Annotated in this window: 82 protein-coding genes, 1 other RNA gene and 1 pseudogene (1 of these 84 running past the window's edge); 68 read left to right on the top strand and 16 right to left on the bottom strand. The window is 59.2% G+C overall.

The genetic code is table 11. The features are described from left to right. From LWH94_RS02570 to LWH94_RS02560, 3 genes are all read right to left on the bottom strand, one after another. Window positions 1-656, bottom strand: a 656-nt coding sequence (locus LWH94_RS02570; RefSeq protein ID WP_232901142.1) for a DMT family transporter, incomplete at its 3' end; no start/stop codon positions are given. A 101-nt stretch (window positions 657-757) separates the two neighbouring features. After that, complete coding sequence (locus LWH94_RS02565; RefSeq protein WP_232901141.1) at window positions 758-1,360, bottom strand: YceI family protein; 603 nt, start codon at window positions 1,358-1,360, stop codon at window positions 758-760. Further along, complete coding sequence (locus LWH94_RS02560) at window positions 1,341-2,084, bottom strand: CDP-alcohol phosphatidyltransferase family protein (RefSeq protein WP_232901140.1); 744 nt, start codon at window positions 2,082-2,084, stop codon at window positions 1,341-1,343. The genes LWH94_RS02565 and LWH94_RS02560 overlap by 20 nt, the downstream gene beginning before the upstream one ends. Window positions 2,085-2,195: 111 nt before the next feature. Here LWH94_RS02560 and LWH94_RS02555 point away from each other — a divergent pair, with 111 nt between their 5' ends. The 4 genes from LWH94_RS02555 to LWH94_RS02540 are packed head-to-tail and all read left to right on the top strand — an operon-like array spanning window position 2,196 to window position 6,425. Further along, a complete protein-coding gene (locus tag LWH94_RS02555) occupies window positions 2,196-3,176 on the top strand; it encodes a zinc-dependent alcohol dehydrogenase (protein ID WP_232901139.1) in 981 nt (326 codons plus the stop codon). A gap of 12 nt (window positions 3,177-3,188) precedes the next feature. Next, the gene (locus LWH94_RS02550) at window positions 3,189-3,587 is read left to right on the top strand and encodes a 6-pyruvoyl trahydropterin synthase family protein (protein WP_022989063.1); all 399 of its coding nucleotides are present in this window, start codon (window positions 3,189-3,191) and stop codon (window positions 3,585-3,587) included. Then, window positions 3,574-5,493: a glycosyltransferase gene (locus LWH94_RS02545; RefSeq protein WP_232901138.1), complete on the top strand. Its 1,920-nt coding sequence runs from the start codon at window positions 3,574-3,576 to the stop codon at window positions 5,491-5,493. The genes LWH94_RS02550 and LWH94_RS02545 overlap by 14 nt, the downstream gene beginning before the upstream one ends. Then, the gene (locus LWH94_RS02540) at window positions 5,478-6,425 is read left to right on the top strand and encodes a lysylphosphatidylglycerol synthase transmembrane domain-containing protein (protein WP_232901137.1); all 948 of its coding nucleotides are present in this window, start codon (window positions 5,478-5,480) and stop codon (window positions 6,423-6,425) included. Before LWH94_RS02545 ends, LWH94_RS02540 begins: the two co-directional genes overlap by 16 nt. Here LWH94_RS02540 and LWH94_RS02535 read toward each other — a convergent pair whose 3' ends face one another. Next, the gene (locus tag LWH94_RS02535) at window positions 6,426-7,298 is read right to left on the bottom strand and encodes a RibD family protein (protein WP_232901136.1); all 873 of its coding nucleotides are present in this window, start codon (window positions 7,296-7,298) and stop codon (window positions 6,426-6,428) included. A gap of 119 nt (window positions 7,299-7,417) precedes the next feature. On the opposite strand from LWH94_RS02535, the gene LWH94_RS02530 reads away from it, so the two are divergent. After that, window positions 7,418-7,834 (top strand): helix-turn-helix domain-containing protein, encoded by a 417-nt coding sequence (locus LWH94_RS02530; protein ID WP_232901135.1) that lies wholly within the window; start codon window positions 7,418-7,420, stop codon window positions 7,832-7,834. An 18-nt stretch (window positions 7,835-7,852) separates the two neighbouring features. On the opposite strand, the gene galU is transcribed toward LWH94_RS02530, so the two are convergent. Beyond that, a complete protein-coding gene (galU, locus tag LWH94_RS02525) occupies window positions 7,853-8,689 on the bottom strand; it encodes a UTP--glucose-1-phosphate uridylyltransferase GalU (protein ID WP_058340761.1) in 837 nt (278 codons plus the stop codon). A gap of 231 nt (window positions 8,690-8,920) precedes the next feature. On the opposite strand from galU, the gene LWH94_RS02520 reads away from it, so the two are divergent. The 5 genes from LWH94_RS02520 (at window position 8,921) to prpF (ending at window position 15,858) form a co-directional block, all read left to right on the top strand. Beyond that, window positions 8,921-9,601 carry a GntR family transcriptional regulator gene (locus tag LWH94_RS02520; protein WP_232901134.1) on the top strand — a complete coding sequence of 227 codons (681 nt, stop codon included), beginning with the start codon at window positions 8,921-8,923 and terminating at the stop codon, window positions 9,599-9,601. Window positions 9,602-9,618: 17 nt separating this feature from the next. After that, a complete protein-coding gene (gene prpB, locus LWH94_RS02515) occupies window positions 9,619-10,506 on the top strand; it encodes a methylisocitrate lyase (RefSeq protein WP_232901133.1) in 888 nt (295 codons plus the stop codon). A 178-nt stretch (window positions 10,507-10,684) separates the two neighbouring features. Next, window positions 10,685-11,818, top strand: a complete 1,134-nt coding sequence (gene prpC / locus LWH94_RS02510; RefSeq protein ID WP_232901132.1) for a bifunctional 2-methylcitrate synthase/citrate synthase — start codon at window positions 10,685-10,687, stop codon at window positions 11,816-11,818. Window positions 11,819-12,058: 240 nt separating this feature from the next. After that, window positions 12,059-14,683, top strand: a complete 2,625-nt coding sequence (gene acnD / locus LWH94_RS02505) for a Fe/S-dependent 2-methylisocitrate dehydratase AcnD (RefSeq protein ID WP_232901131.1) — start codon at window positions 12,059-12,061, stop codon at window positions 14,681-14,683. Further along, a complete protein-coding gene (gene prpF / locus LWH94_RS02500) occupies window positions 14,680-15,858 on the top strand; it encodes a 2-methylaconitate cis-trans isomerase PrpF (protein WP_232901130.1) in 1,179 nt (392 codons plus the stop codon). Before acnD ends, prpF begins: the two co-directional genes overlap by 4 nt. Before the next feature lie 317 nt (window positions 15,859-16,175). On the opposite strand, the gene LWH94_RS02495 is transcribed toward prpF, so the two are convergent. The 3 genes from LWH94_RS02495 to LWH94_RS02485 are packed head-to-tail and all read right to left on the bottom strand — an operon-like array spanning window position 16,176 to window position 18,893. Then, window positions 16,176-17,123 carry an SDR family oxidoreductase gene (locus LWH94_RS02495; protein WP_232901129.1) on the bottom strand — a complete coding sequence of 316 codons (948 nt, stop codon included), beginning with the start codon at window positions 17,121-17,123 and terminating at the stop codon, window positions 16,176-16,178. Beyond that, window positions 17,123-17,938, bottom strand: a complete 816-nt coding sequence (locus tag LWH94_RS02490) for a lysophospholipid acyltransferase family protein (RefSeq protein ID WP_232901128.1) — start codon at window positions 17,936-17,938, stop codon at window positions 17,123-17,125. The genes LWH94_RS02495 and LWH94_RS02490 overlap by 1 nt, the downstream gene beginning before the upstream one ends. Before the next feature lie 34 nt (window positions 17,939-17,972). Continuing rightward, entirely contained in the window at window positions 17,973-18,893 is a 921-nt protein-coding gene (locus LWH94_RS02485; RefSeq protein WP_232901127.1) for a D-hexose-6-phosphate mutarotase, read from the bottom strand. Between the two features lie 109 nt (window positions 18,894-19,002). Here LWH94_RS02485 and LWH94_RS02480 point away from each other — a divergent pair, with 109 nt between their 5' ends. From LWH94_RS02480 to LWH94_RS02375, 22 genes are all read left to right on the top strand, one after another. Further along, entirely contained in the window at window positions 19,003-19,764 is a 762-nt protein-coding gene (locus LWH94_RS02480; protein WP_442914956.1) for a 2OG-Fe(II) oxygenase, read from the top strand. Window positions 19,765-19,844: 80 nt separating this feature from the next. Then, an RNA gene (ffs, locus tag LWH94_RS02475) (signal recognition particle sRNA small type) lies at window positions 19,845-19,941 on the top strand. Window positions 19,942-20,135: 194 nt separating this feature from the next. Continuing rightward, the gene (locus LWH94_RS02470) at window positions 20,136-21,065 is read left to right on the top strand and encodes an esterase/lipase family protein (protein WP_232901126.1); all 930 of its coding nucleotides are present in this window, start codon (window positions 20,136-20,138) and stop codon (window positions 21,063-21,065) included. Between the two features lie 51 nt (window positions 21,066-21,116). Beyond that, the gene (locus tag LWH94_RS02465; RefSeq protein WP_232901125.1) at window positions 21,117-22,151 is read left to right on the top strand and encodes a lipase secretion chaperone; all 1,035 of its coding nucleotides are present in this window, start codon (window positions 21,117-21,119) and stop codon (window positions 22,149-22,151) included. A 71-nt stretch (window positions 22,152-22,222) separates the two neighbouring features. Then, window positions 22,223-24,091 (top strand): DNA polymerase III subunit gamma/tau, encoded by a 1,869-nt coding sequence (dnaX, locus tag LWH94_RS02460; RefSeq protein ID WP_232901124.1) that lies wholly within the window; start codon window positions 22,223-22,225, stop codon window positions 24,089-24,091. Between the two features lie 4 nt (window positions 24,092-24,095). Beyond that, window positions 24,096-24,419 carry a YbaB/EbfC family nucleoid-associated protein gene (locus LWH94_RS02455; RefSeq protein ID WP_022989044.1) on the top strand — a complete coding sequence of 108 codons (324 nt, stop codon included), beginning with the start codon at window positions 24,096-24,098 and terminating at the stop codon, window positions 24,417-24,419. Window positions 24,420-24,451: 32 nt separating this feature from the next. Further along, on the top strand, window positions 24,452-25,054 hold the full coding sequence (recR, locus tag LWH94_RS02450) for a recombination mediator RecR (RefSeq protein ID WP_022989043.1): 603 nt from the start codon (window positions 24,452-24,454) through the stop codon (window positions 25,052-25,054). A gap of 14 nt (window positions 25,055-25,068) precedes the next feature. Next, entirely contained in the window at window positions 25,069-26,220 is a 1,152-nt protein-coding gene (locus LWH94_RS02445; protein WP_232901123.1) for a ribonuclease D, read from the top strand. Next, a complete protein-coding gene (locus LWH94_RS02440) occupies window positions 26,217-26,510 on the top strand; it encodes a YcgL domain-containing protein (RefSeq protein WP_232901122.1) in 294 nt (97 codons plus the stop codon). The genes LWH94_RS02445 and LWH94_RS02440 overlap by 4 nt, the downstream gene beginning before the upstream one ends. Beyond that, window positions 26,507-26,953, top strand: a complete 447-nt coding sequence (locus LWH94_RS02435) for a YcgN family cysteine cluster protein (protein WP_232901121.1) — start codon at window positions 26,507-26,509, stop codon at window positions 26,951-26,953. Before LWH94_RS02440 ends, LWH94_RS02435 begins: the two co-directional genes overlap by 4 nt. Beyond that, on the top strand, window positions 26,953-27,297 hold the full coding sequence (locus tag LWH94_RS02430; RefSeq protein ID WP_094624088.1) for a hypothetical protein: 345 nt from the start codon (window positions 26,953-26,955) through the stop codon (window positions 27,295-27,297). The genes LWH94_RS02435 and LWH94_RS02430 overlap by 1 nt, the downstream gene beginning before the upstream one ends. Window positions 27,298-27,328: 31 nt before the next feature. Continuing rightward, window positions 27,329-28,171, top strand: a complete 843-nt coding sequence (locus LWH94_RS02425; protein ID WP_199457413.1) for an AAA family ATPase — start codon at window positions 27,329-27,331, stop codon at window positions 28,169-28,171. A 22-nt stretch (window positions 28,172-28,193) separates the two neighbouring features. Beyond that, the gene (locus tag LWH94_RS02420) at window positions 28,194-29,372 is read left to right on the top strand and encodes a vWA domain-containing protein (protein WP_232901120.1); all 1,179 of its coding nucleotides are present in this window, start codon (window positions 28,194-28,196) and stop codon (window positions 29,370-29,372) included. 380 nt (window positions 29,373-29,752) lie between these two features. Beyond that, on the top strand, window positions 29,753-30,694 hold the full coding sequence (locus LWH94_RS02415) for a hypothetical protein (protein ID WP_232901119.1): 942 nt from the start codon (window positions 29,753-29,755) through the stop codon (window positions 30,692-30,694). Window positions 30,695-30,730: 36 nt separating this feature from the next. Further along, the gene (locus LWH94_RS02410; protein ID WP_232901118.1) at window positions 30,731-31,357 is read left to right on the top strand and encodes a hypothetical protein; all 627 of its coding nucleotides are present in this window, start codon (window positions 30,731-30,733) and stop codon (window positions 31,355-31,357) included. Continuing rightward, the gene (locus LWH94_RS02405) at window positions 31,354-34,152 is read left to right on the top strand and encodes a tetratricopeptide repeat protein (protein ID WP_232901117.1); all 2,799 of its coding nucleotides are present in this window, start codon (window positions 31,354-31,356) and stop codon (window positions 34,150-34,152) included. Before LWH94_RS02410 ends, LWH94_RS02405 begins: the two co-directional genes overlap by 4 nt. Further along, a complete protein-coding gene (locus LWH94_RS02400; protein WP_058340809.1) occupies window positions 34,145-34,633 on the top strand; it encodes a tetratricopeptide repeat protein in 489 nt (162 codons plus the stop codon). Before LWH94_RS02405 ends, LWH94_RS02400 begins: the two co-directional genes overlap by 8 nt. Next, window positions 34,630-34,980, top strand: a complete 351-nt coding sequence (locus LWH94_RS02395; protein WP_058340810.1) for a hypothetical protein — start codon at window positions 34,630-34,632, stop codon at window positions 34,978-34,980. Before LWH94_RS02400 ends, LWH94_RS02395 begins: the two co-directional genes overlap by 4 nt. A 26-nt stretch (window positions 34,981-35,006) precedes the next feature. Next, entirely contained in the window at window positions 35,007-35,651 is a 645-nt protein-coding gene (locus tag LWH94_RS02390; protein WP_022989032.1) for a MotA/TolQ/ExbB proton channel family protein, read from the top strand. Between the two features lie 40 nt (window positions 35,652-35,691). Further along, a complete protein-coding gene (locus LWH94_RS02385) occupies window positions 35,692-36,222 on the top strand; it encodes an ExbD/TolR family protein (RefSeq protein WP_232901116.1) in 531 nt (176 codons plus the stop codon). Next, a complete protein-coding gene (locus LWH94_RS02380; protein ID WP_094624084.1) occupies window positions 36,219-36,707 on the top strand; it encodes an ExbD/TolR family protein in 489 nt (162 codons plus the stop codon). The genes LWH94_RS02385 and LWH94_RS02380 overlap by 4 nt, the downstream gene beginning before the upstream one ends. Further along, the gene (locus tag LWH94_RS02375) at window positions 36,700-37,683 is read left to right on the top strand and encodes an AgmX/PglI C-terminal domain-containing protein (protein ID WP_232901115.1); all 984 of its coding nucleotides are present in this window, start codon (window positions 36,700-36,702) and stop codon (window positions 37,681-37,683) included. The genes LWH94_RS02380 and LWH94_RS02375 overlap by 8 nt, the downstream gene beginning before the upstream one ends. Window positions 37,684-37,694: 11 nt before the next feature. Here the strand turns inward: LWH94_RS02375 and LWH94_RS02370 are convergent, their stop codons facing one another. Continuing rightward, the gene (locus LWH94_RS02370) at window positions 37,695-38,180 is read right to left on the bottom strand and encodes a MaoC/PaaZ C-terminal domain-containing protein (RefSeq protein ID WP_232901114.1); all 486 of its coding nucleotides are present in this window, start codon (window positions 38,178-38,180) and stop codon (window positions 37,695-37,697) included. A gap of 165 nt (window positions 38,181-38,345) precedes the next feature. Between LWH94_RS02370 and LWH94_RS02365 the strand changes: the two genes are divergently transcribed. The 3 genes from LWH94_RS02365 (at window position 38,346) to LWH94_RS02355 (ending at window position 45,331) form a co-directional block, all read left to right on the top strand. Then, the gene (locus LWH94_RS02365; RefSeq protein WP_232901113.1) at window positions 38,346-40,019 is read left to right on the top strand and encodes a long-chain fatty acid--CoA ligase; all 1,674 of its coding nucleotides are present in this window, start codon (window positions 38,346-38,348) and stop codon (window positions 40,017-40,019) included. Window positions 40,020-40,159: 140 nt separating this feature from the next. Continuing rightward, window positions 40,160-44,092 carry an ATP-dependent RNA helicase HrpA gene (hrpA, locus tag LWH94_RS02360; RefSeq protein WP_232901112.1) on the top strand — a complete coding sequence of 1,311 codons (3,933 nt, stop codon included), beginning with the start codon at window positions 40,160-40,162 and terminating at the stop codon, window positions 44,090-44,092. Window positions 44,093-44,209: 117 nt separating this feature from the next. After that, a complete protein-coding gene (locus tag LWH94_RS02355; RefSeq protein ID WP_058340816.1) occupies window positions 44,210-45,331 on the top strand; it encodes a beta-ketoacyl-ACP synthase III in 1,122 nt (373 codons plus the stop codon). A 6-nt stretch (window positions 45,332-45,337) separates the two neighbouring features. On the opposite strand, the gene LWH94_RS02350 is transcribed toward LWH94_RS02355, so the two are convergent. After that, window positions 45,338-45,745, bottom strand: a complete 408-nt coding sequence (locus LWH94_RS02350; protein ID WP_232901111.1) for an acyl-CoA thioesterase — start codon at window positions 45,743-45,745, stop codon at window positions 45,338-45,340. A gap of 90 nt (window positions 45,746-45,835) precedes the next feature. On the opposite strand from LWH94_RS02350, the gene LWH94_RS02345 reads away from it, so the two are divergent. The 5 genes from LWH94_RS02345 to dinG are packed head-to-tail and all read left to right on the top strand — an operon-like array spanning window position 45,836 to window position 52,709. Continuing rightward, a complete protein-coding gene (locus LWH94_RS02345; protein ID WP_232901110.1) occupies window positions 45,836-46,615 on the top strand; it encodes an MlaA family lipoprotein in 780 nt (259 codons plus the stop codon). A gap of 23 nt (window positions 46,616-46,638) precedes the next feature. Continuing rightward, window positions 46,639-48,123, top strand: a complete 1,485-nt coding sequence (locus tag LWH94_RS02340; RefSeq protein WP_232901109.1) for a DUF3336 domain-containing protein — start codon at window positions 46,639-46,641, stop codon at window positions 48,121-48,123. 6 nt (window positions 48,124-48,129) lie between these two features. Beyond that, entirely contained in the window at window positions 48,130-49,818 is a 1,689-nt protein-coding gene (locus LWH94_RS02335) for an ExeA family protein (RefSeq protein WP_232901108.1), read from the top strand. Window positions 49,819-49,821: 3 nt separating this feature from the next. Continuing rightward, window positions 49,822-50,523 carry a general secretion pathway protein GspB gene (locus tag LWH94_RS02330; RefSeq protein ID WP_232901107.1) on the top strand — a complete coding sequence of 234 codons (702 nt, stop codon included), beginning with the start codon at window positions 49,822-49,824 and terminating at the stop codon, window positions 50,521-50,523. Beyond that, window positions 50,523-52,709: an ATP-dependent DNA helicase DinG gene (gene dinG, locus LWH94_RS02325; protein WP_232901106.1), complete on the top strand. Its 2,187-nt coding sequence runs from the start codon at window positions 50,523-50,525 to the stop codon at window positions 52,707-52,709. The genes LWH94_RS02330 and dinG overlap by 1 nt, the downstream gene beginning before the upstream one ends. Window positions 52,710-52,945: 236 nt before the next feature. Here dinG and LWH94_RS02320 read toward each other — a convergent pair whose 3' ends face one another. Next, window positions 52,946-55,702: a LuxR C-terminal-related transcriptional regulator gene (locus LWH94_RS02320; protein WP_232901105.1), complete on the bottom strand. Its 2,757-nt coding sequence runs from the start codon at window positions 55,700-55,702 to the stop codon at window positions 52,946-52,948. Window positions 55,703-55,916: 214 nt separating this feature from the next. Here LWH94_RS02320 and cysB point away from each other — a divergent pair, with 214 nt between their 5' ends. Next, on the top strand, window positions 55,917-56,894 hold the full coding sequence (gene cysB / locus LWH94_RS02315; protein ID WP_232901104.1) for an HTH-type transcriptional regulator CysB: 978 nt from the start codon (window positions 55,917-55,919) through the stop codon (window positions 56,892-56,894). A 67-nt stretch (window positions 56,895-56,961) separates the two neighbouring features. Here cysB and LWH94_RS02310 read toward each other — a convergent pair whose 3' ends face one another. Further along, window positions 56,962-57,687: a phosphoadenylyl-sulfate reductase gene (locus LWH94_RS02310; protein WP_232901103.1), complete on the bottom strand. Its 726-nt coding sequence runs from the start codon at window positions 57,685-57,687 to the stop codon at window positions 56,962-56,964. Window positions 57,688-57,896: 209 nt separating this feature from the next. Between LWH94_RS02310 and thrH the strand changes: the two genes are divergently transcribed. Then, a complete protein-coding gene (gene thrH, locus LWH94_RS02305; protein WP_094624072.1) occupies window positions 57,897-58,511 on the top strand; it encodes a bifunctional phosphoserine phosphatase/homoserine phosphotransferase ThrH in 615 nt (204 codons plus the stop codon). 59 nt (window positions 58,512-58,570) lie between these two features. Here the strand turns inward: thrH and pabB are convergent, their stop codons facing one another. Next, window positions 58,571-59,932: an aminodeoxychorismate synthase component I gene (pabB, locus tag LWH94_RS02300; RefSeq protein WP_232901102.1), complete on the bottom strand. Its 1,362-nt coding sequence runs from the start codon at window positions 59,930-59,932 to the stop codon at window positions 58,571-58,573. Between the two features lie 159 nt (window positions 59,933-60,091). Here pabB and LWH94_RS02295 point away from each other — a divergent pair, with 159 nt between their 5' ends. Together LWH94_RS02295 and LWH94_RS02290 are read left to right on the top strand one after the other, a co-directional pair. Next, window positions 60,092-60,661, top strand: a complete 570-nt coding sequence (locus tag LWH94_RS02295; protein ID WP_022989013.1) for a hypothetical protein — start codon at window positions 60,092-60,094, stop codon at window positions 60,659-60,661. A gap of 141 nt (window positions 60,662-60,802) precedes the next feature. Then, entirely contained in the window at window positions 60,803-61,774 is a 972-nt protein-coding gene (locus tag LWH94_RS02290; protein WP_232901101.1) for a DUF6160 family protein, read from the top strand. 134 nt (window positions 61,775-61,908) lie between these two features. Here the strand turns inward: LWH94_RS02290 and LWH94_RS02285 are convergent, their stop codons facing one another. Further along, window positions 61,909-62,523, bottom strand: coding sequence for a hypothetical protein (locus tag LWH94_RS02285; protein ID WP_232901100.1), 615 nt, complete (start codon window positions 62,521-62,523; stop codon window positions 61,909-61,911). 251 nt (window positions 62,524-62,774) lie between these two features. On the opposite strand from LWH94_RS02285, the gene LWH94_RS02280 reads away from it, so the two are divergent. From LWH94_RS02280 to LWH94_RS02235, 10 genes are all read left to right on the top strand, one after another. Further along, window positions 62,775-63,803, top strand: coding sequence for a DUF58 domain-containing protein (locus LWH94_RS02280; protein WP_232901149.1), 1,029 nt, complete (start codon window positions 62,775-62,777; stop codon window positions 63,801-63,803). Beyond that, window positions 63,800-65,896 carry a transglutaminase family protein gene (locus tag LWH94_RS02275; RefSeq protein ID WP_232901099.1) on the top strand — a complete coding sequence of 699 codons (2,097 nt, stop codon included), beginning with the start codon at window positions 63,800-63,802 and terminating at the stop codon, window positions 65,894-65,896. The genes LWH94_RS02280 and LWH94_RS02275 overlap by 4 nt, the downstream gene beginning before the upstream one ends. Further along, window positions 65,889-66,920, top strand: coding sequence for a DNA polymerase III subunit delta' (gene holB / locus LWH94_RS02270; protein ID WP_232901098.1), 1,032 nt, complete (start codon window positions 65,889-65,891; stop codon window positions 66,918-66,920). The genes LWH94_RS02275 and holB overlap by 8 nt, the downstream gene beginning before the upstream one ends. 59 nt (window positions 66,921-66,979) lie before the next feature. After that, a complete protein-coding gene (locus LWH94_RS02265) occupies window positions 66,980-67,330 on the top strand; it encodes a PilZ domain-containing protein (protein WP_232901097.1) in 351 nt (116 codons plus the stop codon). A gap of 12 nt (window positions 67,331-67,342) precedes the next feature. Next, entirely contained in the window at window positions 67,343-68,263 is a 921-nt protein-coding gene (locus LWH94_RS02260) for an alpha/beta fold hydrolase (protein WP_232901096.1), read from the top strand. Between the two features lie 94 nt (window positions 68,264-68,357). Next, window positions 68,358-69,167 carry a DUF4892 domain-containing protein gene (locus LWH94_RS02255; RefSeq protein WP_227508260.1) on the top strand — a complete coding sequence of 270 codons (810 nt, stop codon included), beginning with the start codon at window positions 68,358-68,360 and terminating at the stop codon, window positions 69,165-69,167. Between the two features lie 3 nt (window positions 69,168-69,170). After that, window positions 69,171-70,367 carry a patatin-like phospholipase family protein gene (locus LWH94_RS02250; protein ID WP_232901095.1) on the top strand — a complete coding sequence of 399 codons (1,197 nt, stop codon included), beginning with the start codon at window positions 69,171-69,173 and terminating at the stop codon, window positions 70,365-70,367. An 84-nt stretch (window positions 70,368-70,451) separates the two neighbouring features. Further along, a complete protein-coding gene (prmB, locus tag LWH94_RS02245) occupies window positions 70,452-71,357 on the top strand; it encodes a 50S ribosomal protein L3 N(5)-glutamine methyltransferase (protein ID WP_232901094.1) in 906 nt (301 codons plus the stop codon). Between the two features lie 37 nt (window positions 71,358-71,394). Further along, window positions 71,395-72,489: a chorismate synthase gene (gene aroC / locus LWH94_RS02240; protein WP_232901093.1), complete on the top strand. Its 1,095-nt coding sequence runs from the start codon at window positions 71,395-71,397 to the stop codon at window positions 72,487-72,489. 18 nt (window positions 72,490-72,507) lie between these two features. Beyond that, window positions 72,508-73,650, top strand: coding sequence for an MFS transporter (locus LWH94_RS02235; protein ID WP_332875477.1), 1,143 nt, complete (start codon window positions 72,508-72,510; stop codon window positions 73,648-73,650). Between the two features lie 8 nt (window positions 73,651-73,658). Here the strand turns inward: LWH94_RS02235 and LWH94_RS02230 are convergent. Beyond that, window positions 73,659-74,378: pseudogene (locus tag LWH94_RS02230) on the bottom strand (ATPase, T2SS/T4P/T4SS family). Window positions 74,379-74,402: 24 nt separating this feature from the next. Next, a complete protein-coding gene (locus LWH94_RS02225) occupies window positions 74,403-75,284 on the bottom strand; it encodes a LysR family transcriptional regulator (protein WP_199457587.1) in 882 nt (293 codons plus the stop codon). Window positions 75,285-75,773: 489 nt separating this feature from the next. On the opposite strand from LWH94_RS02225, the gene leuC reads away from it, so the two are divergent. From leuC to purF, 14 genes are all read left to right on the top strand, one after another. After that, window positions 75,774-77,192, top strand: coding sequence for a 3-isopropylmalate dehydratase large subunit (leuC, locus tag LWH94_RS02220; RefSeq protein WP_232901091.1), 1,419 nt, complete (start codon window positions 75,774-75,776; stop codon window positions 77,190-77,192). A 17-nt stretch (window positions 77,193-77,209) separates the two neighbouring features. Continuing rightward, window positions 77,210-77,857, top strand: a complete 648-nt coding sequence (gene leuD / locus LWH94_RS02215) for a 3-isopropylmalate dehydratase small subunit (RefSeq protein ID WP_058340841.1) — start codon at window positions 77,210-77,212, stop codon at window positions 77,855-77,857. A 17-nt stretch (window positions 77,858-77,874) separates the two neighbouring features. After that, window positions 77,875-78,948, top strand: a complete 1,074-nt coding sequence (gene leuB, locus LWH94_RS02210) for a 3-isopropylmalate dehydrogenase (protein WP_232901090.1) — start codon at window positions 77,875-77,877, stop codon at window positions 78,946-78,948. Between the two features lie 126 nt (window positions 78,949-79,074). After that, window positions 79,075-80,190 (top strand): aspartate-semialdehyde dehydrogenase, encoded by a 1,116-nt coding sequence (asd, locus tag LWH94_RS02205; protein ID WP_232901089.1) that lies wholly within the window; start codon window positions 79,075-79,077, stop codon window positions 80,188-80,190. A gap of 313 nt (window positions 80,191-80,503) precedes the next feature. Further along, window positions 80,504-83,554: a FimV/HubP family polar landmark protein gene (locus tag LWH94_RS02200; protein WP_232901088.1), complete on the top strand. Its 3,051-nt coding sequence runs from the start codon at window positions 80,504-80,506 to the stop codon at window positions 83,552-83,554. Between the two features lie 87 nt (window positions 83,555-83,641). Continuing rightward, window positions 83,642-84,550: a tRNA pseudouridine(38-40) synthase TruA gene (gene truA / locus LWH94_RS02195; protein WP_232901087.1), complete on the top strand. Its 909-nt coding sequence runs from the start codon at window positions 83,642-83,644 to the stop codon at window positions 84,548-84,550. After that, window positions 84,547-85,176: a phosphoribosylanthranilate isomerase gene (locus LWH94_RS02190; protein WP_232901086.1), complete on the top strand. Its 630-nt coding sequence runs from the start codon at window positions 84,547-84,549 to the stop codon at window positions 85,174-85,176. Before truA ends, LWH94_RS02190 begins: the two co-directional genes overlap by 4 nt. A 4-nt stretch (window positions 85,177-85,180) precedes the next feature. Further along, window positions 85,181-86,377 carry a tryptophan synthase subunit beta gene (gene trpB / locus LWH94_RS02185; protein WP_232901148.1) on the top strand — a complete coding sequence of 399 codons (1,197 nt, stop codon included), beginning with the start codon at window positions 85,181-85,183 and terminating at the stop codon, window positions 86,375-86,377. A 17-nt stretch (window positions 86,378-86,394) separates the two neighbouring features. Further along, entirely contained in the window at window positions 86,395-87,204 is an 810-nt protein-coding gene (trpA, locus tag LWH94_RS02180; protein WP_094624052.1) for a tryptophan synthase subunit alpha, read from the top strand. Window positions 87,205-87,242: 38 nt separating this feature from the next. Further along, complete coding sequence (gene accD, locus LWH94_RS02175) at window positions 87,243-88,172, top strand: acetyl-CoA carboxylase, carboxyltransferase subunit beta (RefSeq protein WP_094624051.1); 930 nt, start codon at window positions 87,243-87,245, stop codon at window positions 88,170-88,172. Then, window positions 88,153-89,463, top strand: a complete 1,311-nt coding sequence (gene folC, locus LWH94_RS02170; protein WP_232901085.1) for a bifunctional tetrahydrofolate synthase/dihydrofolate synthase — start codon at window positions 88,153-88,155, stop codon at window positions 89,461-89,463. The genes accD and folC overlap by 20 nt, the downstream gene beginning before the upstream one ends. 90 nt (window positions 89,464-89,553) lie before the next feature. Beyond that, window positions 89,554-90,213: an SPOR domain-containing protein gene (locus LWH94_RS02165; RefSeq protein WP_232901084.1), complete on the top strand. Its 660-nt coding sequence runs from the start codon at window positions 89,554-89,556 to the stop codon at window positions 90,211-90,213. Between the two features lie 103 nt (window positions 90,214-90,316). Next, window positions 90,317-90,886 carry a CvpA family protein gene (locus LWH94_RS02160; protein WP_058340852.1) on the top strand — a complete coding sequence of 190 codons (570 nt, stop codon included), beginning with the start codon at window positions 90,317-90,319 and terminating at the stop codon, window positions 90,884-90,886. A gap of 34 nt (window positions 90,887-90,920) precedes the next feature. After that, window positions 90,921-91,390: the 5' portion of an amidophosphoribosyltransferase gene (purF, locus tag LWH94_RS02155; RefSeq protein ID WP_199457577.1), read on the top strand. The gene runs 1,054 nt beyond the window's last position; the window shows 470 of its 1,524 coding nt (coding positions 1-470); its start codon is at window positions 90,921-90,923; its stop codon lies beyond the right edge, outside the window.

Raw genomic sequence — 91,390 nt, 5'->3', positions numbered from 1 at the left:
GTCAGGGTGGGCGCCCAGGGCTCGCTGATGGCGGATTCAGCCAGGGTAACCAATCCCACGGTCAGCAACGCCATGGCCGTTAGCGGTAATGCCGGTACCTTTTGTTTCTGGATGGTTTCGCCGCGCTTGTTGACCACGGTGCGCTGGTTGGCGGCCCGGGTATTCAGGGTGAAATACAACGCGAAGATGAACGCTGCGGCCACGAAATAGAGTTGTCCGGGGTCTGGCCGGAAGCCGTTTTCCAGGGAAAGCAATGCCAGGCCGGAGACGGCGATGGGGATGGCCAGCCAGGTGCTGATGGGTTGTGGTTCGCCAAATACCAGTCGCGCCAGTACCGGCACAATCACCACACCCAGGCTGGTCAGAAAGGCACCTTCGCCCATGCTCTCGGCGTGGAACAGGCCCATAATCCAGCAAGTCATCGCGATGCCGAACACGGCGCCCACGCCAACGGCGCGGCCAAGCTGGTCTGCGCTCAGGCGCAGGAGTGACGGCAGGGCGATCAGGGCCAGCACACTGCCTGCTATCAGAAACCGGGCTGCCATGAACATTAACGGTGGCATCATCAGCACCGCTTCTTTGGAGAACATCCAGCCGAATGCTGCGAACAGAGTAACGACAACAAGCAGCAGATCGGATTTGTGGGCGTCAGACATGATCGAACCAGGCCAGCTGAATGGGAAAGGTTGATCAATCTATCGTTAGGGTACTAAAAAATAAAGCAGCGAAAACCGAGGGGTAGCAATTCGCACAATGATCAGAACCAGCCGCCCTCTTTAATAGCTTCAAAACCGAACCGCAGCGTTACTTCATCGCCTACCATGCCGTTGTCGACGCCGTAGGTCATGCCCCAGTGGCTACGTTTGATGACAGTTTCTGCGCTGATACCCAGCGTGTACTCCTCATGGCCGAAGGGGTACTCGGCCGCTTTGTTCAGGGTGACGTCTATATCCACGGGGCGGGTCTGGCCCAGGAGGGTGAGGTCGCCGGTTACGGTGCCGGTGTTGTCTCCGGTTTTTTCAAAGCCGGTGACCACAAAGGTGATATCGGGATGAGCTCCGGCGTTCAGGAAGTCCTTGTTACGCACGTGGTCATCACGTTTTTCGTGGTTGGTGAACACGCTGGCGGTTTTGAATATCAGTTTGCCTGAGCTGAGCTCTCCGGTTTCCTCGTCGTATTCAAACTCTCCTTCAACGTCCCGGAACATGCCCATAACCGGGGCATAGCCCACGTGCATGATTTCGAAACTCATGGAGAAATGCTCTTCATCCACCACAAATTTAGCGGGCTCCGCTTGCAGGGCCAGCGGCAGGAGCAGAAGGGCAGAGGCGGTGATTGCTTTAAGGTTTGGCAGAGTCATGGTTGTGTCTCCGTTGATAAAGCCAGCGCACGTCCACAAAAAACGACCAGGCAAGCAGTACAAGCGCAAGCCCGAGGGTGAGGCTGGCAAAAGCCGGTGGAATGATGGGAATAACAGCGACCATCAGGGTGACCACCTGCCAGACACAAACCGTTTTGCGGCGAAAACTGTCTGGCAGGTTGGCGTTGAGCCAAGCAAAGCCAAGGCTGGCGGCGATAAAGGCATAACGCATGAGGCCGAGGGCTAACACCCAGGTGCCGGCTTTATCGAGTGCCAGTACGGCAAGGCAAAGCCCGAGGATAAACAGCGCGTCGAGCTCCATATCAAAACGGGCACCGAATTCGCTGTGGCTGCCAGTGGCGCGGGCGACTTTGCCATCCACGCCATCCAGAATCAGGGCTGCCAGGCTGAGCAGTGCATAGGTCCAGAGTGCCGGGGCCGGCTGCCCGCCGAGATAGGGTGCCCAGGCGATCAGTGCCAGTACAATAACCGAACGGGCGAGGGTGGCCCGATTGGCCCAACCAAAAGGCTTTCGCCCCGGCCAGTAACGAAGAATCAGAGCGCCCTGGACTGCATAGAGCACAGCACTGAGAGCAAGAAAGCCGGCGGGCAGGCTGAATGCCAGTTGCAGGGCTAATGCCAACACAAAAAGTGTGAAGCCCCCAACAACGAGGTCTTTCGCTGTGGTGGATGTGGGCGTGGTTGTGGTGCTGATGGAATCCATACACCGTTGCGTCCGTATAGCCTGTAAGTGGCGTGAGCAAGGCCCCGTTTTGTAACTATAGTTTGGGGATACTGTTTTTGCGTACGCAGCCAATCAGAAAATGGACTCTTCATGCAACTAAATAAGAACGAAGCCTTCTGGATAACCGGGTTTCAGGCATCGGAACTCCGGCCGGCTCCGGAGCCGGAGCGCTCTCAACCAGGCTCCGGGCAGGTGGTGGTTCAGGCCCTTTATTCGGCGATCAGCCGGGGGACGGAATCTCTGGTGTACAACCAGAGGGTGCCGGTCACCGAGCACCAGCGTATGCGGGCGCCGTTTCAGGAAGGGGATTTTCCCGGGCCGGTGAAGTATGGCTACGCCAGTGTTGGCGAGGTGCTGAACGGGCCAGCCGATTTGCAAGGCCAACGGGTGTTCTGCCTTTACCCGCACCAGCGGCGTTATTCTGTGCCGGCCGAGGCCGTTATTCCGCTGCCTGCTGCAGTGCCGCCGGCCAGGGCGATACTGGCCGCCAATATGGAAACCGCAGTCAACGGCGTTTGGGATGCCCAGCCGGCGGTCGGGGATCGCGTTGCCGTGGTTGGCCTGGGTGTGGTGGGGCTGCTGGCAGCATGGCTGGTTAGCCGGATTCCCGGTGTGGAACTGCTGGCCATCGACCCGAACGGGCAACGGCAGGCAGTGGCCGAACGGCTGGGCTTTGCTTTCTCCACTGAACCGGATATTGCCGATTGTGACCTTGTGATCCACGCGTCCGGCCAACCCGCGGGGTTGGCGACGGCATTGGCCCTGGCCGGGGCTGAGGCACGGGTAATTGAACTCAGCTGGTATGGAGACCAGCCCGTTCAGGTACCCTTGGGGCAGGCCTTCCATCCCGGGCGCCTAACGCTGAAATCCAGCCAGGTTGGCCATCTGCCGGCGGAACGGCGCCCGCGCTGGGATCATCGCAGGCGGCTGGCGCTGGCCCTCGAGTTATTGGCTGCCCCGGAGCTGGATGTTCTGATCAGCGGTGAGTCGCGTTTTGAAGCACTTCCACAGGTGGCGGCCGATATACTCAGGCCCGGTGCCGATGCACTTTGCCATCGTATTGTTTACTAAAAGGAAATCCAGATGTTCAGTTTGACCGTTCGCGATCACATGATGATCGCCCACAGCTTTAACGGAGATATTTTCGGCCCGGCCCAGGGGCTGCACGGTGCCACCTATGTGGTAGACGTCACCTTCGAGCGCCATGTGCTCGACAGCAATGACCTGATTGTCGACATTGGCCAGGCTTCAGAACTGCTCAAAGAAGTGCTTTCTGAATTTAACATGAAGAACCTGGACGACTTGCCCGAACTTGCCGGACGCAACACCACCACCGAGTTCATGGCCAAGGTGGTGTTTGATCGCATGGCTGCAGCCATCCATGCCGGCCGGTTGGGCGAAGACGGTAAGGGTGTGGTCAGCCTGAAAGTAACCCTGGGCGAATCCCATATTGCCTGGGCCAGCTACCATGCCGGTATCTGAACTCTGGTTTGTGGTGCCCGGAGACCCTCAACAGAACACCGGGGGCTACCGGTATGTACGCAAACTTGCTGAGGCCCTGGCAGACACAGGGTTGAAGGTTCATCTTGATGGGCTGGAGGGCGAGTTCCCCCGGCCGGATGGCGCAGCCATCAATGCCATGGACCGCTATTTGAAAGCGTTGCCAGAGGGCGCATCCGTTGTTCTGGACGGCTTGGCGATGGGTGGAATGCCCGAGGTGCTGGAGCGCCACCGGAAGCGTTTGAAGCTGATGGCGCTGGTACATCACCCATTGGCAGACGAAAGCGGGCTGTCAGCCGCCGAACAAGCCTGGCTTAAGGATGCCGAAACCCGGGCTCTCGCCTGTGTTTGCAAGGTGTTCACCACCAGCTATTACACGGCCCGCAGGCTGGCTCATTATGGGGTGCCGGTCGCCTCGGTTACTGCAGCTTTGCCTGCCGTTGATGACGAATTCTTTGCTCTGTCGACATGCTCAGAGCCAGCCCGAGATCCATCAGATACTGTGCAGATCCTGTGTGTGGGGCATTTGTCCCTTCGCAAGGCCCAACACCAGTTGGTGCAGGCGCTGGCTGAGCAGGCAACGGATGCCTGGCTCTGTACCCTGCTTGGCAGCGATCAGAGAGATTCGATGTATTCGGCGGAGGTGAAGGCACAGGTACATGAGTCGGGGCTGGCCGGTCGTATTCGACTGACCGGTGAGGTCTCTGAAACCGGGCTGTGGAATGCCTATCAGCAGGCTGACCTGTTTGTGCTGCCCTCGGAGTATGAAGGTTATGGCATGGTGGTGGATGAGGCCCTGGCCTGCGGCCTGCCAGTGCTCAGCTCCGATGGTGGCGCACTGAGGGAAACCGGTGCCCGTTCGGGTGTGCAGCTGTATCCGGCGGGTGACATTGCTGCACTTGGGCAGGCTCTGGCGAGGTTGCTTGAGAACCCCGACGAACTGGCGCGCCTGAGAGCCGGAGCCCGTGAAAGCCGGGCCAGGATACGGCGCTGGCGAGACACCGCCGGGGACTTCGTGGCTGGCCTCGATAGCGAACAAACTGCAGATCCTGCTCGCTTTGATGATCTCTGGCTGCGGGCCAGGGAGCCGTCGGATCATCGGGCAAGAAACCCGAAACTCACAGACCAGCTGGCGGCCTGGCTACAGGTTCGTCAGCATCGTTACCAGCGTACCCGGGACACCGTCAGGCCCCTGCAACTGGTGGATGTTGGTACTGGCCGGGGGTCGAACCCAGTGTACCTTGCGCCCCGCCTGCCCGGGCCGCAGAACTGGACCCTTATCGAGCCCGACGGCAGCCTGGCCGGCACCGCGGCGGAGCGGGTTCAGGGTACCGGCGTATCGGTAAGCTTAAGGACAGAAAGCCTGTCGGCAGGCAATATGCAGGATGAGCTGCCGGCAGATGCTGACCTGGTCTGTGCTTCGGCATTGATTGACCTGGTCAGTGACGAATGGTTGCAGGCTTTGGTACGTGCCGTGGTTGCCCGCAATGCGGCTGTTCATGTTGTGCTCAGCTACAGTGGGCGCTTTGAGCTTTCACCTGAACACCCGTCAGACGACCGGCTCCGGGCGCTGGTCAACCAGCATCAACATGGCGAGAAGGGCACCGGTGCCGCACTTGGGCCAGATGCCACCCGCCGGCTGCGGGCCTTGCTGGTGACCAGTGGCTACCAGGTGTCTGTAGCGCCCAGCCCCTGGCAGCTGGATTCGGGCGAGCAGGACCTGGCGCTTTTGTTAATGACGGGCTGGGCCCGGGCAGCGACCGAACAACAGCCTTCGGCAGGGGCAGAAATCAACCGCTGGCTCCATGCCCGAAAACAGCAACTCGCTGCCGGCGAGCTGCGAATTTCCGTCGAACACGAGGACTTGCTGGCATGGCCACCCGCCTGATCCTTCGATGGCTGGTTACGGTAGCCTTGCTCGGGCTGGTGTTGTCGCTATTGGATACCGGGGCGTTGCGAGCGTCCCTGGCCAGACTTTCTGTTCCCTTCATCTCCCTGATGCTGGCGGTATCGGTGGCACAGGTGGCGTTGTCCGCCTGGCGTTGGTGGTTCACCGCCCGCCGGCTCGGGGTTTCCCTGAGCTATCCGGTGGCAATCCGTGAATACTATCTCGCCGGCTTCCTGAACCAGGTTTTGCCGGGCGGCGTTATGGGGGATGTGAACCGTGCCTGGCGGCACGCCCGCGTCCCGGTGGGTGAGCCGCTATCTGGCAACGCCACAAGGGCTATCGTCCATGCTGTGATGCTGGAGCGCTTGTCTGGCCAGTTGGTGCTGTTGCCGGTGGCAGTGCTGGCGACGACGGCGCTGTGGCTGGGAGGCCGGTTTGAACTTCAGGCTGCTTACGCTGGAACGTCACTTAGCGCTGGGGCCGGCATGGTGGCTCTGGTGCTGGCTGGTGTGGGTGCTTCCCTGATGTTTCGCCGGAAAAATGGAAGCAGGCTAGGGAGTTATTTGCGAAACCTGGGTGCAGATCTTCGGAAGGCTTTCTATGGCTGGCGCAATGCCTGCTTGCAGTGCCTGACCTCCCTGCTGGTGCTGGGTACTTACCTGTCGGTCTTCCTGCTTCTGGCGGCGGATATGGATGTCTTAGGGGCGGGCGTGTCCCCCTCGATGTTGGCCGGGCTCTGTGTGCTGCTGTTGCTGGCGATGGCGGTGCCTGTCACCATTTCCGGTTGGGGTGTTCGCGAGGGCGCAGCCGCTTTGCTCTGGCCGCTGGCCGGCCTGCCTGCGGAGCAGGGTGTGGCCCTGAGTGTCGGCTATGGCGCTATGGTGTTTCTGGCCAGCCTGCCTGGTGCCCTGGTACTGGTTTCCGGGCGCTGATCAGCTACGGTCCGGGTAGAAAGACAGGTCAAACAACATATCGCTCCCCAGGTTAACCAACTGCGCTTCCGGCCGCAGGGCCTCATCAAGCTGGTCAATCTCTGGCAGGGAAAAGGCCGGGCGGCCACTGCCGATAATCATCGGCGCCACCATCACATGCAACCGGTCCAGAAGGCCGGCCCGCAGAAACGACGACACGGTCACGCCGCCGCCTTCGATAAAAATCTTGCGCAAGCCAAAGTCCTGTAACACCTCGAGAATATGCTTGGGGTCGACCGGTTGCGTGTCGCTGCTGCTGCCCAGGCAGGGCACCCGGGTGGCGGCACCGGGCTCTATGCGCTGCTGGCCCGGCTGATAGTGCCCGGCAACCAGGTGCAGGGTGGGGGCCGCTTTGTCGGTAAACAGGTGATGGCTTGCCGGTACCCGTTCGTGGCGGTCGATAACCACCCGTACCGGGTTCCGGCCGGGTGCACGGCGAACGGTCAGCCGGGGGTTGTCTGTGCTTGCGGTACCTGCGCCCACTACAACCGCGTCACACAGGGCGCGAATTCGGTGCAGGTGGGTAATGCCGTCATCGCCATTGATAAATCGGGAACAGCCGGTCACGGTGGCGATGCGGCCATCCAGGCTCTGGCCTAACTGGCCAATCACCCGGATGCTGTTGGCGTCTTCCAGCGGCCGGCACAGGGGCATAAATAGAGAAAAGAGACTGTGCACCTGTTCGCTGGCGGGTTGTACCAGCTCCCAGCCTTTGCCGTTGATTTTCAGGGCGGGCTGATCAGACCCCGGCGCCGGCAAGGTGATGTTGCTGCGGTTGGCGGCATCGAGAATCAGCTGCCATGCTATGTCGGTGTCCAGTGCGTTCCTGACCATGGGCTACCTGCGTGTATGTTTGTTGTGATTTCAGTATAGGAACATTGTGTACAAAGCTGTAGGTACGCTACATTTTCAAATTGATTCACTTTTTCTCAAATTTTCAGGGGCATTGAGACATGCGCTACCTGCAATCGTTCAACAGGCGCCTGCGGCATGTAAGGGAGCAGGGGCAGCTGTCTTTGGCCGATGTTGCTGAAATCTGCGGTGTAGACGAGGCACGGGTGCGCAGCTGGGAGGCGGAAGATGCCCGCCAGCGGGGCTTTCCCGGGGTTACCGAATTGCTGGATCTGTGTCTCAGGACCGAGACGCCCCTTGAACAGCTGCTCGATATGGAAGAGGCCGGAGACGGTGACCAGCTGGAGCTGCCAGGCCTGGCCTTCAGTAACAGTGATGATCTTTCGGTAGCGCTGCAGGAGCTGGAGCAGGAAATCAGCCGGGTTCAGCTGACAGACGGCGAGGCGGAACTGCTGCGCCGGTTCCGCAAGACAACAGACGATAACCGGCGCATGGTTCTGCAGTTGCTGGGGCGCTAGGCGCCCCGGATTCCGCTTTTAGTTCTCTTTCTTGTAGATGTTCTCGTAAACGTAGTTGGTGGCCTCTACAAAGCCATCAATGCTGCCGCAGTCAAAACGCTGGCCCTTGAACTGGTACGCCAGCACACAGCCATTCTTCGCCTGCTCCAGCAGGGCATCGGTAATCTGGACTTCGCCGTTCTTGCCCGGAGGCGTGCGCTCCAGGATGTCGAAAATGTCCGGAGTCAGGATGTAACGGCCAATGATCGCCAGGTTACTGGGCGCATCTTCCGGGGCCGGCTTTTCCACCATGTCGGTAATGCGGTACAGGCCGTCTTTCATGGACTCACCGGCAATCACGCCGTATTTGTGAGTCTCGTCCTGCGGTACTTCTTCGATCGCCACGATGGAGCAGCGGAACTGGTTATACAGTTTCACCATCTGGGTCAGCACGCCCTCGCCATCTTCCGGGCCCACGCAAAAGTCATCCGCGAGCACCACGGCAAACGGGTTGTCGCCCACCAGGTTGCGGCCGGTGAGGATGGCGTGGCCCAACCCCTTCATCTCGTTCTGGCGGGTGAAGGCAAAGGTGTTGTTGTCGATCAGGTCCCGGATCGAGGTGAGCAGGCCTTCTTTGCCGGAGCCGGCAATCTGGTGCTCCAGCTCGTAGCTGATATCGAAATGGTCTTCGATCGCACGCTTGCCCCGGCCGGTTACAAATCCGAATTCATGGATTCCGGCATCAGCGGCTTCTTCTACGCCGTACTGCACCAGCGGTTTGTTAACAACCGGCAGGATTTCCTTGGGCATGGCCTTGGTGGCCGGAAGAAAGCGGGTGCCGTAGCCGGCAACGGGGAACAGGCACTTCCTGATCATGTGGGCGTCCTTAGTATTGATCCGGTGATACACAGAAAATGATTCACAAGTCCGAGAGTTTACCGGACTTGTCAGGCAAGGGGGAGGGCGCGTGGGCGTTCCGGTAACCCTGTGTAATAAAGGTAGCTGTCATTGTTAGCAAATAGTCTAACCAGAAAATCTGTATTGTTGACAATCCGGGGTTTGGTGCGTAAATTCCAGAACAATTCAACAGATATTGTTAACAAACCTATGAGCCAGCCTGCGATTCAATCGTTAACCCGCGCCGATGAGGCTTTTGATTGTCTGCAAACTGCTATCGTTACCGGAGACCTTGCGCCCGGTGAGAAGATCGGTGAGGTAGAGCTGTGTTCGCGCTTTAACCTGACCCGCGGCCCACTGCGTGAAGCGCTGGGCCGGCTGGAGTCTCGTGGGCTGCTGGTTCGCCGGCCCCATGCCGGGGTTAAGGTGGTGTCTGTCAGCGCTGATGAGCTGATTGAACTCTACCGGATTCGCGAAGTGATGGAAGGGCTGGCGGCGCGCCAGGCTGCCGAGCGGATGACTGATGAGGAAATCCGTGACCTGAGAGCGACCCTGGACAGTCATGAAAAGATGATAGAAGAAGCTCAGGGGCAAGCTTATTACCAGGCTGAAGGTGACTACGATTTCCACCACCGGATTGCCACCGGCAGCCGCAATGCCAAGCTGGCCCAGATGCTGCTGGGCGACCTTTATTACATGGTGCGCATGTACCGTTACCGGTTAAGCACCTCCGCCGGGCGCCCGCACATGGCGCTGGGTGAACACCGCCGTATCGTCGAAGCCATTGCCCAGCGCGATGGGGAACTCGCCGAATTCCTGATGAAAAGACACATCAACGCCGCCCGCAAGAATATTGAGAAAAAGATTCAAGAAGGCGTTCTAACTATCTGAACAAAGAGGTAAATGACATGGCTAACAAACTCTCCCCTGGTGCCCGTTTTCGCAAGGCCCTGAAAGAAAACCAGCCGCTGCAAATTGTTGGTACTATCAATGCCTACGCCGCCATGATGGCAGAGCGGGTAGGTCACCAGGCCATTTACCTTTCCGGTGGTGGTGTGGCTAACGCCTCCTACGGCCTGCCGGACCTGGGCATGACCACCATGAACGATGTGGTGGAAGATGTGCGCCGCATTACGGCCGCCACAGACGTACCGCTGCTGGTGGATATCGACACCGGTTGGGGCGGAGCCTTCAACATCGGCCGTACCATCCGTGAAATGGAACGCGCCGGTGCTGCTGCGGTTCATATCGAAGACCAGGTTGCCCAGAAACGCTGTGGCCACCGCCCGAACAAGGAAATCGTTTCCAAAGAGGAAATGGTCGACCGCATCAAGGCTGCGGCCGATGCCCGGGAAGACAAAGATTTCTTCATCATGGCCCGTACCGATGCCTTCCAGAAAGAAGGTCTGGAAGCTGCTATCGACCGCGCCAAGGCCTGCATTGAAGCCGGTGCAGACGGCATCTTCGCCGAAGCGGTACACGAGCTGAGCGACTACAAAGCGTTCGCCGAAGCCATCGATGCGCCGATCCTGGCCAACATCACCGAGTTCGGTGCCACGCCTCTGTACAACCGTTCTGAGCTGGCCGAGGCCGGTGCCGCCATGGTTCTGTACCCGCTGAGCGCCTTCCGCGCCATGAACAAGGCCGCGCTGACGGTGTACCAGAACATCCTCGAGAAGGGCGACCAGAAAGACGTGGTAGACCTGATGCAGACCCGCATGGAGCTGTACGACTTCCTGAACTACCACGATTTCGAGCAGAAGCTGGACCAGCTGTTTGCCCAGAAGAAAGACTGATAACCAGGGGAATGTTGGAGTAAGGGGACTGGGAGTAAGTGGAGTAAGGGGGTCTGACCCCGTTCGGGGTCAGACCCCTGTCGAACTCGGGGTCAGGCCCCCTGTCAGACCCCTGTAGAACTCCGGACATCGCTTGATTTAATTAAAACGAACAAAACAGAAACTACGGGAGACCAACATGGCTGAAGCAAAGAAACTAGGTGGAGCAGGCCTGCGCGGCCAGGTGGCTGGCGAAACCGCCCTGTGTACCGTTGGCAAAACCGGTACCGGCCTGACCTACCGCGGCTATGACATCACCGACCTGGCTGACAACGCCCAGTTCGAAGAAGTGGCCTACCTGCTGCTGCGTGGCAAGCTGCCGAACCAGGCCGAGCTGGATGCCTACAAAGGCAAGCTCAAGAGCCTGCGCACCCTGCCGGATGCCCTGAAACTGGTGCTGGAGCAGATCCCCAAAGACGCCCACCCGATGGACGTCATGCGAACCGGTTGCTCCATGCTGGGTAACCTGGAAACCGAGCAGGACTTCAGCGAGCAGGACGACAAGATCGACCGTATGCTGGCGGTGTTCCCGGCCATCATCACCTACTGGTACCGCTTCGCCCACGAAGGCGTGCGTATCGACACCGCCAACACCGAAAGTGATTCCATCGGCGGCCTGTTCCTGGAGCTGCTGCACGGCAAGAAGCCGAGCGAGCTGCACGAGCAGGTGATGAACGTTTCCCTGATTCTGTACGCCGAGCACGAATTCAACGCATCTACCTTCACCGCGCGCGTTTGTGCCTCCACGCTGTCTGACATCCACAGCTGCGTAACCGGCGCCATCGGTTCCCTGCGTGGCCCGCTGCACGGCGGTGCTAACGAAGCGGCCATGGAGCTGATCCAGAAGTTCCAGACTCCCGAAGAAGCCGAAGCCGGCCTGATGGGTATGCTGGAGCGCAAAGAGAAAATCATGGGCTTCGGACACGCCATCTACAGCGAATCCGACCCGCGTAACGCCATTATCAAGAAGTGGTCAGAGAAGCTGGCCAAGGAATTGGACGACACCGTGCTGTACCCGGTTTCCGTTCGCTGCGAAGAAGTTATGTGGCGCGAGAAGAAGCTGTTCTGTAACGCCGACTTCTTCCACGCATCTGCCTATCACTTCATGGGCATCCCGACCGAGCTGTTCACCCCGATCTTCGTAATGTCCCGGGTTTCCGGCTGGACTGCCCACGTAAAAGAGCAACGCGCCAACAACCGCATCATCCGCCCGAGTGCCGAATATACCGGCCCAGAGCACCAGGATTGGCTGCCGATTGGTGAGCGTTCTTAAGGCGTATTTTTTTAGCCACGGAATCCACGGAAGGACACCGAAAAAAGAAGAATGATTTGCCACGAAATCCACTAAAGAACACGAACAAAGATGACTGATGGAAAAACCAAAATTTCTTTATCTTTAATTTCGTGCTCTTTAGTGGATTTCGTGGCAAAAAAAATCTTTAAGTCTTTTATTTTTCCGTGTTTTTCCGTGTTTTTCCGTGGATTCCGTGGCCAACAAAGAGGTTTTTAACCCATGAACACCGAATTCAGAAAAGCCCTTCCAGGCACCGACCTGGAATACTACGACACCCGCCAGGCGGTAGAGGCCATTCAGCCGGGCTCCTATGCCAAGCTGCCGTACACCTCCAAGATCCTGGCCGAGCAGCTGGTGCGTCGTTGTGACAAGGAATCCCTGACCGATTCCCTGAAGCAGCTGATCGAGCGCCGCCGTGACCTGGACTTTCCCTGGTACCCGGCCCGTGTGGTGTGCCACGACATCCTGGGTCAGACTGCCCTGGTAGACCTGGCGGGCCTGCGTGATGCCATTGCGGAGAAGGGCGGTGATCCGTCTAAAGTTAACCCGGTGGTGCCCACCCAGCTGATCGTGGATCACTCCCTGGCGGTGGAAGCACCGGGCTTTGATCCGGACGCGTTCGAAAAGAACCGTGCCATCGAAGACCGCCGTAACGAAGACCGTTTCCACTTCATCAACTGGACTCGCACTGCGTTCCGTAACGTGGATGTGATTCCGGCCGGTAACGGCATCATGCACCAGATCAACCTGGAGAAAATGTCTCCGGTGATCCAGAACCGCCCGGACGAAGACGGCCATCCGATCGCTTTCCCGGACACCTGCGTAGGTACCGACAGCCACACCCCGCACATTGACGCCCTGGGTGTTATTGCTGTGGGCGTAGGTGGTCTGGAAGCAGAAACCGTTATGCTGGGCCAGCCTTCCATGATGCGCCTTCCGGATATCGTAGGTGTGAAGCTGACTGGCAAGCGCCAGCCGGGCATCACTGCCACCGATATCGTTCTGGCCATTACCGAGTTCCTGCGTAAGGAACGCGTGGTTGGTGCCTACCTGGAATTCTTCGGCGAAGGCGCTTCCAGCCTGACCATCGGCGACCGTGCCACCATTTCCAACATGACTCCGGAATACGGTGCCACCGCCGCGATGTTCTACATCGACGAGCAGACCATTGACTACCTGAAGCTGACCGGCCGTGAGCCTGAGCAGGTAGACCTGGTTGAGAAGTACGCTAAAGAAACCGGCCTGTGGGCGACTGAAATGACCGAAGCCCAGTACGAGCGTGTGCTGGAATTTGATCTGTCCACCGTTGTGCGCAACGTGGCTGGCCCGTCCAACCCGCACCGCCGTGTGGCGACTTCCGACCTGCACGATCGCGGCATTGCCGTGAACCTGGACAAGGCCCTGGAAGAAGAGAAAAAGGGCCTGATGCCCGATGGCGCGGTGATTATCGCGGCGATTACTTCCTGCACCAACACCTCCAACCCCCGCAACGTGGTGGCTGCCGGCTTGCTCGCCAAGAAAGCCAACGAGCTCGGACTGGTACGCAAGCCCTGGGTGAAGTCCTCCTTCGCACCGGGTTCCAAGGTTGCCCGCCTGTACCTGGAAGAAGCCGGTCTGCTGCCGGAAATGGAAAAACTGGGCTTCGGTATCGTGGCCTACGCCTGCACCACCTGTAACGGGATGTCTGGCGCGCTGGATCCTAAAATCCAGCAGGAAATCATCGACCGCGACCTGTACTCCACTGCGGTGTTGTCTGGTAACCGCAACTTCGACGGCCGGATTCACCCCTACGCCAAGCAGGCGTTCCTGGCGTCTCCGCCACTGGTTGTGGCCTACGCCATCGCCGGTACTGTGCGTTTCGATATCGAACAGGACGCCCTGGGCTACGACAAGGATGGCAAGCCGGTCACCCTGAAAGACCTGTGGCCGTCTGATGAAGAAATTGACCGCATTGTTGGCGAATTCGTTAAGCCGGAGCAGTTCAAGCAGGTGTACATCCCGATGTTCAACCTGGATGAAGCCGAGCAGGCCAAGAGCCCGCTGTACGAATGGCGCCCGCAGTCTACCTACATTCGCCGCCCGCCGTACTGGGAAGGCACCATGGCGGCCGAGCGCCAGCTCAAGGGCATGCGCCCGCTGGCGATCCTGCCGGATAACATCACCACTGACCACCTGTCGCCGTCCAACGCCATCATGATGGACTCGGCTGCCGGTGAATACCTGCACAAGATGGGCCTGCCGGAGGAAGACTTTAACTCCTACGCCACCCACCGTGGTGATCACCTGACCGCCCAGCGTGCCACCCTGGCCAACCCGAAACTGTTCAACGAAATGGTTCGGGACGAAAACGGCGAAGTGGTGCAGGGCTCCCTGGCCCGTGTTGAGCCGGAAGGCAAGACCATGCGCATGTGGGAAGCCATCGAAACCTACATGGAACGCAAGCAGCCGCTGATCATCATCGCCGGCGCCGATTATGGTCAGGGTTCTTCCCGTGACTGGGCCGCCAAGGGTGTAGCCCTGGCGGGTGTGGAAGCCATCGTTGCCGAAGGCTTCGAGCGCATTCACCGTACCAACCTGATCGGCATGGGTGTTATGCCCCTGCAGTTTGAGGAAGGCACCACACGCAACACGCTGCAGCTGGACGGTACCGAAACCTACGACGTAGAAGGTGCCGCAGCCCCGGGTGCGAAGCTGGAACTGGTCATCCACCGCAAGACCGGTGAAGAAGACCGGGTACCGGTAATCTGCCGACTGGATACCGCGGAAGAAGTCACCGTGTACACCGCCGGCGGCGTACTGCAGCGCTTCGCCCAGAACTTCCTGGCTTCTGAGGGGGCGGCATGAGCTTCCCCCCACAGATAAAGGTTCCCGCCACCTACATGCGTGGCGGTACCAGTAAAGGCGCGTTTTTCCGGCTACAAGACCTGCCGGAAGCCTGCCAGGTGCCCGGCGAAGCTCGCGATAAGCTGCTGCTTCGGGTGATCGGCAGTCCCGATCCCTACGAGAAGCAGATCGACGGCCTGGGTAACGCCACCTCCAGCACCAGCAAAACGGTGATCCTGGCCGCACCGACGCAGCCGGACCACGACGTGGACTACCTGTTTGGCCAGGTGGCCATCGACAAGCCGTTTGTTGACTGGAGCGGTAACTGCGGCAACCTCACCGCAGCTGTTGGCGCCTTCGCCATTAACAGCGGGTTTGTTGCCAAAGAGCGGATTCCTGAAAACGGTATCTGCACCGTGCGTATCTGGCAGGCCAACATCCAGAAAACCATCGTGGCCCATGTACCCATCACCAATGGTGAAGTGCAGGAGACCGGTGATTTCGAACTGGATGGCGTGACCTTCCCGGCCGCGGAAGTGAAGATCGAATTCATGGACCCGGCCGATGGTGAAGGTTCCATGTTCCCCACCGGCAACCTGGTGGATGACCTGGACGTGCCGGGTATCGGAACCCTGAAAGCGACCATGATCAACGCCGGAATACCGACCATCTTCCTGAATGCGGAAGACATCGGTTACAAAGGCACGGAGCTGCAGAATGACATCAACAGCGACCCGAAAGCGCTGGCTATGTTCGAGACCATCCGTGCCCATGGCGCAGTTAAAATGGGCTTGATCAAGGATGTTGCCGAGGCGGCTAACCGTCAACACACGCCGAAGGTGGCGTTTGTGGCCAAACCGGCGGATTACGTTTCTTCCAGCGGCAAGCAGATCAATGCGGCCGACATCGACGTGCTGGTTCGCGCCTTGTCTATGGGCAAGCTTCACCACGCCATGATGGGTACCGCAGCCGTCGCTATCGCAACGGCTTCCGCGATTCCCGGAACACTGGTGAACCTGGCCGCCGGCGGCGGTGACCGTACCGAAGTGACGTTCGGCCACCCCTCCGGAACTCTGGGTGTGGGAGCTGAAGCGAAAGAAGTGAACGGCGAATGGACTGCCACCAAGGCCATCATGAGCCGCAGTGCGCGGGTTATCATGGAAGGCTGGGTGAGGGTGCCCGGCGGTACCTTCTGATGTGCTATAGCCCGGGCCTGATCAGGCCCGGGTTCTTCGACGACTATCGATCGCTTCAAGGGCCTTGAGCCCCTCGAGGTGGAAAAACAGTTTCACCCTTTGGGCCAACTGCGGAATTGATGTTATGGCCTGTCACAGTTCCGGCTGGCCGAGCAGGATGACCCACATGGACGGCCCGCCCATACTCTCCATGCCGGTGAGCATGCGGATATCTTCCAGGTTTTCACGGGTCAGGTTCTAGTATTTTGTACAGAGTATCCCTGTTCACCGCTTTCGCCACGGGATTCCGGAAAAAGGGCGCCCGTTAACCGTAAAGGTTACACCGGGCGCTTGTTGTTGCGATAGTAGCGGAAGATTTCTTTCAGCGGCCGCTTGGGCTTGAAGCCGAACTCCCTGGCAAAGGCTCGCCCGTCAATCACCACCGGGTACTTGAAGAAAGCCAGCAGGTAGTGTGGGAAGCTTTTCAGGTTCAACAGTCGGGCAATGGTTTTCGGCACAATGGGCGGCACAGACAGAATCGGAATACGCTTGCAGCCGCACATCTTCAGGGCTTGCTGGTAGGCTACCCAATCGTGGGGCGCCACGTTGAATACGCCTTTGACCGGCTTTTGCCAGGCCAGCACGATGGCATCGGCCATGTCGTCAATATGGATGAACTGCATCATCGGCGAAAAACCTGCCAGCACCGGCGCCCGTTCGCTGGAGAGCAGGGCGCTCATGGTGTTGCGTACACCCGGGCCGACGATGTTGCAGGGCCGCAGAATGGTGATGTTCAGCTCCGGATACCGCCACAGGTAGATGTTGGCCAGGTTTTCCAGCTCCACGGAATCCACCAGGTCTGCGCTCAGCCCGGCACTTTTCAGGGGGGCTGCCTCGTCAATCAGCGCCGGGTTGTAGGCCATGGCGCCATACACGTGGAAGGTGGAGAGGATAATCACCCGTTTGATGCCGTATTTGTGGGAGAGGTCCAGGAGCCTCTGGGTGCCCAGTACGTTGGCATTGTAGCGGCGCATCCGGGTCAGCTCGCTGGTCATCAGCCGGCCCAGGTGGATAACGCCGTCAAACCGGTATTGCCGGAACAGGTCCTCGAAGCCGCGTTTGTTCAGGTCGATGCAGTAGCTGGGAATGTCATCGCCCAAGTATACCTGCTGCCGGAAGTCCACCGCGACAATGTCGCAGTTATCGCTCAGGCGGTTAATGACTTGCTGGGTGAGGGCGCCGGCTGCACCGGTCACCAGGATTCTGGGCTTGCGTTGCTCAGACATCAGAACAGCCCCTCCCGCTCGCTCAGGCCTTTGTCGATCAGTTTGCGGATTTCTGCCTTGACCGCTTCAACGCGCTCGGTCACCTGTTCTTCCGGAATCTCGCTGTTGTCGAAGTACATGGGTTCGCCAAAGTTCAGGCGCACTTTCACCGGGAAGATTACCGGTAGCGCCACCGGTACGTAGGGCACACCCAGCGCCTTGGCCAGGGGTTTGATGTTGGCAATCGCAGGAATGGTTTCTTCGCAGCCGACAACGCCCACCGGCACAATCGGGGTGTTGTATTTCATCGCCAGGTGCATGAATCCATTGCCAAAACGTTGGAGCTGGTAGCGATCCCGGTAGAGTTTGCCGGAGCCCCGAACCCCTTCAGGAAACACGATGACGGCTTCATCGTTCTCCAGCATCTTGGCGCAGTTGATGGGATCGCCCAGCACAGCGCCCACATCGTTGAGCAGGTTGCCCAGCCATGGGACGGTCGGGAAGAAACGCTCGATCATGGCTCTGGGGATGCGAGGCCGGTCCGGGCGGGAAGCCAGCGCATAGCCGATCAGCAGGCCGTCCAGCGGCAGCTGGCCGGAATGGTTGGCGATCAGCAATACCGGGCCTTCCGCTGGAACCTTCTCCACGCCGGAGGCCTCTACCCGAAAGTATTTCTCGTAGATTTGCCGGGTGAGGGTGAAGCCATACTTAACGGCATCGTTGTTGAATCCCCAGGGGTCGTAGCCAAGGCTGCCGATGGGTTTACGAATTCGGTTCAACTGTTCTTCCAGCTCCGCCGGAACCAGTCGGGATTTCAGATAAGATGCCAGGCCCATGCCCGCTCCCTGTGTTGACGATTACTTCAGGCCGTCAGCCGCGACCAATGACAACGCCAAGCGTGTGGCTTTGGCCCTCATTTAATACCCGGTAGTCCGTGGCTGCATTGGCCGTTTCGACACACACCATTTTTTGCCAGCCAGTGCCAGGAAAGTCAGAAAGTCTTAAGGCTTTCTCGGGGCCGGGGTTCCACACTACCGTGGAATCACTGCCAACAGATGTCAGTTTGCGTTTTCCCGCGGGGGTGACCAGGGTCAGTGGGTCTGCCGATTCGTATATGCGGTCAGTTTCACCGTCGAAATAAACCGGGCCTTCCTGTTCAAAGTAGTCCCAGTCTTTCAGGGTATCCATATATTGGCTGTGGCCCAGCCCCAGCAGCCGGGTGCGGCTGATGTCCGAGGTTGGCAGATAGGTGTGCAGGGCCTGGCTCAGGGCCAGCGGGTCTTTGGATAGATTGGTGGTGGTCAGGGCAATCTGGCAGCCGCGGACTGAAAAGCTGAAGGTGATCAGCGCCAGAGCGTGGCCATCCCACTGGTCTGCAAAGTCTTCATTGGCATTTAGCGACAGGCTGATTTCCACTTCATGGGCACTTTCCCGGACATCTTCCAGCCGCCAAAGGGCAGTGCGGGCGAAGCCATGGGCTGAGGGAGTATGCACCCGTTTGCGGATCTCCGGCGGGTTGCGGGCCGGGTCGCCAAACCAGGGCCAGCACACAGGAATGCCGCCGCGTATGGCACGGCCTGGTTCAAATCGGGCGGTATCACTCAGCCACAGCCAGTTGGTGTCGTCGTTTACGGCAAAGTGGGTGAGGTGGGCGCCCTGCAGAAACACCGTAGCGCTGAACACCGGATGATGAACCTCCAGGGCTTCCAGCTGGCCAATGGTCTTCCAGCGGGTGAACGACCATTGGCCCGGGGTGACGGATGCCGGCGGAGTGTGGCTGCTTTCAGGCATGGCGGGTGGTTTTTCCTTAAGTGTATCTTCTTATCCGCAGAGTAAATTAAATACGGCTTGCCGGCGAGTTTGACCCTACAATAGCCGGAAAATTCCGTGAGGCCCCTCCATGCATTCAGACACCGACCAGGCCATTATCATTCCGTTTCCGGACCCTGTGCTGGAACGTGCTGCCGATCAGCTTGAACAGGTTGCCGGTGACGAACTGATAAGCACCGTTACCGGGGCAGATGTTCAGCCAACGATTGATGACTTCTGGCTGGATGAGCTGGCGGATGGTTTGAGTGAATCGGCCTGGATGGAGCTGGACCTTACCCCCCGGTTGCCGGCTGGTTTGCTGGCGGCGTTACGCAACGAAGTGGGCATCCTGGATAAAACCGAGGTCATGAGCCGCGCCGGCATCGGCCGGGGCACAGACCTGGTGAAAGACCGCAGTGTGCGCCGCGATAAGATTGCCTGGCTGGATGGTTACAGTGAGCCGCAACGAATGTTGTTCGAGTGCTTCGAACAGATAAGGGAGGGGCTGAACCGGCGTCTGTATCTGGGGCTCAAGCGGTTTGAGGCCCATTACGCCACCTATCACCCCGGCGATTTCTACAAGCGCCACCTGGACAGCTTTCGTGGCCGTGCCTCCCGGGTGGTCAGCCTGGTGTTGTACCTGAACGAGGATTGGGGGCTGGAAGATGGCGGAGAACTGCGGGTGTTCGCAGCGGCCGATTCCGGGCAGATGGTCGGGCAGGTGCGTCCGGAAGCAGGCAGGGCGGTGCTGTTCCTGAGCGAGCAGGTACCCCATGAGGTTCTGCCGGCAAGGCGCACCCGTTACAGCATTGCCTGCTGGTTCCGGCAGGATGAAGTGCCATTACCGCTATAGGCCGTTGTAGTCCTGAAACCCTTCTGATACTATTCGCGCCGCTTTCGGGGAAATGTCCCGAAACGCCGTTATGGTGGCCCCATTGGTGCCTCCGCAACATGAAACCGTGAACCCGGTCAGGCCCGGAAGGGAGCAGCCGAAGCGGTGGATGTGTGTGCCGGGGGATTGCTGGTGGGGTCACCCCCAGATTTTCCCCTCGTTGTTCTTTCTTTCCGATTTTCTCTGTTTTCCTGTATCGCTTTGTGATCCGTTTCACAATTGAGCGTTATGTGGCCCTGTTGGCACTTATCCCTGTCTATAGTGTTTTTGGCATGCTGCCCATTGGGTATTGTGCCGTTGCCCGAACACAACAAAGACAAAAAGGGAAACACATGAAAAGTGCCAAAACAAAAGCAGTTGTAACGGCGGGTGTACTGGCGGCAGCAATGACTGCCCAGCCGGCTTCCGCATGGTGGTTCAGTAAGCAGGATACCTATACCCAGACCGAGCATCCGATTGTCCTGGTGCACGGGTTGTCAGGCTTCAATAAGCTGTTTGGCCTGGTCTCCTATTTCAACGGAGTGCCAGATGAGCTGGCAGAAAGCGGAGCGGAAGTCTTTGTTCCCCAGGTGTCTGCTGCCAACTCTACCGAGGTCCGTGGTGAGCAGTTGCTGGCCCAGATTGAAGAATATATAGCAGTAACCGGGGCCGAGAAGGTGCACCTGATTGGCCACAGCCATGGCGGCCCGACCATTCGCTATGTGGCGGGCGTTCGACCAGACCTGGTGGCTTCGGTATCCAGTGTCGGTGGCGTTAACTGGGGCACCCCGCTGGCAGATACCATGAATAATGGCAGCCTGGACGGACTGGGAGACTGGTTTTTCGGCTTGATCGATACCTTCTCAGGCGGTGGCGGCCTGCCGCAAGACACCGCAGCGGCCATCCAGTCACTGAGCACCGAGGGCAGCCTGGCCTTCAACACCGAATTCCCGGCAGGCCTTCCTTCTTCGTACTGCGGCAACGATGGTGCACAGGAGGCCAACGGTATCCGTTATTACTCCTGGGGCGGTAACAAAGCGGTCACCAATGTTCTGGACCCGAGCGACCTGCTGCTGGGTGCCCTGACTCCCGTCTTTGACGAACCCTCCGACGGCATGGTGCCGTCCTGCAGCATGAAGCTTGGCAAGGTGCTGGGTGTGGATTACCGCCACAACCACCTGGACGAAGTGAACCAGGTGTTGGGGCTGGTAGGGCCGTTTGTGACAGATCCGGTTCAGCTGTACCGGCAACAGGCAAACCGTCTCAAGAATCTTGGCCTCTGACACTGCCGATAACCGAAGGCGGGCCCCTGCGGCCCGCCACGGATCGATTTTATGAACCATAAACGATTTGCTGGATTGGCCGGCCTGCTGCTTGTATGCGGAGCGGCCGGCTGGTGGCTTATGCCTGCCCCTGTCACGACGGCCCCGGAGCCCGTCTCATCGGTAGTGGAGCAGGAGTATCAGCAACCGGCAGCTACTGCTGGTTCATCGGGTACCGCGCTGGTGCCTGGTAATGTGAATCATCCTGCCTTACCCCGTGATGAACGCGTTTCTGACATTGAAGTGGACGGACAGGTGCGCCTTGATATGAATGGCAACCTGGTGCTGGACCGCCAGCTGCGCCGTTACCTGGATTTCTTTATCGGGCTGACGGGGGGCGCCTCCCATTACGAAACCCTGAAGGCCCGCCTGGCGTCTGAACTCAAGGCACAGGATTTACCTCCGGAGATTCAGCGACAGGTTCTTGCCATTCTCGACGACTACCTGTCTTACCGGAAAGCTGCCGAAGCGATGGCCAGTAACGAGCACCACAGCGTTGACGACGTTCGCCAGGCCCTGGGCCAGATTCATGACCTGCGCCGGGAGCATCTCGGCCCGGATGTGGCGGAAGGCTTTTTTGGTGAAGAAGAGCGCCGGTTGCAGGTGATGCTCGACCGCCAGAAGATTCTCAACGACGAAAGCCTGACTGATTCCGAGCGTGACCGCGCCCTGGCGCAGCTGGATCAGCTGTTGCCAGAGTATTCCGTTGAACTCCGGCGCAGGTCCCGAACCGTGGTCGAAACGGCCATGCAGGTTCAGCAACTGCGGGAGCAGGGTGCTTCGGAAGCCGAAGTGCGGGAGTTGCGTTTGCAGGCCTATGGTGCGGAAGCTACCGAACGCCTGGCACGGCTCGACCAGCAACGGAATCAGTGGCAGAACCGGCTGGGTGAATACCGGCAGCAAAAGGCCCTGATCGACAATAACGAAGGCCTGGCCCCGGCCGACCGGCAGGCGGCGGTGGAAGCCCTGCGGGAACGGATCTTCACCGAAGAGCATGAACGCCGGCGAATTCGCGCCCTGGAGCGCACGGCCGGCATGGATTCATAGCCACGTCATCCTTCTTCTGAAACCGGGTCCATGCTAGAGTTAAGCGCATTTTTCACAGCAGTTGACGGAACATGAGCTATCAGGTTTTAGCCCGGAAATGGCGCCCCCGTACGTTTGAAGACATGGTTGGGCAGGAACACGTGCTGCAGGCACTTGTTCACGCACTGGAACACCAGCGCCTGCACCATGCGTATCTGTTCACCGGTACCCGGGGTGTGGGTAAAACCACCATTGGCCGCCTGCTGGCCCGGTGCCTTAACTGTGAAACCGGCATTACCCCGAACCCTTGCGGCGAATGTGACAGCTGTAAGGAAATTCTGGAAGGCCGGTTTGTCGATCTTATCGAAATCGACGCCGCATCCCGCACCGGCGTGGATGACATGCGCGAACTGACCGATAACGTTCAGTACGCACCCAGTCGTGGCAGGTTCAAGGTGTACCTCATCGACGAGGTGCACATGCTCACCAACCAGTCCTTCAACGCGTTTCTGAAAACCCTGGAAGAGCCGCCGGAGCACGTGAAGTTCCTGCTGGCCACCACCGATCCCCAGAAACTGCCGGTTACCGTGTTGTCCCGCTGTTTGCAGTTCAACCTCAAACGGATGACGCCGGAACACATTGTCGGCCACCTGAAACACGTGCTGACAGAAGAAACCATTCCTTTTGAAGAGCCGGCCCTGTGGCTGCTGGCCAGGGCGGCCGATGGCAGTATGCGGGATGCCCTGAGCCTGACCGACCAGGCCATCGCCTTTGGCAATGAGAACCTCAGCGCCAGCGATGTCAGTAATATGCTGGGCACTATCGACCAGCGGGACATCGAGCGGATAGTCAGTACCCTGGTAGAGCGGGATGGCCCCGGGTTGCTGGCGGAAATCAGCCGGATTTCGGAATTTGCGCCGGATTACGGGGTCATCCTGGCAGACCTGCTTTCCCTGTTCCATCGCGTGACTATGGAGCAGGTAGTGCCGGGCAGTGCCGATAACGCGCTGGGTGATGCCGCCCAGGTGCAGGCCCTGGCCAGGCAGCTGAGTGCCGAGGATGCTCAGTTGTTTTACCAGACCGCCCTGATCGGCCGCAAAGACCTCGCGGTAACGCCAGACGCCCGCATGGGTTTTGAAATGACCATGCTGCGCATGCTCGCGTTCCGGCCAGGGGCTGACCGTCGTGAGCCGCCGGCAGTGACTTCCGGTAACACGGAAAACACCGGCCGCGCCGAACCGGAGCCTGACCCTGGCCCTGTGCCGTCCCAGGTTGCCGAACGCCCCCAACCTGAACCGCAGCCTGTAGCGCCGTCGCCGCAACCAGTAGCGGAACCGGTGCCCGCCCCAGAGCCTGCGACAAACTCCATGCCGGAACCACCGGCAATGGATACGCCGCCTTGGGAGGATGAGCCGGAGCCACCGTATTATGATGAAGTGGCCCCGGAACCACCGGTCGCGCAGGAGCCGGTCAGCGAACCGGAACCCCGTAGTTCCGAGCCGGTCCAAACACCTGAAGTTGTGGCTGAGCCTGAGCCTGAAGTTGCAGCGCCGGCCGAACCCGTTAATGCGGACGGTTTTGTCTGGGAGCGGGATTACCGGCAACTGGACATTACCGGCATGCCCGGAAACCTGGCCAGCTACAGCTCTATGGCCATGGACGGGCAAACTGTGGTGCTTACCCTGGATGAAGGCCATGCCCGGCTGCTGAACGCCCGACATGAAGAAAAAATTGTGGCGGCCTTGAGATCCTACTTTGGCGACGCCACACAGTTAAAGATAGAGCAGGGCATTCCCGGGCCCCATACTCCGGCGGCGTTTGAAGAGCGCCAGCGGGTCGCCCGGCAGAAAGCCGCAGAAGCTGCCATCCGGCAAGATCCGGTGGTGCAGAGCATCGTTGAACGATTTGAAGGACGGGTGGTAGAAGAATCCATCCGCCCCGCAGAGACAGGCAGGAGATAAGCAGATGATGAACAATATGGGCGACCTGATGAAAAAGGCCCAGCAGATGCAAGAGCAGATGCAGAAGGCCCAGGAAGAAATCGCCAAGGCGGAAGTGACCGGAGAATCCGGCGCCGGGCTGGTGAAAGTTACCATGAACGGTCGACACGACGTCAAAAAGGTAGAGATCGATCCTTCCTTGCTGTCCGAAGACAAGGAAATCCTGGAAGACCTGCTGGCAGCTGCGGTGAACGATGCCGTTCGCCGGGTAGAGGCCAACCAGAAAGACAAAATGTCCGGCATGATGTCTGGCATGGGCATGCCGCCCGGCTTCAAGATGCCGTTCTGACGCCAGCCTGCCATCGGAATTGAGGAGTATTCATGGCATTCAGCCCCCTGGTTGATGAATTGGTGGAATCACTCCGGTGTTTACCCGGAGTAGGCCAGAAAACCGCCCAGCGTATGGCCTTTCACCTGCTGGAACGGGGTCGTTCCGGCGGCACCCGGCTGGCCGGCGCTCTGAGCCAGGCTATGGACGGCGTGCGCCGCTGCGACAGCTGCCAGAACTTTTCCGATACCGACATCTGCCAGATCTGCGAAAAGCCCGAACGCCGCACCGGGACTCTGTGTGTTGTGGAGAGCCCGTCAGATCTGCTGGCTATCGAGCAGGCCGGTGACTACCGGGGCAGCTACTTTGTGTTGATGGGTCACTTGTCGCCCATCGATGGCGTCGGCCCGGAAGAAATCGGCATTGAACGTTTGCTCCGGCGGGTGCGCGAAGAAGGCGTTACCGAGCTGATCCTGGCCACCAACCCCACGGTGGAAGGTGAAGCCACAGCCCACTATATTGCCGACCGACTGGATGGCCAGAATATCCTCATTACCCGGCTGGCCCACGGTATTCCGGTGGGTGGCGAGCTGGGTTACGTCGACGGTTTTACTCTCACACACGCCTTCCGGGGCCGTAAACCCCTTTCCGAATAACTCCAGGTTTTCCTATGACAGATAGCCCATTGGCCGCACCGGTTCCCCCGGCCCCCGAGACTGTCCGCTGGCTCAGCAGCCCGGCGGAGCTTGATCAGTGGCTGGAGCAGCTGGCGCCCGGCGCGCCGGTGGCGCTGGATACTGAATTTGAACGGGTCTCCACCTTTTACCCCATCCCTGGCCTGGTGCAATTGGGCGGGCAAGGGGAGTACTGGCTGATTGACCCGGACGTAGCCGAAGGCTCGGCAGGGTTCCGCACTATGCTGGCAGACCCGGCTCGCCCGAAGCTGCTGTACGCCATGAGCGAAGACCTGGAACTGTTCCGCCACTGGCTGAACGTGGCACCGGCCGGGCTGCTGGACCTGCAGATTGGCGCCGCCATGGCCGGTGCCGGGTTCTCGCTCGGTTACGCGAAGCTGGTGGAAACCCTGTTCGGAGAAGCCCTCGACAAATCCGTTACCCGCTCAGACTGGGTGTCCCGCCCGCTGTCGCCGGAGCAACAGCGGTACGCTATAGACGACATCCGTTTTCTGGAGCCCCTGTACAACTGGGTGATTGAAAAGCTGAAGCAGCGGAATCTGGAACAGGCCCTGGCCGAGGAATCCCAGCGCTTTGCCGATGAAGCCGCAGGCCAGGAAGATCCGGAGCAGCATTACCTGAAACTGCGCGGTGGCTGGACCCTCACCCGGGAGCAACAGGCCGTTTTGCGGTTGTTGGTGGCCTGGCGAGAGCGGGAATGCCAGAAGGTCGACCGCCCCCGAAACCGGGTGCTGAGCGATGGCCTGCTGATTGCCATCGCCGAACGCCTGCCGGGTTCACTGAGAACGCTGAATGACATCCAGGGCGTTCCCGGCGGTATCGTAAAACGCTATGGCGAGCACCTGCTGGAACTTGTCCGCGAAGGTCGGGAAGCCGATAATGCCAACCTCGAGCCAATCCCCCGGCCCCTGAGCCGGGACCAGCAAGCTGTCTATAAAAAGGTAAAGCGTTGCTTTAACAAAGCGGCGGAAGATCATGATATTCCGATAGAACTTCTGGCTCCCAGGAAGCGTATCGAGAAGGTGTTGCAAGACGGCACCCTGGCCGGAAACGAATTTTTTCAAGGCTGGCGAGGCGAATTGCTGAAGCCGGTAGAAACCGACATCGAGGAACTTCTCAGACCATGACAGACCGTGAATTCGTTTCGGTGTTTCGCAGCAGCAAGAAGATGGACACCTATATCTACGTACGCCGCGGCCAGGTTTGGGACGATCTGCCGGAAGCATTGCGGAGCATTTTCGGCAAGCCGGTCCATTCGATGGACCTGCTGCTGACACCGGACAAGAAACTGGCCCGCACGACCGGGAAAGAAGTCCTTGAAGCTATCCACGATAAATCCTTCTTCCTGCAGATGCCGGAAGAGCAGGAAACCTATATCGTCGATTTCAGGCGCAAGATCGAGCAGCGTCAAAGATGATTGCCGAGATTCCCTTCTGGCAGCGCAAGCGCCTGGATGAAATGACGCCGGCCGAATGGGAATCCCTGTGCGATGGCTGCGGCCTGTGCTGCCTGCAGAAGCTGGAAGATGAAGACACCGGCGAGGTGTACCATACCGACCTCGCGTGCCGGTATATGGACCTGGAAACCTGCCGCTGCACGGTTTACAGCGAGCGCCTGAAAAAGGTAACGGCGTGCACGGTGCTGACGCCGGACACGGTGAACGAGTACCACTGGATGCCGCAAACCTGCGCTTATCGCACCCTGGCAGAAGGCCGGCCGCTGGCGGACTGGCACCCGCTGCGAAGCGGCGATCCGGATTCCGTGCACAGGGCCGGTGTTTCAGTACGGGGCAAGGTTGTCTCTGAAGACGACGTTGCCGAACAAGACTGGGAAGAACATATCATTCACTGGATTTTGTAATGATGGATACTGACGCCTCACTGGCATACGGGATTTTCTGGGCGGCCTACGCCGTTGCGTTTGTCGTGTTTTTCTACATGATGAAAGCCCTGTTCCGCCTGCTGCCACTTTACGGGCTGCGCACCTTGCTGCTGGCAGCACTGGTTGTGTTGCTGCTGACCCCGGTGGAATCACCGGAAGTGGCAGGCTGGTATATCCCGGCCTGGTTGTTCGCCGGCTACGAGCTGATCCTTGGCGACATCAGCGCGGCCGGCTCCGCCATATTCAACTTCACCGTGGCATCGCTGGTGATGCTGCTGGTGTGGATACTGGATCTCGTTCGCTACCGCCTGGTACGCAAATAATTTTCAAAGAAACCAAACAGGACACAGACCCATGAAGTTTACCGGTACCGAAAAATACGTAGCCACCGATGACCTGCAGATGGCTGTTAACGCAGCGATCGCGCTTCAGCGCCCGTTGCTGATCAAAGGCGAGCCCGGCACCGGCAAAACCCTGCTGGCGGAAGAAATGGCGGCGGCCCTGGGCATGCGCCTGATTCCCTGGCACATCAAGTCCACCACCAAGGCCCAGCAGGGCCTGTACGAGTACGACGCGGTCTCGCGCTTGAGGGATTCCCAGCTGGGCGATGAGAAGGTCAAAGACATTCGTAACTACATCGTCAAAGGCAAGCTGTGGGAAGCCTTTGAGGCCGACGACCAGGTGGTGCTGCTGATCGACGAAATCGACAAGGCCGACATCGAATTCCCGAACGACCTGCTGCTGGAACTCGACCGCATGGAGTTCTTCGTTTACGAAACCCAGGAGTTCGTCAAAGCGAAGAAACGCCCGATTGTGGTTATCACCAGTAACAACGAAAAAGAACTGCCAGACGCCTTCCTGCGCCGTTGCTTCTTCCACTACATCAGCTTCCCGGACCACGACACCATGCAAGACATCGTGGACGTGCATTTTCCCGGTCTGCAGCAGCAAGTGGTGCGGGACGCGCTGGAAGTGTTCTTTGATGTACGCAAGGTGCCGGGCCTGAAGAAAAAGCCGTCTACCTCCGAGCTGATCGACTGGCTGAAGCTGCTGATGGCCGATGAACTGTCTGCCAAGGCACTGCAGGAAAAAGACAGCAGCTCGGCACTGCCGCCGCTGTATGGCGCGCTGGTGAAGAACGAGCAAGACGTGCACCTGCTGCAGAAGCTGGCGTTCATGGCGCGCCGCCGCAACTGATCTCTGGCAAGAGTTTCGCTTTATGTTGATCGACTTTTTTCTCGAAGTGCGCCGGGCGAAGGTTCCGGCCAGCCTGCGGGAATTCCTGGACCTGCTGGAAGCCCTCCAGCAGCGCCTGGCCTTTGCCGATATGGAAGAATTCTACTACCTTGCGCGAGTGTGTCTGGTGAAAGACGAGCGCCATTTCGACAAGTTCGACCGGGCGTTCAAGGCGTATTTCGAAGGCATCGAAAACCTGGATGACCTGCTCGAGGCACTGATTCCGGACGACTGGCTGCGGGCCGAGTTCGAGAAGCATTTGTCCGAGGAAGAGAAGGCGAAAATCGAATCCCTGGGCGGCCTCGAGGAGCTCATCGAAACCTTCAAGAAACGCATGGAAGAGCAGAAAGAACGCCATGCCGGTGGCAACAAGTGGATTGGAACGGGTGGCACCTCGCCATTCGGCGCCAACGGCTACAACCCCGAGGGTTTCCGCATCGGCCAGAAAGACGGTCGTCAGGGCAGGGCGGTTAAGGTCTGGGAAAAACGCGAATTCAAAGACCTGGACGACAGCATCACCCTGGGCATTCGCAACATCAAGGTGGCCCTGCGCCGGTTGCGTAAATTTGCTCGACAGGGGGCGGCCGATCAACTGGATATGGATGACACCATCCGCTCCACCGCCCGTAACGCCGGTTACCTCGACCTGAAGATGGTTCCGGAGCGGCATAATGCCGTTAAAGTGCTGATTTTCTTCGATGTGGGTGGTTCCATGGACCCGCACATCCGGGTCTGCGAGGAGCTGTTCTCGGCGGCGCGGCTGGAATTCAAGCACATGGAGTATTTCTACTTTCACAACTTCGTGTACGAGAGTGTGTGGAAGAACAATATTCGCCGCATGAATGAAACCAGTAGCACCTGGGACATCCTTCACAAGTACACGCCGGACTACAAAGTGATCTTTGTGGGTGATGCCACCATGGCACCCTATGAGATTACCCACCCGGGCGGCTCCATCGAGCACTGGAACGAAGAAGCCGGTGCCACCTGGATGCAGCGGATTACCGAGCACTTCAACAAGGTGGTCTGGCTGAATCCGTTGCCGGAGAGCTATTGGGGTACCGGAGGGTCGCTGGGGATTACCCGGCAGCTGGTGGAAGACCACATGTATCCGCTTAACATTGAAGGCCTGGAATCGGCCATGAAGCAGCTGAGCAAATAAAAAAAGCCGATGCGCGGTTAACGCATCGGCAAAAGCTCGGCATATTCAAGCGGGGGTTGCCCATTCAGCGCTCCCGCCCCTTCCGTTAAAGCAAGTCAGGGGCCAACCCTTTCCCTTCTGAAGCAAGATCAATAAGTTAACCGGAAAATCGCTGTCTGGTTACTCCCTCTGACACTGTCATCTGTCAAATAAACCGACACTTTTGCCGTCTGACCCAAAATGCCATTTGGTGAATTGGATACCGTTCTTGGTTTGTAGCCGGTGTTACTCTTCCTTTCGAATTGTTACACAGCAGGATCAGCATGTTCGGCAGACAAAAATCACAACAGTGCCGGATACCCCCACGGAGCAGGGGGCTTTGGATATCCGGTCTTCCTGTTATGTTGATGATTGCAGCCATGGCCCAGGCCAGTGCTGCGGCCATCGACAACGCCATCAGTGGCCTGGAGGCTGAGGTCTCACGCCATGCTGCCAGCGTGCACACCCTTGAGCAACAGCTGCGCAAGACCATCGATACCCGCGTTGCGGTATTCCTCTCCCTCGCCAATCCGGAAGCACTGGACCTGGATTCTGTCGAACTGTTCCTGAATGGCCGGCCGGTTGGTAATCACATCTTTACCCTTTCCGAGAGGGAATCCCTTGAAGACGGCCGCAGCTACCCCCTGTTTACTGGCTATATGGCGGATGGCAACCATCAGCTGACCGCCGTTATCAACGCCAGGGCGGTGAACAAGCGGTTTGTCCGTCGTGAGGTGGTACACCCGTTCCGCAAAGTGTCGGGTGCGATGCAGCTGCAGATGAGCATCGACGCGACCGGGCCGGATTACGAGCCCCGGGTTAGCCTGGACAAACAGCCCTGGGCCGGGGCGGCGACCTCTGAAGCCGGGAATGCTGCAATTGCCCGGCCCAACCGGCAAAAGGAATTACTGCAGGATGCCGAGCAGGCCCGGCAGCAGGGCAGGCTCGATAAGGCCGGTCAGATCTTGGCCGGGATGAAGGAAGGTTACCTGGCCGCGGTGGGTTACATGAACCTGGCGGCTGACTTTGCCGAGACCGACCTTGATCCGTCCCGGGCGCTGGTTGCCCTGCGGGTGGCTATGTCGATGGCCGCCCATGATACCGAGTCGGCACGCAGCCGTGATCTACTCGACCAGCTGCATCTGCGCGCCGGTTACCTGGCCCTGAATAACGAGGAATACGACAAGGCGTTGGGGTTTCTGGAAAAGGTCTCGCTCGACAGTTACCACGCTCCGAGGGCGCTTTACCTGCATGGCCTCGCTCTTTCCGGCAAGGAGAACCACCGGGGCGCCATGCAGAGCTGACACCGGGCCAAGAAGTTCCCCCTGGCGTTTCCCGGTGTGGCGGAAGCCTGGATTGGCATGGGGCGGGGCTACGACATTGCGGGATATCCCGGCCAGGCCGGGGAGTCCTGGCTGGCCGCCAACGTGGCCTTTGAAGGCGAGCGCACAACCCTTTCCAGGCTGGCAGATGGCATCAAAAGCGATGGCGCCTTTAAAACCCTGGTAACCGATGCCCGCGGCCCGCAGACACAGTGGTTCCTTTCGGACAGCCGAACCCTGACCCAGCCACGCCTGGCCTATTTGCTTCGCTTCCTGGAACGGGCTGACACCCAGCTGGCAGTACGCCGGGTAGCCGGACTGGACGAGATGTCGGCCACCCTGGAGGAAAACCGGCACAACCTGGAAGTATTTGCGCAGGTCATCGAACACCACGGTGGCATGAACGATCTGCTGGTAGCGGCCCGGGAACTGGCCACTACTGGCCGGGCGCTTGGCCAGCAGGTCCTGCAAGCGCGGCAGCAGGCGTCCGGCCTGCTGGACGAGCTGGCACTGGCCTTTGTGGCCAACGAAGACCGGCGCATGGAGCACGCCATAGACAGAACCGAACAACAAGTGGCGCACCTGTACGAATACCTGGCACTGGAAAAACTGGCCTATGAAGCCAGCGGGGAGAGCCCCCAATGACCCTAATGACCCCGATGGCCCCAACGAAAACCACCGCCCGGGTGAAGTTACGCACCTGCTTGCTGATGGCAGCGCTGGTATCGGCACCGGTACTGGCCCAGGAATCCTTTCGGGTGGAGCTTGGTCGCGACGGGGAAACCCTGGGTGATATGCGCCCGGTGTTCCTGAAATTCGAAAGCCGGCCATTACCGGCCATTTCGCCTGCCGAAGTTGCTCGCCGCTACCAGAAGCTGTTCGAGAGTTCTGACGAACCGGAAGTGCGTATCGATGCCCTCAACCGCCTGAACAACATCCGTGACCGCTCCGGCCAGGAGGTAGGTTTTTCCGCCGAACAGGAGGCGGGTATCTACGAGGAAGTGCTGGAGAGCTATGAAGACATCCTGGCCAGGGGGGCTTTTTCCGGCCGGCTGGATGAACTTCTGTACCAGATGGCGAAAGCCCACGCCCTGACCGGCCAGCACCAGCAGTCCATCGACCGGCTTGAGCAGCTGATAGGCCTGTACCCGAAATCCCCTCTGGTGCCGGAAGCCCGGTTCCGGGTTGCCGAAGCCGACTTTTCCGCCGGTCGTTACCGGGAGGCCGAAGCGGGGTATCGCCAACTGATTGATGGCGATGGTAAACAGGATATCGCCTCAAAAGCCCGCTACATGATGGGTTGGAGCCAGTTCAAGCAGGGGGCAGGCGCCTGGGATCGCTCGGTGGAATCGTTCATGGCGTTGCTGGATCAGCACCTGCCGGAGCCCGAACGGCTGAAGTCACCGCCGGCCGAGAGCCGGGACATGATCGAAGACAGCTTCCGTATCCTGGCCGTGATGGCGGCCCGCTCCGATAACGCCCGATCACTGGACCGCTGGCTTGCCAGGCGCAACCCCGCGCCCTGGGTTCCCATTCTCTATGACCGGCTGGCGGATCTGCACGCCCATGAGGGCGGCTACCAGCAGGCAGTGGCGGTGAATGAAGCCTTTGCGGCAGCCTATCCGGACAACGCCGCAGCATCGGATATGCTGGCTCAGAGCGTTGAGTTCTGGCAGATGGCCGGAGATGTCGAGGCCGCCAGAGTCGCACGTTCCGATTATGTTGCACGCTTCGCTTCGGATGCGAGTTATACCGCCCTGAACGGCAACCAGAAGGCAAACTGGCGGGATTACAGCCGGTTCCTGGCCGACTATCACTACGCCGGCAAGCGCTGGAGCCAGTCGGCTGATTATTACGAATCCCTGGCGTTGCGAGCAGATAACACCGGCGAAATCCTGCACCTGGCGGGCGATGCAAGATTGCAGATGGGGCGCCTCGACCAGGCCCTGGCCAATTTCGAGAAAGCGGCCTACACGTATTCCCATGACCGCTCTGTGGAATCTGCCTGGGCGGCGATCAGCATTCTGCGGGACAGGCTGGGCAACCGCTCCGAACCTGTTACCGAGGCACTGGCCAGCCTGAGTTCCGCCGAACAACGCTACACCAATGCCTTCGGGCCAGATGCCAGGCTGTCCGCTTTACGTGCCGATCTCGCCAATCGCTGGCTGGAAGCCGGCGACGGCCAGCAGGCGCTTCGGTATGCCCGCGCCACGCTGGACTGGCCACAAGCCAGCCCTCGGGAACAGTACGCCGCCTGGCTGGTTACGGCCCGGGTACGGCAGGGTGATGGCGACTATCCGCAGGCGGAGGCAGCCTGGCGCCAGGCGCTGCAACTGGTGCAGGCAACTCCGGAGGTAGCCGGGGCCCGGGATGATGAGCAAAAAATCCAGAACCAGTTGGCCACCGCAATATACCGGCAAGCAGAAACCGCAGCGGGCGCTGGCAAGACGGCACTGGCCGTTGCCAATTTCCAGCGAGTGGAAACCATCCTCCCGGGCTCGGAAATCGCCATCAAGGCCCGCTTCGACGCTGCCAACACCCTGCTGAAGGCTGCAGACTGGCAAACCGCCATTAATGAATTGCGCCGGTTCCGCCTCGATTTCCCGGAAGATGCCCTTACGGCTGAAACCAGCGAAAAGCTGGTCTACGCCTATCAACAATCCGGCCAGCCGGTGAAAGCCGCGGGCGAACTCATGGCCGCAGCCGGTTCTGCGCCAGAGCCCTGGCCCATAAAATTGCGTGCCGCAGCGCTGTACCACGAGGCGGGTGCTGAGCCGGAACGTAACGATCTTTACCAGCAGTGGCTGGCCGTTGCGCCTGAGCCCGCCGATGCGAAGGATCACCTGCAGCAGCAGACCATGCGTCAGCGCCTGATTGAGTCTGGCGTCGATGTTTCCAATCAGCAGAACATCCTGCTGGCCCGGGAAGACGCCAGTGAGTGGCACTCGGAAGAGACCCTGCAATGGGCCGCAGATGCTGCGTTGGCGCTGGGCTCCGGTGCTGCTGAACGTTTCGCAGCCATTGCGTTGACTGCGCCCCTCGAAACCACCCTCGCCAGAAAGCAGCAAGCCATGGAGCAGGCGCAAACCTACCTGCTGCAAGCGGAGTCCTTTGCCGGTGAGGACGTGCAGTCCGAAGTCTTGTACCGGCGGGCAGAGCTCTACCGAACCCTGGCCAGTGACCTGATGGCATCAGAGGTGCCGGCCGAACTGAACGATATGGAAACCATGCAATACCAGATGCTGCTGGAGGAAGAAGCCTTCCCGCTGGAAGAGCGGGCCATGGAACTGCATGCCCGTAACCATCAGCGCATTACCAGGCAGGGCTATGACCAGTGGATCGCCCGCAGCCTGGAAGCGCTGGCAGGTATGCATCCAGGCCGTTACCAGCGAGAACTGCGATGGATGAGCTGGAACATGGAGGGTAACGACGATGCCTGAGTTCAGTATTCGCTGCCGCACGGTCGGTGTGCTGGTGGGCCTGGCCATGCTGGCGGGGTGTGCCGTTAATGCGCCTGTCTCCAAACAAGCGGAACCGGAGCCTGTACGTTCGCCGGAGCAGGCCCGGGAACTGGCCCGGCAGGGCATGCTCGCGCACCAGCAAGGCCAGACGTCGGTTGCCATTGAAGCACTGCAAAAAGCCGTGGCGCTGGACCCGACCGACGCTGCGGCGGCCAACAACCTGGCCCTGCTGCTGAAGCAGCAAAACCGGTTTGAAGAAGCCGCCGGCGTGCTCAAAACCGCCATCCAGGCTAGCCCGGATGTGGCTGATCTCCATTACAACCTGGCCGTTATTTCAGAAATTTACCTGCTCGATCTTTCCGCTGCGCTTAGCCATTACCAGCGCTATACCGAGTTGGCCGCGGAGGAAGACAAGGCTGTCACCGGCTGGATGGCCGACCTTCAGAGGAGATTGCAATGAGCGCAGTAGTTCGTGCTGTCGCAACCGCCCTGATGCTGGTTTTTGCCCATGCCGCGTTGGCGCAAAGTGCCGACACAACCGAGGCCGAATCGCCGGAGCAGCCTGGCTTTGAGGTGGCCGGAATTTCCGCCAGTGGCGGCGAAGATGACCCCCGGGTGCTCTACATTTTGCCCTGGCAGGCACCCAGCCTGCCGCGCCGGCCCCGGGCCGAACTGAACCGGGAAGCCCCGGAACTGGATCAACCACTTTCAACCCGGACTCTGGAAAGCCATCGCCAGTTCCGGCAGACCCTGAACCCGCTGGTGCTGCAGCCCTTAACCGCAGCACCCGGCCAGACCCAACCGTGACACAGCAGTAAACGGAGAAACGCACCATGCTCGACACCATCATCCGATTCTTTCAGGAAGGCGGCCCATTCATGTACCCCATCGCGCTGGTTCTGGCGCTTGGCCTGGCCATAACACTGGAACGCTTCATCTACCTGGGAGCGGTGCGGCGCAGAAACCGGCTCGCCTTTGAGCGGGGCATTCTGCCGGCCCTGCAAAAGCGGGATTTCAAGCGGGCCATGAAAGCTGCGTCTACCTCCGACAGCGCCATTGCTGCCGTGATGGGGGCCGGGATTTCCCGCCTGCTGTCAAACAGCCGCCGTGAAGACATCGAATACGCCATGGAAGAAGGCTTGATGGAAGTCTTGCCGAGGCTGGAAAAACGTACCCAGTACCTGGCAACCCTGGCCAATGTCGCCACGCTGCTGGGCCTGCTTGGCACCATCATCGGCCTGATCGCCGCCTTCACCGCGGTTGCCGCGGCGGATCCGGCCCAGAAAGCCACCTTGTTGTCGGAAAGTATTTCCGTAGCCATGAACACCACCGCGTTTGGCCTGATCTCTGCCATTCCGCTGCTGCTGTTCCACGCCTTGCTGCAAACCCGCACCAATGAAATTGTCGACAGCTTCGAAATGGCCGGCGTGAAACTGCTGAATATCGTGTCCGACCCGGATGCACCGGTCGCTGCGTGAGCTCGCATCATAAAGCCAGGACAAACAGGAGTATGGCGATATGAGACGTCGACATCGCAGGCTTGAGGCCTCGGCGGACCTGGACATTACCGCGTTTCTGAACCTGATGATTGTTCTGGTTCCGGTATTGCTGCTGGGCATGGTGTTCACCCAGATCCGCATGATCGAACTCAACTTCCCGGGCATGGAAGCGGGAGAGGCTCCGCCGGCAGACCAGTTCCGGCTGGTGGTTACCGTGATTCCTGATGGGCTGGAAGTAGCCGACAGCGATCGCGGGCTGATTGAGGTGCTGCCGGCGAAAGAGCAGATTCAGGACTACGAGGGTTTGCGCACGGTGCTGCAGCAGATCAAGTCCCGGGTGCCGGATAAAACCGATGTGATTCTGGAAGTGGGGCCGGAGGTGGATTACCAGACCCTGGTGACCGTCATGGACACGGTGCGTTCCTATCCGGCGGTGGTGGCCGCCAGCATCGTGGAAGCGGAGCTGTTTCCGGATGTTTCCCTGATGGATGCTGAAGAGGGCCGGACACTGGCCGCACGGGCAGATGCGTCAAACGGGGAGGGCGCATGAAAACCTCCCGCAGAGCAAGGCTGCGCCAGCGTCATTACCGCAGGATGCACCGGGCCGGAGGCCTGAACCTGGTGTCGCTGATGGATATCTTCACCATCCTCGTGTTCTTCCTGATGGTGAATTCCTCTGATGTAAAAGTGATGCAGAACACCGCCGATGTGCCTTTACCGGTTTCCACCTCGGAGAAGGATGCCGTTGAGAACCTGACCATTCAGGTCAGCGGCCAGTCCATTCTGGTGCAGGGCCGGGAAGTCGCCCGGGTGGATACTATTGGTGCCGATGACCTGCACGTGGCCGGCTTGTCGGAAGAGCTGGCCTATCGCCGAAATCGCTGGGCCGAGGTACCGGAACAGGGGCTGGAAGTCACCATTATGGCAGGCCGGGAGACCGACTATCGCCTGTTACGAAAGATCATGAAAACCTGTGTAGACGAGCAGTTCCGCCAGGTGCGGCTGGCCGTGGAAGCGGAGGTTCGCAATGGCTGAGCGTCAGGAGGTCGGAAGCACCCGTTTACCCTGGAGCCGTGACCGGGCAGAAAGCATTCGCTTTGGCGTAATTGTGATCGTGATGCTGGCGGCATTCCTGGTGCCTGCGGTGATCATTCCGGGGCTGATCGTGCCCGAGCCGGAACGGTCCGAGGCCGAAAAGGTTCCGCCCAGACTGGCCCGGCTGGTCGAAACCCCGGCGCCGGTAGAACCGCCTGAGCCGGTCAAACCTGAACCCGAACCTGAGCCGGAGCCAGAGCCGGAGCCAGAGCCGATCGCAAACGTCGAGGAAGTGACGCCGCCGGAACCGACTCCGGAGCCTCAGCCCGAACCTGCAAAACCGGCTGCAACCGTCGCGGATAAGCCTGCCCAGACTACCGAGCAAGCGAGGGAAACCGCCGCACGCTCGGGCCTTTTTGCCATGAAAGACCGGCTGGCCGCCTTGACCCGAACAGAACAAACGCCGGTACCGGTGGCACGGCAGGCCAATATCACCGGTGATGAATCTGATGTGGCGGAACCCGAGGTGAACCGGGAGCAAGCGTTAGCCGGCAGTGGTGGCGTGCAGGACGGTGACGCGCCAGTCAGGGAGGTAGCGGTTGCCGAACACCAGGTGACTCAGGTGCAGGCACCGAAAGAAGAGCTGCAGGTGGCCCGGGCGAAACCTGCTGCCAGGCCTTCGGTTGGCCAGCGCGCCATGAGCAATATCCGGCAGGTATTCGATGCCCAGAAGAGTGTGCTGTATTCGCTGTACCAGCGGGAGCTGCGGCAGGATCCGACCCTGGAAGGCAAGGTTACCCTGGAACTGGTTATCGAGCCGGATGGTAGCGTCTCGGCCTGTCAGGTGGTGGGCTCAGAACTTGGTAACCCGGGCCTTGAGCAGCGCATCGCCATGCGGGTGCGGATGTTCAACTTCGGATCGGCGCAGGTAGAAACCCGGAAGGTTCAATTCCCGATTGAATTCCTTCCGGGCTGATCAGCGCCGGTTCAGCCTTCGATGGTAATCTTCGGCAGGCGGGGTTTCTGCAGGGAAATTTTCTCGGTAGGGGCGATCACCTTGGCTTCGCCGCTTACCACTTGCTGGTCGTTCTGGTTGCGCACATCGCAACCGAACACCACCCGGTTCTTCGGTTCCTTGGCCAGCGCCGTGAGGGTGACGGTCAGGGTATCGTCCAGCTTCACCGGCCTTTTGAATGCCAGGCTTTGCTCCAGGTAGATCGTGCCCGGGCCCGGCATCACGGTCGCCAGTGCGGCAGAAATCAGTGAGCCACTCCACATGCCGTGGGCAATGCGTTCCTTGAACATGGATTCGGCGGCAAATTCCGAGTCCAGGTGCACCGGGTTAACGTCTCCGGACACGGCCGCAAAAAGCACCAGTTCGTCTTCAGTCAGGGTCCGGGTGAAGGTGGCAGAATCGCCTTCATTCAGCTCGCTGTAGGTGATATTTTCCAGGGTATCGAGGGTGTCGCTCATCACAGGCTCCGGTGATTGGTGTTTCCAGCAAGGGGAGTGCTTTCGTTGTCCTGAAACCTACCTCATCGTTAACAAAACTGCTATTCTCTCCACCACTTTTTGAGGCTGATACTTTTGTAGGGTTGATTTTTTAATCAATTCGCGCCGTTCAGACAGGAGATGGTGATGGATTTCGAGCAGTTCTATCAAGACAAATACCCCGCCGGCATTCCCCGGGAGGTAGACCTTAAGAAATACAAGAACATGGTGGATGTCTTTGAGCAGGCCGTTAAGAAATACGGTGACCGCCCGGCATTCTCCGCAGTCGGCGCCACGCTGACCTACAAGGATCTTGATACCCAGAGCCGCAACTTTGCTGCATGGCTTCAGAACAAAACCGACCTGAAACCCGGCGACCGCATCGCGGTACAGATGCCCAACGTTTCCCAGTACCCGGTTGTGGTTTTCGGTGCCATGCGTGCGGGCATGATTGTGGTGAACACCAACCCGCTGTATACCACCCGTGAAATGGAGCACCAGTTCAACGACTCCGGCGCCAAGGCCCTGGTGGTACTGGCCAACATGGCCGAGAACGCGGAGAAGGTGCTGCCTCATACCGGTATCGAGCATGTCATCATTACCGAAGTGGCCGACATGCATTCACCGCTCAAGCGTACCCTGATGAACGCTGCGGTTAAGTACCTGAAGAAAATGGTACCGCCGTTCAACATCCCCGGTGCCCACAAGCTGCCAGCCGTACTCAGCTCCGGTGCTCGCGAGAAGTTCACCCCGGTCGACATCAAGCTGGATGACCTGGCTGCACTGCAGTATACCGGCGGTACAACCGGCGTAGCCAAGGGTGCCATGCTGACCCACGCCAACCTGGTGGCTAACCTGACCCAGGTTCGCCCGATGCTGGAAGATCAGATTGAAGAAGGCAAGGAAGTGGTGATCGCACCGCTGCCCCTGTACCACATTTATTCCTTCACCCTGAACTGCGGCATCATGATGGAAGCCGGTGCCCACAACATCCTGATCCCGAACCCCCGTGATATCCCGGGCTTTGTGAAGGAGCTGCAGAAGCAGAAGTTCTCCGCCTTTATCGGCCTGAACACCCTGTTTGTGGCCCTGTGCAACAACGAAGAATTCCAGGACCTGGACTTCTCCGGCCTGAAGCTGACCGCCTCCGGTGGTATGGCCCTGACCAGCGACACGGCCAAGATGTGGGAGCGTGTGACCGGTTGTGAAATCAGCGAAGGTTACGGCATGACCGAAACTTCCCCGGTGGTTACCTTCAACCCCCGCAGTGCCATCCAGATTGGCACCATCGGCCTGCCGATTCCGTCTACCGTGATCAAGACCATTGATGACGACGGCAATGAAACCCCTGTTGGCGAACCTGGTGAGCTGTGCGTGAAAGGCCCGCAGGTAATGCGTGGTTACTGGCAGCGCCCGGACGACACCCAGAAGTCCTTCACTGAAGACGGTTACCTGAAAACCGGCGACATCGCGCTGATTCAGGAAGACGGCTACATTCGTATCGTCGACCGTAAAAAAGACATGATTATCGTGTCTGGCTTCAACGTGTTCCCGAACGAAATCGAAGACGTGGTAACCAGCCATCCGAAAGTGGTGGAGTGTGCTGCGGTTGGTATCCCGGATGCCAAGAGCGGCGAAGCCGTGAAGGTTTACGTGGTGCCCACCAAGGAAGGCGTTACCGCCAACGAGATCAAGGAATTCTGCCGCGAGCGCCTGACCGCGTACAAGGTGCCCAAGCACTTTGAATTCCGCGACGAACTGCCCAAGAGTAACGTGGGCAAGATCCTGCGCCGCGAACTGCGGGATGAAGCCAACGCCTGATTCCTGGTGTTGCCTGCTCTCCCGGGAGAGCCCAGAGACCCTGCTTCGGCGGGGTCTTTGTGTTTCTGCAGGGGCGATTTCCCGTTAGACTGTGGCGCCTGAACAGATCCAGCCCCCAGCAAGAGCCCGTAAACCGAGCAATGACAGAACCGACCCGTAGTAACGCACCCGATACCATCACCGCTGACCCGCAAGCAGCCGTGAAGGCTTTTATGAGCCAGCTGGACGCCTGTAACCAGCAGGAGGCGGCGCGCATTATTCGTCAGGTCAGCCGGAGCAAGGGCAAGCCCGGGCAGAAGGATCTGGAGAAAATGGCACGCTGGCTGGATCAGGGGCTGGACAAGGTGCAGAAGCGACAAGCCCTGCACAAGCCAGCCAGTTTTCCGGACAGCCTGCCGGTCAGTGCCCGGGTAGAGGATATCAGCCGGGCCATCGAGCAAAACCAGGTGGTCATCATTGCCGGTGAAACCGGCTCCGGTAAAACCACCCAGATTCCCAAAATCTGCCTGAACCTGGGCCGGGGCATCCGCGGGCTGGTGGGCCATACCCAGCCCCGGCGGATTGCGGCACGCAGTGTGTCTGCCCGGATTGCGGAGGAGCTGGGCGAGCAGGTCGGGCAGCAGGTGGGTTATCAGGTGCGTTTCACCGATAACACCTCCGAGTCGTCCCGGATCAAGGTGATGACAGACGGTATCCTGCTGGCGGAAATCCAGCACGACCGCTTTCTGGACAAGTACGACACCCTGATTATCGATGAAGCCCACGAGCGCAGCCTGAATATCGACTTCCTGCTGGGCTACCTGCGCCAGTTGCTGCCCAAGCGGCCGGACCTGAAAATCATCATCACCTCCGCCACCATTGAGGTAGAGCGCTTCAGCGAGTTCTTTGACAAGGCTCCGGTGATCGAAGTCAGCGGCCGTACCTATCCGGTGGATGTTCGCTACCGCCCGCTGGCGGGCGATGAAGACGACCGGGATCAGGGCTGGACCGATGGGGTGCTCTCGGCCCTCGAAGAAATCGAACAGCACGAGCGCACGGAAAAACAGCCTCCGGGGGATGTGCTGGTGTTCCTGCCGGGCGAGCGGGAAATCCGGGCCCTGAGCAAGGTGCTGCGCCATGCCGAGCTGCGCCACACCGAAGTGCTGCCGCTGTATTCCCGGCTCAGTAACCAGGAGCAGAACCGCGTTTTCCAGGCCCACAAGGGCCGGCGCATTGTGCTTTCTACCAACGTGGCGGAAACCTCCCTGACGGTGCCTGGCATCCGCTATGTGATCGACACCGGCGTTGCCCGCATCAGCCGTTACAGCGTTCGTTCAAAGATCCAGCGCCTGCCTATCGAGCCCATCTCCCAGGCCAGTGCCAACCAGCGGGCAGGGCGTTGTGGCCGGGTGGCACCGGGTATCTGTTTTCGCCTGTACGATGAAACCGATTTCCTGAATCGCCCGGAGTTCACCGATCCGGAGATTCTGCGTACCAACCTGGCGTCCGTTATTCTGCAGATGGCCACCTCCGGGCTGGGCGAGATTCGCCATTTCCCGTTCCTGGAAGCACCGGATCGCCGCCAGGTGAACGATGGCTACAAACTGCTGGAAGAGCTGAGCGCGGTTGACGACAAGCGGCGGGTTACCAAACTCGGCCGCACCATGGCTCGCTTGCCGCTGGACCCGCGGCTGGCGCGGATGCTGGTCACCGCTGCCGACCACGGCAGCCTTGCCGAAGTGCTGATTGTGATCGCCGGCCTGAGTATCCAGGACCCGAGAGAGCGGCCCCAGGACAAGCAACAGGCGGCAGACCAGGCGCACGCCCCGTTCAACGACAAGGAATCCGACTTTGCGACCTTGTTGAATATCTGGAACTGGTTCGAGGAGCAGCGCCAGGAGTTGTCCCAGAACCAGCTGAAAAAGCTGTGCCAGAAAACTTTCCTGAGCTGGATGCGCATGCGGGAGTGGCGCGATATCCATCGCCAGCTGACCCTGATTTGTCGCGAGCAAAAGCTCAGCATGAACCGGGACCCGGCCAACTACGACCGGATCCACAAGGCTATTCTGGCCGGCTTGCTGGGCCAGATTGCAGTGAAAGTCGAAAAGCGGGAATACCTGGCCACCCGAAACCGTAAGGTGATGATCTTCCCCGGTTCGAAAGTGGCCAAGTCCGGCCCCAAGTGGATCGTGGCGGCAGAAATTGTCGAAACCAGCAAGGTGTTCGCCCGCATGGTGGCGGGCATACAGCCGGAGTGGGTAGAACCGCTGGCGGGTCATATTGTGAAGCACCACTATTTCGAGCCCCACTGGGAACAGAAGCGAGCCCAGGTCATGGGGTATGAAAAGGTCACCCTCTACGGCCTGGATGTGGTGCCCAAACGCCGCATTCCCTACGCCAAGGTCGACCCTGAAGAATGCCGTAACCTGTTTATCCGGCGGGCGCTGGTGGAGGGCGATTATCAGTCCAAAGCCCCCTTTATTGCCCGCAACCGGGAAATGCTCGACACCGTCGAGAACCTGGAAAAGAAAACCCGCCGCCGGGACCTGCTGGTAGACGACGAAGTGCTGGTGGCCTTCTACGACGAGCGCCTGCCTTCGGAAATCGTCAGTGGCCGGCATTTTGAAAGCTGGTGGAAAGGCCTGTCGGCAGAAGAACTGAAAAAGCTGGAACTGACCGAAGCCGATGTGCTGCAACGCCCGCTGGACCAGGGCGCGGCGGAGCAGTATCCCGACTACCTGGAGTGGGAAGGGGTGAAATACCCCCTGAGCTATGAATTCGAACCCACCAGCGAGCGTGACGGGGTGACCCTGAAAGTGCCCCTGATGGCCCTGAAGCAGATTCCTTCCCGCCGGCTGGAGTGGCTGGTGCCGGGGCTTTTGCGAGAGAAATGCATTGCGCTGGTCAAAGGCTTGCCCAAATCCCTGCGCCGGAACTTTGTGCCGGTGCCGGATTTTGTCGATGCCGCGCTCGCCAACATGCAGCCGAGTAACGAGCCGCTGGCCCTGAAGCTGGGCGAGCAACTGCGCCGGATGACCGGTGTGCAGATTGACCCCCAGGCCTGGCCGGAAGACGAATTACCCAGACACCTGCGGATGAACCTTCGGGTAACCGGCAACAAGGATAAAACCATTGCCGAAAGCCGGGACACCGACGAGTTGCAGGCGAAGCTGGAGGGCAGGGCAACCGAAGCCCTCGCCTCAGTTACCAGCGAAAACACTGGCGACCATAAGGTAAAGGAATACCTGGACTGGCAGTTCGGCAGCCTGCCGGAGCAGGTCCAGACCGAAAAGGGCGGCATGCAAGTAACCGTGTACCCGGCCCTGGAAGACCTGGGCAAACAGGTTCGGGAAATCCGCTGCCTGGACCGGCTGACCGCCGGGGATACCACCCGCCGTGGTATCGCCCGCCTGATCATCAACCGTTTCGGAAACACCCTGTCAGACCTGGAGCGCAAGCTGCCCCGGTTCAAGCAGTCGGCATTGATGTTTGCCCCGGTCGGGCAGGCGAAGGCACTGCTGGATGACCTGCTGTTGTCTGCGGTGATGCAGCACTTCCTGGCCGGCGACCTGCCCAGGGATGAAGGCGCCTTCAGCCGGGTTTACGAGCAGCACCGGGGCGATTTCATTCCTGCCCTGGAAGCGGCGGATGAGCGACTGTTCCAGGCCATGAGCGGCTACCAGAAGGTGGCAAAGCAACTCAAAGGCAAGATCAACCTGGCCCTCGCCAACAGCATGGCAGACCTGAAATTCCAGTTGCAGCACCTGGTGTATCCCGGTTTCCTGGTGGCCACGCCGGCAACGTGGCTGGATCGATTCGGGGTGTATTTCGAAGCGGCTTTGATACGGCTGGAGAAAATGCCCCGGGAAATGGGTCGGGAGCGGGAGTTTCTGCACACCATCGAGCCGCTCTGGGCCCGTTATGCCACCAGGCAGGAACAGCAGAAACGCCAGGGCGTTCGTGACCCGGAACTGGAACTGTACCGGTGGATGCTGGAGGAGTACCGGATCTCCTTCTTCGCCCAGCAACTGGGCACCGCCATGACGGTGTCGGTCAAGCGGCTGGATAAACAGTGGGAAAACACCCGGATATAAATTGCACCAGCCTGGTGCCCGAGGATGATAGTCCAGCGGGCAAATCCGGCGGACTGTGTTAGTATTTCTGACAGTTAATTGTCAAAAACTGTTTTATAACCATGACGTGGGGTTATTGTGATTAAAGCCGTCATCAGCGGAACCGGCCTGTTTACGCCGCCCGCCATCATCGAGAACGACGAACTGGTCGAAGCCTTCAACCAGTATGTAGAGCTGTACAACAATGAGCATGCGGAAGAGATAGCCCGCGGCGAGCTGACAGCCCTGCAACCCTCGTCATCTGCTTTTATCGAAAAGGCGTCTGGCATCAAGCGCCGGCACGTGATCGACCGGGAAGGGATCCTGGACCCGAAGCGGATGAAACCGTACATTCCCGAGCGCAGCAACGACGAGCCATCGGTGCAGTGCGACATGGCAGTTGCAGCCTGTAAAGAAGCCCTTGAGCAGGCAGGTAAAACCGCCGCCGATGTAGACGCGGTGATTGTGGCATGCTCCAACATGCAGCGCGCCTATCCCGCCGTGGCTATTGAGGTGCAGGAAGCCCTGGGTATTAACGGCTTCGCCTACGACATGAACGTGGCCTGCAGTTCTGCCACCTTCGGCTTGCAGGCAGCGGTGAACTCGGTGGAAAACGGCGCTGCCCGCGCCGTGCTGGTGGTCAGCCCGGAAATCTGCTCCGGCCACCTGAACTTCCGTGACCGCGACAGTCACTTTATCTTTGGTGACGCCTGCACCGCCATTCTGGTGGAGCGGGAAGAAAACACCCAGCCGGGGCAGGGCTTCGAGATTCTGGGCACTCGTCTGAAGACCCAGTTCTCCAACAACATCCGTAACAACTTCGGTTTCCTGAACCGGGCGGATGACAGTGGCGTGGGCAAAGCGGACAAGCTGTTTATCCAGCAGGGCCGGAAAGTATTCAAGGAAGTGTCACCGCTGGTGGCTTCCACCATCCAGGATCACCTGGCTTCCCTGAATCTGGAACCGGACAACCTGGACCGCATGTGGCTGCACCAGGCCAACCTGAACATGAACCAGCTGATTGCCCGCAAGGTTCTGGGCCGGGATGCCACCGAGCAGGAAGCACCGGTGATTCTGGACGAATACGCCAACACCAGCTCCGCCGGTTCCATCATTGCCTTCCACAAGCACAAGGATGACCTGAAAGCCGGCGACCTGGGAGTGATCTGCTCCTTCGGTGCCGGCTATTCCATCGGCAGCGTGGTGGTTCGCCACCGCTAATGCGGTTTACCGCGCTGCCAGGGCTTTCAGGGTGTCTGGCAGCGGGGTGGATTTGCGGGTTGTCCGGTCTACCCACACGATCTTTGCATAGCCTTCCGCGTATACATCGCCGGTGTCGGCATCTTTCAGCAGATGGTAGGTGTCGAGGCTGGTCGTTCCCGCTTTGTCTGCATAGGTTTCAACAACCACGCTGGCAGGGTGCGTCAGTTCCTTCAGAAAGGTGGCGCTGGTCTTTATAATGACCGGTCCGGTCGGGTCTTCTGCTTTACCCAGACCCAGTTCCGCCAGCCAGACAATGCGGGCTTCCTCGTAAAAACGGAAGTAAACTGTATTATTGGCGTGGCCGTATGCATCCATATCGCCCCAGCGCAGGGCCATGGACATTGAGCTGACGGGATTACCCGGTACAGACATCTGAGTTTCCTCCGGAACAGTGACACAAGAATAATAAAACGCCGGTATTGTCGACGAACTGAAACAGGTTAAACAACCCGAGAGTGCAAAATGAGAGAGTTTGATATCCGGCGTTGGGCGCCCGGCGTGCTGCTGTTTATGGCACTGGCCCTTGGTGCAACAACCGTGCAGGCCCAGAATCTGCAAGAGCCGCCCATGGAAGGCGAGGCGATGCCTGCCAATACCGACGACCCCTACGAGAACTGGAACCGCAAGGTCTACGCCTTCAACGATGCCATCGACCGCTGGTTCCTGCGCCCGGTAGCCAGTGGTTACCGGACCGTGACCCCGGACGTCGTAGACCGTGGCGTGACCAATTTCTTCAACAACCTCACCGAAATCCGCAACTTCACCAACAGCCTGTTTCAGCTGAAAGGGGAATCGGCCGTGGTGGCCTTTGGCCGGTTTACCTTCAATACCGTGTTCGGACTGGGCGGTATTTTTGATGTAGCCACGGCTTGGGAACTGCCCGAGCGACCGGAAGATTTCGGCCAGACCCTCGGCCACTGGGGCGTAGGTTCCGGCCCTTACCTGATGCTTCCGCTGCTGGGCCCGTCCACGCCACGGCATTTTAGCGGCCTGGCCTCGGACAGTTTTATGCTGCCGTCAGCCTGGGATGCGGTCGACAGCCCGGAATGGTATTACCTGCGCACCCTGCAGATTGTTGATAAGCGGGCAGACCTGATTCCGGCAGAAAGCTTTATTTCCGGGGACCAGTACACGTTTGTTCGCAATGCCTTCCTGCAGCGTCGTGAATTCCTGATTAACGATGGTAAGATCACGGAAGATCCCTTCGCGGACGACGACGATTTCATGCTCGAGGATTTCTGAGCAGTAAAGCCGGGAGGCAACAGGTGATCAAGGACCCCAGAATTTCCCGTTTTCGCAAAGCCCTGGCCGGCGCCACGACCTATGAACAGTGGATGGAAGCCGGGCTGGAGCTGGATTTTCTGGAAGGTAATGCCGAGTGGAAGGAAGATTTTGTTTCTGACCTTTACCACTACGAGCTGATCTACGATCGCCTGAGCAACCTCAAACAGTATCGCCAGCAGAACGACTTCGAGCGCCTCAAGCGGGCGCTGCGCGAAGGCCTGCACCACGATCTGGGCAATATGGGGAACCCGGCCCTTTACACCCGCTCCCGGGTGGGCACCAAGCACCTGATCGAAGAATACATCAGCCAGGTGTGTGAAGCCCTGGATTACCTGTGCGATCACCCGGTGCCGGGCTTTCCGGTATACGACAAGCTGCAGTTCTTCCGCGATACCCTGACCAGCTTTGGCCGGCCCACGCTGTTGCTCAGCGGTGGCGCATCGCTGGGCATGTTCCATTTTGGAGTCATCAAGGCACTGTGGGAAAAGGGGCTGCTGCCCCAGGTGATCGCCGGTTCCAGTATCGGCGCCATTATCGCGGGTATTCTTGGGGTACACACCGATGCCGAGATACCGGAAATGCTGGTGCCAGAGAACCATAACCTCAAGGCCTGGAAATGGCGCGGGCTGATCAGCGCCATGCGCGGCGAAGGCCTGATGGACCAGCAAACCCTGCAGCAATGCCTGCGGGCGAATATTGGCGAATACACCTTCGAAGAAGCCTATCAGCGCACTGGCCGCAGCATTAACATCAGCGTGTCGCCAGTGCAGTCCAATCAGAAAGCCCGGTTGTTGTGCGGTTATACCTCGCCGTACCTGATGGTGTGGAGCGCCGCCCTGGCCAGTGCTGCGGTGCCCGGGGTGTTCCCGCCGGTTACCCTGATGAAGAAAGACCTTTACGGTAATGCTCTGCCGTACATGCCCAGAATCCAGTTTGTGGACGGTTCCGTGGTCAGTGACCTGCCCATCGAGCGCCTGATGCATTTGTACGATGCCAATTTCAGCATCGTCAGCCAGACCAACCCCCATGTGGTGCCGTTCCTGGGGGAACAGACCGATGAAAAACTCTCGCTGGCGCGGTTGCCAATGCATTTCCTGAAGTCCGAAGTGCAGTTCCATGGCCGTGGCGTGTTCGACTACCTGCGCAAGCGGGTTCGCCCGGAATTGCTCAGGCAGGCCTCCGGGCAGCTGTATACCATCATGGCCCAGCGTTACTCCGGCGACGTAACCATTGCTCCGGAGTATTCCTTGCGGCACTATCGCGGCATGTTGTCGAACCCGAGCCCGGAGTATGTTCGCGAGATGATCCTGGCTGGTGAACGGGCCACCTGGCCGAAGATTTCGATGATCCGGACCCATGCCCGGATTTCCAAGACCCTCGAACGTTGTGTGCGCCGTCTTAAGCAGCAGAACCGGCGGGCGGTAGAATTGAAACTGGTCAGCGGTACTGCGCCGGCCAGGTCCTGAGGAAACATGTACTACGATTTTTTTGGCTTTCGGGAACCGCCTTTCTCCATAGCGCCGGACCCCCGCTACCTGTACCTGAGTGACCGCCACAAGGAAGCCCTGGCGCACCTGATGTATGGCGTTCAGGGGCAGGGCGGTTTTATCGTGATTACCGGTGAGGTAGGAACCGGTAAAACCACGGTCTGCCGCTGTTTTATCGAGAACGCACCGGAACACGTCGACATTGCGCTGATTCTCAACCCCCGGCTCTCGGCCCGGGAGCTGCTGTCGGCTATCTGCGACGAGCTGGGCATTGCCCACGCCGCCAACGCGACCATCAAGATCCTGGTGGATGCCATCAACCAGGATCTGCTCAAGGCCCACGCCGCCGGCCGGCACAAGGTGCTGATTATCGATGAGGCCCAGAACCTCTCCGCAGAAGTGCTGGAGCAGCTGCGCCTGCTGACCAACCTGGAAACCGCCGAGAAAAAGCTGTTGCAGATTGTGCTGCTGGGCCAGCCGGAACTGCAGGACATCCTGGCCCTGCCGGAGTTGCGCCAGCTGAACCAGCGAGTAACCGCCCGTTACCACCTGGATGCCATTGACCAGGTGGAACTGCCCGCCTACCTGCAGTACCGGCTGAGCGTGGCAGGCCTGCGCGGTGACCTCTTTTCCGCCGGTGCGGTCAAAAACCTGTATCGCGCCAGCGAGGGTGTACCCCGGTTGATCAACCTGATCAGCGACCGTGCGCTGCTGGGCGCCTATGCCGAGGGCGAGCACCAGATAACCCGCGCCCATATCAAGCGGGCTGCGAAAGAAGTGACCGGTGGTATCCGTAATCGCAGCCTGCGGACCGGCTCAGGCGGGCCGGCAAAAAGCCAGCTGGCCCTGGTGGCGGCGAGTATTCTGCTGGCCATTATTGCCACCCTGTGGCTGCTGGACAGCCCGGATTCGGTGAACAAGGCCCTGGCCGATAGCGACCCGGAAGTTCAGACCGGTGGCACCATCGAGCGGGACGAGACTACAGATCCTGTCCCTGCCGAACAAAGCCCCGAGCCGGCCGAACCCGCTGCCACCCAGCCGGCTTCGTTTGTTCTCGACAGCCACGCCATGCCTCGCGCCGAGGCCTTTGTTGAACTGTTTGGTATCTGGGGCAACGACTACAACCCTACCGCTTTCCCCAACGCCTGTGACCACGCCCAGAATTCAGGCCTGCGTTGCCTGGAGCGCCAGGGCAGCCGCCGCAGCCTGGAATTTATTGATCGCCCGGCACTGTTGGTGCTCAAGCCGGAAAATGGCGAGGCCCGCTATGCGGTGCTGCGTTCACTGGATGGCGACACCGCCACACTGGCGGTTCCGGGGGGCACCGAAACGGTTCCGTTCCGGGAACTGGAGCGCTATTGGTTTGGTGATTTCCAGGTACTCTGGCGGGTGCCGGAATTCATGACCGGTGACGGCTTCTACGGCGATGAGTCCGGCCAGGAGCTTTGGATTGGTGCCCGCATGATGGAAATCGCAGACCGGCTGGCCGGTTCCGGGCCTGAAAGTACCCGGGTCAAGCGCCTGGCCATGGAGCAGCAGGTGCGCTGGTACCAGGAGCAGAAAGGTTTGACGGTAGACGGTATTCCCGGTGCCATGACCATCATTCAGATGAACAACGACCTGAAAGTGCGGGTGCCGCGCCTGGTAACAGCCCCGGCGGGAGGCACCCGGTAGGTTATGTCGTATATTCTTGATGCCCTAAGAAAGTCCGAAGCAGAGCGCCGGCAAGGCAAGGCTCCGGATCTCGGCCACCAGGTACAGATGGTGTACCGGCCGAAGAAAAAGCGGGTACCCGCGGTGGTGTGGATTGTGGTGCTGGCCTTGCTGGTAAATGCCGGGGTGATGGCCTATGTGTTCTGGCCGGAAAACGGCCCGGTTGCCGCCGCCATGCAGGCCGAACCTGCCCCGGCACAACCGGTACCGACAGAACAGTCTGTTGCAGACGCCCCGAAAGCGAAGCCCGAACCGGAGCCGGTTGCAACAGTACAACCGGAGCCAGCGCCGGCGGTACCGATTCCGGATGTCCCGGAAGCTCATTCCGGCACCGAAGAGCTCTGGGCAGAACCGGTGGTGATCGTGCCCAGCCAGTCAAAATCCAATCCGGGCTTGACCCAGCCCCCGCCAGAGGGCAGGGTGCCGCATCTGGTAGAATTGCCCCTGTCCTTTCAGAAGAGCGTGCCCGACTTGACCTTCAACAGCCATATCTATTCCTCGGACCCGTCCGCCAGCCGCGTGATGATCAATAATCGTTACCTGCGCACCGGCGACCGGTTCGAACAGCTCACCATTGAACGCATTACCGAAGACGGCGTGGTGCTCAGCAAGAACGGCCAGTACTTCCGTGTTGGTACTGTGAGGGACTGGGTGAGCCCGAGATAATGGCCCTGACAGAAGACGTAAAGCAGCAAATCCAGCAGGCCTACCGTGACTTGCTGGCCGGCAAGGACATCCGTGCCCGTTATGGCCAGCGCCTGATGATTGCCGAGATTGCCCGATACATGGGCGATATCACCGACAACGATGGTCAGCGCACCTCGCCGCCGGCCACCTGCGTGGTGGAGGCCGGTACCGGTACCGGTAAAACCCTGGCGTACCTGATTGCGGCCATCCCTGTGGCCAAGGCGCTGGGCAAAACCCTGGTGATTTCCACCGCCACCGTTGCCCTGCAGGATCAGATCGTCCTGAAAGACCTGCCGGACCTGCGCAAGCACAGCAAGCTGGATTTCAGCTGGACCCTGGCCAAGGGCCGTGGCCGTTACCTGTGTATGTCCCGGCTGGAATCCCGGCTGCACGACGAAGGCCATGGCGACAGCGACACCATGCCGCTGTTCCTGCTGGACCAGCCGGCCGACGATGAAGCGGCCAGCCGGATTACCTTTGAAAAAATGCTGGCCAGCTACGGCTCCCGGGAATGGGATGGCGACCGGGACCATTGGCCGGAACAGATCCCCGATGAAATCTGGCGCCAGGTGACCACCGACCACCGCCAGTGCACCAATCGCCACTGCGCCTATTTCGATAGCTGTGCCTTTTTCGATGCCCGCAAAGACCTGGACGATGCCGACGTGGTGGTGGCCAACCATGACCTCGTATTGGCAGACCTGGCCCTGGGCGGCGGTGCGATCCTGCCGGAGCCCGAAAATGCCCTGTTTATCTTCGACGAGGCCCACCACCTGCCAGACAAGGCCCTGAACCACTTTGCCGCCTCGGTTCCCCTGAACTCCACCCGCCAGTGGCTGAAGCAGCTGTCCCAGGCCCTGGTGAAAATGCAGCCCTGGTTGCCCGGTGGTTCGCAGGCAGCCAAGGCCGTGGACAAGATCAGCCTGTCTGGTCGGGATCTCGACCTTGCCCTTGCCAAGGTGTACGACGAGGTGGAGCTTAATACCGCCTGGGAATTCAACGACGAGCGCCGCAGCGCCCAATGGCGATACCCGGATGGCGAGCTGCCGGATACCCTGGCGGAACTAGCGGCCGAAACGCGCATTGTGACCGCCGGCCTGTGCCGGCAGTTGGGCACCCTGGTTGAAGAACTGCAGAATGCCTTCGACGAACGCAAAGATCCGGAACTGGACCGGGACACCGCCGATTCCTGGTATCCGGTGATCGGTGCCTTCCACAGCCGGGCAGAAGAGCAGTTGCGCCTGTGGGCGGCCTGGTGTGAAGGGGCGACCGGTTCCGATGCCACCACTCAAACTGAAAGTACAGACGCGGCCCCGGTTATCCGCAAAGGCCCGCCCGCGGCCCGGTGGGCGGTTCGCCAGCGCTGGGATCACGCGGAAGACATTACCCTGTACAGCTCGCCGGTGCTGGCCGACAACCTGTTGTATTCACGGCTTTGGTCCCGGGCCTATGGCGCGGTGCTTACCAGTGCCACCCTGACGGCGCTGGGCAAGTTCGATCGCCTGCGGTCCCGGGCCGGCCTGCCGGAAGCCAGCCGTTACCTGGTGGTGCCCAGCTCGTTCCGTTATGGCGAAATGGCCACCGTAGAAGTGCCGGCCATGAATGCCATGCCCACCGATGACGGTTTTGGCGATGCCCTGATCAAGCGCCTGCCGGAACTCTGGGCCGGTGAAAAAGCCACCCTGGTGTTGTTTACCTCCCGCCGACAGATGCAGCAGGTGAGGGATGCCTTGGCTCCGGAATACCCGGAACTGATCCGTACCCAGGACGACATGGCCAAGAATGAGGTGCTCAAGCAGCATTGCGCCCGCATTGATGAAGGTAAGCCCAGCGTGCTGTTTGGCGTTGCCAGCTTTGCCGAAGGTATCGATTTGCCGGGCAAGTACCTGCACCACGTAGTGATTACGCGCCTGCCGTTCTCCGTGCCGGATGATCCCATCGATGCCAGCCTGGCGGAGTGGGTTACCCAGCGTGGAGGTAACCCGTTTATGGAAATTACCGTGCCGGATGCCTCGGTGAAGCTGGTTCAGGCTGTGGGCCGTTTGTTGCGTACCGAACAGGATACCGGCCGGGTGACCATCCTGGACCGGCGTATCGTCGCCCGTCGTTATGGTCAGCTGTTGCTGGATGCCCTGCCGCCGTTCCGCCGTGTAATCGAATACTGAGCCTTTCCCTTTGCCCATAAAAAAAGAGCCATCCCAATCGGGTGGCTCTTATCAAGGGGTTCTGACGAACCCGGGCGTCGAAATAACGCGGAACAAGAAATCTGAAGGCCTGAATTTCAGAATTCGCGGTAAGGCGCTAACCTCACCATGGTTAAATGATAGGGCGTAAGGGGGCGTAAACGGATCGTCCAAAGGGCGTAGTGAGGGGGCTTAATTCAGGCAAAGTGTGAACTACGTCACGTTCTGGCCTGATCCCCCAGCAGCCCAAGATCCCGGGCCCGGGCCAGTGCTTCGGTGCGCCGGCCCACGCCCAGCTTGCCGTAGAGGTTACGGATGTGGGCTTTCACCGTCGCCGGTGCCACCGACATCTTGCCGGCGATATCCTTGTTGGCCAGGCCCTGGTTGATCAGCTCCAGCACTTCCTGTTCCCGTTGGCTTAAAGGTTCGGCCAGTTCGCTGGCTGCGGTTCGTGGCGCCGGGGTTGCAGCGGCCGCTTCCGGCTCCGCCGGTTCTGAACTGGCAGCCATGGGTGGCTCCAGCAGTTGATCCTTCAGCATGGTCAGCAATTCCCGGTTCCAGCGCCCCGGTGTTCTCAGCCGCGGCAGCTCCAGCATCTTCTCCCGCAGTGCCGGGCTTTCTTCAGCAAACAGACGCAGGAAGCCGGCATGTTCAGCCCTGTCCATGGCCCTTTCCAGCATCCGGTTGGCTTCTTCCTCATATCCCTGGCCGAACAGGGCCTCGGCGTACACCAGCAGAATCTCTACCAGGTGCCGGGTATGGGCGTTGCGCTCGGCAGCGGGAATCAGCGCAGACAGTATCTCCTGGGCCTTCTGGCTGTCATTCCGGGCAATCAATACCCGGGCCAGGGCGATCTGGTTCTGCTCCCGGTTCAGGGGGTTGGTGGCTGGTTCTTCAAGGGCCGGCTGCAGGCAGTCCATGGCCTTGTCAGCCTGGCCTGTGGCCAGGTAACAGCGCGCCAGCAGGGCAGCAGCAGCGGGCGGATCAAACAGGATGTGATCCCTGCGTTTTCGGCCAACGGCAACGGCATCTTTCAGGGCATCGATGGCGGCATCCAGCCTGCCTTCACTGAACGCCAGGTGGCCCCGAACAAACTGTATAACCACATGCTGGCCGGGCTCGGTGCCTTTTTCGACATGTTCGAGCAATGGCGACAGGTAGCCGGCTGCGGTCTGGGGCTGGTTCTGTTCCCGGTAGATCTCAATCAGGGCGCTGTTCTGCCAGCAGGAGATCAGCCGCGGCTGGCTGGGGTCGGCGTAGTGTTCGTCTACCCATTGCCGCACCCGGCTGGTGGTTTCCAGGGCAAGGTCGGTGTCGCCCCGGTTGTACTGGATCCACGCCAGCAACCCGCCGGAAGACAGCACGGTACTGGGTTTGCGTTCCACCTGGCCGTAATACACGGCGCTTTCCAGGGCTTCTTCGGCCTCGTTCAGCTCGCCCTTACCGAAATAATCCATGCCCAGGCCGTAGTAGGTGACGGATTTCAGGGGAATGCTGATCTTGTCGATGTCCTTGAGCACCTGCCGGGTCAGGTCCGAGGCGTTCTTCTCGTCGTTTCGGCTGCGGGCCAGGTACGAACGCACCAGCGATACTTCACTGTGAATGGCCAGGGCGCCTTCGGCATCCGGGTGCGAGTCTGCCACCCGGCGGTCCAGCAGGTCTTCCACCCGGGTCAGCAAGGGCTCCAACCCTTCTACCCGGTTGGCGAAGAACAGGCCCCAGACCTTGAGCATCTGCAGCTGGGGGCTGTCGTTGATGACATCCGCAGGGATTTTCTCCAGCCATTCCAGTACCGGCAAATGGAAACCGCCGTGGATCAGGTTGTTGCCGTGCTCCGAGAGCACCCGCGCCAGCCGCTCGGTGTCTTTGCGCCGGACAATCTGGCCGATGGCTTCCTGCACCTGGCCATGGCTGAGCAGCCAGTCGATGGTGCGGGATTGCATCAGCTCTGCCCGGGCGGGGTCTTTGCTTTGAATGCGTTGCAACAGGGCTTCCCGGAACAGGTCATGGTAGCGGAACCACTCGTTACGGGTGTCCAGCGGAATCAGGAACAGGTTCTGGGCCAGTAGCCTGGTCAACGCATCCTGGCTGTCGCTGCGTTCCCGGATGGCATCGCACAGGGCGCCAGACAGGCGAGGGCAGCAGGCGGTATCCAGCAGGAAGTCCATCAGTTCCCGGGGCAACTGCCGCAGCACCTCGGTGAGCACGTAATCGCTGATCAGCCGGCCATCGGGGTTCAGGCTTGGAGGCGCGGAAGTCTGGTCCAGGTTGAGCTGGCCGGACTTGGCCGACAGCGCCGACAACTGCATGGCGGCCACCCAGCCTTCGGTACGCTGGCACACCGAGCGGATTTCCTGCTCCGATAACTCCATGGCCATGGTGTCCCGGAAGAATGCCCGGCATTCGTCTTCAGAGAACGCCAGCAGTCCCGGATGAATATCCTGCACCTGTCGCCGTACCCGCCAGCGGGCGAGGGGCAGGGGTGGTTCGGTGCGTGAAGCAAGGGTCACCAGCATGCCCGGGGGCAGGTAGTCGATAAACCAGCCCAGCTGGCGGTGAATGGTGTCGCTGGTAATCTCGTGATAGTCGTCCAGCACCAGGAACCAGGCCGTGTCGTCCTGGCTCAGGGTGTTGATCAAACCGGTGATGGCGGCGGTCTGGTCCTCGCCGTCACTGCGGGCGAGCTGTTTGCGGATATCTTCCAGCCCCATCAGACCGGCGTGTTCAAAGGCACCCACCACGTACTGCCAGAACTGGCGTGGCTGGTTGTCGTGTTCGTCCAGCGATAACCAGGCGGTGCGGTGGCTGTTCAGGGCACACCACTGGCTTACCAGGGTGGTTTTACCGAAGCCTGCCGGCGCAACCACCATATTCAGCCGCTTGCCGGTTTCCGGCTCCAGCAGCGAGTCGAGCCGTTGCCGGCGCACGGCTCTCGGGTCGGGTGTTGGCCTCAGAAACTTGGTGGTCAGCAGCATGGTTGTCCGGTTAACCGAAATGTAGGTCTTGGATTGTGTGCTTTGCTGCCGGCAAGTCAAGGGCTGCGATGACGCAAGGCTTTGGCCGGGCTGCGAAAGCACGGAATTGGTCTACACTGAATACAGTTACCTTTTGTATATCAAAAAAGAATGAAAATAACCGTTCTTATGCGTATTATCAGGCGGTAGACTCATCCAGGGAGCGACAGATTCAATGAAATTACAACAACTGCGGTATATCTGGGAAGTTGCGCACCACGATTTGAATGTGTCCGCCACCGCCCAGAGCCTGTTTACCTCACAGCCGGGGATTTCCAAGCAGATCCGCCTGCTGGAAGACGAGCTGGGGCTGGAAGTATTTGCCCGCAGCGGCAAGCATCTGACCCGCATCACTCCGGGCGGCGAGATTATCATCCGCGAGGCCGGAGAAATCCTGCGCCGGGTAGAAGGCATCAAGAAAATTGCCCAGGAGTTCAGCAACCAGCGCAAGGGCGACCTCAGTATTGCCACTACCCACACCCAGGCACGCTATGCCTTGCCTCCGGTGATCAGCGGCTTTATTGAAGAGTATCCGGATGTGTCGCTGCATATGCACCAGGGTACGCCCATGCAGATCTCCGAGATGGCAGCCAACGGTGCCGTGGACTTTGCCATCGCCACCGAGGGCATGGACCTGTTCAACGACCTGCTGATGATGCCCTGCTATCGCTGGAACCGCTGCGTGGTGGTGCCGAAAGACCATCCGCTGGCCAGGGGGCAGGAGCTGACGCTGGAAGAACTGGCGGAATACCAGTTGGTGACCTACGTATTCGGCTTTACCGGCCGCTCCAAGCTGGACGAAGCTTTCCAGTCCAAGGGTCTGACCCCGAAAGTGGTGTTCACGGCGGCGGATGCCGACGTTATCAAAACCTACGTACGCCTGGGACTGGGTGTGGGCATTATCGCCAGCATGGCGTTCGACCCGAAAACCGACAGCGACCTGGTGGCACTGGATGCCAGCAAACTGTTCCGGTCTTCCGTAACCCGCCTTGGGTTCCGCAAGGGAACTTTCCTGCGGGGCTACATGTATGACTTCATGCAGCGGTTTGCCCCCCACCTGACCAAGGAAATGGTGGATCGTGTGGTCGCCCATCAGGGCAGCCGTACCGAGATTCAGGAACTGTTCAAGGACATTGAGCTGCCGGTTTACTGAGGTCCCTGAACAAAGAAAGCCCGCCGTCAGCGATGACAGGCGGGCTTTTTTTGATTCTGGAGGGAGGTTAGCCGGATTTGCCAATCAGGTTGCCGGCATGCAAGCCGCATTCCTTGTGGGTGGCTTCTTCCCACCACCAGCGGCCTTCGCGCTCGTGCTGGCCTGGCAGTACCGGGCGGGTGCAGGGCTGGCAGCCGATGCTGACAAAACCCTTTTCGTGCAAGCTGTTGTAGGGGGCTTCTGCCATGCGGATGTAGTCCCAGACTTCTTTAGAGGTCCAGTTCGCCAGCGGGTTGAACTTAACCAGTGGTTTATCATCGGTGGAGAAAGCGCTGTCTGTTTGCACCACCGGCACCTCATTCCGGGTGCCCGGGCTCTGGTCCCGGCGCTGGCCGGTAATCCAGGCATCCACCGTGGCCAGTTTCTTGCGCAGTGGGTTCACCTTGCGGATGCCGCAGCATTCCGAATGGCCGTCTTCGTAGAAGCTGAACAAGCCTTTCTTGCCCACCAGGGCCTGAACTTCGTCGGAATCCGGAAACAGCACTTCAATCTCGATGCCGTAATGCTGGCGCACTTTCTCGATAAACTCGTAGGTTTCCGGGTGCAGCCGGCCGGTGTCCAGGGTGAACACCTGCAGGTTATCCGTCAGCTTGTGGGCCATCTCGATCAGCACCACGTCTTCCGCACCACTGAAGGAAATGGCGATGTTGTCGTAGTGGGCGATGGCGGCTTTCAGGATAGCCCGGGGGCTCTGGCCGTCCAGTTCGGTGCGCAGAGAATCGATATCAGTCATGTTGTTCCAGCAATCGTTACTGTGATTCCGCAAGGCTAACATCAAACCCCTCATAACCTGAAGGAATGAGAAACTATATATTTATAGCTCGCCAGCAGGTTAAAGGGCCGGATTCCCGATGCATTCCCGCCTCGTTTTTCATATCATACGCGGCAGCAAGTCGGGCGCCTGTTGTGCCTGCCACCTTATCATTTACTCAGGAGACCGTTGTGGAACTCGCATGTCTTGACCTTGAGGGCGTACTCATCCCGGAAATCTGGATCGCCTTTGCAGAAAAAACCGGTATTGAAGAACTCAAGGCAACCACCCGGGATATTCCTGACTACGACGTACTGATGAAGCAGCGCCTGCGCATTCTGGACGAGCATGGTTACGGCCTGCCGGAAATCCAGGAGGTGATCGGTACCCTGGACCCGCTGCCCGGTGCCCGGGAGTTTCTGGACTGGTTGCGCGAGCGTTTCCAGGTGGTGATCCTGTCGGACACCTTCTACGAATTCGCCATGCCGCTGATGAAGAAGCTGGGCTACCCGGCGCTGCTGTGCCACAAGCTGGAAGTGGCTGACAACGGCCAGATCACCAACTATCTGCTGCGCCAGCGCGACCCCAAGCGCCAGTCTGTGCGGGCCTTCCAGTTGCTGAACTACCGGGTGATTGCCGCCGGTGATTCCTACAACGACACCACCATGCTGGGCCAGGCCGAAGCCGGTATTCTGTTCCACGCGCCCCAGAACGTGATCGACGAGTTCCCGCAGTTCCCGGCGGTGCACAACTTTGACGACCTGAGGCAGGAGTTCCTGAAAGCCAGCGCCATTCACAGCGCCTGATTTTCCGGTATTCCGGTCTGTGCCGCTGCGGGAAACCTGGCGGCACAGATCGTTCGCGCTTACCGCTTTAGTTGTTCCAGAAAGTCCATCAGCGGCTTCACCTTGGTCAGGGTTTCCTGATACTCCGCTTCCGGGTCGGAATCCGCCACAATTCCGCCTCCACCCCAGCATTGAATTCTGCCGTTTGCTTCGCAGAGCAGGGTACGAATGGCAATGTTGCTGTCCAGCCGCCCATCCAGCCCGTAATAGAACACCGACCCGCAATAGGGCCCGCGCCAGTGGGGTTCCAGCTCGTGGATAATCTCCATGGCCCGGATTTTCGGGGCGCCGGTGATGGAGCCGCCGGGGAAGGCATCAAACAGCGCCTGTAACGGGCTGACACCGGGCTTCAGTTGTGCGCGAATGTGGCTCACCAGGTGGTGCACATTCTGGTAGCTTTCCAGCGCGAACAACTCATCCACCTTCACCGAGCCGGGCAGGGCGTTCACGCTCAGGTCGTTGCGCAGCAAATCCACAATCATCAGGTTTTCCGCACGGTCTTTTTCCGAGGCCAGTAGCTCATCGGCCAGGGCTTTGTCTAGCTCCGGCGTGGCACCACGCCGCCGGGTGCCTTTGATCGGGCTGGTTTCGATCACCCCGTCGCGGATTGCGAGGAATCGCTCCGGTGACACCGACACCACCGCGCTGCCTTCATGGCGCAGAAACGCCGCGTAGGGGGTGGGGTTGGTATGGCTCAGTTCCGTGAACGCCAGCCAGGGGTCGCCGCTGTAGCTTCCTTCAAAAGACTGGGACAGATTGGTCTGATAGCAATCGCCGGCCTGGATGTAATCCTGTACCTGTTGCACGCGATTGCGGAAATCGGCCGGGGCTTGAGTCGGCTCGAATGGCTGCTCCATGGCCCAGTGCTCTGGCTGTGGCTCAGCGGGCTTAGCCAGCCACTTTTCCAGTTGTTCCTGCTGAGCCTGCGGCAAGTCCGGGTGCACCCACAGGTAACAGTCATCTGTTTCCAGGTCTTCACTCGCAAACCACAGATACAACCCGGCAAACATCAGCGGTAACGGCAGCTCCGGCACCAGCCCTTGCAGCTTCGCCTCCCGGGCGTATCCGAACTCATAGGCCAGGCTGCCGACCCAGCCGCCGATCAGCGGGCAGGGCGCTGCCTTTAACGAACCGAGCACGTGTTGGTGAGGCGCCGCAAGTTGTTCCATCTCCCGGGCCAAAGCCTGAGTGTCCACGCCCGCGCCTGCATTGGCTGGCAACGATACCCGTTCCACCGCCTGGCAGGAAAACCCTCGCGCAGCCCCGCGCCCACCCGCAATTGCCTGGCCGCCCAGAAATACAAAGTCCGGCTCTGCGGCCGAATAGCTGCAAAGCTGATCAAACTGCTGGCGGGAAATGGACTGGCAGACAGGTAAGGCCAAGTTACCTCCGTTAAAAATTGGAAGAATGCTACACGCTGCACAAAACGGGCGTTGTCCGATTGGGACAGGCGCTGATCTAATGACCGTACAGCCAGCGGATCATTCTAACGGAGTTCCGCTTTGTTCGTGCTCTAAAAAAACAAATATTGGGTCAAGAAAATGCATAAATTTCTCTCGCTGAATCTAATACTTACACTAACACTGGCCGGTATGTGGGCTCCATTGAGCTGTGCACAAGAAACGGAATACGAAGACCACGTGCTAGCTGATGGGAAGCTTACGGCCGAAGAGCTGTCGTTAGTTGTGCGACAGGCGCAAGGAGATTTGAAGGCGATGACGGAGGCTTCGATTGCCCAAGTGAAAGACGAACTTGAATCCTCTGGTGTTTTTGAACCAAACGCTTGGATGTTGATGAAGAACGGTGAGCTGAAGAAAATTCAGTTAGGAGAAGATGCGAAGGGAGCTCCTCCAGAAATCAAGGTACTAATGTATCGCGCAAGTCTGAAGTCAGTAGCTCGCCACGGGCGGATCGATGCTGGCTTAGTTGCTTACCCTGGAACTATAGAAAAGAACGGTATGAAGCGCAGAGTTGTTGCGATTGAACACGAGCACCGTTTGGGTGTATCCGGAATAAAATTAGTGCCGGTAACTCTGAACTCTGGTACCGCAGAGTTCAGAGCTGCGGTATCGCAGGATAAGAGTTTCGAATTTTTCTATGATGGAAAGTGAACAAGTCTGGCGGTGTTTGGAAGTGTGAGAGTAGTCACGGAATAAGACTGTAAAACAATCTTAAATGGAGTCGTGAGCAGTTGAGCTCGCACTTAAACAAAAACTCAGATAACAACAAAATGAGTTTATAAGGAGATAAGAATGAAAGGCCTGAAAAAAATTGCATTGGTTACCGCGATCGCCGCAGCTCCGTTTGCTGCAAATGCTGATCTGAAAGCCCTGGATGACTCCACGATGGGAAATGTCACCGGCCAGGCTGGTGTGACCATTGAGCTGGAAACTCGCGTTGCCATTGGTGAGTTCACCTATACCGACGAAGGTACTTTCGCGGTTAGTGGTATCGATCTTGGTGGTGTAACCGTTAGTGCTTCTGATAGCGCTGCCGACTATGCCGCTGCGACGGGTGCCGGTGGCCTGTTGGATAACCTGAAGATTGATATTGATGTTGCAGATGATGGCGATGCCGTCATTCACGTGGGTTCATTGCAAACTATCGATCACGATGGCGATCCAGGTACCCCAGAGCAACCGGTACCTATTGACTGGGGTATGACCGCAGACTCCATGGAACTTCGCGGCAACGCCGGAGAACAGACCACTCTGATTTCCAATATGGATGCATGGGGTCTGTTGGGTGCCTTGGATATCCGTGTGGACACCGACGACGTTAATGGCGTAGCCGGTACCGGAACGCTTAACTTGGACGTTGCTTTCACTGTTGAGCAAATGGACTTTGACCGTGAGTTCATGGGTGTTGGTATCAGGGGTATGAGCATCCGTGGTGTGAATGACTTCGGTCAGACTATGGATGAGGATGAGCTTACTGCCATTCTGGGCGACGACAACAGTCAGGATGCAGAGCTTGATGGACGCCTCGTTGCCCTCGCTTCAGGCGCCCTGGGCACGTCGTTCGCGGTTGCTCGCCTGGATGTCTACAAAGGCGACGGTTTGGGTGCTTCTACTGCAACTGATGTGCTACGCGTGGATGTTGCCGATGTCCTGATGGATGTCAACATTGCAGAGACCATCATTGGCGGTGCCAGCATCGGTACCATCAGTATCGATAACCTGCACCTGTCTGACACCCGTCTGGCTGTTTACGGTCACGACTGATCTGACCTGACACCAATCCTGGTACAACGCCCCGCCTCGGCGGGGCGTTTTTGTGTCTGCAGAACGCTCAGACACAAAAAAACGGCAGCGAATGGGCTGCCGTTTTTCGTTAGCGAGTGCGCTGCAATAAGTCCTTACTGATCCGGCACCTGAATAGAAAGATCAAACCCGCCACCCGGCCGCGGAGTCAGGTTAACCGGCCCTTCGTTGATAGCCTGGGGTATATCGATACGGTCGATGCCCGGTGGATTACCGATGCTGAAATTCAGGTTCTGGCCGTCAAAGCCGATACCCAGCTGGTCGTTCAGGAAGGTTTGGGTAAAGGGTTCGTCCGGAATTTCCGGTTGCTGGCCGAAGATCAGCTGGGGGATGTCCGGGCGGAATTCGGCTGGTGGCTGTACCCTTGCCAGTTCGTCGACTGGCAACAGCAGGGCGCGGCGCAGGAATTCTTCTTCGGCGTCGGTTAAGGAATCTTTTCGGTCATCTTCCAGGTAGCGTTGCAGGGCTTCCCGGTAGGCTTCCTCTTCCGCCTCGGTGACCACCGGCTCGCCCGGGGAAATGGTCAGGGCCTGGATGATGCGCTGGCGGTCCGCCTCGGATTTCTGCTGGTCTTTGGGTACCACGATAACGGCGGAGTCTTCTACGTAGGTTTCCACCATTTCGTCAGACGTCATGGTTTGTACGCCCGCAGTTGCGGGGGCAGCGATGGCGGCCGTTATGGCAGCGGCAAGCAGTTTGCGACGTATCATGAGTTGCCTCTTGGGTAACCGGTGTGTGCAGAGGCGCTGCTGAGACTGCGGAGACTGCCGAACTCAGGGCATTCAGGCTATGCGCTTCATTTTGTCAGTATTCGGTTTGTCTGACACGATTTCAACCGGAAAGTGCCGTTATTGTGATCAGAATCTTCCCCTACGGAGTACAGTTATAAAAACGCTGTGGATATGGTTTCATAGTCCGTAAACTGCATTGAACTTTTCAGGAGTCTTCCGGCCTGATGGGCATGATAAAACAATCTGTTGGCCGTCGTTTCAGCCGCTGGATCAACCGCCGTATTCCCCGTGCAGACAGCGTTCTGTTCAGCCAGAAAAACATCTTCATTCTGCCCACCGGCGCCGGTGTGGTGTTCGGCATTCTGTTGCTGATCATGCTGATTACCGGCATCAATTATCAGAACAGCCTGATTTACCTGCTTACTTTCATGCTGGGCGCCCTGTTTGTGGGGGCCATGCACCAGACCCATCGTAACCTGTCCGGCTTGACGCTTGCCCTCATTCAGGCAGGGGAAGGTGTGGCTGGTGAAGACATTCCTTTCCGGTTCCGGGTCAGCAGTGGCAAGGACGATGCCTTGTCGATCAGATTGTCGGTGGAGGACTCGCGGGTTGAGGGTATTCATGTGCCAGCCGGGGAGTCGAAAGACGTCACCCTGCCTGTCCCTTCGGCCTGGCGCGGCTATCTGCGCCCCGACAGGGTGCGTATTGAAACCCGGTTTCCGTTTGGTTTGCTGAAGGCCTGGTCCTGGGTGCGGCCGTCTTCGGCCGGGTTGGTGTTTCCGCGGCCATTAGCTGCGCCGGAAGCACTCAGTACCCTGGAGGATGGCCCGGAGAACGCGGCGGCCGCGAAAACAGCCGGGCAGGACGAAGCGGACTTGCGGCCCTGGCGGGAGGGGGATTTAAGCCCCCGGGTGATGTGGAAGCGCTTTGCCCGCTCCGGCCAGATGGTGGTGGCAGATTGGGAAGAGAAGCAGGGCAGCCCGCACTGGCTGGATTTTGCTGCTTTCCCGGGCGTGGATAACGAGCTGCGGCTGAGTTACCTGGCCTGGCTGGTACAGGACAGGGCTGCAAAGGGCGCCCGTTTTGGCCTGAACCTGCCGGGTGAGGTGATCGAGCCGGATTCCGGCAAGGTGCACGTGGAACGTTGCCTGCGGGCGCTGGCTATCTGGGGCGAGGAAAAGCCCCGGGACGATGATGCCAGGGCCTTTGGTACCCGCAGGAAACTGGATCGGGCAGCACGGGGAGGCAGTGCGGTATGAATCTTTCCCTGCCTTTTGGCTTGTTCAGTGGCCGGGAAGAGCCGCCGAAAGAAACCATTCCTGGTAAGGCCCTGCTGTGGCTGATTGCGGCTTTTGCGGTATTGCTTGTGCCCCAGTGGGATCGACTGCCGGTGTGGTTGATTGCCGCCTGTGTGGTGCTGGCTGGCTGGCGCTGGCTGGCGCAGATTGGGCGGGTGCGTTTGCCCGGGCGCTGGTTGCGCACCGGTATCATGCTGATCCTGATGGCGGTGTACATTGCCACGGTTCAGGGACGTTTTACGGTAGATACGGCGGCATCGTTCTTTGTGCTGGCGGTGGGCCTGAAATGGCTGGAAACCCGCAGTGCCCGGGACTTCTATGTGCTGTTTTTTATCCTGGTGTACCTGGCCACGGTGAATTTCCTGTTCCGGCAGGACATTCTCTGGGCGCTGGTGAACTTTGCCGCCATTGCACTGTTGCTGGTGGGGCTGCAAACCATAAACGCGCCGGACCTGCCCAATGCCATCGGCCGGGGCTGGAAGCGCCTTGGCCTTCTGATACTGAAAACCCTGCCGGTGGTGATCCTGCTGTTTGTGTTCTTCCCCCGCATGGCGCCGCTGTGGAGTGTGCCCATGGTGTCTGGCCAGGCCCGGAGCGGGATTTCGGACACCATGCGCCCGGGCGATATCTCCAACCTGGCCCAGAGCAGCGAACGGGCCTTTCGGGTGACCTTCGGTGGTGATGCGCCGGATTACCGTGACCGCTACTGGCGTGGGCTGATCCTGGACCGGCTGGACGGCGAAACCTGGCGCCAGGGCGATTCCGAGCGTTTCTTCCGGCCGGGCCGCGTAGCCATCGATGGCGGCGTGGGGGATCTGGAACCGAACCAGTACGATGTGCTGCTGGAACCCACGGACCAGCGCTGGGCGTTCGCCCTGGATGGCTCCGAAGCTGTCTCGGATAACGTGGTAGAGGCAGAGCAAAACCTGTTCCGTTTCCGGCGCCCGGCAGACAGCTCTGTGCGCTATCGGATGGCTCTTGGCAATGTGGCGGCGAGCAGCGCAGTGCAGGGGTTGTCACCGCTGGAACAACGCCGATACCTGCAGCTGCCAGCTCAGGGCAACCCCCGGGCACGGGAACTGGCGCAGCAGTTGGGTTCGCAGTTAAGCCCGGAACAAACGGTGATGGAGTTGATGCGCCGGTTCCGGGAGCAGGAGTATTTCTACACGCTGCGGCCACCCGCCATGCCGGAAGATGGCATTGATGCACTGCTGTTCGATGAAAAGCGGGGGTTCTGTGCCCACTATGCCGGTGCAGCTACTTTTGTGTTCCGGGCAGCGGGTATTCCCGCAAGGGTGGTTGTGGGTTACCAGGGTGGCGACGCCGGTGCCAACAACGAGTATTACATTGTTCGCCAGTACGATGCCCACGCCTGGGTGGAAGTGTGGCTTGAAGGGCGCGGTTGGGTGAGGGTTGATCCTACTGCCGCCATCGCCCCTAGCCGGATTGAATCCGGGCTGCGGGACGCCATGGCAGACGAAGGTTCATTCCTGGAAAACGAACTGATCTCGCCTCAGCGTTACAGCGATCTGCAGGTGTTGCAGTGGGCCTCACTGCAGCTGGACCGCATCAACTACCAATGGCAGCGCTGGGTGGTGGGTTATCAGGGCCAGAGCCAGATGGATTTGATGTCCCGGTTGCCCGGTGGCGTGGGTATGAAGGAACTGGGCTACCTGACGGCAGGTATTGTCGGCCTGGCGTTGCTGGTAGCCGGCCTGGTGTCTGCCCTGGGCATGAAGCGGGGCGCACGGCAGGATGCGTTCCGCCGGGTGGTCAGCAGCTGGCACCGGTTCTGTGAGCAAGCGGGCGTTCCGGTGCGGGCTGGTGAAACTCCGGAAGCGCTGGCGCAAAGGCTGTCCCGGGCGGTTCCCGCTGTGTCTGAATCGGCGCGGGTCTTTGCCCGGGCCGTGAACAATCATTACTATAGTGCCTCATCCGCGCCGGCCTCTGCCGACGACACCCGCCGTTTGAAGCGGTTGCTGCGTACCATGAAGCGGCAACGGCGCAATGGCCCGGAACCAGTACCCGAAACACGGACTCCACCCAATGAGTGATATCGCCCAAGACATGCCCTGGCTGGCCAAGGCCTGGCACGCGGTTCAGCACCGGCTGGCGGAAGACCGGCTGCCTCACGCCTTGCTGGTGGCCGGCGAACGGGGTGTGGGCAAGCGTGCCTGGGCCGAGGCCGTTGCCGGGTTATTGCTGTGCGATCGCCGGCAAGACCTGGGTAACGGCAACCTGGTGGCTTGTGGCCACTGCAAGCAGTGCGAGTTGCTGCGTGCGGGCAGTCATCCGGATTTGCGAATCTACGCGCCGGAGAAATCCCGCATGGTAAAGGTGGACCAGGTGAGGGCACTGTCTACCTTTGCCGTGGGTTCGCCCCAGGTGGCCCATCACAAGGTAGCCATTGTCGACCGGGCAGACCTGCTGAACATCAATGCCGCCAACGCCCTGCTGAAAACCCTGGAAGAACCTCTGCCGGATGTCACCCTGCTGCTGTTGCAGGAAAGTGGCCGGCCGGTGCTTCCCACCATTCGCTCCCGGTGTCAGGCGTTGACCATTCCGGTGCCAGCGGAAGAACAGGCCCAGAACTGGCTGGCTGCGCAGGTATCCGGGCTGGAGGAAGATCAGCGCCCCGGAGCCGAGGTGCTGGCCAAGAGTCTGATGCTGGCGGGTAATGCGCCTAGGTTGGCGCTGGAATATGCCACCGGAGAGTTTCCGGGGTTGCGGGACAAGGCGTTCGAGGCCTTCAAGCAGTTTATGAAAGGCCAGGTCACCGTGGGTGATGCGGCGAAGTGCTTCAAGACCATCGGCCTGGAAGACACCCTCTGGCTTTTCGAAAGCTGGGCCGCCGACCTGGCCCGGTGCAGCGCCGGCGGTCAGCCCAATGATACCGAAGCGGCAGATATGCTGATGTTCCTGGCCCGCAGCAATCCGCCCTGGCGGGCCCATGAATTGCTGGATCGGGTCCGGCAGAGCCGAGAGGCCGCCGTGTATAATGCCAGCCCGGAACTGGAGGCCAGCCAGCTGTTGATTGCCTGGCGTGATTTGATGCCCAGAAAGCGCGCCGCAGGTTGAGCTTTAGCGGTTAACAGCTGCTATGATTGCGAAATATCAGAAAAAAGAAGGTGTTTGATATGGGGCCCGGATTCGGAGCACGCAGTGGTATTCTGACCCAGACTATCAACGACAAAGCCGCGCTGTACGCAGCCTATATGCCGTACATAAGGCAGGGTGGCCTGTTCATTCCCACCCACAAGCAGTATCAGCTGGGCGACGAGGTTTTCCTGCTGCTGACCTTGATGGACGAGCCGGAGAAAATCCCGGTGGCCGGCAAGGTGGTATGGATTACCCCGAAAGGCGCCCAGGGCAACCGGGCTGCCGGTATCGGTGTGCAGTTCAACGGTGATGATGAAACCGCCCGCACCAAGATTGAATCATACCTGGCTGGCTCCCTGAGCTCTGATCGCCCCACCCACACCATGTAGGACCTGCCTTGCATGAATGACACAGTGTTACCCGACAGTGGGCACGAAGTTCCGGCCGACTGCCGGGAGGCGCACTGGCCACTCGAAAACATCACCCTTGCCGGCCTGAGCTGGCATCCGCCCCGCGAAGCAGCCACCCGGCAACCTGTGCTGATGGTGCACGGCTGGCTGGATAACGCCATGAGCTTTGCCCGCCTTGCGCCGGAAATTGCCGCCCATGCGCCGGTCCACGCCATCGACATGGCAGGCCACGGCCAGTCCGGCCACCGGCCGCCGGGGTACAGCTACTGGCTGATGGACTATGTGGGCGACCTTTCCGAACTGATCGACAGCCATTTTCCGCACAGCGAAAAAGAACCGATAGACCTGGTCGGCCATTCTCTGGGCGGCATCGTATGTGCTTTGTACGCAGCGGCCTTTCCGGAGCGGGTTCGGCGGCTGGTGATGATCGACAGCCTGGGGGCGCTTAGCCGCCCGGCGGAAGAAACTATTCCCCAGCTGCGCCGGGCGTTGCAGAAAAAGCGTAACGGTTCGGCGCCGCCGGCGATCTATCCGGATGTGGAAACCGCAGCACGAATTCGCGAGGGAGGCCTCAGCCCCCTGAGTGCCGAGGCGGCCAGCTTGCTGGTGCCCCGGAACATGCGCAGTTACGGGGTGGGGTATGTCTGGCAGACCGATGCAAGGTTGCGGCACCCCACGGCTTTGATGATGACAGAGCAACAGGTGGAAGCCTCTTTGGCGGCCATTAAAACCCCGGCGCTGTTTGTGCGTGCCGAGGAAGGCCTGCTGACTTACCGGAAGGGGCTGGATCAGCGCGCGGCGCTGATTCCGGAGCTGACCACGGTGGATGTTCCCGGCGGCCACCACTGTCACCTGGATGGCGATACCACGCCAGTCAGTGATGCCATAAAAAGGTTTCTTTTTGATGTTTAACCGATCCCGCAGTGGTTTTTTGAGAGGTTTGGCGGCTGTAGTTCTGTTTGCGTCTGCCGGTGCTGTCCAGGCAAACGCTCTTGCGCAGGCCCCTGTGCAGTTCTCGCAATCGTCGCTGCAGAATACCGCAGCGATTGAATCCAGCGGCCACCTGGTGCTGTTCAGCCCGGTGCGGGAGATTCGCAACGAAATCCGTTCCGATGTAATGGCGCGCCTGCCGGTGTCTGGCCAGGGGCAGCTGTTCGAGATCAACCGGGACGCCAGTCGCGAGGCTGCGCTGGACCATTACCTGACGGAACTCCGGGCCAGGGGCGCCAGCGTTCTGTACCAGTGTTCCGGTATACAGTGCGGCCGTAACAACGTCTGGGCCAACCAGATTTTTCAGCAATCCCGCCTGTTGGGCCGGGATGGCAGCCAGGATTATGTGGCCGCTGCAGTGGAAGACGAGAACGGCACCCAGTGGCTCACGCTGGTGTATACCGTCACTCGCGGTAACCTGCGGGAGTATGTCTGGGTGGAGCAGCTGGAGGTAGGCGCAGGTGCGTCCATTCCGGGCTTTGAAGCGTCAAACGGGCGAATGAAGGGGCCGGTGGTGGTGCCCTGGAGCGGTGGCGTTACCTATCGGTTTGATTTCAGTGCCGATGACCGGCGCAGGCTGACCGACTGGGCGGCTGATGAGGGCGCCGAGGTGGTGTTGGCCGCGTTCTCCTCCCTGCAGGACGGCGAGCGTCTGGAGGCGGCCCTGGAGCGCGCCCGGCAGGCAGGTGATGCCCTGGCCGAGGTGCTGGGCAAAACCGGAATCTCCCGCAGCCAGATTCGAATTGTCACGGTAGGGCCCGTGGTGCAGGTGGAAGACCCGGATCGTCGTGGTGATCGTGTAGAAGTATTGGTGATCAAGAGGTAAGCCATGGCACAGAAGTATAAACCGGTTGATAACGGTGCCAGTGCGGTCATAAAAAGCTCTGATGTTTCTCCTGCAAGTGCGCCTGCCAGCAGCAATGTTCGCAAGACCGGCAAGGGCAAGACCGTTGCCTTGACCCTGGGTAGCGGTGGCGCCCGGGGCTATGCCCACATTGGCGCAATCGAGGTGCTGGTAGAGCGTGGTTACAAGATTGCTGCGATTTCCGGCTGCTCCATGGGCGCCCTGATTGGCGGTATGTATGCCGCCGGCAAGCTGAAAGAGTACAAAGACTGGGTAACCGGGTTAGGGCAGTTTGATGTGATCAAGCTGCTGGACCTTACCTTCAGCTCCATCGGTGCCATCCGGGGCGAGAAGGTGTTTTCCATCGTGCGGGAAATTCTGGGTGATACCCGCATTGAAGACCTGCCGATTCCCTTTACGGCCGTAGCGACCGACCTATTGGCACATAAGGAAATCTGGTTCCAGGAAGGGCCTCTGGACAAGGCTATCCGTGCCTCCATTGCGATTCCCAGTGTAGTGACACCGCTGGTACTGGACGGCCGTGTGCTGGTGGACGGTGCGGTGCTGAATCCCTTACCGATTATTCCCACCATCTCTGCCCACGCAGACCTGATTATGGCGGTCAACCTGGCGGGCGAGGAAGAGCAACTCCAGCGAATTCCGGACGCAGCGCTGACGCCTGCAGAAGATACCGGCGGCGATATGGAAGAGTGGATGGATGCGCTCCGGGACAAAGCTTCCCGCTGGTTCGACTGGGATGCCCTGAAAGCGCTCACTAACCGCAAGGGCAGTGAGGACGAAACACCGGAACAGAAGATCAGCCGGGAGATTGCCAAAAAGTCGCAGGAAAAAGCGATTGAAGCCAAGGCCAAGGCTCCGGTGCCGGCCGACCACCTGGATGCGGAAAAGCGGGAAGAGCACGACACCATCGACTGGGACAAGCTGGGCATTGGCAAGTTTGATGTGATGAACCTGACCATCGAAACCATGCAGAGCGCCCTGGTGCAGTACAAGATTGCCGGTTATCCGCCGGACTTGCTGATCAATATTCCCAAGAACGCGTCCCGCAGCTACGACTTCCACAAGGCGCCGGAGCTGATCCAGCTGGGGCGCGAACGTATGACGGCGGCACTGGATCGATTTGAGGCCAGCCGGAGCAGTTCCGGCCCGCTGGCGCTGTGATGGCCGGCGGGCGGAAAGCTGCAGCCACCGGCCTAATAAGCGTATAATGCCGCGCTATATTCAACCTTTCAGGAAACCGAGTTTGTGACCAGCCCCGTAGACGACTTGCAGACCATTCGCGACCTGTTGCGCTATGCCGCCTCACGGTTTGCTGCCTCGCCCCTGTACTTTGGCCATGGCACCGATAACGTGTGGGACGAAGCCGTACAACTGGTGCTTCGCAGCGTTCACCTGCCGCTGGAAAACAACAACCTGTTCCTGGATGCGCGCCTGACCCGCAGCGAGCGGGAGCTTATCATCGAGCGCATTGAGCGCCGCATTAACGAGCGTGTGCCCATTGCCTATTTGCTGGGTGAAGGCTGGTTCATGGGCATGCCCTTCAACGTAGATGAGCGGGTACTGGTGCCCCGGTCACCACTGGGTGAGCTGCTGGAAAACGGCTTGCAGCCCTGGCTTGGCGGCACCCACGTTCAGCGCATTCTGGACCTGTGCACGGGCAGCGGTTGTATCGGAATCGGCGCCGCGACGGTGTTCGACGAGGCAGATGTAGACCTGTCGGATATTTCTGAAGATGCGCTGGCGGTTGCCGAATCCAACATCGAGATGCACGGCCTGGAAGGGCGGGTACAAACGGTTCGCTCGGATGTTTTTGACAACATCGAGGGCCGCTACGATGTCATCCTCAGCAATCCGCCGTATGTGGATGCGGAAGACCTGGCGGACATGCCGGAAGAATACCAGCATGAGCCGGCACTGGGCCTTGCCGCTGGCGACGACGGCCTGGATATTGCCCACCGCATCATCGCCGGTGCCGCCGACCACCTGACCGAAGACGGCCTGCTGATTGTGGAAGTGGGTAACTCCTGGGGTGCGATGGACGATGCCTATCCGGACCTGCCGCTGACCTGGCTGGAATTCGAGAATGGCGGCGACGGCGTGTTCCTGGTTACGGCCCGGGACCTGCGTGAATGGCAGGCCAGAAACAGCTGAAGTAATTTATTATAAAACCTTGATAAAGTGCTGAATTATGTCCGGAAATACTTTTGGAAAACTGTTTACCGTAACCACCTTCGGTGAAAGCCACGGGGCGGCTCTGGGCTGCATTATTGACGGTTGCCCTCCCGGGCTGGAGCTGTCTGAAGCGGATATGCAGAAGGACCTGGACCTGCGTAAGCCGGGCACATCCCGCCATACCACCCAGCGCCGGGAACCGGATGAGGTGCGGATTCTGTCCGGTGTGTTCGAAGGTAAAACCACCGGCACGCCCATTGGCCTGATCATCGAAAATACCGATCAGCGCTCCAAGGACTATTCCAAGATTTCCGAACAGTTCCGCCCGGCCCACGCCGATTACACCTACACCCACAAGTACGGTGTGCGTGATTACCGTGGCGGCGGTCGCTCCTCGGCCCGGGAAACCGCCATGCGGGTGGCTGCTGGCGCCGTTGCCCGCAAGTACCTGGAGCAGCGCCTGGGTATTCGTATTCGGGGCTACCTGTCGCAGTTGGGCCCCATCAGGATCGAGAAGCTGGATTGGGACCAGGTACACCAGAACCCCTTCTTCTGCCCGGATGCCGACAAGGTGCCGGAAATGGAAGCCTACATGGACGCGCTGCGTAAAGAGGGCGACTCCATTGGTGCCCGTATCAACGTGGTCGCTGAAGGTGTTCCGCCGGGACTGGGCGAGCCGATTTTTGACCGGCTGGATGCCGACCTGGCCCATGCCCTGATGAGCATTAACGCCGTCAAGGGTGTGGAAATCGGCGCCGGTTTTGGCTGCGTGGAGCAGAAGGGCACGGAGCACCGGGACGAAATGACGCCGGAAGGCTTCCTGTCTAACCACGCCGGTGGCGTGCTGGGTGGCATTTCCTCTGGCCAGCCCATTGTGGCTAGCATTGCCCTGAAGCCTACATCCAGCCTGCGCCTGCCGGGTCGCAGTATTGATGTGAATGGCAACCCGGTGGAAGTGATCACCACTGGCCGGCACGACCCCTGTGTGGGTATCCGGGCCACGCCGATTGCCGAAGCCATGATGGCCATTGTGCTGATGGATCATTACCTGCGCCATCGTGGCCAGAATGGTGATGTAAGCGTCGATACGCCGGTACTCGGCCAGCTCTGATAACAGGGAGGCGCTACCATCTACTGGCGGCTGTCTAACCTTTATTTCTGGTTCTTCGCCCTCCTTGGAGGGCTTTTGCCGTATTGGTCCCTCTACCTGGAGGGGCAGGGCTTTTCCTATCTGCAAATCGCCACCCTGATGGCGACCATTCAGCTGACCAAGGTGGTTGCCCCCAGCGTGTGGGGCTGGCTGGGCGACCGCACCGGCCAGCGGGTAAGGCTGGTACGCTTTGGTGCCATCACCGGTTCGCTGTTTTTTGCCGGGGTGTTTCTGGAGCCCGGCTTCTACGGCCTGCTGCTGGTCATGTTTGCCTTTACCTTTTTCTGGAATGCGATTCTTCCGTTATATGAAGTGATCACCCTGCGGGTGCTGGGTTCAAAAAAAGAACGTTACGGCAAGGTGCGGCTTTGGGGCTCGGTGGGCTTTATCGGCGCGGTGGCGCTGGTAGGCGGCTTGCTGGAGCTGGTTCCGATTCGCTATTTGCCCTGGCTGTTGCTGCCGGTATTCGCCGGCATTGCCGTGTCGGCCTTCCTGGTGCCGTCCGAACGGGGTGAACGCAAAGAGCCTGCGCCCAAAGGCAGCCTGAAAGCCATCGTTACTCATCCGGCCGTAGTGGCCTTCTTCCTGATGAACTTCCTGCTGCAGGTGTCCCACGGCGCCTACTACACGTTTTTCAGTATTCACCTGGAACAACACGGCTACGGCAAGCTGTCGATCGGCCTGTTGTGGTCACTGGGGGTGATTGCGGAAATCGGGCTGTTCCTGGTCATGCACCGGCTGTCGACGCGGTTTACCGTGCGCCAGATTGTGCTTGGCTCGCTGGTGTTGACCATGATTCGCTGGGGGCTGGTTGCCGAGCTCACCGGGCTTGTTCCGGTACTGATCTTTGCCCAGCTGTTGCATGCGGCGTCTTACGGTGCCTTACATGCGGTTTCGGTGCAGTACATTCAGGGTTTCTTCGGCAAACATCACCACGGGCAGGGGCAGGCGCTGTACAGCGGGTTGACCTTCGGCGCCGGTGGCGCGCTCGGCGCCTGGATGTCAGGTTTCCTGGTGGACGGCTACAGCACCTCTGCCGCCTTCTGGGGCGGTGCCGTCGCAATGGCCGTTGCCATCCTGGTTACCTGGCGGGGGCTGCAGCCCCCGCCGAAAGAAGCCTGACCCGGGGTTTATTGATCCGGATCTTCCTCGTCGTCTTCCAGCTGCAGGGACAGCCCGCTGCCGCTGGGGCCGCCGGAACTGCTGCTGTCTTTCGCGGAAGAGCCATCCTGGCCGTGCAGCTTGATGCGCAGGCGCAGGTTGTTGGCGGAATCTGCGTTCTTCAGGGCTTCTTCTTCACTGATCTTGCCTTCCTGCCAGAGCTTGAACAGGGCCAGGTCGAAGGTCTGCATGCCCAGGTTGGCAGACTTTTCCATGATCTCCTTGATGCCGTCGATCTCCCCCCGCAGGATCAGCTCGCTGATGGTAGGTGTGCCCAGCAGGATCTCGATAGCGGCGGTACGCTTCTTGTCCACGGTAGGGATGAGGCGCTGTGACACAAACGCCCGAAGGTTCATCCCGCTGGTTTACGATGCTCTTCTTGTGCCGGTGAATGTATTCCACCGGGTCTTCAATGGTGATGATATGGCCAGCCGAATTGCTGTTACGGTGGTCGATCAGTGCCGCCAGGGAGGTGGACTTACCGGAGCCGGTCGCCCCCACAAACAGCACCAGCCCGCGCTTGGCCATCACCACGTCTTTCAGGATAGGCGGCAGCCCCAGGGCATCGGCATTCGGTCAATGGGCTTCAGGGTACCGTGGAACTTGGCGCAGGGCGGCGCCCCCGTGCTCAGGTAAAGGTCTGAGCCATCGTGTTTGGCCAGGATTTTCAGGTAATCGTCAAAGCCCATCTTGTCTCCCGTTGTTTATCCGGATCAGGTTGTTTGGTTTGCTTCTTCGTCGTGAACAATACCGAGCAGGGCGGTCGCCGCCGGGCTCAGATGCCGGCCTGACAAACCCACCGCCCCCAGCACCCGGCTGACCGGAAACCCGGTATCCAGCTGGTGCAGGCTTTCATCCACCATACTCACCGGCAACACGCTCCAGCCAAGGCCCACACTGGCCATCATCTTGATGGTCTCAAGATAGTTGGTGGGAATCTGCTGTTTGAGCGGAAGGTTGGCTTCCAGGAACAAACGGCTGACCGCCCGGTACGTTGCCGTGGTGGTGTCTGGCAGCAGCGCGGGATACTGGGCCAGGTCTTCAAGACTGGCGTTTTTACCCACTGCAAGCTCATGGCCGGCGCCCACCACAAAGGCCATAGGATCAGACCACTGTTCGTATACCACGAACTCGCTTCCCATGCTGTCACTGAGTGTGACAAACGCCAGCTCTGCGTTACGTTTGAGCATCTGACTGTAAGCGGCATCGGATTCCATAAACTGCAGGTTGACCGTTACTTCCGGATAGTCACTGACGAACCGTCGCAGCCAGTTCGGGAGGTGGTGCAGGCCAATGTGGTGGCTGGCGATGATTTCGAGTTCTCCGCTGATGATGCCGTCGTCGGCTGACAGTGCCATGCGGGCGTTGTGGATTTCATCGAGGATGCGCCTGGCGTGGGGCAGCAGCCTGGCGCCAGCTTCGGTGACACGAATTTCCCGGTGGCCGCGTTCTATAAGCTTGGTGCCCAGCTGGTTTTCCAGGGCCGCAAGGCGTTTGCTGATAGCCGGCTGTGTCAGGTGCAGGGCTTCTGCGGCTTCGGAGAATGAGCCTTGGTCTACGATTGTCAGGAATGCCTTCAGTGCGTTTGGATCCACTATGTACCCTCTTGCTTCTTACCTCTTATTTGGGGGCTGGGAGCGGCTTCAGGGCCCCCTCCCAAAAAACGCTCCTTCGGCACGTCCGTGTGACGCTTGGGCTCCGCCATCCATGGCTCCGCACATTTTTGGGAAGGGGCCCTGAAGCCGCTCCGCGGACAATTGAATAGGCCGTCTGATGTGGGAATTTGCACGGCGTTTTCGAGCGCGTTGGTGGGGGCCGCTTCCCAAAAGTTTCGGAGGCCATGGATGGCCGGAGCCAAGCGCCCATGGAAGGCTCGAGCGCCTTTTGGGAAGCGGCCCCCACCAACGTGCGCCCGGCACGAAGTTGGATTGAAGTCAGCTCAAAACTCCGGGCTAGCTGAAATATAGAATATAACCAAGAGGAATTCGATAGATGAAAAAGATGAATTGAGGTTATGTCAGGCGGAAGAGTAAGATAGAGGCATCAAAGCAGAAACAGAAACCCCCAGAGAGTGAGAGAGAACCATGGCGGGCAAGACTTTATACGACAAATTGTGGGACGACCATTTGGTCAAACAGCGGGACGACGGCTCCGCGTTGATTTACATCGACCGTCAGTTGCTGCACGAAGTAACCTCACCGCAAGCATTCGAAGGCCTTCGCATTGCGGGTCGCAAGCCCTGGCGGATTGATGCCAACATCGCGACACCGGACCATAACGTGCCGACCACCGATCGTGATCGGGGCATCGACGGCATTGTGGACCCGGTTTCCCGCACCCAGGTGGAAACCCTGGACAAGAACTGCGACGAGTTCGGCATCCTGGAATTCAAGATCAAGGATCAGCGCCAGGGCATCGTACACGTGATCGGGCCGGAGCAGGGTGCGACCTTGCCGGGCATGAGTATTGTGTGTGGTGATTCCCATACCTCCACCCACGGTGCCTTTGGTTGCCTGGCCCATGGTATCGGTACTTCTGAAGTTGAGCATGTTCTGGCCACCCAGTGCCTGGTTCAGAAGAAGATGAAGAATATGCTGGTGAAGGTAAACGGCAAACTTGGCGCGGGTGTGACCGGCAAGGATGTGGTTCTGGCCATCATCGGCAAGATCGGTACCGCTGGCGGTACCGGTTACGCCATCGAGTTCGGTGGTGAGGCGATCCGTGGTTTGAGCATGGAAGGCCGGATGACTATCTGCAATATGGCCATCGAGGGCGGTGCCCGTGTGGGTATGGTGGCGGTGGATGACACCACCATCGAGTATGTGAAAGGTCGTCCGTTCTCTCCGAAAGGCGAGACCTGGGACAAGGCCGTTGAATACTGGCGCACCCTGCACAGCGACGACGACGCGGTTTTCGACAAGGTGGTTGAGCTTGACGGTTCTGCCATCCAGCCGCAGGTGAGCTGGGGTACGTCTCCGGAGATGGTAACCGGTGTCGACGGCAATGTGCCGGACCCGGCGAAGGAAGAAGATCCCATCAAGCGTGAAGGCATTGTGCGCGCGCTTAAGTACATGGGCTTGCAGCCGAACCAGAAGATCACCGACATTCAGTTGGATCGTGTGTTTATCGGTTCCTGCACCAACAGCCGGATTGAAGACTTGCGCGAAGCGGCTGCGGTGGTGAAAGGCCGCAAGGTGGCTTCCAGCCTGAAGCAGGCGATGGTGGTTCCGGGTTCCGGCCTGGTTAAAGCGCAGGCGGAGCAGGAAGGCCTGGACAAGATTTTTATCGAGGCGGGTCTGGAATGGCGTGATCCGGGTTGCTCCATGTGTCTGGCCATGAACGCCGACAAGCTGGGGCAGGGCGAGCATTGTGCGTCTACCTCTAACCGGAACTTCGAAGGTCGTCAGGGCTTTGGTGGGCGTACCCACCTGGTGAGCCCGGCCATGGCTGCTGCAGCTGCGGTAACCGGCCACTTCGTTGATGTCCGTGAATTGATGCACTGAGCCACAGGAGAGAGACCATGCGCGCATTTACGCAACACCAGGGCATTGTAGCCCCCATGGACCGTTCCAATGTGGACACGGACATGATCATTCCCAAGCAGTTTCTGAAGTCCATCAAGCGCACGGGCTTTGGCCCGAACCTGTTTGATGAACTGCGCTACCTGGACGAAGGCAAGCCGGACCAGGATTGTGCTGGCCGTCCGCTGAATCCGGATTTTGTGCTGAACCAGGACCGTTACAAAAACGCCAGTGTACTGCTGGCCCGGGCCAACTTCGGTTGCGGTTCCAGCCGTGAGCACGCGCCTTGGGCGCTGGATGATTTCGGTTTCCGGGTGATCATTGCCCCGAGCTTTGCCGATATCTTCTACAACAACTGTTTTAAGAACGGCCTGTTACCCATTGTTTTGGATGAAGAAGTTGTCGACAAGCTGTTCAAGGAAGCCGAAGCGAACGAGGGCTACCAGCTGACCGTTGACCTGGAAGCCAAGACCGTGACCACGCCGTCTGGCGAGTCGTTCGGTTTTGATGTGGATGACTTCCGTCGCCACTGTCTGCTGAATGGTCTGGACGACATTGGTGTAACGCTGGAAGATGCCGATACCATTCGCGCCTACGAAGAGGCTCGCCGCAAGACGGCTCCCTGGCTGTTTAACGCTGGAAACTGATTAACAAGGATTTGGATATGTCCCGTAATGTATTGCTTCTGCCGGGTGACGGCATTGGTCCGGAAATTGTTGCCGAGGCAGAAAAGGTTCTGCACAAGGTTGATGAACAGTTTGGTCTTGGCCTGAGTTTTGACAGCGCGTTGGTCGGTGGTACGGCCATCGATGCTAATGATACTCCTCTGCCGGACGAGACCCTGGAGAAGGCCCGCAAGGCCGACGCCATTCTGCTGGGCGCCGTAGGTGGCCCCCAGTGGGACAGCTTGCCGATGGCCAAGCGCCCGGAGAAGGGGTTGCTGGGTTTGCGCTCCAACCTGCAGCTGTTTGCCAACCTGCGCCCGGCCATTCTGTACCCGCAGCTGGCGTCTGCGTCTTCCCTGAAGCCGGAAGTGGTTTCCGGGCTGGATATCCTGATCGTGCGCGAGCTGACCGGCGGTATCTATTTCGGCCAGCCCCGCGGTGTGCGTGAGCTGGAGAACGGTGAGCGCCAGGGTTACAACACCTATCAATATACCGAATCCGAGATTCGCCGGATTGGCCGGGTTGCTTTTGAGGCGGCCCAGCAACGGGGCAAGAAGCTGTGTTCCGTAGACAAAGCCAACGTGCTGGAAGTGACCGTGCTGTGGCGGGAAATCATGGAAGACCTGAAGCGGGAATATCCCGATGTGGAACTGTCCCACATGTACGTGGACAACGCCGCCATGCAGCTGGTTCGTGCGCCGAAGCAATTCGACGTGATTGTGACTGGCAACATGTTTGGTGATATTCTTTCTGACGAAGCGGCTATGCTCACCGGCTCTATCGGCATGTTGCCGTCTGCGTCGCTGAACTCTGAAAAGCAGGGCATGTACGAGCCTTGCCACGGTTCGGCACCGGATATCGCCGGTAAGGGCATTGCCAATCCGCTGGCCACCATCATCAGTGCAGCCATGATGCTGCGTTACAGCCTGAATGAGGAAGAAGCCGCAGCAGCGATTGAAGCGGCGGTCAGCAAGGTGCTGGATCAGGGCCTGCGTACCGCAGACATCATGTCTGACGGCGGCCAGAAGGTCTCCACCCGCGAAATGGGTGAGGCGGTTCTGAACGCACTTTAAGCCAGGCTTGATCCGGCAAACCGAGACCCGACAGCGGCGCGATGCTGCCGCTGCGGGATCATCCATCCTGTCCCTGCCAGCGATAACGGTAATGGGCGGGCATAATGTGAGGTTCAAAGGTCGCACATGAAGCGAGTTGGACTTGTAGGTTGGCGTGGCATGGTAGGCTCAGTCCTCATGCAGCGCATGCGTGAAGAAAACGATTTTGCCGATATCGATCCGGTGTTTTTCACCACTTCCCAAGCAGGGAAGCCGGCCCCGGACGTAGGCAAGGAAGGGGTTCCTCCTCTGCAGGATGCCTTTGATATCGACACCCTGAAAGGCATGGATGTGATCGTGACCTGTCAGGGCGGCGATTACACCACCGAGGTTTACCAGAAGCTGCGTGATGCAGGCTGGGAAGGCTACTGGATTGATGCCGCATCCACCCTGCGGATGGTGGATCATTCCGTGATCGTGCTGGACCCGGTTAACCGTAACGTGATCGACTCCGCCCTTGATAAAGGCGTGAAGGACTACGTTGGTGGTAACTGCACCGTCAGCCTGATGATGCTGGCCCTGGGTGGCCTGCTGGAGCAGGACCTGATCGAGTGGGTTTCCCCGATGACGTACCAGGCGGCTTCCGGCTCTGGTGCCCAGAACATGCGTGAACTGCTGAACCAGATGGGCGCCCTGAACGAGAGCGTGAAATCTGAACTGGCCGATCCGTCATCCGCCATCCTGGAAATCGACCGCAAGGTGACCGACACCATGCGTTCCGGCGATTTCCCCACCGAGCATTTCGGTGTGCCGCTGGCCGGCAGCCTGATTCCGTTTATCGACAAGCAGCTCGATAACGGCATGAGCAAGGAAGAGTGGAAAGCGGGTGTGGAGACCAACAAGATTCTGGGCCGCTCCGGCAACCCGATCCCGATTGATGGTATCTGCGTGCGTATCGGCGCCATGCGTTCTCACAGCCAGGCGCTGACCATCAAGCTCAAGAAGGATCTTTCGGTTGCTGAAATCGAAGGCATCCTGGCCAAGGGCAACGACTGGGTGAAGGTGATCCCTAACGATCGTGACGCCACCATGCAGGAACTGACCCCGACCAAGGTGACCGGTACCCTGAGTATTCCTATTGGGCGCATCCGGAAACTGGCCATGGGGCCGGAATACATTTCAGCGTTCACCGTGGGTGACCAGCTGCTTTGGGGCGCCGCTGAACCGCTGCGCCGCATGCTGCGGATTCTGCAAGAGCGTTAAGAAATGTTACGCAGGGGCAATTAATGCCAACTGTGTCCGGTTTTTAGCAAACCGGTCGGGGGCGGAGGCTGATTTCAGCGTCCGCCCCTGTTATTTTCAAGGGCAGTAAGGAGTTCCGCCCGACAGGTCAGGAATCAGTGCAAGGATTGCAGCTGATTGATTGATAAAAGGGGACTTATCATCAATACTTTCCCCACCATAGTTAGACTTACGATATAAAAACGAGAAATAACAAGACGAAACGTCATCCAACCTCGTCCGATTCTGTTGAAAGTCAGCAGTAACGAATAACGGAGACTGGAAAGGAAAAAGCATGAAGGTACGCAAGCTTGCGGTTGCCCTGGCGCTGGCGGGAGGGCTTGGCTCCGGCATGGCACAGGCCCTGGGACTCGGTGAAATCGAACTGCAGTCCTGGCTGAATGAGCCCCTGGACGCAGAAATCTCACTCAGACAGAGTGCGGGTGTAGATCCGGGTGATGTATTCGTCAATGTGGCACCGGAGTCTGCTTATCAACGGGTAGGCCTGGAGCGGAACCAGTTTCTGAGCAAACTGAAGTTCGAGGTGGTGACGGGCTCCGATGGCAACCTTGCCATCAACGTGTCGTCCCGTGAACCGGTGCGTGAACCATACCTGAATTTCCTGCTGGAGCTGACCTGGCCCAACGGTCGCCTGATGCGGGAATACGCGGTTCTGGTTGATCCCCCGGTTTATGCCGAGGAATCCGGTGTGCGGGAGCAGGTGAGCGCGCCTGTATCGTCGGCGGCATCTGCGCCGGCACGTCAAACCACCACTCGCAGTGCGGAATCGATTCGTCGCGAGGCGGCTGTACAGCGTGCGCCGGCCCGGGGCTATCAGCCTGACAGCTTTGGCCCGACCGGGCCGTCTGACACTCTCTGGACGATTGCCCAGCGCATGAGGCCGGATAGTTCTGTGTCCATGCAGCAAATGATGCTGGCCATCCAGGATCTCAATCCGGATGCATTCATCGACGGCAATATCAACAAGCTTAAGCGCGGCCAGGTACTTCGTGCTCCGACCCTTGATCAGATTCAGCGCCGCACCAAGGCCGAGGCCAATCGTGTTGTAGCCCGACAGAACGAGGAATTCCAGTCTCCACGCCCTGTTGATGCAACCCGTACCGCCCAGGGTGAAACGGCCCCGGCACAGACTGCTGAAAATGCCGGCACCGACGAACTGAAACTGCTGGTAGCCGAGGAAGAAACCTCTCCCCGTACTGATGACGAAGGCGGTTCAGCCGGTGGTGATGGCGAACAGGCTGGCGGTGCAGACGCCGGTAATGCCGTTGCCATGGAAGAGCTGGATGCGACTCGTCGTGAAAACGAAGAACTGTCCAGTCGCCTGCAGGATATGCAGGAACAGGTTCAGACCCTGCAACGCCTGCTCGAGCTGAAGAATAGCCAGTTGGCGGAACTTCAGGGTATGACCCAGGAAGAAGCTGCTGCGGCGCTCGCGGCCGAGGGTGACAGTGCCCAGGCCGGTGCCGCAGGTACGGACGCCGATGCTAATGGTGAAACCGCCGCGGCCACGGAGTCTGCCGACGTAGAAGAACCGGCGGCTCAGGCCGGCGAAAGCGCTGAGGCCCGGGAAGGTGAAAGTGCTGAGGCCCAGGAAGGTGAAAGTGCTGAAACTGAGGCTGGCATGGCTGAAGGCAGCGCGGACACGACTGCCGCAATGTCTGGTGACGGCGAGCAAGCGGAAGCCAGTGCTGCTGAAGGTGAGAGTGAAAACGCCGAGGCTCCCGCGGAGGCCGAAGCCGATGCATCTGGTTCTGGTCAGGCTGACGTAGCGGGTGCTGATACGGCTGCACAGCCTGATACCGAGTCTGCAGAAGCGACAGAAGCTGCTGATGCCGACGACGCCCCTGCAGCGGCTGCAGCTCCGGCTCAGGAAGAATCCAGGGCCCAGCCCAAGCCCTCTCAGACTGCGCCTGCCAAAGAGAAGGGCTTCTTCGGTCAGTTCATGGACACGGTTCTGGGCAACCCGATGTACCAGATTGCTCTGGGTGGTGGCCTGATTCTGTTGCTCCTGCTTCTGCTACTGGTGGCTCGCAAAAACGCCAAGCGCGAGAAGGATTTCTACGATGAGTTCAATCGTGGTGAAGACGATTCGGCAGATGATTCGGTAGACCTTGGCCCCGCAGCGGCTGTTGCCGGCAGCGACCAGGAAGAAACTGCCGATGCGCTGACAGAAGCCGAGACCTACATTGCCTATGGTCGTAACGACCAGGCCATCGAAGTCCTGGAAACCGCAATTTCCCGCGAGCCCAGCCGCGCAGACCTGCGCCTGAAGCTGTTGTCTGTCTATGCAGATAACCAGGACCGCGATGCGTTCGAGAAGCAGTACGGTGAAGTAGCGGCGCTGGAAGACGAGTCCGCCCTGCAGGAAGCGGAAGCCATTCGCAGCCGTCTGGACGAAGCGGAGTCCATGCCCAGCATTGATGACCTGGAGTCCCAGCTGCGTTCTGATTCCTTCAGTCTGTCGGATTACGAACCGGAGCAGGCGCTTTCTTTCGAGACACCGGAGCAGGAGCCGGAAGAAGACTGGCCCCTGTCTGATGAGCTCAAGGCGGATGAATTTGAAGCCGCTGCCGATGAAGTGAAAGAAAACGAGTTCGGCGAGCTGGAATCCGACAGCTCACTCGAAACCGATGCAGACGACAATTCCGTTGAATTCGATCTCTCCGATTTCGAACTGGACGCTGAAGATGCCGGCCTGGACCAGTTGGATTCTGAGCAGCCTGCTGAAGAAGAGATCGACCTCGGCCTCGAGGGTGAGTCGCTGGACGAATCCTTCCTGGACGAGCTGGATGCCGAGCTGGAGAAAGTATCCAGCGAGGATGACTCCCTGGAAGAGCTGGACCTTGAAGATTCTTCCCTTGAAGAGCTGGAGCTGGACGTTTCCGACGAAGACCTGGCCCTGATGGAAGAATTCTCCGAAGACAGCGAGAGCCCGGAGGTCGACGAAGAACTGGGCCTTGAAGATGCCCTGCAGGAACTGGAGACCGAAGAAGATCCTCTTGGCGACTTGCCGGTTGTTGAGCCTGAACCTGAGGCTGAGGCGTCCGACACTGGCGCAGAAGTTCCGGAAATGCCGGAAGAGGGCGCGTCAGACGAGGCGGTTACTCCCGCTACCGGACTGGATATCGACGAAAGCGATCTTGAAGACGACGACTTCGATTTCCTGGCCGGCACCGATGAGGCTGCCACCAAGCTCGACCTGGCCCGTGCCTACATCGAGATGGGTGACAGCGACGGTGCCCGTGACATCCTGGAGGAAGTTGCGCTGGAAGGTAACGATGATCAGAAAGCCGAGGCGCAGGAGCTCCTTAAAAATCTTTCCTGATCCGTTATAATCAGTTCCATCGTGGCAACAGCGCCGGCCTTTGTGCCGGCGCTTTGTTTTTCAGAAGACATCATTCCGGGCTGACCCTTGTTTCTTACTCCACAACCCCTGACCACAGACAACGCCATCGGTAACGGCCGTGTTGCCATTGCCTTTGAGTACGACGGCCGGCACTTCCATGGCTGGCAGTTCCAGAAAAGCGGCGTGCGATCAGTGCAGGCCGAACTGGAAAAGGCTGTGTCAAAGGTGGCTGATCATCCGGTGGACCTGGTGTGTGCTGGCCGGACCGATGCCGGGGTGCATGCCAGTTTTCAGATTGCCCATTTTGATACTCCCTCGGTACGCAACCTCCGGTCCTGGGTGATGGGTATGAACACAGCCTTGCCCGATGACATTGCCGTGCACTGGGCCGGCAACGGGGTCGATGACTTTCATGCCCGTTTTTCTGCGGTTTACCGCCGCTATCGGTATATCATCTACAACCACGCGGTCAGGCCGGGAATCCAGCGAGGGCAGGTGAGCTGGAACTTTCGCCCGCTGGACGAGCACAGAATGCACCAGGCCGCCCAGGCACTTATTGGCGAGCACGATTTCACCTCATTCCGGGCAGCCGGCTGCCAGTCCCGTACGCCGGTGCGTTACATGGAGCGGATTTCGGTAACCCGAAGCGGCAGTTATGTCGTAATTGATGTGCAGGCCAATGCGTTTTTGCACCATATGGTTCGGAATATAGCCGGTGCCCTGATGGATGTGGGCACAGGAAAGGAATCGGTGGAGTGGGTTGGCGACGTGCTTGAGGCAAGGGATCGCAAGCTTGCCGGGGTCACTGCACCGCCACACGGGCTTTATCTGGTGGATGTGGGGTATCCTGACGGGTATGGTATTCCGAAAGCCCTGTGCGGGCCCGGTTTCGCCAGTCCCTGGTTTTCAGCCGAGGGGAACCAGCCCATTCCGCCAAGCCATATTCACCCGAAACAGCCGGTAACGGAATCATGACAACCCGCGTTAAGATCTGCGGCCTGACCCGGCCAGAGGATGTGGAAGCGGCCATTCGCGCCGGTGCAGATGCCATTGGCCTGGTGTTTTTCGACAAGAGCCCCCGGGCTGTCTCTGCAGAGCAGGCAAAACAACTTGCGGCCAGGGTTCCGGCCTTTGTCACGCTGACCGGACTATTCGTTAATCCGGACCCAGCGTTCGTCAAACAGGTGCTTGAACAGGTGCCGCTGGACTTGCTGCAGTTTCACGGCGACGAAACGCCGGAATTTTGCGCCTCTTTCGGGCGGCGCTGGATTAAAGCGATCCGGGTTCAGGAAACCGGCCAGATCGAACAGGCCTTCGTGGATTATCAGAGTGCCTGTGGTCTGCTGGTGGATGCCTGGGATCCGGACCGTTACGGCGGTACAGGTCATTCCTTCAACTGGCAGCTGATTCCGGAACAACGGCCGCTGCCCCTGATATTGGCCGGTGGTTTGTCATCTGCTAACGTAGCCAGCGCTATCGAGCAGGTACGGCCCTGGGCTGTCGATGTGAGTGGTGGGGTAGAGCAGAGTAAAGGCAGGAAAGACGCCACCAAACTATCCGAATTCATTAAAGAGGTTCACCGTGTCTGTAAAACTGACTGAAGAAATGCTCAAGGCGCTTCCCGATGCGAAAGGCCACTTCGGTGCCTTTGGTGGCCGGTTTGTATCGGAAACCCTGATGGACTCCCTGATGACGCTCGAGCGGGAGTATCTGCGCCTGAAAGACGACCCTGAGTTTCAGGCGACGTTCGACAAGGATCTCGCTGATTATGTAGGCCGCCCAAGCCCTCTTTACTTTGCCGAGCGCCTGACCCGGGAAACCGGTGGTGCCCAGATCTGGCTGAAACGGGAAGACCTGAACCACACCGGCGCCCACAAGGTCAACAACACGATCGGCCAGGCGTTGCTGGCCAGCTTCCTGGGCAAGAAACGCATTATTGCGGAAACCGGGGCCGGCCAGCATGGTGTGGCCACGGCTACCGTGTGTGCCCGTCTGGGTCTCGAATGCCACGTGTTTATGGGCTCTGAAGACGTCAAGCGCCAGTCCCTTAACGTGTACCGGATGAAACTGCTGGGTGCCACGGTGCATGCCGTTGAGAGTGGTACCAAAACCCTGAAAGACGCCATGAACGATGCCATGCGTGACTGGGTAGCGAACGTCGATGAGACGTTCTACATCATCGGCACCGTGGCTGGCCCGCATCCGTACCCGTTGCTGGTGCGCGACTTCCAGTCTGTGATCGGCCGTGAAACCCGTCGCCAGTCGCTGGAGAAAACCGGCAAACTGCCGGATGCCCTGGTAGCCTGCGTGGGTGGTGGTTCCAACGCAATCGGAATGTTCTACCCCTTCCTGACCGACGAATCTGTTGAGCTTTACGGAGTGGAAGCCGGTGGCCTGGGCATTGAAACCGGCCAGCATGCCGCACCCCTGTGTGCCGGCCGCCCGGGCGTACTGCACGGTAACCGTACTTACCTGATGGAAGACGAAAATGGCCAGATTGCCGGCACCCATTCGGTCAGCGCAGGCCTGGACTATCCGGGCGTAGGGCCCGAGCATTCCTGGTTGAAGGATATTGGCCGCGCCAACTACGTTTCGGTCACCGATGAAGAAGCACTGGACGGTTTCCGCAAACTAACCCGTATTGAAGGTATCATGCCGGCACTGGAGTCTGCCCATGCAGTGGCCTACGCCCTCAAGCTGGCTGCTACTATGGATAAAGACAAAATGCTGGTCATCAATGTCTCCGGCCGTGGCGACAAAGATATTCACACCATTGCCCAATTGGATGGCATCGAGATCTGAAGGTATCAGGAGCAGGCATGAGCCGAATTGAAGGTGTACTGAAATCGCTGAAAGAGCAGGGCCGCAAGGCCCTGATCCCCTATATCACGGCCGGTGATCCGCACCCGGATCAGACCGTGGGCCTGATGCACACACTGGTGGCGGCCGGTGCCGATATCATCGAGCTGGGCGTGCCGTTCTCTGACCCGATGGCAGACGGCCCGGTTATCCAGCTGGCCTGTGAGCGGGCGCTGAAGTTCAACACGTCGCTGCGCGATGTGCTGGGTATGGTGAAAGAGTTCAGGAAAACCGATAGTGACACGCCGGTCGTGTTGATGGGCTACCTCAACCCCATGGAAGCCATGGGTTATGAGGCGTTCGCCGATGCAGCTGCCGATGCGGGCCTTGATGGCGTGCTGACGGTAGACCTGCCGCCGGAAGAGGCAGATCAGGTGGCCCCGCTGTTCGCCGAGCGCAAGCTGGATCCGATCTTCCTGCTGGCGCCGACCACCACGGATGAGCGAATCAGGGCAATCAGTGAGCACTCTTCCGGCTATGTGTACTATGTTTCTATCAAGGGTGTGACCGGCTCTGCCACCATCGACGTCGACGAAGTGGCCCGGAAAGTAGCACATGTGCACGAACTGACCGCTCTGCCGGTGGGTGTCGGCTTTGGTATCCGCGATGCCGAAACTGCCGCCGCAGTAGGCAGAGTATCCGATGGTGTAATTGTTGGCAGCGTGCTGGTGGATACAATAGCCCGACACCAGACAGATCCGGACGGTCTTCGTAAGGCCCTGACCGATCTGTTGCACCCGATGCGCGAGGCTCTGGACAGTCTCTCCTGAGTTAACGGCGTCCAGGCATCAAAGGACAGGATGAAAGCATGAGTAACTGGCTGGAAAAGATCATGCCGAGCAAGATTCGCTCGGAATCACGGCAGCGTACCGGCGTGCCGGAAGGTTTGTGGAAAAAATGCCCCAAGTGTGGCGCCTTCCTGTACAAGCCGGAGCTCGAGAAGAATCTCGACGTTTGCCCGAAGTGTAACCACCACATGCGGGTAAACGCCCGTCGTCGGCTGGATATCTTCCTGGACAAAGACGGCCGTGAGGAAATCGCTGCGGATCTCGAGCCTTCCGATCGCCTGAAGTTCAAAGACACCAAGCGTTACAAGGATCGCCTGTCGGCAGCCCAGAAAGCCACGGGCGAGAAAGACGCACTGGTGGCCTTCAAAGGCACGACCATGGGTGTTCCGCTGGTTGCCTGCGCCTTTGAATTCAATTTCCTGGGCGGTTCCATGGGCCAGGTAGTGGGTGAGAAGTTCGTCCAGGCTGCCAACGTGGCCCTGGAGCACCGTATTCCCCTGGTGTGCTTCTCTGCCAGTGGTGGTGCCCGTATGCAGGAGGCGATCCTGTCGCTGATGCAGATGGCGAAAACCGCTGCGGTCCTCGAGCGCATGAAGGAAGAGGGGATTCCCTACATTTCCGTGCTCACAGACCCGGTATTCGGTGGCGTGTCTGCCAGCCTGGCCATGCTGGGCGACCTGAACATTGCCGAGCCCTATGCGCTGATCGGTTTTGCCGGCCCGCGGGTTATCGAGCAGACCGTGCGTGAGAAACTGCCGGAAGGCTTCCAGCGCAGCGAATTCCTGCTGGAGCACGGTGCCATCGACATGATCCTGCACCGTCATAACATGCGTGAGCGTATTGCCCACCTGCTGGCCAAGTTCACCGGTGGTGAGAAGCCGGGCACCGAGGCTCCGATCGAATTCGAAATTACCGAGAAACCCGATACAGATGAACCCTCCGGGCACTGATCCCTCTCCGGCGCCGGCATCCAGCCCCGGCGCCGGGGCTTCCGTTCAGGACTGGCTGAACTGGCTTGAAGCCATCCATCCTACCGAAATCGAGCTTGGCCTGGACCGCGTTCTGGTGGTTCTTCGCCGCCTGTTCCCGCGCAAGCCCAATGCCCGGATCATTACCGTGGCGGGTACCAATGGCAAGGGCACCACAGTTGCCACCCTGGAAAAGCTGTTGCTGGCAGCGGGCCGCACAACCGGGGCTTACACCTCTCCGCATCTCCAGGACTACAACGAGCGGGTTCGCCTGAACGGCACAGATATTTCAGACCCGGTCTTGGTGAGCGCTTTCGAGAAAGTGGAAGAAGCCCGGGGCAAGGTATCCCTGACGTATTTCGAGTTCGGCACCCTGGCTGCGTTTGTCGCATTTGCCGATGCCGGCGTGGAAGACTGGATACTGGAGGTTGGCCTGGGCGGCAGGCTTGATGCCGTGAACGTGCTCGATGCTGATTTCGCAGTCATTACCTCCATTGATATCGACCATATCGGGTTTCTGGGTGATAACCGGGAAGTGATCGGTTTTGAGAAGGCTGGCATTTTACGGCCCGGAATCTTTGCCGTATGTGCCGACCCGGAGCCGCCGGCTTCGGTGCTGCAGCAAGCGGCCGCGCAGAAAGTGAACCTTCAGGTAACCGGAAGGGATTACCAGCTGTCTCCGGCTAATGGTGACCCCAATACCGTTGAACTGACCGTGGCGGGAGATCACATCAATCTTCCGGCCGGCCCCCTGCCGGTACAAAGTGTTGCCGCAGCGGTTGTGCTGGCTCATAAGTTACTGCCAGATGTGGCGCCGTCATCGCTGGGTGATATTGCCCGAACGGTCAGTGTTCCCGGGAGATTTGAGCTGCTGGGCAGCAGTCCGTTTGTGCGGGCAGACGTTGGCCATAATCCCCACGCGGCGCGCTGGCTTTCCGGGCAGGTCTCGGCCGGTCGCCGTACAGGCTCAAAAGTGCATGCGGTCTATGCAGCACTGGCAGATAAAGACGTAGAAGGCGTGATGACGGCCATGAAATCTGTGGCCGACCAGTGGTATTTTGCCGGGCTGGATGTTCCCCGCGGCCTTGCCGTTGACCAGTTGGTCTCCCATGCGCGCGCCTGTGGCATCACCGATGGTGAGGGCTATGGCTCGGTCAGTCAGGCGTTGGATGCGGCTATCGCCAATGCCCGTCCGGATGACTGTATCGTGGTGTTCGGTTCTTTCTATACCGTTGCCGAGGCCCGGGCAAAGTTGGCGGGTGCCGGTTCTTAAACTTTGTCCATTCCCGTGCGGTGGGCTTGGACTTGGCGCAGGTGGCGGTTAGTATCGTGGTGAACGGATAATGAACGGGAGCCGTCAACGGTGGATGGATTGAAGCAACGGATAATCGGCGCGCTGGTACTGATTTCACTGGCGGTTATTTTTGTCCCGATGATTTTTGATGAGCCGCACTCAGAACGTCAGTCCACACCGATCACCATCCCTGAAGAGCCGCCGTTCCCGGAAGTGGATATGCCGGCTCAGCCGGACGCTCGGAATTTCGAAGAGCCTGAAGCAGGCGGTTCGAGCGTCGGTTACCGAATGGTTGAAGAGCCTGCAGAGGCCGATGCCGCGGTAGCGGAAACAGTTGAAGAGCCAGCTTCTCAAACAGCTACAGAAGCAACTCCTGCACAAACAGCTTCGCAGGCAGAACCACAGCAAGCGCCAGAGCCACAGCAGGCAACCGAACCGGTGGCCAGTGCCAGTGAGCCCGAGCAACCCAAGGAGTTCTCCAAAACCCTTGAGGGAGCCTGGATTGTCCAGCTTGGCAGCTTCGGCAACGCCGATAATGCCCGTCGCCTGCGGGACAAGGTGATCGAGATGAAGTACGGAGCGCACCTGCAGCAAGTGACCCGTGGTGACACCGAATTGACCCGCGTGTTCAGCGGCCCCTTCGTGAACGAAGCTGAAGCCAGGAAGGCAAAGGCCGTACTCGACAAGGAATTCAATCTGAACAGCCTGGTGACCACTGGCGGTAAATAATCTGCCGGCGCCGGAAATCAACCGCTGTTTTGGGCACTCTGCAGTTTGGTGCGGTGCGGTTTCCTGATAGAATTCGCGTTTCCTTTTCTACACCGGGATGTTCATGGAAACGCTGATCTGGATTGACTGGGTCATCATTGCCCTCATTACAGTTTCCACGGTTATCAGTCTCAAGCGTGGCTTCGTAAAAGAAGCCCTGTCGCTGGTAACCTGGATTGGCGCGTTTATCATCGCCCGAACCTTTCACCCCCAGATGCAATCGCTGCTGGAATCTTCGGTTGAAACACCGTTAGTGCGGCTGATCGCCGCGTTCGCGATTCTTTTTTTCGGCACCCTGATTATCGGTGCGATCATCAATAACATGATCGGCCACCTGGTCCGGGCCACCGGTTTGTCCGCGACAGACAGGGTGCTGGGCATGGGGTTTGGCCTGCTGAGGGGCGTGGTGGTGGTTATCGTCGCTATCGCATTTACCCGATACACGCCGCTGGCACAGGATACCTGGTGGAAAACCTCAGTGATGATTGACCGGCTTGCAGTAGTCGAAGACTGGTCACGCCGGACACTGGGGGATGAATTTGCCCGTTTTCTCGGGCCGGCAGACAAAGCGCAGGAACAACCCGTACCTGCTAACGAAATCGAAGACGTGCAACCCGCGTCTGCATCCCGATAACATTCAGTTCTAACACTCGGAGAGTTGCCCAGCCATGTGTGGCATTGTCGGTATTGTCAGTACTTCCAACGTTAATCAGCTGCTTTACGATGCGCTGACCGTTCTTCAGCACCGTGGCCAGGATGCGGCGGGAATTGTGACCTTCCAGGACAACCGGTTTTACCTGCGCAAGGACAACGGGCTGGTTCGGGATGTATTCCACACCCGGCACATGCGCCGCCTGGTGGGTAACGTGGGCATCGGCCATGTCCGTTATCCGACTGCCGGCAGCTCAAGCTCGGCAGAAGCCCAGCCGTTCTATGTGAACAGCCCCTACGGTATTACCCTGGCCCATAACGGCAACCTCACCAACGCCGACGACCTTGCCGAGGACCTGTTCCGTACCGACCTGCGCCATATCAACACCAATTCAGACTCCGAAGTCCTGCTGAACGTGTTCGCCCACGAACTGCAGAAGCAGGGCAAGCTGAACCCCACCAAGGATGAGATCTTCTCGGCGGTGCG

This window comes from Marinobacter sp. G11, assembly GCF_021282325.1.
Lineage (GTDB): Bacteria > Pseudomonadota > Gammaproteobacteria > Pseudomonadales > Oleiphilaceae > Marinobacter > Marinobacter vinifirmus.
Note: the sequence above shows the minus strand (reverse complement) of the source record. Positions and strands in the feature narration are given on the sequence as shown.

What these genes read in the sequence shown, in the direction of transcription:
- LWH94_RS02400 (WP_058340809.1), top strand. Translation starts at nt 34,145, where the DNA reads ATGCCTGAGTTCAGTATTCGCTGCCGCACGGTCGGTGTGCTGGTGGGC.
- accD (WP_094624051.1), top strand. Translation starts at nt 87,243, where the DNA reads ATGAGTAACTGGCTGGAAAAGATCATGCCGAGCAAGATTCGCTCGGAA.
- folC (WP_232901085.1), top strand. Translation starts at nt 88,153, where the DNA reads ATGAACCCTCCGGGCACTGATCCCTCTCCGGCGCCGGCATCCAGCCCC.
- LWH94_RS02370 (WP_232901114.1), bottom strand. Translation starts at nt 38,180, where the DNA reads ATGAGCGACACCCTCGATACCCTGGAAAATATCACCTACAGCGAGCTG.
- LWH94_RS02465 (WP_232901125.1), top strand. Translation starts at nt 21,117, where the DNA reads ATGAACCATAAACGATTTGCTGGATTGGCCGGCCTGCTGCTTGTATGC.
- LWH94_RS02445 (WP_232901123.1), top strand. Translation starts at nt 25,069, where the DNA reads ATGACAGATAGCCCATTGGCCGCACCGGTTCCCCCGGCCCCCGAGACT.
- leuB (WP_232901090.1), top strand. Translation starts at nt 77,875, where the DNA reads ATGTCCCGTAATGTATTGCTTCTGCCGGGTGACGGCATTGGTCCGGAA.
- prpC (WP_232901132.1), top strand. Translation starts at nt 10,685, where the DNA reads ATGGCTGAAGCAAAGAAACTAGGTGGAGCAGGCCTGCGCGGCCAGGTG.
- LWH94_RS02395 (WP_058340810.1), top strand. Translation starts at nt 34,630, where the DNA reads ATGAGCGCAGTAGTTCGTGCTGTCGCAACCGCCCTGATGCTGGTTTTT.
- holB (WP_232901098.1), top strand. Translation starts at nt 65,889, where the DNA reads ATGAGTGATATCGCCCAAGACATGCCCTGGCTGGCCAAGGCCTGGCAC.
- LWH94_RS02560 (WP_232901140.1), bottom strand. Translation starts at nt 2,084, where the DNA reads ATGGATTCCATCAGCACCACAACCACGCCCACATCCACCACAGCGAAA.
- cysB (WP_232901104.1), top strand. Translation starts at nt 55,917, where the DNA reads ATGAAATTACAACAACTGCGGTATATCTGGGAAGTTGCGCACCACGAT.
- LWH94_RS02530 (WP_232901135.1), top strand. Translation starts at nt 7,418, where the DNA reads ATGCGCTACCTGCAATCGTTCAACAGGCGCCTGCGGCATGTAAGGGAG.
- LWH94_RS02275 (WP_232901099.1), top strand. Translation starts at nt 63,800, where the DNA reads ATGAATCTTTCCCTGCCTTTTGGCTTGTTCAGTGGCCGGGAAGAGCCG.
- LWH94_RS02380 (WP_094624084.1), top strand. Translation starts at nt 36,219, where the DNA reads ATGAAAACCTCCCGCAGAGCAAGGCTGCGCCAGCGTCATTACCGCAGG.
- acnD (WP_232901131.1), top strand. Translation starts at nt 12,059, where the DNA reads ATGAACACCGAATTCAGAAAAGCCCTTCCAGGCACCGACCTGGAATAC.
- LWH94_RS02320 (WP_232901105.1), bottom strand. Translation starts at nt 55,702, where the DNA reads ATGCTGCTGACCACCAAGTTTCTGAGGCCAACACCCGACCCGAGAGCC.
- LWH94_RS02485 (WP_232901127.1), bottom strand. Translation starts at nt 18,893, where the DNA reads ATGCCTGAAAGCAGCCACACTCCGCCGGCATCCGTCACCCCGGGCCAA.
- LWH94_RS02540 (WP_232901137.1), top strand. Translation starts at nt 5,478, where the DNA reads ATGGCCACCCGCCTGATCCTTCGATGGCTGGTTACGGTAGCCTTGCTC.
- hrpA (WP_232901112.1), top strand. Translation starts at nt 40,160, where the DNA reads ATGACAGAACCGACCCGTAGTAACGCACCCGATACCATCACCGCTGAC.
- LWH94_RS02430 (WP_094624088.1), top strand. Translation starts at nt 26,953, where the DNA reads ATGATGGATACTGACGCCTCACTGGCATACGGGATTTTCTGGGCGGCC.
- LWH94_RS02440 (WP_232901122.1), top strand. Translation starts at nt 26,217, where the DNA reads ATGACAGACCGTGAATTCGTTTCGGTGTTTCGCAGCAGCAAGAAGATG.
- LWH94_RS02545 (WP_232901138.1), top strand. Translation starts at nt 3,574, where the DNA reads ATGCCGGTATCTGAACTCTGGTTTGTGGTGCCCGGAGACCCTCAACAG.
- LWH94_RS02490 (WP_232901128.1), bottom strand. Translation starts at nt 17,938, where the DNA reads ATGGGCCTGGCATCTTATCTGAAATCCCGACTGGTTCCGGCGGAGCTG.
- galU (WP_058340761.1), bottom strand. Translation starts at nt 8,689, where the DNA reads ATGATCAGGAAGTGCCTGTTCCCCGTTGCCGGCTACGGCACCCGCTTT.
- LWH94_RS02290 (WP_232901101.1), top strand. Translation starts at nt 60,803, where the DNA reads ATGAAAGGCCTGAAAAAAATTGCATTGGTTACCGCGATCGCCGCAGCT.
- recR (WP_022989043.1), top strand. Translation starts at nt 24,452, where the DNA reads ATGGCATTCAGCCCCCTGGTTGATGAATTGGTGGAATCACTCCGGTGT.
- dinG (WP_232901106.1), top strand. Translation starts at nt 50,523, where the DNA reads ATGGCCCTGACAGAAGACGTAAAGCAGCAAATCCAGCAGGCCTACCGT.
- prpB (WP_232901133.1), top strand. Translation starts at nt 9,619, where the DNA reads ATGGCTAACAAACTCTCCCCTGGTGCCCGTTTTCGCAAGGCCCTGAAA.
- LWH94_RS02455 (WP_022989044.1), top strand. Translation starts at nt 24,096, where the DNA reads ATGATGAACAATATGGGCGACCTGATGAAAAAGGCCCAGCAGATGCAA.
- LWH94_RS02415 (WP_232901119.1), top strand. Translation starts at nt 29,753, where the DNA reads ATGTTGATGATTGCAGCCATGGCCCAGGCCAGTGCTGCGGCCATCGAC.
- prpF (WP_232901130.1), top strand. Translation starts at nt 14,680, where the DNA reads ATGAGCTTCCCCCCACAGATAAAGGTTCCCGCCACCTACATGCGTGGC.
- trpB (WP_232901148.1), top strand. Translation starts at nt 85,181, where the DNA reads ATGCTCAAGGCGCTTCCCGATGCGAAAGGCCACTTCGGTGCCTTTGGT.
- LWH94_RS02375 (WP_232901115.1), top strand. Translation starts at nt 36,700, where the DNA reads ATGGCTGAGCGTCAGGAGGTCGGAAGCACCCGTTTACCCTGGAGCCGT.
- LWH94_RS02565 (WP_232901141.1), bottom strand. Translation starts at nt 1,360, where the DNA reads ATGACTCTGCCAAACCTTAAAGCAATCACCGCCTCTGCCCTTCTGCTC.
- LWH94_RS02280 (WP_232901149.1), top strand. Translation starts at nt 62,775, where the DNA reads ATGATAAAACAATCTGTTGGCCGTCGTTTCAGCCGCTGGATCAACCGC.
- LWH94_RS02260 (WP_232901096.1), top strand. Translation starts at nt 67,343, where the DNA reads ATGAATGACACAGTGTTACCCGACAGTGGGCACGAAGTTCCGGCCGAC.
- LWH94_RS02480 (WP_442914956.1), top strand. Translation starts at nt 19,003, where the DNA reads ATGCATTCAGACACCGACCAGGCCATTATCATTCCGTTTCCGGACCCT.
- aroC (WP_232901093.1), top strand. Translation starts at nt 71,395, where the DNA reads ATGTCCGGAAATACTTTTGGAAAACTGTTTACCGTAACCACCTTCGGT.
- LWH94_RS02385 (WP_232901116.1), top strand. Translation starts at nt 35,692, where the DNA reads ATGAGACGTCGACATCGCAGGCTTGAGGCCTCGGCGGACCTGGACATT.
- LWH94_RS02435 (WP_232901121.1), top strand. Translation starts at nt 26,507, where the DNA reads ATGATTGCCGAGATTCCCTTCTGGCAGCGCAAGCGCCTGGATGAAATG.
- leuC (WP_232901091.1), top strand. Translation starts at nt 75,774, where the DNA reads ATGGCGGGCAAGACTTTATACGACAAATTGTGGGACGACCATTTGGTC.
- dnaX (WP_232901124.1), top strand. Translation starts at nt 22,223, where the DNA reads ATGAGCTATCAGGTTTTAGCCCGGAAATGGCGCCCCCGTACGTTTGAA.
- LWH94_RS02390 (WP_022989032.1), top strand. Translation starts at nt 35,007, where the DNA reads ATGCTCGACACCATCATCCGATTCTTTCAGGAAGGCGGCCCATTCATG.
- LWH94_RS02495 (WP_232901129.1), bottom strand. Translation starts at nt 17,123, where the DNA reads ATGTCTGAGCAACGCAAGCCCAGAATCCTGGTGACCGGTGCAGCCGGC.
- LWH94_RS02310 (WP_232901103.1), bottom strand. Translation starts at nt 57,687, where the DNA reads ATGACTGATATCGATTCTCTGCGCACCGAACTGGACGGCCAGAGCCCC.
- LWH94_RS02520 (WP_232901134.1), top strand. Translation starts at nt 8,921, where the DNA reads ATGAGCCAGCCTGCGATTCAATCGTTAACCCGCGCCGATGAGGCTTTT.
- leuD (WP_058340841.1), top strand. Translation starts at nt 77,210, where the DNA reads ATGCGCGCATTTACGCAACACCAGGGCATTGTAGCCCCCATGGACCGT.
- LWH94_RS02285 (WP_232901100.1), bottom strand. Translation starts at nt 62,523, where the DNA reads ATGATACGTCGCAAACTGCTTGCCGCTGCCATAACGGCCGCCATCGCT.
- LWH94_RS02550 (WP_022989063.1), top strand. Translation starts at nt 3,189, where the DNA reads ATGTTCAGTTTGACCGTTCGCGATCACATGATGATCGCCCACAGCTTT.
- asd (WP_232901089.1), top strand. Translation starts at nt 79,075, where the DNA reads ATGAAGCGAGTTGGACTTGTAGGTTGGCGTGGCATGGTAGGCTCAGTC.
- LWH94_RS02295 (WP_022989013.1), top strand. Translation starts at nt 60,092, where the DNA reads ATGCATAAATTTCTCTCGCTGAATCTAATACTTACACTAACACTGGCC.
- LWH94_RS02405 (WP_232901117.1), top strand. Translation starts at nt 31,354, where the DNA reads ATGACCCTAATGACCCCGATGGCCCCAACGAAAACCACCGCCCGGGTG.
- LWH94_RS02350 (WP_232901111.1), bottom strand. Translation starts at nt 45,745, where the DNA reads ATGTCTGTACCGGGTAATCCCGTCAGCTCAATGTCCATGGCCCTGCGC.
- LWH94_RS02250 (WP_232901095.1), top strand. Translation starts at nt 69,171, where the DNA reads ATGGCACAGAAGTATAAACCGGTTGATAACGGTGCCAGTGCGGTCATA.
- LWH94_RS02265 (WP_232901097.1), top strand. Translation starts at nt 66,980, where the DNA reads ATGGGGCCCGGATTCGGAGCACGCAGTGGTATTCTGACCCAGACTATC.
- LWH94_RS02335 (WP_232901108.1), top strand. Translation starts at nt 48,130, where the DNA reads ATGTACTACGATTTTTTTGGCTTTCGGGAACCGCCTTTCTCCATAGCG.
- trpA (WP_094624052.1), top strand. Translation starts at nt 86,395, where the DNA reads ATGAGCCGAATTGAAGGTGTACTGAAATCGCTGAAAGAGCAGGGCCGC.
- LWH94_RS02420 (WP_232901120.1), top strand. Translation starts at nt 28,194, where the DNA reads ATGTTGATCGACTTTTTTCTCGAAGTGCGCCGGGCGAAGGTTCCGGCC.
- LWH94_RS02555 (WP_232901139.1), top strand. Translation starts at nt 2,196, where the DNA reads ATGCAACTAAATAAGAACGAAGCCTTCTGGATAACCGGGTTTCAGGCA.
- LWH94_RS02190 (WP_232901086.1), top strand. Translation starts at nt 84,547, where the DNA reads ATGACAACCCGCGTTAAGATCTGCGGCCTGACCCGGCCAGAGGATGTG.
- LWH94_RS02345 (WP_232901110.1), top strand. Translation starts at nt 45,836, where the DNA reads ATGAGAGAGTTTGATATCCGGCGTTGGGCGCCCGGCGTGCTGCTGTTT.
- LWH94_RS02330 (WP_232901107.1), top strand. Translation starts at nt 49,822, where the DNA reads ATGTCGTATATTCTTGATGCCCTAAGAAAGTCCGAAGCAGAGCGCCGG.
- LWH94_RS02470 (WP_232901126.1), top strand. Translation starts at nt 20,136, where the DNA reads ATGAAAAGTGCCAAAACAAAAGCAGTTGTAACGGCGGGTGTACTGGCG.
- LWH94_RS02365 (WP_232901113.1), top strand. Translation starts at nt 38,346, where the DNA reads ATGGATTTCGAGCAGTTCTATCAAGACAAATACCCCGCCGGCATTCCC.
- LWH94_RS02160 (WP_058340852.1), top strand. Translation starts at nt 90,317, where the DNA reads ATGGAAACGCTGATCTGGATTGACTGGGTCATCATTGCCCTCATTACA.
- LWH94_RS02535 (WP_232901136.1), bottom strand. Translation starts at nt 7,298, where the DNA reads ATGGTCAGGAACGCACTGGACACCGACATAGCATGGCAGCTGATTCTC.
- LWH94_RS02425 (WP_199457413.1), top strand. Translation starts at nt 27,329, where the DNA reads ATGAAGTTTACCGGTACCGAAAAATACGTAGCCACCGATGACCTGCAG.
- LWH94_RS02200 (WP_232901088.1), top strand. Translation starts at nt 80,504, where the DNA reads ATGAAGGTACGCAAGCTTGCGGTTGCCCTGGCGCTGGCGGGAGGGCTT.